A 115,343-nucleotide genomic window follows, 5' to 3' on the forward strand; every position below is an offset into this window, starting at 1 on the left:
TAGTAGCAACTATTGGTGTCCAGGGGGTTACTGGTATCGCTCAAATTCTATTTAGAATCTTCCGTGACGGAGTAGAGATTTTCAATACACAACAAGGTATTGAATCAGCTGCTTCTGAACAAAACTATGCTGTCACATTTCAAGCAATCGATAGAAATGTAAGATCCGGTAATCATGTTTACACAGTAACCGCAGAAAACCGAACTGCAAATACCAGAGCTGATATTGTTGGTCCGATTTCATTTAGTGGGTTAGCCGTTAAAACGAGAACCTGATTTTGAATTATCCGCTTCTGAATAATAACACGCCTTTAAGGCGTGTTATTCATGACATTTGATCTAAGCGAATGAAATGCAGGTTCTTGGGCTGTAGTTGGCATAACACTTCATCTAGTGCTTGTAGCATATAATAAGGAGCATGTCGATCCGCGCCCATTGTCTCTCCGCTGTCATGAAGTAAAACAACTGATCCATCGGTAATGCCATCAAGCAGCTTCGACTTCAATTGAGTCTGGCAGTATCGGCTGCTCCAGTCTCCTCCCATCAGCGACCATAGAGCAATTCGATACTCTTTATACCGCAAAAAGTCAAATAAGTTGATTAATCCCCAAGGTGGACGATAATAGCAGGGTCTAATTCCGGTGATCGATTCGATAATATCAGCAGAGCGATCCAGATGTTCACGTCGTATTGTACTCGGGAGCATCAACCAGTTAGACGTATGACAATAATTATGAATGCCAATCTGATGCCCATCTTGATCGATTCTTCTGATTAATTCGGGATACTGCTCCGCTTGTGATCCAAGCACGAAGAAGGTAGCCTTAACTTGATACTGCTGCAATATATCCAATAATTTCGGCGTATAGTACGGATGTGGCCCATCATCAAACGTAAGGGCTACCTGCTTTTTTAACGTTCCTTTCCGAATTACCCTTAAGCCAATGAATCGCGTAATTAGACTTGGAATGAACATATACAAAGCTGCAATACATAGCATTCCAATGATTAAATGTTTAAGCATGATTGCCTCCAGGTGAGAATCGATTCTTGAGTGAAGAACGTGAATGAATCAGCAGCATTGGCACCAGTTGTTCAGTTCTCCGACTAATTCTATGTCTCCCTTCTGGATGCATGGCAGAGAGCAACAATCGTAGATAAATTGTCGTAATCCTTTTGAAAATACCAGAATTTAAATGCTGCTGTTCAAAACCAAGGCCATATGTTATTCCCCGATGGAGAAGAGTAATACCGAGTAATGCTTTGACCTGCCTGAATTCAGACTGCGATTCGAATGCAATCTGAATCTGCTGCATGGATTCACGTAGCAAACGAGCCGTCTGGAGTGCTGCACGACCAGATCCTTCAGACTGGATCAACTTCAGAATCATATCATTATCGAGATGAAGCTCTCCTACCCACTCTCCCTCATTAATGACTGTTGCATCTTGGCAGATAATCGCTTGACCCCGGTGTTTTTTTAGCATTACGGTGCATATGCCAAAGCGTGACTTATGCGTTCCTCGAAAAAATGTAAGCAACGCAAATATTTTTTCCCACACCATCCATATGTACTGTATAGTTCTTTTTCGTAAGTTGAAATCCAACTTCTTCACCCTCCTTTAAAGCGTTTCTTCCCTCTCATTTCTTAATTGTACAAAGTAGAGCTTTCTTTTTTCTTATCCGTTTCTTACAAAAATCTTAAGTACCTATATGCATATTTCATCTTCATAAACGGTCACATGTGGGTTTAGGCGCATGCAATAAGGGACCGTCCCAATTGGAACAGTCCCTTAGCAACTCTTTTTTCTATATCAATGGATACCTATTGCCATACTTAGCATCACCACATATTTCTATGCCAGCGTCAGCATCGCTTTTAGATCCTCTTCAGCTGTAGTAATCAGCTTTAATCCAAATAGTTCTACCAACACATCCAGCACACCAGATGAGATGAACTCAGGCGGCTTAGGTCCAATGCGAATATCTTGAATGCCTAGGCTGAACAAGCCGAGAAGAATAGCAACCGCCTTTTGCTCAAACCAGGATAGCACAATGCTGACAGGCAGCTCGTTCACTGTGCAGCCAAATGCATCAGCTAATGCTAGCGCGATTTTCACAGTTGAGCCAGAATTATTGCATTGTCCTAAGTCTATATAGCGAGGTATGCCTGTGTCACCGACCGTTCCGTAATCAACATCATTAAAGCGGAACTTGCCGCATGAGGTTGTTAGGATGACTGTATCATTCGGCAAGGAGGTCGCTAGCTCGCGATAGTACTCCCCTGCTTTACCTGGCGCATCACAGCCTGCAATCACGAAGAAACGACGAATATGTCCATCTTTGACAGCCTGAATGATCTCTGGAGCAAGACCGATGACTGTTTCATGATGGTAGCCTGTTGTCAGAACTTGATCAGATTCAACATTTGCCGTCGGAAGCGATAATGCACGTTCGATTAGCGGTGAAAAATCATCATTCACAATCTTGGTGACACCTTCTAACCCAGCAACCTCATAAGAATAAAAGCGATCTGCATATGTCCCTTTGATCGGCATCACACAATTCGTCGTCGCAAGAATTGCACCCGGGAACTGTTCGAACAGTCGGCGCTGGTCACACCAAGCCTTACCGATATTCCCCTTCAAATGTTCATACTTCTTAAGGGCTGGATAGCCGTGGGCAGGTAGCATTTCCGAATGCGTATAAATGTTGATGCCTTTACCCTCCGTTTGTCGCAATAACTCCTCTAATGCATACAAATTATGTCCCGTCACAACAATGCTATGGCCTTCGATCTTGTTCTGACTAACCGTGACAGGCTGAGGAATGCCAAACCGCTCCGTATGCGCTCGGTCCAGTACATCCATGATCCGTACAGCCGCACTTCCCACTTGCATCGCCATGTCCAAATGCTCTTGCGTATTGAAGTTCGAATTCGTCAGCGTCATGTATAAAGCTTCATGGGTAATGCGATCCACCTCGGGGTCACTATATCCTAGTTGTCTCGCATGTGTTGCATAGGCTGCGATACCTTTTAACGCAAAAATCATGATATCCTGCAAGCTTGCAATCGTTTCATTTTTACCACAAACCCCCACCACTGTACACCCGCCACTTGGCGTCTGCTCGCACTGATAACAGAACATATCGTTATCCTCCTCTATAGACCATCTTTTACTATCCATAGCGTAACAGCATGCCAAATCTCGAAGTGTGATTAGACACACACCAACAGTTAACAAATTGTTAAATTGACACTGATATAGATTTGTTTTATGATGATGAAAACAAGGAAAATTATTTATTTTATTTATTTTCCTCTAGGTGGTGAATCTTATGAAGGAACGAATATTAGAAATAGCTCTGAAGGAAATTCAATACAAAGGGTTCCGATTTACGATGAATGATTTGGCACGACAAGCTGGTATCAGCACCAAAACACTTTATGTCATGTATACATCTAAAGTTGAGATTATCGATCAGCTTTTGGATCAGGCTATGGATGAAATTCGCATAAGAGAAGAAGCCATAATAGCTGATCCTAATCAGAAATTAATGGATAAAATAAGACAGCTACTAATTCTAGTTCCTTCGGATTTTCAATTTTTTCATATGAATCGCCTTTATGAGCTTCAGCGATATTACCCAGAGCAGTGGCAGCGACTCGATCAGTTCGTTAATGTCCAGTGGGATGGCGTTAGACAGCTACTTCAAGAGGGAATCGCCAGCCGTAAGCTGAAATCCTTCCCTATTGATCTATTTATCGAAATGTATATAGGTGGCCTGTATCGCTTACTAGAGCAATCAGCCAAGCAAGAATTTCATATGACACTTGAAGATGCATTGGAAGCGATGATTGACATTATGCTTGGCGGCATTATGAACAGAGAAGGTGAATAATGATGCACTGGATTCTGTTAACATTAGCCATTCTTAGTGAAGTAGCAGCAACTTCTGCTATGAAACTATCGAGTGGGTTTACTCGGCTTCTGCCTTCAATCCTCATGTTTGTCATATACCTGACGAGCTTAGTCTTTCTTAATTATTCGTTAAAAGGGATCCCTATGAGCGTCGCTTATGCCATCTGGTCAGGATTAGGTACAGCCTTAATTGTAACGATCAGTTATTTCTTCTTCTCTGAACAGATTACACCAGTAAAAACAATCTCCATTGTGCTCATCGTAGCTGGTGTAATTGGATTAAATCTTGGAGGCTCCAAATGAACAAATTAATGATCTTTTTTCTTATTACCGATATTGGATTTATCTTATACTGGGGCATCACGATTCTTGGTGTGATCCCGCAGGAATATTTGTACCAAGATTATACGAACCAGCTATTGGTCACGTGGAACTGGTCCTTCTTCCCGCTCGATATTCTGATCTCTATTACAGGATTTATCAGCCTGTATTTACTTCGGAAGAAGAATGATCGTTGGAAGGTAGCTGCTCTTATTTCATTAATCCTAACTTTCTGTTCGGGCTTGCAGGCAATCGCTTTCTGGACAATAAAGCTGGATTTTGATATAGGCTGGTGGCTCCCAAATCTATACTTACTTATTTATCCATTATTTTTCATTCCGTCTATTGTAAAAGGTTCTCGTCTAAGCAAAGGAGCTGACTATTGTGATTAATGAACTGCAAAGAAATGAATTTTACAAATGCAAATCTCTCATTCTTGAACACGGACATTTGGAGATTCGCGCTATTGTGGAGGGCAATAATCCAGGGAGAATTTTCGTTGACGATCTTAAATCGCCTCGAACGGGTCTCATTTGGTTTGGCAATTTAGATGGATTCGCATTTATAGGGGATTCAGCGAATACGGAATTTAATGAACATATTAATCACTTGTTCGACGAAGTAATCATTCCAGAAGCAATACAACTAGGGTTAAAATGGTTTGAAGGGTTCGGGGATGCCCCCGCTTGGAATACAACTATTGAGCAAGTATTTGCGAGCCGCCAATTAGATGCTTCGAACCAGAAGGTTTATAGTCTTAACAAACACAGCTATAACCCAAGCCAAGAGCCCGTTATCGATCCCCGATATGAAGTAATGCGAATAACTGAAGAAATGATGAATCCATCTTATTTCAGCAATCAAGATTTCCTTTTAAATAAAATATTGGAATTCTGGGACTCCACCGATCATTTTATCCACAAAGGCATTGGCTACTGCGCGATCGATAACGATGAAATCGTAAGCTTGTGCTTCTCAGGGTTCGTAGCGGGACAGATTCATGGCCTGGGGATTGAGACCTTAAAAGAACATCGAGGGAATAAACTCGCGCAAGCAATAGCGCATGCTCTTGTCCAAGAATGTGTTGCAAACGATTTGGTTCCGTATTGGGACTGCATGGATGTGAATGCTCCCTCTAAATCAGTAGCTGAAAAAATCGGATTAACCAATATATTCGATTACACGGTGTATGAATTTCCTTTTTAAGCTTACACGTGGTATTTCTCTAACGGGGCATTCAGGACCCACTCTAACATTTCGATTCTCATTTGAAATTGATTAGCCAATTCTTGATTGCCCGCTGCTTGCATTTGACGCATTGTCATCTGCAATTCAATAATTTTACGTTTAATCTGATCTTCACTTCTCATTCGTAGCACCTGCCTGTCTGGATGATTAGTATATAATCAAATTGTACCACATAACTGCTCATGCCAGACAACCTCACCTTTCTGTTAATTGATAAGTGATAAGTGTTGGTGATGGAGCGAATGGGAAGTAGTCGAGCATTACCATTGAATAGGGATCAGTGTCATCAATCTCAGCTTGTACATACTTATAGCCTAATTGTTTGGCATAATGGATTTGATAGCTTGTTAATAGCTGAATCAGTTGAACAGAACTTATAGATTTGGTACCTCGCCAACCTAATTCCAATTGATCGCTATCTTCAGATTCATGAATAAGGGCATATGCTAAAACTTCCCCGTTATTTATAACCACATAGCTGGCTTCTAGTATCGTATCTTCTCCGAACACTAGCTTGTCCCAAACCGCTAAATCATGTACCCCGAGCGGATTAATCGTATGTGTGTTTTCATAGGTTTCCCTCGCTAGATGGATCAACTGGGCTTTAAGCTCTTCATCTGGCTTAATTTCCTGTAGACTCCTAATACCGTTAGTATACGACGTTAAATTGTATGTATGGATTACCTCATCTATTGGCGGAATCTTCGATAGGTCCAAATTCGTAATGTTTGTCCTTCTTACAATATTGAAATTATGCTTCTCAAGTGTGTGGCATAAATTTGTGGAGGATTCCCAAATTGTGGTCTGCAATGGATATTCAATAGCTGGACTTGCTTGGATCATATGAAGAAGTGAGTCACTCATTTCAATATCATGTCCAGGCGCAGCAGCAATGGAGATATAGGTACAGTACGGATGGAATTTCATCTTCCAACCAAATGCTGAACCAACCATATGCCCCTCTAATTTCGTTGTAAATGCACAAACTTGATTAGGACTAGAAAAACCACGTAGATGATACTCTATTGTATGCTCATCTTCTCCGTAGCAAGTCGTGAGAAAGTTATGTATCTCTTCTTTGGTTATAGTTAGATGCTGTTCATAGTTATATTTAAGGATCACCGATACCTACCCTATCTGTTGTATAATTTAATTCATTTCAATCTATCCTACTATAATGATGATTTTTTAAAATTTTGATTTTACTTCATACAATGGTACAATATCGACAGGTTAAATTAACATTTTTAACCAATCCATTTTGAGGAGTGTATGAAATGTCAATCAATGTTTATCTTGTTTTTAACGGAAACTGTCGAGAAGCTGTTCAATTCTATTCGGATGTGTTTGAGACAGAGCAACCGCAATTCATGACATTTGGCAGCTCACCTTCTGATCCATCTTATCCATTGCCTGAAGAAGCCAAAGATCTAATCATGCATACACGAATTAATATAAATGGCAGCACCGTCATGTTCTCGGACACGTTCCCTGGTATGCCGTTTACAGCGGGCAACAATTTTAGCCTATCCTACACGACTGACAATTTGGACGAGCTTCAATCCTTATTCGACAAGCTGAAAGCAGGCGGCCAAGTGCGTATGGAGCTTCAAGAGACTTTCTGGAGCAAAAGCTATGGCAGCTTAACGGACAAGTTCGGCATTGAATGGCAGTTCAATTATGATAATGCTGAAATGGGCAATTAATTTCTGTCATCATCACCTATACAATGAAGACCGTTCATTCTGGACGGTCTATTTTGTTGTCACCAGTCGGCCATGTACAACCCATAATTAATTTACTTGTAAAGTATTCTAATCGCGCAGAATATACATATAGTATTTCTTATCAAGCTTCACTAGGGAGATGATTCACCATGGTTCAACTTAAACAATTCGGTAAAGGCTTGTTGTTTGGTTTAATTGCGATCGGAACACTCCCATTCCTATTAGTTCAAATGATCATAGAGGCATTAAGTTAGTATGAAAACAACCGACCGAACAGACTAAGGCTGTCAAAGAGGTCCTCTTCTTTGGCAGCCTAATGTTTTTCGATTTACTTGAGTTTGCTCGTATAAGCAATCGATACTGAAGTTTCCCCTTCTACCTGTGTAGATTTATCAATCGTCATCATAACCGTATAATTAGGTGTTTCCCCCGAATAAAATATAGCGCCTTTAATCTCACTTTCTTTAAAAGTATATCCCTTGTCTTTCAGTATCTGGCGATATTGATCACTTACCTCTTTTATAGCTAGCTCCATATCGAAACTCACCAAGTAATTCTCAAAAACTTCATCCTTAGCATGCTCCACAGCCAAGTTCTTAGATTGATTTAGTATCGGAATATCTGCTGGTGGCTGTACAGAAGCCGGTGTGCTGCTAGGCTGCTCAATGGATTTATCTATTTGTTGCTTAATGCTATTTGCTGCATCAACTGCCTCACTCCTGCTGCCACATGCTGCTAACAAACTGATTATTAACATAGCAATGATGCCATGAGTCAATCTGCGGGCTATCCTTTGCATTTGCTTCACCACCTTTCTTATTTCTTCACTTTGAGCATACTCAGAATCGCACTGATCGCTTCCGAACGTGTTGCAAATCCATTGGAATCAAATATATGCTGTGGAATGCCACCGACAATAATAATCCCATTCTGCTCAGCAGTTGTTGCAGCAGCTCTTACCCAATCAGGAATTCGACTATCATCTTCATATCCTGATGTGGGCTTCGTCTCCAATATTAAGCCAGAAGCTCGAATAACCATAGATGCCATTTCAGCGTGTGTAATATTGTCATTCGGTCGGAATGTGTTGTCTGGATAACCCTTAATAAAGCCTAAATTCACTGCAGCTGCAACCGACGGAGCAGCCCACGATCCGATATTGCTTATATCCTTAAAGGTGAGCGCTTTGCTCACTTCTGCTGCCTTAATTCCCTTGATGAGCATGACAGTAAATTCAGCTCGGGTAACATTTGCATCAGGCCTGAATGTACCGTCTGGATAACCACGAACAATTTCTTTTTTAGCCCCCTCTATAATAGCAGAAGCAGCCCAATTGCCAGCAGTATCTATAAAAGAAGGTGACGAAACCGTTGCTTCCTTTACAGTTACTGTACATTCGGCAATAAAACCTCCATCGTCAGTTTGCACACTAATCTTAGCTGTTCCAGGAGTCAAACCTGTCACTTTACCAACATTATCGACTGCTGCAACAGTAGGATTGCTGCTTTGCCAATGGACCTTCTTGTTTAATGCGCTTCTAGGAGATACGTCGGCAATTAACGTACTGTTGTCACCTTTGTTCAAATTCAAGGTTGTTGGACTTAATGACACAGTACTTACAGTATAATTACCTAACGCATGCAAAATGCCTTTGGTATCCTTTACATACACAGAATCGTTAAGACCGATAAGGGGCGTACTCACTAAATTGTCGCCTAAATCATACGTATATTTAACTGATTTATTTGGATTTATGGCATACAAATATCGGCTACCCGTATGACTGTAGATCATTCCTGTGGAATCAGTCGCGCCTGATTTAAATACGTATCCTTTCTCAGGCAAAGTCCATTTGAGCGAACCGTCTGGATTTACAGCATATAGATTCCTTTTTGCTGAACTGATATAAATTGTTCCGTTACTTCCTACAACTGGACTTGCATAGGTAGATTCACTAAACGTAGTGCTCCATTGCTTAGACCCATCTGGCGATATTGCATACAGCTCATTGTCTGACGCAAAATATATAGTTCCTTTTGGCCCTAGAGTTGGTGAAGCAAGAATATCTTTGTTCGCCTCAAACTCCCATTTTTTGGTCCCATTCGGTTTAAGTGCCAAGAGCTTGGTGTCAGAATTCATATAGATAGTCCCATCACTACCTACCATTACATTTTCAAATCCTAGAGAGTCCTTTAAACGATAAGACCATTTAAGTGTTTTATCAGATTCTAGAGCCACAAGCTGATCGATACTTCCCCCATGAAACACGGTATAGATTGTACCATCTGGACCAAAGGCAGGAGCTGTTCGAAAGTTCGAATGTGGATCACCATTATCGATTTTGAAAATCCATTTGCCCGTGCCATCGGGATTTATCGCATGAAGTTCTTTTAACGTTGCAGCATAAATCGTCTGAGTGTCATCAACCGAAATCGCAATAATTTCCCCACCAGCGTTATAGTTCCATCTGTTCGTACCTTCTAAATTGATTGCTGTTAAGTACTTATACTCCGTTCCCATATAGACGGTCCCATCAGAACCAACTGCTGGTTCCGACCAGCCTATCTGCTTAAGATCATATTCCCAAGCAAGCGATAATTTCTTGTTTAGCTGTAGAATTGAAGGATCCAGTTTGATCGGTATCGTAAGATCTGGTTTTACCTCAATAGGATCTGCCAGAACTGATCGCAGGGGTAATACATTTAAGCTAACCATAACAATTAGCCCCAACCCCACTAATCGTTTGGAAATTAAATTCACAATCATTCACCACCTTGAGCAATGTATCTATTCATATGCAGGTAGGCTTGATTTATTGACTCGATCTCGAAACAAAAAGAGCCGATTCTTGATAGCATATCGGCTCTTATAGATTAATTATTGTAAATAATGACACATAAACTTCTCGCAACAATAATATGGAATAGGCTAATAATTTACGTCCTCTCTCAAAATCCCGTAAATCTCTAAATCCACTACACCCTTACCTGTCCATATCTCCGTTTGCCTTAATGTCCCTTCCTTCATGAAACCGTTCTTAAGTAATACACGTCCGGAAGCGATGTTGCCTGGCATGACTTCTGCGAGAATGCGATTCACTTGGACTTGCTCGAATAAGAATTCAATTAACAAAGCAACAGCTTCAGTCGCAATTCCTTTCCCCCAATAAGGTTCTGCTAAATAATAACCTATTGAAACAGATCCAACTTTGACATTAAAATTCCATGCTTCCACGATACCCATCAGCTTATCTCGGTCCTGATTGCTGAATATTCCCCATTTAATCTTCGTTCTTTTCATAAAGTCACGTTCAAAATGGCCGATCATGTTCTTGACCGCTTCTTTATTCTTCCTTGGCATGATGCCACAAAATTCAAATACAAGATCATTGCTGTAAATCGCATGCAAATCATCCAAATGACAGAGTTCAATAGGTTTGAGCAATAATGCTGCAGATTCTAATATTGGGAACCGATCAAACACAGCATTCAGATCCATTGCTTGATTCTCTCTTGTCTGATTAGCTGCAGGAAACTCATCAAATTCATAAGCTCTTAGCATTGGATTGCTGTTTTTGATCCTCTTTACTTTATCCCATGTATTTACATAAACTGGAACTCCTGAGCATCTGTTTAAAAGAATCCATCTGATCAAGGCAAACGCTTCAAATAAATCTAATTCAGATTGTTCGATTATGTGCTCCTGCAGATAGGTAAAGCGAAAAGAGGAAACTACTCCTGGATTAAGGTAGATTTTCAGTAAAATTAACGCCCATGCAAAATCATATCGGGAGTCCCCAAGCTGTACGTTCGTCCAATCGATAACGGCTAAATGCCCGTCTTTCTCTACAATGTTGTTAAAATGATAATCTCCATGTATGAGACGATCTTGTCTGAATTGCGTTTGCTTTTCAAGTTCTGTAATCGCTTGTAATAAATCTGGATGTTCATTCGCACCCTGGAAAAAGTAATGGATTAATTCATAACTAGGCAAAAATGAACCCATTTCTCCATCCACTATTACTTGATGTATTTGAGACAAAATCCGAGCTGCTTCTGAGGCTGCTGCCGCATTGATCGACTGTGTGGGACCGCCATCGTAGCTTGTTAACAAGACTTTATCTCCACTGCCGTTTACTCCCCAACCGATGGGACGAGAGACATTGAGCCCTTGCTCAGATAGCATGCTTAGTAGTCGATATTGAAGTGAAATATTAGGTCTAGATTCCTTGTTCCACACTTTAAGCACATAGCTCTCCTGGTTGTAATTAAGCCTAATAACCTCTGCTTCAAAGCCTTGATTTAACGTTTCGACTTCGATTCGTTCTTCTTGAGCCAATAGAGTGTTTAGAATTGCATCCTGCTCTTTCCATGAAATGGATGTAATTGGATTATTCATTCGATAGCGCTCCTTAATCAAATGTTACATAAAGCCGGAACCATGATTTTTTTACTATCTCTATAAATATATGGAATCTTCTAACAAAAAGCAACGAGCCATAAGATCTATGCTTATTAATCTAGCAGCTAGCATATAGATAAGTTAGGAGGCGATTTATCATGTGGGAGCTTGTCAATGAAGAGATTATAGACTTGCAGCAGCAAGGCAATCACTATATCAAAACCTGTATTGCACAAGATGACACGATCGTTATTTTATACCATCCTCTATTCTATAAGCATTCTATTTTTGCCAGACTCATTAAGCCTAACGGCACACGAACATCCGAGTTTCAAGGTGATCTCAAATTATTCGCGATCAAAGGGATGAACAATCAATATGAACTGCTTCATCTATTCATCCGACAAGAAGATCGCAATAAAGGATATGGCACGATTCTCATGAATGAATTAATCGCGTGCGCTCGCAAAAGATGCTTTAATTATATCGAAGGAAACTTACGTAATATCGATGATGAATCAGATGGTAAGCTCCTTCATTTTTACGGGTGCAAATTTGGTTTTCATATCGATAAGAATCGCAACATAAGGTGGGATAACCCGAATCAAGTTACTTTAAATTACTTGGAACATAATGCGTATAATAGGCATCCTTCGTAATCTCTAAACAGTTGAGCTGATTGCCAAAACAGCAGCCACCATCAATTGCAATCTTATCTTCATCGAAGAAAATATCAGCAGTCTCTTGCAAATAAATTGTCGGTGTATGACCGAATACGACTTTCTTACTCAGGCCTGTTGGATTCTTAAAGAACGGTTCACGTATCCATAAGAAATCCTTTAATGCGGTTTGCTTCCAATCCTCACAGGTTGGATCTATTCCTGCATGCACATAAATATGCTTGTCATCCTCATAATAATAAGGCAGTCCATTCAAGAAATCCAAATGTTCCGAATAATGCTCGGCAACATACTCCTTCGCCTCGACATAACGATCGAAGCTATAATTCCCCGCGAACCATTCCCATCCACAGAAGCTTTCTAATGTGGTCATACCACCATTTCTCAAAAAACGACTATCTTGACCATTGCATACTGCATCTACAAGCATTTGGTCATGATTTCCTCTTAGAGCTAATACACCAAGTGTTTCAACAAGAAGCATTACCTGCTCCAGCACTTCCTTACTCTTCGGTCCACGATCCGTATAATCGCCAAGAAGTACTAATTGATCTTCTTTCGAGTTATAATTAACTTTACTTAATAGTTGATTGAATTCTTGATAACAGCCATGAATATCACTTATCACTAATGTTCTCTTCATCTGCCACCCTCACCCCGTAATAAGATCTCCTTCGACCATAATAGCAAGAAAACAGATGATTTGATAAGACTTTTTTGTTAAAGTCACCTATAAGATGACAACTGAAGGATGGTTAATGATCATGATCAATGATACACAGCTTTCATTTGATGAAATGTGGGACATCATTCTGGCATGCGACAGCTCCTATGATGGCTTATTCTTTACCGCGGTCAAAACAACCAGGATCTACTGCCGTCCTTCCTGTAAATCCAGAAAGCCGCACAAGCATAATGTTGAATTCTACCTTCAAATAAATGAAGCCGAAAATGCTGGATACCGCGCCTGTAAACGATGTCAGCCTAATGTCCATCTAACACCTCAAGCTGAACTTGTTTCAGATACAATGGCCTACTTGCTGCACAACTATAAACAAAAGCTCTTGCTGCAAGATATCGCAACACATGTTGGAATCAGCGCCTATTATCTAGAAAGACTTTTTAAGCAACACACAACGCTAACACCTCGAGCCTATCTGGAGAAAATTAGAGTTGATAAAGCCGCACACTTACTGCGTAATAGTGACCTAACCAATTTGGAAATAGCTTATGAAGCTGGTTTCCAAAGTCCATCGATTTTCTACAAAGCCTTCCGAACACTTAAACAATGTTCACCAAGTGAGTATCGGGAGCAGATTGGAGGAATCTCATGAACTGGAGTGACCATCAATCTTATATTGAGATCGTACCACCTCCCGAATTCAGTTATAAAGAATGCTTTGTCTATTTGGACCGATCCAAACAAGAAAACTTACATCAGATTCACAATGAAAGGTTAATCAAGCTAATCTCAATAGACGGTACCCCTATTTTACTGATCATCAGCTTTGTGGAGCTCATGATACGTGTTGATTTTCCACTTGGTATACCATCAGCTCATGCACGTTCCGCTGTAGCTTCTTATGTATGGGATTTATTCGATTTAGACACGAATCTAAGCCAATTTTATGAACAAGCAGTCCAAGATTCCATTCTGCAACCACTAGTAAATCGGTACTATGGTCTGCGTATCGTCCAAATTTCTGACTTATTTGAAGCATTAACTTGGGCGATTATGGGACAGCAGATTAATTTAACCTTCGCCTATACTTTAAAGAGCAGATTCGTTGAACGATTTGGTGAAAGTTTAACATTTGGCGATGATGTCTACTGGTTATTCCCCACTTATGATCGAATTGCACAACTGAATATTGATGAACTCAGGGAAATGCAATTTACTTCAAGAAAAGCAGAATATGTGATTGGAGTAGCAAAGGAAATGTGTTCTGGCAACTTATCCAGAGAAAGCTTATTGGCGATGAAAGACCCTAAGCTCATACATCAAGCCTTGACGTCAATCAGAGGAATAGGCGCATGGACGGCAGATTATGTCATGATGAAATGCCTGCATAACACGTCAGCTTTCCCAATAACCGATGTTGGACTCCACAATGCACTAAAGCTGCAGCTCGAAATGGATCGCAAACCAACCTTAGACGAGATTAAGCAATACGCCGCTCATTGGGATGGATGGCAAGCTTATGCTACTTTTTACTTATGGAGGTCTTTACTATGAGCAAGCACTACATTGCTTATTACGAATCGCCGATAGGAACTATTGAGATTATCAGTACAGATACAACCATTTGTTCCATTATGTTTTGTGATGGGAAACAAGCTCAATTGAATGAACAGCAGAATTTGCCGAAAGTTATCCACGACTGTTACGATGAGCTTGATCACTATTTTAAAGGTGAGCGCCGGGAATTTACAGTTCCCTATGTCCTGAATGGGACTAGCTTTCAACAAACCGTATGGAACGCGCTAATTACGATTCCATATGGACAAACGGCTAACTATCAAGATATTGCCGTTGCAATCGATAATCGTAAAGCGGTCCGTGCGGTAGGCAGTGCGAATGGAAAGAATAAGCTATCCATCATTGTGCCTTGCCATAGAGTTATAGGTTCGGATGGCAGCTTAACCGGCTATGCGGGCGGTTTATGGAGGAAAGAATGGTTGCTCCAACATGAGCAGCTGCACTTCATTTCATGAAAAAAGAAGGGTCAAGATGATGGTCTTGACCCTTCTTTTAACGTGTTAAGATTGGTTTTAAATCCTGAATTATTTGATTAAGCTGAATTGATACCTCTTCATACATCTGTTTCGCTGATTGATTGCTCGATGTTAAAGAATACATCTCGAGATCCGCTTCGCATTTTTTCAGTTCTGCATAAAGTTGTGCTTTACTTTGTGGAAGGGGAACTGAAATTTTATCGTCATATGTATCGATATACAATTGATTATAAGCATCCACTTGAGCGAGAAGCACATTATTCAGCAATAATCCCTGTTTATTCAACTCGGTATTTAACCACTCACGTGTCAGTCCGACGGTCCTTAGCGATTCATCCAATATTTGTCCATCCATAATGACACATTGAGGCTCCTGCTCAGGTGCAACTTTAATCCCAAGGTGCTTAGGCGTTAAAGGCATGGTTTCTTTCTTTAGCAATACATTGATGTCCCCACTCGGCTCCATAATGGCGAATTCAACATCAGCCAATTTAAATGCCTTATTTTTACGCAATGATTCCATCAGTTCATCTGTTGAAAGTCGTTCCGTCTTCAGATTATCCTCCAGTATTTTACCATCCTTTACAAGAACCGTTGCCTTGCCATCGATAAAAGTCCTAGCACGTTTGCTTTTTAACTGAAGATACTCAATCCCTAGAGATAAAACGACCCATACCAAAATTGCAATTATGCCTAAATACCACTTCGCATTCAAATTCAATGAGATATAAGCAGTTAAAGCACCAATTGAAATCCCTGTTATATATTCAAAAAGGGATAACTGCGATACCTGCCTCTTCCCTAACAATTTGGTCACTACAAAAATTGACAATATTGCAATTACGGTTCGCCACACAATCGTTAGAGCTTCATACACAATAACCCCTCCTGTTAAACTTATTTAACAGTAATGAGTATTCCTCATCAAATTAGCTTCCTATTCATCTAATTTATAGACAAATCAATCTTGATAAGTTAATAGATATTTCACAAGAAATGGCGATGGCAGTGACATTTTTTATATCTTTAAACATATTGCATGTGATAACATATTTGCACAAATTTAGTTCTCAAAGGTGGTTTGTATGCCTAAAAAGGTTTTAAGAAGTCAATCTGTGCAGTACCCTTACAAGGTTCAACTAAACAAGACTAAAGTGATAACTCGAGATGGAGTAGGTACAGTAACACAGCAAAAGTCAGAGTGGCTATTCGTCAAGCTTGACCATTCTGACCGTACCGTTCGCACGAATATTTTTTATGCAGAACTTATTGAAACGATCTAACACTTCATCCTTACATATCTATTTAACGAACAAGCAGTCGTCTCTATAACAAAGACAACTGCTTGTTTGTTTTCGCATAAAACACCTTTTTTAGAGAAAAATAAGACCTAAAGTAAGATTAATCAATGGGGTGTATACGGCAATGCTTAGACAAACGGATAAAGCCAGACAGTTTGACGAACTTATGAAACAGAATGAAATGCTGATGAATGCCCTAAAGAATGCTAATCATTTATTAGAGCAAATGGATTCGAAAGGTTCTCAAAGTCAACAGCAAAGCAGTGATCAACAAGCCAATCAGCAATCTAACGGGCAGGAAAACCAGCAGAATTCGAATCAACAACAAGACAATAACAATAGCTCGGACAGCTCAAATCAACAATCAAGCGGGTCTGGACAATCAAATCAAGATCAATCTGGGCAGCAAGGCCAACAAAATGATCAACAAGGTCAATGCTCCAATCAAAATGATCAACAAGGGAATCAAGGCCAACAGAATAATAATTCCTCACAGCCTAATCAACTTGCTAACGATTTATTGCAACTAAAAGACTTAGTCGCACAGTTAGAGTCCAAAACTGCATCCTATGTATCGAATCAAACAGGCAAATCACTTACGGAGAAAGATGTCGTCGGTTTAGTGCTGAACATAATGGATGGAATGGTTGATTGGGCGGCAGATTACGTTACCCAAGCTAGCAAAAGTAATTGAAAATAATGGCATAAAATGGAACAAGGCCATATGCAACACAAATAAGCTGCCTCATCATGAGACAGCTCCTTAGTGATCAATATTTAGACTTGCAGCATAGCCTTTAGTTTAGCGTCTGTCATTAAATTACCTACGTAGAAATCACCAAACTCACCAAATCTCGCACTTACTTCATCAAAGCGCATTTCATATACAAGCTTCTTGAACTGTAGGGCATCATCTGCAAATAAAGTAACGCCCCATTCCCATAAATCGAAACCGACTGAGCCTGTAATGATTTGCTTCACTTTGCCTGCATATGAACGGCCAATCATCCCGTGAGAACGCATCATGTTCTTACGCTCTTCTAAGCTGAGCATATACCAGTTATCATTGCCATCCCTGCGCTTATTCATTGGATAGAAGCAGATGTGCCTAGACTTAGGCAGCTCAGGCTTAAGTCTCTCCACGATTTGCGGCACAGACATCGGATCCACACCAGGCGCAGCCATATAAGAGCTAAGCTCTACGATAGAGACATAGGAGTAGACAGGCAATGTGTATTTCGCTATTGCGGACTTATTATAGGCTGTCTCGAGCTCTTCAAGCTCCTCTAATGTTTCACGCAAGTGCATGAGCACGAAATCCGCCTTTTGACCAACGATTGCATAGAATGCAGTTGAACCCTGCTTACTCACTTCCACCTCACGCCAGTTCTTAAGCATAGCTGCTAATTCAGCCTCTGCTGCTTCTCTCTCACTGCTGGATGCTGATTTCCATGCTTGCCAATCCATTTTTCTAAAATCGTGTAAAGCATACCATCCTTCTAACGTTTCAACAGCCTCACTCATGTATTTGCCTCCTCAATTTATCAAATCGCTAATCGTTTTAATGCTTCCCTATGTGCTGTAATAGTTAGTTCAATATCTTCGTCTGTATGAGCAGCCGAGATGAACCAAGCTTCAAATTGTGAAGGGGCAATGGAGATGCCCTGGTCCAACATATGAGAGAAATATTGTTTAAATCGGACGAGATCTGATGTGCTAGCCGATGCATAATCGATGACCTCTTGATCAGTAAAGAACACGCTGATCATGGCACCAACACGGTTGATCCTGATTGGAATGCCAATCTCTTCCGCACTCTGACGGAAGCCTTCTTCGAGCCTTGCCGATCTGCGTTCAAGCTCGTCATATACGCCAGCTCGTCCAAGCAACTCCAGCGTCTTAAGTCCAGCTGCCATTGCCAGCGGATTGCCTGATAAGGTACCCGCCTGATAAATCGCACCGCTTGGCGCAATATGCGCCATGATTTCCTTCTTGCCGCCATAAGCGCCAACCGGCAATCCACCGCCAATAATTTTCCCTAGACAAGTAAGATCTGGCGTAACGCCAAAGCGTCCTTGAGCTGAATGCAAACCAACCCTAAACCCTGTCATTACTTCATCAAAAATAAGAAGAGCGCCATACCGTGTCGTTAAATCTCTTAATCCTTGCAAAAACCCAGCAACAGGCGGAACTACACCCATGTTACCCGCGATTGGCTCCAGAATGATAGCGGCAATTTGTTCAGGATAATGCTCGAATGCTGCTTGAACAGAAGCAAGATCATTATAAGGGACAGTTATCGTATTGCTTGCTACGTTGTCAGGAACTCCAGGTGAATCTGGAAGCCCTAGTGTAGCTATTCCCGATCCAGCTTTAATGAGTAATGCATCCGCATGACCGTGATAGCCGCCTTCGAATTTGAGAATAATATTCCTTTTCGTATAACCTCTAGCTAGACGCAATGCACTCATTGTGGCTTCAGTACCTGAGTTAACCATGCGGACCATCTCAATCGAAGGTACGCGCTCAATCACAAGCTTGGCCATCTCTGTTTCCAGCAAAGTCGGCGCACCGAAACTCGTTCCATAAATTGCCGCCTCTTGGATAGCTGAGATCACTTCTGGATGGGCATGTCCCATAATAAGCGGACCCCATGATCCGATATAGTCAATGTATGAATTGCCATCGATGTCTACAATGCGTGACCCACTGCCGCTTTTCATAAATAATGGGGAGCGGTCAACTGATTTGAAAGCACGAACAGGAGAATTCACCCCTCCTGGGATAAACTGCTTTGCCTCAGCAAAAGCCACTTCTGATTTCGAATTACTACCCGCGTTAGTCATGCTCATGCGCTGTCCTCACTTTCTGATTGAGCTTTGCTGGAACGATATTGTATAAGCTCATGAACGAGCTCCTTAGCCGCCTCTTTTCCTTGCCGCACACAATCTGGCAGTCCGACACCATGAAAGCCCGCACCTGTTACAAGTAAACCAGGAAGGTTCATCTTCAAGTCCTCACGGAATTTAGCCACCTTATCCAAATGTCCAATCCCGTACTGCGGCATAGAACGTTCAAGCGGAGTTACTTCATGGAATATTGGTTCTGCATCTAGACCCATGATGTCAAGCATATCTTTACGTACTTCAGATACAATTTGTTCCGTTGTCATACTTCTCCAGCGTTCATCACCAGCCCGTCCGACATAGAACCGAATGAGAACTTTATCTTCTGGGGCGGTATGCATCCATTTATTAGAAGTCCATGTACATGCTGTAATAAATCTGCCTTCACTTCGCGGAACTAAGAATCCACTACCATCGAATGTAAAATTGACATCCTTACGGTTGAAAGCAAGGACGACATTCGCCACAGACACATAATCGAGTTCTTCCAAAAATCCTTTGGCTGAAGGCTCCTGCAATAATGCAGCTGCATGATAAGAAGGCAACGCAACGATTACCGCATCAGCCTGCTCTTCATGCCCATCTGCAAAGGTAATATTGTATCTGGAGCTCTGACTGCTATTAGACTTTGCCACCCCAGCAACCGGAGTATTCAGACGAAGATCTACGTTCTGTTCACGCAGGGCAGCTATAAGACCATTAATCAAGGTCATTAGCCCCTTACGAAACGTCAAAAACATCGATTTATTTGCTGCTGGCGGAAGACCGGGTAAATTCTGTGCAGTCTTGCTGCGATTGCTGCTTGTCCCGCGAATGAGACTGCCGAATTTTTGCTCCATTTCACCGAACTGTGGAAAAGTGGCTTGCAAGGATAACGCATGCATATTCCCTGCGTATATGCCAGCTAGTAATGGTTCTGCAATTTTCTCCAATACCTCTTTGCCAAGCCTGCGTTCAAGAAAAGACCCTAGCGACTCATCTGCTACTTCTTTACGCCGTGGCAGCACAAGATCCATTGCCGCACGCAGCTTGCCAAACGGTGAGATCAAGGAGGTCTTCATGAAGGGTTTAAGCTCCGACGGAATTCCAAGCACGAGACCAGGGGGCATCGGATGCAGCTTATCTTTGTAAAGAATATAGGTTTTCTTGGCATTCGGATTCGTGCCTGTGAGTTCATTTTCCAAGCCAAGCTCTTTCGTTAATTCGATAATCGGGAGCTTACGTGCAAGAAATGAATCTGCACCCTTCTCAAATACAATTCCGTCTTTTTCCATCGTGTTTATTTTACCGCCAAAAGCAGAGGATGCTTCAACAACGGTAATTTGGGCATTTACTTGCTGATCAGCTAGCTCTTTCTGTAAATAGAATGCAGTACTGAGTCCTGTTATGCCACCGCCAATGATTGTGATTTGAGTTGGTTCGTTCATTCGCACATCCATCTCCCTTTATTGTTTCAATAGCTGATATACGCAATCGCTTAGTGTTTCAATATATAATGGATGATCATTTAGCGATTCTGTACGTTCTAAATGCATGCCTAGCCCCTTGCATATTGCTTGACATTCGATATCGACATCATAGAGAACTTCCAAATGATCAGATACAAATCCAATTGGGCACAGAAGAACGTTCTTAACCTGCTCCTCGTGGTGTAGTGTAGCTAGGACATCTGTGATATCTGGACCGAGCCAAGGCACAGCAGTACGGCCCGCACTTTGCCAAGCGAATTGCCATTCTTCTATCCCTGCTGCTTCTGCCACAGCTTTGGATGATTCGAGCAATTGATCTTGATAGGGATCGCCCATTTCCAGGATTTTGGCAGGTAAGCTATGCGCACTAAAAATCATTCGAACCTTCTCGCCATCAAAGCGCTGTAAAGCCGATTGAACTCTTTCCGTAAGAAGTGTAAGCAGCTTAGAATGCATATGATAGCTCTCAACACAAGTTAGTTCGATACCTAGCTCATCGCTTTTGGCTTTCGCTCGCTGGATATAGCCACCGATACTCATTACCGAATAATGCGGTGCAAGGACTATACCAATTGCGCGTTTGATCCCGTCTTTAGCCATTTGGCTAATCCCATCTTCAATAAATGGACTTGCATGCTTAAGACCTTGATAGCAGCGGAAATCATATTCCGGATGTTCACGATTAAGCGTCTCTTGCAGTGCTTCGACTTGACGATTCGTATTTTCTCTTAACGGGAAAACACCGCCAGCAATCGCTTCATAACGCCCTGTCAGCTCAGCTAGCTGTTCAGGAGTTGGTGGATTTCCCCGACGTATATGCGTATAGTAAGCTTCCACTTGTTCCTTTTTCTCAGGTGTTCCATACGACATAACGAGTACACCGATTTGCTCTTTAGACAATAGACTTCTCTCCTATCCCATAACTAGCTCTTATCGCTGTGCAAGAACAGTACTTGAGTATGAATGAATATAAGCAGTTAATTGTTGTAATTTCTCAAGTGAAGCCTCGGGAAATAAACCATGTCCCAAATTAAAAATAAAGCCTGGCTTCTCCAAACCTGCATCAATGATTGCTTTGGCTTGCTTCTCTATGATATCCATAGGTGCTGTGAGTACGAACGGGTCCAAATTACCTTGAACAGCGTAATTGTCCCCAACTCTACGACGTCCTTCTGTAATCGATACTCGCCAATCAAGACCAATTACATTAGCTTGAATACCACGAAGTGTTGGCAATAACTCACCTGATGCCACACCTGGGAAATAAATTTTGGGCACATTCAAATCCGATAAGGCTTCAAAAATTCGAGTAATCGTCGGAAGCACATATTTCTCAAAATCTACAGGAGCTAGTGAGCCTACCCACGAATCGAATAATTGGAAAGCTTTCGCCCCATTTGCAACCTGTGCACGCAAGTAAGTAATAATCATATCACCCAGTTTATCCATAAGCGCAAACCAAATCTTCGGTTCGCTGTACATCATCGTTTTAGTTCGAATATAGGTTTTGGAAGGCTTGCCTTCAATCAAATAAGAAGCAATCGTAAAAGGCGCTCCCGCAAATGTGATTAAAGGGACTTCCAGCTCTTTATCCAAAATTTGAATAGTTTGCATGATGTGATTTAAATCACGATCAACATCGATCGGTTGAAGTTGCTCGACATCAGCCATTGACCGAATAGGATTATGAATAACCGGCCCGATATTCGCGACGATATCAAAGTCAATCCCGATTGAAGCAACTGGATTCATAATGTCTGAATACAGAATAGCTGCATCTACACCTAGCTTGCGAACAGGCATCATCGTAACTTCCGCTGCTAATTCAGGCTGTCTGCATATTTCCAATAGCGAATATTTCTCTTTGATCTTCCGATATTCTGGATCATAGCGACCCGCTTGTCTCATATACCATACAGGCAATCGATCAACTGACTCCCGTCTGCAAGCACGAAGAAAAGTATCGTTGTAGCTCATAAAGCACCACTTTCAATTTATAAATTTAATCGGCTGCAACTTGTATTACTTCTGTTTGAGCCAGCCAGCTGCATCTTTCGCAAAATAAGTAAGAACAATATCCGCACCAGCACGTTTAAAGCCTACCAGCATCTCCATTACAATCGCTTGCTCATCAATCCATCCCTTGCTTGCTGCTGCTTTGATCATGGAATATTCTCCTGAAACGTTATAAGCAACAATTGGAAAATCATAGTTTTGCTTGAGCAATTGAATTACATCCATATACGCTAATGCTGGCTTCACCATCAAGAAATCGGCACCCTCGATTACATCGCTCTCTGCTTCACGGAGCGCTTCGCGCGCATTCGCAGGGTCCATTTGATAAGTTTTGCGATCTCCAAACTGCGGTGCTGAATGAGCAGCGTCACGGAAAGGACCATAGAACGCAGAAGCATATTTAACAGAGTAGGACATAATCGGTATGTGGGATAGTCCCGCTTCATCTAGCCCTTCACGAATCGCAGCAACGAAGCCATCCATCATATTCGATGGAGCAATAATATCAGCGCCTGCGCGTGCTTGAGATACGGCAGTTTTGGTCAATAACGCCAAAGACTCATCATTCGTCACATCTGCACGTCCCGTATTTGGATCATGATGAATGACACCACAATGTCCCGTGCTTGTAAATTGACACAAGCAAGTATCCGCGATGACCAGCATGTCAGGATATAGTGCCTTCACTCTTCTCGTTGCTTGCTGCACGATCCCATTATCATCATAAGCTGATGAGCCTACTTCATCTTTTGAATCTGGCACACCGAATAATAGAATGCCTTGAATGCCTAAGGCAGCAATTTCATGCAACTCTTCATCCAAACGATCTAAGGAAAAATGATAAACACCAGGCATCGATGGGATTTCTTCTTTAATATTATGGCCTACTGTCACAAATATAGGCTGGATCAAATCATGAACAGACAAGCTGTTCTCTCTCACAATATTGCGCATCGCAGCTGAACTGCGTAATCTTCTATGGCGAACAATTGGAAAACTCATCGTATTAACCCCTCTCTCTAACAGATGCTAATATTTGCTCTGCGCCTTGTTCCTTAAGCTTCGTTGCAATTGCAATTCCAAGCGCTTCAGGATCGGTCGATGAGCCGCTTAACGTTTCGCGCAGCAAGGTTCTGCCATCAGGCGTGCCGACAATGGCTGTAACTGTAAGCGTCGTCGCGTCTGCATCAATCGTAGCATGCGCGCCGATTGGCACCTCGCAGCCTCCATTCAGGCTGCCCAGAAACGCGCGCTCGCTTCGAACGGCGAGCGCAGTTGGTTCATGCTGGATTAGCGCGAGCAGCTCCAGCATGAACGTGTCATCGCTGCGGCATTCGATGCCAAGCGCTCCCTGCCCGACGGCAGGGACGAACTGCTCGATTGCCACATGCGCTGAGATGCGATCTTCCCAACCCATCCGCTTGAGGCCAGCGGCTGCAAGCAGGATCGCATCAAAGCTGCAGGTATGCAGTTTATTTAATCTCGAATCAATATTTCCCCGAATTGATTCAATGCGAAGATCAGGACGCAGATTCATCACCTGACAAGCACGACGCAATGAGCTTGTCCCAACTAACGCACCAATTGGCAAATGCTCAAGGGATACATTGTCCTTGGACACGATCACATCTCTTGCATCTTCACGCTCAGGAATAGCGCCTATTGTCAATCCATCTTGCAAGGCAAACGGCATATCTTTCATCGAGTGGATAGCAATATCAATTTCCTTATCCATTAAGGCTTGCTCAATTTCTTTGACGAATAAGCCCTTGCCGCCTACCTTTGACAACATCGTATCTAGGATACGATCGCCTTTGGTTACAATTTTCACAATCTCAAATTCACATACTATTTGATGCTCGCGGCTTAACTCACGCAAGCGTTCCAACACTTGCCCTGTTTGTGTCAACGCTAGTTCGCTCTGTCTGGTTCCCACTTTGATCGTACGCATGCATGTGTTCCTCCAATGCAAAAATTTTGGTGAAAAAGCTCAAGGCTTCCTCCTTGTTCTCTTCCGTAGACATTTCCTTAATTCGGAGAATAGGATCTTGCAGAATCTGGTTCACAATACTTTTCGTTAATTTTCGTATGACCTTCATTTCTCGTTCATCAAGATCTGGAAGCTTCTTAAACAAACTATCCAGCGTCTCCTCATGTAAAACTTTCGCTTTAGAATGAAGTGCTTGAATGACGGGAACAACTTCTAATGATTGCATCCACGCTTCGAATTCACTCAATTGACTCTCGATTTGCGCTTCAATTTTCTTAGCTTCGTCTCTACGTTTAGACAGGTTCTTCTCAACGAGCAGCTGTAAATCATCGATATCGCGCAAGTACACATTCGGTAATTGAGCAATTGCAGGATCGAAATCACGCGGTACAGCGATATCCATTAAATAGAGGGGGCGATTCTCGCGCTCAGTCACAATTGCAGCGAGCATATCTTTGGTTACTACATAATTAGCAGCGCTTGTAGAAGAAATCACAATGTCTGCTTCACGGATACAATCAAGCATCTGATCCCATGGGAATGGAGTTCCTCCACATTGTTCAGCAAGCTTTACAGCATGTTCATAAGTTCGATTAATGACATAAACGTCCTCAATACCGCTTGCACATAGATGCTTGATTGTTAGCTCGCTCATCTCACCCGCGCCAATAACCATCGCCTTCTTGCCAAGGTAAGTTCCCAGTACTTGTCTGCCTGATTCCACAGCTGCATAGGATACCGAGATCGGGTGATCACCAATTGTTGTTTCACTATAAGCCCTCTTAGCGAACGTAATTGCTTGCTTGAACAAGCCATTAAAAATCGTACTCGTCATATGAAGCTTCTGAGCTAAGAAAAAGGCATCCTTTACTTGCCCTAATATTTGAGTTTCACCGACGATCATGGAATCCAAACCTGATGCTACTCGAAATAGATGTTGAATTGCTTCTTCTTTCTCCAACATATATATATAATTTCGAAACTGTTTTTTCGGAATCTCGAATTGATCCTCCATAAATCCACTTATATCTTCAACACACGAATTCGAACGATTTACGACTGCGTAGATCTCAGTTCGATTACATGTGGCTACAATTACACATTCTAGAATACCTTTGGTATTCTTAAAATCTAGAAGCGCTTGCGGCAATCTATCTGAAGAAATCGTGAACTTCTCGCGCAGGTCAACTGGAGCTGTTCGATAGTTCATGCCAACAACCACAATTTGCATGGTACACTTCCTTTCAGAGAAACGATCAACTTCACATCATTTATTTTATCACAATGATAATTGTTATCAGTAATCGGGAATTGAACAATTTATGAATACCTGCCCCTAACTTTGTGCATATCATCATTATAATCGATAAATTAGAATGGATATAATCTAGAATATTGGTAATATATCCAAATTCATTCATCAGCATATTAAATTTTTGTCTGAAGAGTTCTCTACTGTTGGATATTGAGGCGAACTCATGTACAATATGTAGTTAGAACTTTGATACATACATGGAGGAACGCGAATCATGTTTTTGACGGACAATTGGAAGGATTACGAATTATTAGATACAGGAAACGGTGAAAAACTGGAACGCTGGGGATCGCATGTGCTGCGCAGACCAGACCCTCAAATTATTTGGCCATTACTGAATGAAAGCAATGAATGGCGTCAAGCTGGCGGACATTATCATCGAAGCAGCAGCGGCGGCGGGCAATGGGATTTCAAACCTGATCTGCCTGAGCGGTGGACGATTGGCTGGAATGACCTTCGGTTTCATATTAAACCAACAGGATTTAAACACACAGGCTTGTTCCCTGAGCAGGCTGTCAATTGGGAGTGGATGATTAATAAAATCCAATCCGCCAATCGACCGATTAAAGTCCTTAATTTATTTGCTTATACAGGCGGAGCAACCGTTGCATGCGCATATGCTGGAGCTAGCGTGTGTCATGTGGATGCAGCCAAAGGTATGGTGCAATGGGCGAAAGAGAATGTTCAATTATCCGGGTTAGCCGACCATCCCGTTCGTTTTATTACGGATGATGTATTCAAATTCGTTCAACGTGAGCAAAGACGCGGTTCGAAGTATGATGCGATTATTATGGACCCACCATCCTATGGACGTGGACCAAGTGGAGAAACATGGAAGCTTGAGAATGATTTATTCCCGTTCATTCAATCTTGTATGGGCATTTTGTCGGACAACCCTCTATTTATGCTAATCAACTCATATACAACAGGAATTTCGTCGACTGTGCTCCATAATATCCTGTCCATGGCGATGAAAGATAAATTTGGCGGAAAGATTACGAGCGGAGAAATCGGATTGCCGATAACCAAATCAGGACTTGTATTACCTTGTGGAATCCTTGGGCGCTGGGAGGCATAAAGCGTGGCGGGACCAAAACATAGTAATGAAGGGGCTAGTATCCCTATTATTTATGAGGATAACCATCTGCTTGTTGTTGAGAAGCCTGTAAATATGCTTTCTCAAGCAGATGATTCTCGTGACCCAGATATTCTATCTGTGTTAAAAGAAGATATTAAACGTCGATACGGCAAGCCTGGGAATGTATATCTCGGGCTCGTCCATCGATTGGATCGGCCTGTTGGCGGCGTCATGGTATTTGCCAAGACTTCCAAAGCCGCATCGCGATTATCGGATGCTATCCGTACCAGGCATTTTGATAAGACGTATCTTGCGGTTGTGCATACGAAACCAAAGGAAAAGCATGCAACACTTAAACACTATCTATTAAAAGACCCGAAGACAAACATGGTATCTGTTGTGTCTCCCAAGGTGAACGGAGCAAAAGAAGCTATACTTGATTACCAAACGCTAGCCTCCTCAGAGGGTCTGTCTTTGGTTCAAGTTAAGCTTCACACAGGGCGCCCGCATCAAATTCGCGTGCAGTTCGCAGCAATAGGTTGTCCCTTATATGGGGATCAACGATATGGCGCGCATCTCAATACGCCAGGACAACAAATTGCCTTATGGTCCAATCAAATAGCATTTGAGCATCCTACGACGAAAGAAAGTCTTCGGTTCTCATCTTTACCCGGCGAACAGCATCCTTGGTTCTTATGGTCGGAGTTAATTCGCAACCTTGCCAAGTAAATAGATGAGCAATTGTTGATTATGAGCGGATATGCGATTTAAATAGTGGTTCAACAGTTCTTCACGAACCGCTATTCCTCTCGCACATTCCGCTTTTCCTTTGTCTGTGACATGTATCCAGACAATACGGCGATCCTTCTCATCACGCTGTCTCGTAATGAGCTCATTTTTTTCCATACGATCCAGCAGCGTTGTAATTGCAGCAGGCGTCGTTTCCAAATGCTCGATAAAATCAGACGGTTTCATTTGTTCTTGTGTTGTCGCTAACTCAAGCACAATAAGCTGACCTTCTGTTAATGAAGGTGATAGTCTATCTTCCATATGCGACTTGAATTCCTTGGATAGCTTAAACCACAGCTTGGCAAACTCGTTTGAGTACATTCATCAATCACTCCCGAAACATCGATTACCAAATTATTCTAGTTCTATTATATCACGTACAATCAGAATGAAAAGACATTTACAAATACTCAAGAAGAAACGGTTTCACCGCCTTAAAGGCGGGTTCGTTTCTTAAGGTATTACTTAGAAAGTATAATACGAATGTTATAAATTCTATAATACAAACAAAAGGACTGTCCCGTTCAATATAGACTTACGGACAGTCCTTTCGTTTGCCTACACGTAAGTGCAAGCGAAGAGCATACTTTTCATGCAATATTTCTGATTTATCCTTGCGGCAATCGCAGTACTTCCACAATCGAATCTGTCTTGCCAACTGGAATGAGCAGCTTACCTGTCGATTTGCGATCATCCAGCGGTGCTGTCTCCGTTGAGAATCGTAAGACCTCGCCTGATTTGAGCATGGCCGTAAGCTCATAATCCAGCTTGACGATGAAAGTACAAATGAGTAAAGTACCATTCGAGCGAACGCGCTTGCCTTCCTTGAACTCGAACGTAACAATTCCCTTACCGCCGCGTCCTTGAAGCGGATAGTCACAGAGTAGGGTTCGCTTCGCATATCCAATATCAGAAATCACCAGCAGTTCTCCCTCATCCTCTTGGACAAATTGCGCTGAGATCACTTCATCATCCTTTAGTTGGATGCCTCTTACACCTGCTGCAACACGTCCCATAGCATTCACTTCATCTTCACGGAAACGTATGCACATTCCCTTACTTGTAATAAGTAAAATTTGCTTGGTGTAATCACTTAGCGATACCTGAACGACTTCATCGCCATCATTCAGTTTACATGCAACAATCGCATTAGATCGATTCGTCATATATTCTTTCAGCTCTGTGCGCTTCACTTGACCTTTGCGCGTGAAGAAAACGAGCGTTTGTGAAGGTGCTTCAAAATCCTTAACTGCAATCACTGAAACGATACGATCTTCCTTGGCAATCGGAATAATATTCACAATTGCTGTACCCGATTCCTTCCACTTATAATCTGGAATTTGATGAACAGGAAGCATAAAGTACTGTCCGCGCTGCGTAAATACAAGCAGGTTATCAATTGTATTAACCTCACCGACATACTTGATGAAGTCGCCTTCCTTCACACCTGAGGATTCAATTTCTCCTCCAGATCGTGTGAATGACAACATGGAAGTACGCTTAATATATCCTTCATGAGACAAGGTGACGAGCACATCCTCTGGTGTAACCATCACTTCCAGATTAACTTTCAGCTCTTCTACCTCACCCTGAATATCAGAGCGGCGATCGATCCCATACTTAGCTCGAATAGCGGTAAGCTCACTTTTGATCACACCTAGCAGCTTTGTCACCGAACCCAGAATCCCTTGCAAGTAATCAACTGTCTTCTGGGTTTCCTTCATTTCCTTTTCAAGCGTCGTAATCTCTAAGTTTGTCAAACGATATAATTGCAGCGTCAAAATCGCATCCGCTTGACGCTCGCTAAAGCCGTACTGGCTTACTAGGTTATGCTGTGCGTCCTGGCGATTCTTGGATGCTTTGATCGTCGCAATAACCTCATCCAATATATTAAGCGCCTTAACAAGTCCTTCTAATACGTGCGCACGATCCAGCGCTTTGTCTAGATCATATTGTGTACGGTAGGTCACAACTTCTTTCTGATGCTCAATATAAGCTTCCAGAATTTCACGGAGACTTAATTGCTTCGGCGCCTTATTCACGATCGCTACCATGTTGAAGTTGTAAGTAATCTGCAGATCTGTTTTCTTAAGTAAATAGTTAAGAATTCCTTTGCTATCCGCATCTTTCCGCAGCTCGATCACGATTCGTAATCCATCTCGACCACTTTCATCACGAACCTCTTGTATGCCTTCAACCTTCTTCTCCAAACGAATATTCTCGATTGAAGTCACAAGCCGCGATTTGACCACACCATAAGGAATTTCCGTGATGACAATCTGTTTTCTTCCCGCCTTCATATCCTCGATAGCGGTTCTGGAACGAATATAAATACGTCCTCTGCCTGTTCGATACGCTTCTCTGATCCCCTCTTCCCCCATAATAATGCCGCCAGTTGGGAAGTCAGGTCCTTTGATAATGCCCATCAGTTCATTAACAGTTAAACCTGGTTGATCGATCATCGCGATACAAGCATCTATCACTTCACGCATATTATGCGGAGGAATTTCCGTTGCAAAACCCGCAGATATCCCACTTACACCATTTACGAGTAAGTTCGGATAGCGAGAAGGTAGAACGACAGGCTCTTTGGTTGTGTTATCGAAATTGTCTTTAAAAGGCACCGTGCGCTTCTCAATATCACGAAGCATTTCAAGTGCAATCTCCGATAACCGAGCCTCTGTATAACGCATAGCAGCCGGCGGATCATCATCAATCGATCCCCAGTTACCATGTCCATCAACGAGCATATGCCCCATTTTCCAAGGTTGTGCCATACGCACCATACCATCATAGATCGAAGTATCGCCATGAGGGTGATAATTACCCATCACATCACCGACCGTTTTGGCTGATTTGCGATATGGCTTGTCAGGGGTATTCCCTGAGTCATACATCGCATATAAGATACGCCGCTGAACGGGCTTCAGTCCGTCACGTACGTCAGGAATAGCACGATCTTGTATGATATATTTAGAATAGCGACCAAAACGTTCGCCAACTACCTCTTCCAGATAAGCAGGTAAAAATTCTTCTAAAATGCCCATCTTCTCGTCTCTTCCACCTTTCTATTATTCATCGAACTCCGTAAAGTCAACATTATCGATAATCCAGCGCTTACGCGGATCTACTTTGTCGCCCATTAGGGTCGACACACGGCGTTCAGCTTTTGCTGCATCTTCGATCTGCACTTGTAGAAGTGTACGAGATTCAGGATTCATCGTCGTTTCCCAGAGCTGCTCCGGATTCATTTCACCTAATCCTTTATAACGCTGGAGCTCAATTCCTTTACCGAATTCCTTCGTAATCGCTTGCAACTGCTCATCTGTCCACGCATAACGCATCATCGTATTCTTACCACTTTTTTTGGTCACTTTGTAAAGCGGGGGTTGTGCAATATACACTTTACCCATATCGACGAGCGGCTTCATATAGCGATAGAAGAACGTTAACAGTAGCACCTGAATATGTGCACCATCCGTATCGGCATCCGTCATAATAATGATTTTGCCGTAGTTGCTCTCTTCCCCGTCGAACTCAGAGCCTACTCCAGCGCCAATCGAAGCGATAATTGCTTGATATTCATCGTTTTTGAGAATGTCCGCAAGCTTAGCTTTCTCAGGATTCATCGGCTTACCCTTAAGCGGTAGAATCGCTTGGTATTTGGAGTCGCGACCTTGCTTGGCAGAACCGCCCGCGGAATTCCCTTCCACGATGAATAATTCATTACGTGCATGATCCTTCGATTGCGCAGGCGTTAGCTTTCCATTCAGATTTGAGCTCTCGCTGCGGCCTTTTTTGCCATTACGAATATCTTCGCGTGCTTTACGAGCAGCCTCGCGTGCTTTGGAGGCTTGTACCGCCTTCTTGAGCATGTTCTGAGCAACAGCGGGATTCTCCTCCAGAAATACCGCCATTTTCTCCGACACAACGGAGTCCACAGCACTTCTGGCAGAAGCTGAGCCTAGCTGGTCCTTTGTCTGACCCACGAACTCAACTTCACTCATTTTGATATTGATGACGGTCATCATACCTTCACGAAGGTCAGTACCATCTAGATTCTTATCTTTTTCTTTCAAAATATTACTCTTACGCGCGTAATCGTTCATTACACGTGTATAGGCTGTTTTGAAGCCTGTCTCATGCGTACCGCCACCCCGAGTCGGGATAGAGTTTACGAAGGAGGCAATGGTTTCCGTATAGCCATCGTTATATTGAAGCGCTACCTCAACTTCAATATCATCCTTCTCTGCATAGAAATGCACAACATCGCTAAGCGTTGTTTTGTCCTCATTCAAGAAGCGAACAAACTCGCTAGCTCCGCCTGCATACAAGAAGGTTACTTCATTCTTATCCCCGCGCTCATCCTTCACGATGACTTCAAGACCTGAGTTCAGGAACGCGATTTCCTGCAAGCGCTCGGTTAATGTATCATAGTTGATCGCTATGCCACCTGCAAATACACGTTTATCTGGTTTAAAGGTAACCTTAGTACCTGTCCGATTCGTCGTACCTATCACTTCAAGGCTTGTCGTCGGCTCTCCCACATGTTCTTTGCCGCTCGCATCTACCCAATATTCAAAGCGCTGCTTATGAATTTTACCTTCACGGTAAATTTCAACCTCCAGCCATTCAGACAGAGCATTCGTGACGGAAGCGCCTACACCATGCAAACCACCAGACTTCTTATATCCGCCACCGCCGAACTTGCCTCCGGCATGCAGTATCGTAAAAACAACTTGCGGCGTAGGAACGCCTGTTTTATGCATCCCTGTTGGAATTCCCCGCCCGTTATCAAACACAGTAATCGAACCATCTCTATGTAGAGTTACGGTAATCTTGTTGCAATGTTTGGCTAAATGCTCATCCACTGCATTATCGACAATCTCCCAGACCAAATGATGCAAGCCCGCGGAGCTTGTCGAACCTATATACATACCGGGACGTTTACGTACAGCAGTCAGTCCTTCTAGTACCTGAATATCATCTGCACCATAATCCGTTGAAGCTTGTGCGGATGAATCTTCACCTGTAAACAAATCGAGCTGATCGGCCAACCTAGAATCCCCCTTAATTTAATACATCTTTTCTTGTAAAAACTGTAAATGAGATCACTAAAGAAGCTAGTGTCCATATGGATAGTACGAGTAGGGAGAAGCCTAAAGTCATCCCTTGAATCGGCGGCATTGCACCTGTTAAATAATCGGTTAATCGTAAATTAACCATGAACAAATATTTAGCTGACTCCCAAGATGATACCATATTCGTAAGAATTGTTCCTGATATTAATACGGCAAGCATGATTCCCATTCCTGCTGCTGTGGATCGAATTAAGACAGAAAACATCAGAGACAATACCGCTACTACGAATCCAACAAACCATACGAGACCAAATTCCATAAGAATAAATAGCCATTGATCGATCGCACGGACATACGTGTAATCTACCTCTGTTCCGACTGTGTTGAAGCCAATAAAAACTGGCAAATCCCAGCCGCCATAGCCAAAAACAAGCCCAGATATCAGATAGGATAACAGTCCTGTCGAGAAAACGATAAGCGATACGAAGAAAATTAAAGTGATCAGCTTACTCATAAGGATTTTCCACCGTGAAACAGGTCTTGTCAACAATAATTTAATTGTGCCCGACCCAAATTCAGATGAAACAATGTCTGCAGCAATGACCATTACAATGAGCGGAATAAAGAGAGAAATCGCATTTTTGGTAAATTCTCGTGTAAAAGTAACCGCGTTTGGTGCATTAGGATCAACATCTTTGTCCAAATAATACTCAGCTAGCTGAATTTGTACTTTCAGGTTCTGTTTCCATTCCTGAGCGATACGAGGCGATCCTAACGCACGTGACCAATCAGCTACCTTCTGCCGCTGTTCCGCCCGCCAATCTGTCGTACCGAATTGCTTCTGATTATTCTCAGCTACTCGCAATTGTGCATAAGTAAACATCGGAATTAGAGCGATTAATATTAATAATACGACATAAAATCGTTTTTTCTTAATCATCTTGATACATTCGTTCTTTACAAGCTGAATCAAATTATTCAATTCGCTCACCTCCAGTTAACCCGAGGAATAGATCTTCAAGTGTTGGATTCTTCGTTTCAATGGAGTAGATGCGCACACCTGCTTTAACGAGCGCTTCATTTACCTTCGGAATATCGCCTGACTGTACACTAGTAACAAAGGAAGATTTCAAGTTCACTTGCTGTATGTAAGCTTGATCTGTTTGCTTGTTCCGAACCTCACGCTCCACACCCTCTTCCACCAGTTCAGAGATGAGCTGCAGCTCAGGTATGGTAGACAAAACTTCAATTGCTTGTGCTGCTGGTTCTACCGTCCAAATCACTTTACTGCCTGCCGAGCTAACAAGCTCCTCTACTTCACCAACCTGAACGACTTGTCCTCGAGAAATAATCGCAACCCGATCACACATTTGCTGAATTTCGCTAAGTAAATGAGAAGATACGAACAAGGAGAGTCCGCCTTCTGCAAGACGCTTGATAAACTCACGCATTTCTTTGATGCCTTGCGGATCAAGACCGTTGGTCGGTTCATCTAGAATTAACAGCTTGGGACGACCAAGCAAGGCCTGAGCAATCCCCAGTCGCTGCCTCATGCCAAGAGAATAAGTTTTCACCTTATCATGAATTCGCTGATCAAGTCCAACAATTTCTACTACTTCTAGGATACGGTCCTCGCCAACATCCTGCAGCATGCGCGCAAAATGCTCCAAATTTTCCCACCCCGTCAAATAAGGATACAGCTCAGGATTCTCAACGATACAGCCCACTTTGCGCAGCGCTTCATTATGTTCCTTCCGAATATCATGACCACATACGACAACCGTTCCTTCTGAAGGCTTGATTAATCCGACTAGCATCCGAATAGTCGTCGTTTTGCCTGATCCGTTAGGTCCTAGGAACCCAAAAATTTCTCCACCATATACATCAAACGAAATTCCCTTAATGATCTCTTTATCCCGAAATCTCTTCTTCAGATTCTGAACTGATAATACAATTTCTTTATTCTGCGCCATTACTGTCACCTTCTCCCCATCCCATCATCGTAGAATTTGTGCCATTCGATCTGCGATTCGTTCATAACCATCTCCATTAGGGTGAAAATGGTCCGTAAATAAGAAACGTGTTCCATTACGTTCAAACAGATCATAGCTTGGAACAAATATCATATTCTGATATTGATTTAAGATCCGGAACATGCCGTCGTTGAACGTTTGTACGCCTAGACTGCCTAACTTGTCTTTATCCATATCCAGAAACGGATGATATAAACCAAGATACAACACAGTTGCATCTGGATTCGCATGATGAATCTCAGATACGATTTCCTTTGCCACTTTAAGCGCAGGATCAATTAATGCGATAGACTCCTCTGGGTTGAATTCAATATTATTGCCAACCACTGTAAATCCACTTGTATTCTGAAAAATATCGTTTCCCCCGATACTGAACACGATCAGATCAGCATCTTTAAGCGCTTCTTGCACTTTCTTCGTCTTCAAATCCTTCAGAAGCTGTTCACCGCGATACCCAGGTATAGCCAAATTATTCAGCACATGTGTTTCTTTGCCTGATTGTGCCTCCAGCTTATCACGCAATCGAAGAACATACCCTTTACCTGTCGTGTCGCCAGTCCCAGAAGTTAACGAATCTCCAATCGCAACAATGGCAATTTTATTATCCCTGCCAAGCTGTTCCTTCGTCTCTGTTTCAACAGAAGGGGTGGGTACTAGACCATTAGCGGATTTTTCTGGGTACAGCACTTGCTTCATTCCATAGACGAATCCACCAACAAACAGAATAGTGAGCACTACCGAGACAATTGCAATAGTTCTCCATAGTATACGTGACGATTTCATATGATCCCTCCTATATATAATAGAATTTGTATAATTTTGTTACCGATATTCCCTTATTGTATCAGCAGTTGATTGCAACTACAAAATAAAGAAGCCTTTACTTTGACAATCCATCAACTGGACTTCAAAGCAAAGGCTATATGGTGCTAGGAATGTAATAGAAACTACATTTCTAAGAAACGATATTGTGATTGAATTAAGCCATAATAGATTCCCTGATGCTTTATTAATTCATCATGTGAACCTTCTTCCATCTTTCTACCATGATCAAGCACGACAATTTTGTCGGCATGTCTAATCGTAGACAAGCGATGCGCAACGATGAAAGATGTACGACCTTTAAGAAGTGTCTTAAGCGCTTCTTGAATTTTGAGTTCGGTTTCGGTATCGATGCTCGCTGTTGCTTCGTCCAAAATCAGAATACGAGGGTTTGCAAGCAACGCTCTCGCGAAGGACAATAACTGGCGCTGACCCATCGAAAGCACGCTGCCCCGCTCCTCAACCTCTGTCTCATATCCGTCTGGCAAGCTCATAATGAATTCATGTGCATGAACAGCCTTGGCTGCTTCAATAATCTCTTCATCCGTTGCTGTAGGACGACCGAAAGCGATATTCGATTTGATCGTTCCAGAGAAGATAAATGTATCCTGCAGCACGATCCCTATCTGAGAACGGAGACTATTAATCGTAATATCCCGAATATCATGTCCATCTACTCGCACGCTTCCACCTACAACATCATAGAAACGGCAAATCAAGTTGATAATTGTACTTTTCCCTGAACCTGTATGTCCAACTAAGGCAATGGATTGTCCCGACTTCACATCGAGTGATACTGCACGAAGTGCTGGACGATCCTTCTCATATTCGAAAACTACGTTATCTAATTTAATGTCACCCTTGATCGTAGGCAGCTCAATCGCATCATCCTTTTCATCGACAACGGGTTGTTCATCAATGAATTCGAAAATACGTTCTGCGGATGCCATGGCGAGTAAGAGCTGTGTATACATTTGACCAATACGGTTAATTGGATCCCAGAAGAAAGCGATAAACGACGAGAATGCGACTAGATCACCAACTGACATTTCATCAAGACCAATGAGATGTGAACCGTACCAGAATAGAATACAGTAACCGATTGCTCCCGTAATTTCAATGATGGGATTGAACATATTGTTCAGCTTAACCGCTTTTCTCCAAGTCTTGCGATTATCACTATTCATTTCATAAAAGAACTTCATATTCTCTTGTTCTTGCGTATACGCTTGTGTAACCCGCATCCCTTGAATACTTTCATTCAAATGGGAGTTCAGTCTCGATTGTTTAATGTTAACAAGCTGCCAAGCAAGACGAATATGCTTACGCAAATTCGTAGAAACGAAGAACATGATAGGCACTGTACAGATGATCGCAAGTCCCAGCTTGAAATTAAGCGTTAACAAAATAATAACGATTCCGATTAATTGCACGATATCGATCATCAGATTGACAACACCATTGGCAAACAAGTCTTGCAAAGAGTTTACGTAGTTCGTAATCCGTACCAGAATCGAACCTGCAGGCCTAGTATCATAGAAGCGGAAAGATAAACTCTGAATATGAGAAAATAAATGATGTCTTAAATCGTAAATAATGTTATTTCCAATAATATTGGTGTACTTAATTTTGAGCGTATTCGCAATCCATTGCACAATATAGGTGATAAACAGGATAGCGACCATCCAAATAAGCAGCTTCAGATCATGCTTCTCTAATGCATTATCGATTGTATAAGAGACAATAAGTGGATAGATCAATTTAGCCAGCGTACCGACAATCATCATGATAATGATAATCGGCAAAAGTTGTTTCGCATAAGGCTTCATGTAGGTCGCTAATCGCCTAATCTGCTTCCAATCGAACTTCTTGTCAATGAGCGTATCGTCCTGATATACGAATCGTTCCTGCTTGCCTTCTGTACTTGCTTGACCAGCCTGCTGTTTCATCGTCTCAGCCATTAGCGCGAACCTCCTTTGCCTGCAGTTGGAACAGAATCTAGCTCCGATTGCTTAGGTCGATCCGCATATTGGATATTATAGGTTGTTAGATAAGGTCCTTCTTGCTGAATAAGCTCTTCATGCTTACCCCTTTGTACAATTCGTCCTTTATCAAGCACAATAATTTCATCGGCATTCCTTAGAGATGAGATTCGATGTGCAATAATGAATGTTGTACGACCTTTCATCAGTTCACGGAAACCTGATTGAATTTCATGCTCGGTCTCCATATCCACTGCACTTGTAGCATCATCAAGCAGAAGAATATGCGGATTGATGACGAGCGCCCTTGCGATTGCAATTCTCTGCTTCTGACCACCAGAGAGTCCAAGACCCCGCTCTCCGACAATCGTGTCATAGCCTAGTGGCAGCTCCATAATAAAATCATGTGCTTGCGCCAATTTAGCTGCTTTGATAATTTCATCCATCGTGACATTCTTGGCACCATAAGCAATATTATTGCGGATCGTGGACGAGAACAAGAAAGTCTCTTGGAACACAGTAGCAATTTCTCTACGTAAGCTTTGAAGCTGGTAATTACGAATATTGACACCATCGAGGGTGATTTTACCCTCGTTAACGTTATAGGCACGCATCAGTAAAGAAATCAACGTCGATTTGCCTGAACCTGTACCGCCAAGAATACCAATCACAGATCCTGCTGGTGCATCGATATTGATATGATGAACGGAAGGCTCACTATCTCGGTAAGAAAATGTTACATCTTCAAATCGAACATGGCCTTTTATCGTATCTTTCGACAGAACGATTGGATTCTCCACATCCTGAACGTTTACATGTTCATTCAACAAACCAATAATCCGCTCAGCTGATGCTTTACAGTTGGCGTAGTTGTTAATGTGATAGCCTAATCCCCACATTGGACCGATAATGAACCAGATTAAACTGAAGAACGCTACGAATTCCCCGATAGTTATGTGCTCTTGAATGACTCGATATCCTCCGGCTGCTAGTAGGATCACAACGCTTAAGTTGGCGATAAGCTCCATGACCGGAAAATATTTGGACCAAATACCTGCTGTCTGAATATTCTTGGAACGAAAACCATCATTGCGTTCTGCAAATTTCTTCGTCTCATTGTCTTCACCAGCAAACGATTTAACCGTACGAACGCCCATGATGTTCTCCTGGACAGCTGTCGTTAACATCGATAGTGCTTGCCGAACATTACGAAACGAAGGGTGAACCTTCTTCTCAAATGATAGCGCAGTCATAACAAGAAACGGAATCGTAATCATCGTGATCAAAGTAAGCACCCAATCGATCGATAGCATCATTGCCATTCCTAAGGTGACCATTAATACAATGTTCAAAATTTGTGCGAATCCAAAAGCAAGGAACATTCGAACCGCTTCCAAATCTGCCGTTAACCTTGACATAAGCTCCCCTGTACGAGCTGTGTCATAATATTGAAACGATAAAGTCTGCAGCTTATTGTACAGCTTGTTCCGCAAGTTAAAGGCCGTATTCAGTCCAAAAATAGCTCCGCTATAGCCTTGAATGAACTGGATCAACGCTTTAATTGCAATAACACCAAATAATACAAGCGATAAGACAGGTACTAACTCAAAATTCTTTTGCTTAATTACATCATCGATCAAATACCGCAATAAATTTGGGTATACTAGTCCGAGCGCAGTTGCTAGTATTAGTGTCAGGATCGAAAGAATGAACCATTTTCTCTCGGACCAATAGAAAGACTTCAACTGCCTAAATGCATCCATGTAATGTACCTCCCGAATGTAGTTAAGCTACACCTATTGCATAGCAATGAGTGCATATTATCATTCTCTCAACATTCGGGCAACGATTCAATTCACGCGTTAACTTGCTAAAACGCCTAATATATCGAAATAAAAGCTAATATTCCGTCAAATACTTCTTATTTCAGCCTTTTAAACTGTATCCCTGTAATCAGATATGCGAGACAATCCTATTTTACAGCTAAAGACTGGCGTTTAGCATACAAAAATTCATAATCAACTTTCATCTCAAGCGCTGATATAGAGCCTTGAATGTGCTCCTCCAATCCTTCCAGCTGCAAACCTCTATACTTCTGAATGGCAGCCTCCAGATAGTCGCAATAGATCTCGATTAACTTTGCCTCTAACTTAATCATTTCACGAGAAACGCCTTCACTTATATGGCGCTCCAATTCATTCTTCAGCTTCGATCGCCCATCAGATTCGAAGAATTGTTTGGCATTCTTAAAGAAGCCTGATAGAAGCTTAATTGAGACCTCAGGCGCCTCAACTTCAACACGAATAGCTGGTGTTGGCAATGTACTAGGCTCAAATCCTTCATACTCATAGTCTTCTACGAAGGATTGAATGATTTGTCCCCACTTCACATATTCAGCTGAAATAAGGGAATGGATGGCTTTCTCAATCCGCAAAGTAGTCGCCAAGCCTTCTTGCTCTAAATCGAATGAGATCATGGCAAGCAATTCTTTCCATGCTGCTGCCATTATCGTTTTGGAATCTCTTCCTTCATCTCGGAAAACGGACGGATTGAACGCATACGCAAATAACTCGCTATAACGGTACATCGTACGCTGTTTGACGTAATAGAGCAGCTCCGATATCTCTCTTCTAATCTCCCGCTGTAATTCCTCAGTAGCGCCTGCTTCGATTGCATTCATAGCTTTCACTTGCATGTCTAGTAGATGTGAAATACGCTTACTGCGCTCCTCATCTGAAGACTGCATATCCTTGATCCAGCGGTCCAGAGCATGAATACCACGCTGAAGCTCTGCTTCAGCAGACTGAATAGCAATCTGTGAAAGCTCTTGGAAAGCATAAGAAGTAAATTCTTGTTCAAAAGGCAGAATACCCGAGCTATAAAGTAATGCTTGATCTTTCTTAAGCTTGCCATCCGCCGCGTTCTGACTTGATATAGGATAAATGCGCGGATGTCTAATTCCATGTGCAAGTAGATTGGATTCAACATGCTTTACTACACCGTTAAGCTCTTCCTCTGACGAAGCTAAATCAGCCGCATTTACGATAAAGAACATTTTATCCAGTTCAAATGCATCTTTCACGCGACCTAACTGCAGTAAGAATTCTTTATCCGCGTGTGAGAAGGCATGATTGTAATAAGTAACAAATAAAATCGCATCTGCATTCTTAATATAATTGAACGCTACGCCCGTATGACGTGCATTGATGGAATCCGCGCCAGGCGTATCAACGAATACAATTCCTTGATCTGTAAGCGGGCTAGAATAGTACAATTCAATCCCTTCAATAAAACATGATTTGCTCTCTTCCGCTACATACGCTGTAAACTGTTCATGATTCGCCCTGACCTCGCTTCCAAGTAACGGTTCTGCATCGCTCCAGCCCTTCAGCACCGCACGCAAGAACGAATAATGAGGCTTCGCCTTGGCAGTTACTTGATCAGGCGATAGTCTAGCAATCGCTTGAAGTGCCTCGGACATTTGTGTCACTTTAACACCTAATAGCTCAAGTGAATAGATGACATCGCTCAGAAGCGCTTCCTGCTTCTTCATGGTCACTTTGGCTGTTCCATGCGGCCAATTGGGCTGTGGCGCCATAATGCGGTTTATCGCAGCTGTTGTCGGGTTCGGAGATACAGGCAGTACACGTTCTCCGATCAAGGCGTTAGCAAACGAGGATTTACCCGCCGAGAACGCACCAAATAGAGCAATCGTATAGGTCTGATTCATCAATCGATTCGCTTTATCTGCAAGTGAACGAGCGATTTGTTTTAAGGCAGGTATTTCTTCCATCGTACTTGCCGCAGACAAGAATGCTGCAGCGCGCTGTTTAACCTCATCCGCTCTCGGTAATTTCACTTGTGATGATGGAACGTCTATTGAAGCATCACTACCCTGCTGGTCCAAATGCTCTATCGTATGAGAGGCTTGGAGAACAACGTCAATAGATGCTGTAGGCAACGGCACAGTGGTTGGCTCATTATCACTCATCACAGCTAAATTAGCCAAATCAGGAAGCTCAGGGAGCCTAGCACGGACAGAACCACACAGCGCATATAACTGCTGATCTTCTTTCGCCTCTTGTGCTTTAAGCTGCACAATCCCATCATAGGCGGCCAATCGTTCACTTAGCGAAGCAATCTCTTGTAAATGTGCTTGTTCCTGCTGCTTCATCGACTTCTCAGCTTCATCCATGATCAGATCTATCACTTCATACGCTTTCTTGCGATAGATGACTTTGATCTCATTTGCTACTTGCTTCATATAGTTAATCGTATATTCATTGCCGAATACTGCTGCTGTGTTCACTTGACCCGCAAGCCATTCTGGCGTTAGCTCCAAATGGATGGCATCGATCTCGGGCGAGAGCAAGGGTGCGCTGCTATAGCCACCCTTGCTGACAGCCTCGCGCAGCAGCGACTGCAAGTGGCGCTCCAGCTGTGTGGACACACTGCTGACGAGCTCCACGTGCAGCTTGTCCAGCCGAGCCGTTGCCTCGGCTGCTGTTTTGGAGGCGCGCGCCAAGAAGCCTACCTTAAAGCCGGGTGCCCGGCTTTGCAGGTAGTGCTGCGCGACATCGCGCGTCGCCGCAGGCGTCACATTGGCATTGTCTACGATGCCAATGACCTCGCGCCGCAGCGCGGCCTGCAGCCGCTGCGGCTCTTCCTTCGCTGCAGCGACGATCCGCTGCAGCTCCGCCCGCTGTTCCGCTAGCGCTGCGCCCTCGCCACGCATTGCCTCGTCAAGCTCGGCAATGCGCGGGGCCAGCTGCTGCGCGCGCGCCTCGCGATGCTCCTCCAGTAGATGGCGTGCCGCCTCATCTACGCTGTACGAGCTGAGCTCGGCGCCTTGTGCAATCAACTGCGCGACTAACGCGCGCAGCTTCCCATACTCATTATGCGGATGCTGTGGCGCCTTCATCGTTACATATAAAATACCATCGGGTTTAATTCCCCACGCATGAAACGCGCTCGCAACTCCTTCACGATATGTACTGAACGGCAGCTCTTCTTCTCTATGCTTATCGATCATGTTCACGATCAGATATAAAGGCTTTCCACGCTCTTTCATCTGCTTCGCAAAAGATAAATTCATTTCAGATTGTACATGATTATAATCCATCACATAGAATACGACATCAGCTAGATATAACGCCGATTCCGTTGCCATATGATGCGCATCATCCGTTGAATCGATGCCAGGCGTATCTAGCAATACGCCGTCATCACCCAAGAACGGCAGTTCATGTGTAATCTCAACACGCTCAATCCCTTTGCCATCTACGCAATATGCAGCTAATTCTTCTAACGGAATCGACTTCTTCGTCGCCGAATCACCTGCTTCATCACGTTCATACACGACGGCCCCAATCGGACCATTGGCAATTGAAACGATATTCGCACTCGTAGGAATTGGCGATGACGGAAGCAGGGACTTTCCGCATAAATGGTTAATCAATGTGGATTTACCTGCAGAGAAATGTCCGCAAAAAGATATATAGAATCGATTCTGCTCACGCTTGCGAATTAATCCTTCGAATTGACTTTCACGTGTCTTGTCTTGCTGCATTTGCATATATTGTTTTAAATCCGTTAGCATCTTAAGCATGGCTTCCGAGCTCAAGCCTTGCTGATCTATAGTGGGAACTGTCATGATAAATCTCCTTAATCTAATTATGATATGAGGCTTATGCTGGTGCCAAACTTAAGTTTATTACCGTCGTCATACATTGACAAGACATTTCAAATAATTCTTTCAAATTAGCTTTAGCCTACAAAATGAAAATAAGCTTTTGAACATCAGGACATGATTGTCCTTCGTTCAAAAGCTTATTGTAAGAAGCAGCAATTACATGCTTGCTACTGGACTTGTTTCGGGAATAATGATTTCAAATACGCTGCCATGCTGAAGAATTGTTACGCCATGCTCTTTTTGCTTCATCACAACAACATCTAATCTTTCTTTCATCCGATCTACATATTCGCTTGTAACTTCTCCTGCTTCAGCAACGGTAATTCCTTCGATTTCTGTCTCTTCGTTGTCTGCAAGCGTAGTTTGCATAACTTGTTCATAAATATCGGAGAATGCTCCGAAATCACCAGTATACACGGAGATACACTTCATTGTCATCCCATCCTTTATCTGTTGTCGCGCCTTAGCCCATAGTTTTCCTACCCGCAGTGATTTTCATTCTTTGCTTGCCTTCACGGCAATTATCTAGCAGCGGGCAAAGCTCACATGCTGGGTTCTGCGCTTTGCAATGGTATCTCCCAAAGAAAATCAACCGATGATGTGTCTCCGTCCATTCGTTCTTAGGTACCTTACGCATCAGCTTCTTCTCTACTTCAAGTACAGAATCATCCTTAGCAGCTAGTCCCAGTCGCTTTGACACACGTTCGACATGTGTATCGACGGCAATAGCAGGTACACCAAAAGCATTCGAAACGACGACATTTGCGGTTTTACGTCCGACTCCAGGTAACTCAACCAATTGTGCATGTTCATGAGGCACTTCACCATTATACTTCTCTATCAGCAAATGGCAAAGCTTTTGTATATGCTTAGCTTTATTTCGAAATAATCCGATCCTACGAATATCCTGTTCCAACTCTTCAAGCGGAACAGCGATATAATCTTCAGGGCGTTTATATTTCTGAAATAAATCTTTGGTCACTTTATTGACAGTTTCATCAGTACATTGAGCAGACAATAATACAGCAATCACAAGCTCGAATGGATTAGAATGGTTAAGTTCACAATGTGCATCGGGAAACATATCTGCCATTGTATCCAGAATATGCCTTACTTTGGTTCCAGTCATTCAACCTCTAAACTCCTTATCTTGTGATTGGAGACTCCAATGTGACATGCCCCATCAAGGATTCCGTCGTCTTGCCGTCTTGGGTCACATACAGAGATTTAACTTCAGGAAATTGAAAAGCTACATTACTCAATGCTTGAACAAAAAATGATTCACCAGTCGAACCAAGCTGTGCACCTTCATTCAATGTTAGATCGACTCTTAAAGCATCGCCGTCCAATGCAACCTTGTTGAACGTAACCTTTTGGAATAAAGAAAATAATGTTGAATCATCACTCTGCTTCAGTGCATTAAATGCAGCCAGATACATGTCTGCATCCTCTTTATAGGTAATCGTCACCGATTTTTCGATCAGTTTCTCGAGATTATCGTCCGTAAAGAAAACTTTAACCTCTTTGGTATGATCAGGAATTGGAGTTGGCGTTGGCTCAGGTGTCGGCATTGGTGTTGTTGTTGGTGTTGGTGTTTCAGTTGCTACCGCAGGTGTTTCAGTTGGAGCGCCACCCACAAGAGCTTTATTCTTCTGTCCACACCCTGTTAATATTAACGCAATTGTTACTACTAACACAACCCATTTTACAAGTTTATTCATTTGATACCCTCCTTAACTCCAGTAAACTCTATGATGCTGTCAGCGATTGCTTGAGCTAATTTATTCTGGAATGCTTCATCGAATAGCTTAGCTTCGTCATTCGGGTTGGAAAGGAAACCAGCTTCGATCAGAACGGCTGGCATCGTTGTTTTGGTAATGACTCGGTAGTTGTTCTTCTTAACCCCGCGATCCACTAAACCACTAGCCTTAAGCAAATAATCATGCACGACACTTGCTAAGCTAATGCTATCATCCCGATAATAATAGGTCTCAACGCCATTGGCGGAAGGCTTCTCGAATTTATTCGCATGTAAGGATACAAACACAGCCGCATTATGATCATTAGCGAATGATGCTCGATCATCTAGCTCGATCTTCGTGTCGTCCGTTCTAGTGTATAACACATTCAAGTGCTTTTCTCGTTCAAGTATGGCACCAATCTTCATGATCATTGGGAATGTGAATTCTTTCTCCGTCCGACCTGAATATGAGCTAGCACCAGGATCTGTACCACCATGACCAGCATCTAATACTACATTATATTTCTTAACCCCATCAATCACGACGACTTTATGCGCTGGAATGGTATAATTCGTAATTTCAAACGCGAGTTGGCCAGCTGGTGTTTGTGGAATTAGATAATGTTTGGCACCCTTCTTCAGATCAAGCACGATACGAACGGTTGCAGGATTATCACTAAATTGTGAGTATCTAATTTGTTCAATCAACGGGTGATTCGAGGCTATTTTTCCTTCCGAATTCTTGACAGCTTCTGCAAGCTTAGGTTCAAGAACCGCATTCTCAACATCAATGACTAGACGATAAGGGTTGTCCATTGTGAATGACTTATATGCAGGCTTGTCGGCATTGGTTTGAACTATAATACCATTCTCATTAAGCTCAATACCAGTTAACGTCGTCGTTTTTATTTGTTCTTCACCCGGTTTATTCCCATTATTCGTTGAATTGTCATTATTATTTGGGTTAGATGGGTCTACATCAGGATCCAATTCTTCTGCTGGCGGTTCGATAATCGGAGCCGTAAACATAAACACAGTCTTACTTGCATTATCGTAATTGAATTCCACTCCGAATTGTTCTCCTATAAATCGCAATGGAACTAGCGTAGTTCCTGCATCAATGATTGGAGCTACTTCAAGTTCACTCTCAAATCCGTCTATGTATACCTTTTTCATTCCTACAAATAGAGTCATCTTTTTATCCTTTTTTTGGATGACTGCCATCTTCTTCTCATTGTTCCATTCGATCTTGGCATCAAATTGCTCTGCGATGACACGCAGCGGCACGAATGTATAATTCTCTACGAAACGTGGGGGAACTGGAGGATTCAGCTTCTGATCATCCAAAATTAGAGTAATTTGCGGCTCAGCGGCCTTCTTCTGTGATCCTGTGTCTGATTTAGTCTGCGTCACAGTTGAATTCGTCTTTGTAGCAGCAGGCTCACTAGCAGCTAATACACTGTTTGCTGGCAGTAGTATCATGACTGACATAGCAGACAATAATAGTTTCTTAAATTTCATCTCGCACCTCAAATCAAATAGAATAGTCTAGCACATGATGTAAGCGAATCAATAACACGTTGATATGAGTAATGAAATCGATTCTATTAATTCCATGGCAAGAAGAAACGGTTTCACCGTCTTTAATAGACGGAGCGTTTCTTAGGATGATACTTAGAATTTATTAAACGAATGTTATAAATTCTATATCACCAAAATAGTATAAAGTTAGACGCACAACTACTGCATAAAGTTGCAGTCTTTAGCAAATTTCTCAGATCTATTTAAAGCATAGATTGTTTCAGCCTATTTTTCAACAAAACTAGCAAAAGATTATTAAAAGTTATGCAAAAAAATCTATCTCTAGTAAGCTAGAGATAGATTGAATTTTTCTATCATTTTCCTATCATAAGAAAACGATTATTTAGCGTAAGAAATTCTTGCCTGATGCTGCTCTTCATATGCGGCAATTTTATCCGCGTGCTGCAAGGTTAAACCGATATCATCCAATCCTTGTAGGAGGAATTGACGACGGTGTTCATCAAGATCGAAGCTGTAAGATAGACCATAATTATCTGTAATCTGCTTAGCTTCCAAATCTACACTTAGCTGATAGCCTTCATATTGAGCTGTACGCTGGAATAGTTCCTCTACTTGCTCCTCTGACAATTTGATCGGAAGAATACCGTTCTTAAAGCAGTTATTATAGAAAATATCCGCATAAGAAGGTGCAATGACAACTTTGAAACCATAATCAAGAATCGCCCATGGCGCATGCTCACGTGATGATCCGCAGCCAAAATTCGCTCTGGAAATAAGAACGGATGCACCTGCATAACGAGGTTTGTTCAATTCGAAATCAGGAATCACGTTGCCGCTCTCGTCAAAACGCCATTCAAAGAATAAAAATTGACCAAATCCAGTACGCTCGATGCGCTTAAGAAATTGCTTTGGAATGATAGCGTCTGTATCGACGTTAACACGATCGACTGGCGCAACGAGTCCTGTTAATTGTTTAAAAGCTTCCATGTTATTTGGCCTCCTTAAATTCCCAATTGCGGACATCATAGAAATGTCCTTTGATTGCAGCAGCAACTGCCATCTCTGGAGAAACTAGATGTGTTCTGCCGCCACGACCTTGGCGTCCTTCAAAGTTACGGTTGGATGTTGATGCACAGCGTTCACCTGGGCTTAAGACGTCCGGATTCATCGCTAGGCACATCGAGCAGCCCGCATCGCGCCATTCAAATCCTGCCTGAATGAATATTTGATCAAGACCTTCCTTCTCTGCTTGCGCCTTGACGCGTCCAGAGCCAGGAACGACAATCGCATTCACAGTTGGTGAAACTTGGTAGCCATTAGCAACTTGTGCCGCAGCTCTTAAATCTTCAATTCTACCATTCGTACATGATCCGATGAACACTCGATCGACCTTCAGGTCACTCATCGGTGTACCAGGCGTTAATCCCATATATTCAAGCGCTTTTTCAGCTGCTTTACGCTCGTTCTCTGTTGCAAAATCAGCCGGATTCGGTACATCAGCTGTAATATCTGTACCCATACCTGGGCTTGTTCCCCAAGTTACTTGTGGCGCAAGCGTGTCAGCGTCAAAATCACATACTAGATCATAAGTTGCACCTTCATCAGAAGATAGAAGCTTCCAAGCTTCAACTGCTTGATCGAATGCCTCACCTTGCGGCACATATTCACGACCGCGCAAGTAATTGAAAGTAGTTTCGTCTGGCGCAATTAGACCTGCTCTTGCACCAGCTTCAATTGACATGTTGCATACGGTCATACGCTCTTCCATCGAGAGCTTGCGGATTGCGTCGCCAGTATATTCAATTACATAGCCTGTAGCAAAGTCAGTACCGTATTTAGCAATGATTCCAAGAATCAAGTCTTTGGCCTTTACGCCTGGTTTAAGCGATCCATTCACGCGAACTTCAAGCGTCTTCGCTTTGGCTTGCTGCAACGTTTGTGTTGCGAGTACATGTTCAACCTCACTTGTACCAATACCAAATGCAAGCGCACCGAACGCGCCATGTGTTGAAGTATGGGAGTCACCGCATACGATCGTTTTGCCTGGATGTGTTAGTCCAAGCTCTGGACCCATAACGTGTACAACACCTTGATCTGCTGAATTCAAATCAAAGCACTTCACGCCGAAATCAGCACAGTTTTGTGATAAGGTATCAATTTGCTGCTTGGAGATTGGATCTTTTATATTAAAGCGATCCTTTGTAGGTACGTTGTGGTCCATTGTCGCAAATGTTAAATCAGGTCTGCGGACTTTGCGTCCTGCAAGGCGCAAACCTTCAAATGCTTGTGGAGAAGTCACTTCATGCACCAAATGTAAATCGATATAAATAACGCTAGGCTTACCCTCTTCTTGATGAACAACGTGATTGTCCCAAATTTTCTCGAACATTGTCTTTTTGCTCATTACCTTCACCCCATGTTCCAAATCTTTGATTTCATCCTATCATTTCTTTATTCATTGTTCCAAGATATAATATCTATAGTCTTAATAGGTAAAAACAATAAGGAGAATCAAATCACAATGGAACTTAGGCAACTGTTATACGCTGTTCAAATTGCCAAAGAGCATAACTTTTCAAGAGCTGCCGAGAAATTGCACATCGCTCAACCTTCCCTGTCACAGCAATTATCCAAATTGGAAAAAGAAATCGGCGTCCTCCTTTTTCACCGCAACACGAACTCCGTGGAATTAACACATGCAGGACAGCTGTTCATTGATAAAGCGCAGCAAATTCTTGGCATGGTCGACGGACTCAGACAAGAGATGGAAGATATATCGCAAATGAAAAAAGGGAAACTGATCGTCGGCTCCATGCCAATCACAGGCGCAACTATTCTGCCGCTCGTATTACCCGTTTTCCAGAAGCGTTTCCCTCAGATCGATATCACTTTAATCGAAGAAACATCCGCCAATTTAGAAGGGTTGACGGCAAGTGGCGAGACTGATATTTCGCTTCTCATGCTCCCGCTTCAGCAAGAAAAGCTTGTATACCAAACGATTTATGAAGAAGAGATCGTATTGACAGTTCCACCCGAGCATCCTTTAGCATTACGCAAATCCACAATGATCGATGTCAGTGAACTGGCAGCTGAACCTTTTATCGCATTAAAAAGAGGCCAAGGATTGCGTAAAATGACACACGAGTTATGTAATGAAGCCGGCTTTACGCCAAATGTCGTATTCGAAAGCAGCAATATGGAAACCGTCTTATCGCTTGTCGCAGCCGGCATGGGGATTGCATTCGTTCCTTCAATGATTTCACAGCGAACGTATAGCGATATTTCACCTGTCAATCTTCACTTAGCCATGAGACCAACACGCAAACTTGTTATCGCTTATCGCAGAGAAAGATACTTGTCGAAAGCAGCCGAGGCATTTATCAACACCATCAGCGAAGTCATGCAATCGCGCATATGACACCCTTCTATTCACGTTGACATACATATAATCACAAACTCGATTCATGTGTATTTCGATTTTCGGTATAGGATTGGAGCCGTATGATGATGCGTTCACAAGTAAACTCCCAAATCCGTAAAGTTGCCCGAAGTTATGGTCTTGAAATAACGAAGTTAACACCATGCGCTTCTTTTTATAAATCTAACTCCGCATATAAGGCAGATACTAAACAAGGGACGTTCCTGATAAAGCCATTTATCGGAAGCGAAGTTAAATTACGCAGGATCACTGCCTATATGAAACGTTTAGAGAATGAGCAATACCCGTACATGCCTTCCTGGCGTACTAACCTAGCAGGAACGATGTGGATTCGCAAAAATAACAAGCTTTACTATGTGACAGACTGGATCGATGGACAACAGCTTGGAGAAGCCGAGCAAGACTACATGAGAGTTGGCAAAGCCTTAGCTACATTACACGCCAAAAGCATTCGTATAAGAAACTGGAAGCCGAGAAATGTATTAGCAGAGGTCAATCAACTACGAGTTCAAAATCATAAATTTTTACGCCGACTTCCTTTCTTACAGAATAACCGTACCGAGCAAGGCAAATGGTTTAAGCTTGTTGGATCACATTGTAAACTAATGGCAGAAGAGGCATGTCAGATTCTAGACCAACCCTCCACTGCTCGTAAATTAAAGCTTGCAAGACTTGCACTTGTGCACAACGATGTCACAATCCCGAATATTATCAATAGTGTCAACCAACTTTATTTGATTGATTGGGAATGCAGCTATGTCGGATCCATTTATTACGAGATTGTAAGAGCATTAGCAAATACAACCCTTTTTAACACAGGAAAAATCAATGCTTTTCTCACCGAATATACAAAATTTCGACCACTTGATAAACAGGAAAAAATGATTATTTCCGCTTTGTTCCGCTTGCCTCGTGAAGTGTGGTATTTGGGATTGCATTCGAATCGTGGGAGCAAATCCACCTTATTTCAAATTGTACGCGATACTTGGTCGAAACGAATGGAGGCCATTCACTGGGTTGACGAGTGGGCAAAGGCGTAATAGTACCTCTTAAAGAGAGGCAGTAAAACAATGAATCAAACACAAATTAATACATTTTACAATTTAACCATCACCAAGATAGAGCCAGTCAAAGATGTATATAAACTCCACACCAAGCAGAATGGTATTCTATGTCTCAAGTGCTACAACACTTCAAGTGCGGATATGGACTTTATCGCTCAAGTGTTTACACATTTAAAGAATAAAGACTACCCTTATGCACCAATCATATTTCCTACACGCACAGATACCTCATGGTTTCGTATAAAGGATACCTATTACATGCTCACGAATTGGGTCAATGGGGTCTCTCCTAACTTTAATCACAGACGTGCGATTAAAAAAGCAGTTATAGCACTCGCCAAATTCCATCAATATGCAGAAGGGCTGCCCAAAGAAATAATTCCTCCATCCAGACAACATCTGCATAAGCTGTCTGAGAAAATTGCTTTGTATAAACAAATTCTAGAAACTAAATTGTCAACCAATGAAGCTAAACCTTTGCTAGACTTGTGTGATCAAGCAAGCTTCTATCTTCGGGATGAGCAGAGCGTAACTGCGCTACAACAAGAAGCCGCAGCGGGCGCTTTTACACATGGCGATTATAATTATCCTAACCTTGTTAAGTACAATCATCATTTATATCTCATCGATTTTGAAAATTGTCGGCATCTCACAAGAATGACTGACCTTTCACATATTTTGCATCGAAACTTCGCATGGAATGGCAGTACGACATTGCGGTTCATTGATTACTATGAGAACTATCGACCATTGCCTAGAGAACATCGTCACTTACTTGCTGCACTTCTCCATATACCATACCCAGTAATTCGCGATTTGAATTTAAAAAGACAGACTGCGATTCGTCTGCCTTCCACATATCAAATAGACAAATATGTCCGCTACCTCAAACGTCTGCTATAAATTTATATTCGTTCGATGAATTCCAATCGATTGCCAAAAGGATCCTCCACATGAAAGCGGATGACATGTTCGATCGAATCATCATCTTGAACCTGAATACCCATTTTAATCAGATGATCTCTGAGCAGCTCAATCTGTTCAATGACAAATGCTGGATGAGCTTTTTTAGCGGGATGAAACGGTTCCTGAACTCCAATATGAATTTGCTGCTGACCACATTCAAACCACACACCTCCACGACTTAATAACTTTGTTGGTTTAGGAATTTCCTTCAGTCCCAACCTTTCCCCGTAAAACTTCCTTGCTTGCTCCTCACATCCTGCAGGAGCAGCTAGCTGCACGTGATCAATCCCCATAAATTCAAATTGCATTCAATTCTCCCCCTTATTTTACAGCGAACCAAATAGTCCAACGGTCTTGCTCCACGATTGGCCTACTGCTCACCTTAATCATTTCCGCTTCAATATATTCAACTATCTCTGTCAGTTCAGAATCATTTAATTCATGCAAAATGGAGCGCCCTCTTCGTTCAAGCAAATCATGCCTTAAATCCTGAAGATCTTCATAAATTCTTCTTACTTCCCATAACTTCTCCTCGTTAATGCTCTTGAAGCCTGCTTTACGCAGAGAACGCAAAACTTGATCGCTCGTATGCCTTCGTTCTGCCTCAACTGCCGCAAGATGCGGAAATCTCTCTGCAAAATAACCTCGAATATGTGAAGCGCTGCCTGGAAGTAAGCAATCTTCAGGCGTACGATCCTGCACGATCAATTGACCGCCTGGCTTAAGCAATCGATAGGCTTCGGTAAAACAAACATCAAGATCCTGCACATGATGAATAAGTGCACGCTCCAGAATCACATCGAAAGAAGCATCATTTAACCCTGTTCTAAGCGCATTTCCTTGTTGATATCGAATTTGATGATCTGCGGGCAAATTACTTCTTGCCCCTTCCAGCATGCTTTCCGAGTAATCCATCCCAAGTACATCTGCAGCACCCATAGCTGCTAGCGCTCTAGAATAAATACCTCCCCCACAGCCGAGGTCAAGAACGCTCTTCCCCTGAAGATTGATTTTGCCCTCAATCCAATTACGCCAAGATTCATTTGCTTCTCGCAATGCATAAGAACGCTGCAGATTCTGATCATGGAAATTAATAGGCATCGATACATCCCCTTTTAATTGTTTCATTTAATGAAACTTAGTATCATTTAATGAAACCTAATAAGTTCATTATATTCCCTTTCGCATCAGAGTCAATATCAGAATCTATGAAATTCTATACAGCAGACCGAATTTTTGATAAATTTACAATGACTCAGATTCAATTGTTCAATGTACAAGAAAAATTATTATCGGAGTGTGAAGTTTTACGATGCCAGAATTAAAGCGTTCTTTTCACATACAGCCTGCTGATCGCATGATGGGATTGCCTACGCAATTCTTCTCCAGTCTTGTTGCCAAAGCAAATGCACAAATTCAAGCTGGACATGACGTCATTAATCTAGGACAAGGAAACCCTGATCAACCTACACCACCTCATATTGTGGAGTCAATGCAGCATGCAGCAAGCAACCCGCTGTATCATAAATACCCTCCCTTCTCTGGCTTTCGTTTTCTAAAAGAGGCTGTAGCTACCCGCTACTTGGAGGATTATGGCGTTACACTTGACCCTGATACGGAAGTCGCTGTCATATTCGGAGGAAAAACGGGGCTCATCGAATTGCCGCAATGCTTATTGAATCCTGGAGATGTATGCTTAGTTCCGGACCCTGGGTATCCCGACTATTGGTCAGGTGTTGCACTAGCAGGCGCACGCATGAGCTTTATGCCCTTAACGCAGGATAATAACTATTTGCCTGATTATTCCGCTATTCATCAGACCGATCTTAATCAAGCAAAGCTTATGTTCTTGAACTATCCTAACAACCCAACTGGTGCGATAGCGCCACTTTCCTTTTATCAAAAAACAGTAGAATTTGCACATCAACATGGAATTGTCGTAGCGAGTGATTTTGCCTATGGAGCTATTGGCTTTGATGGCCAAAAGCCTGTAAGCTTCCTGCAAGTTCCTGGTGCCAAGGAAGTCGGAATTGAATTCTATACGTTATCCAAAACTTATAATATGGCTGGATGGCGAGTAGGATTTGCGCTCGGAAACCCTAAAATCATTCAACTTATCAATCTCATGCAGGATCACTATTACTGCTCCCTGTTTGGCGGTATTCAAGAAGCTGCTGCAACGGCATTAACGGGTCCGCAAACTTGTGTGCATGAACTCGTTCAAATGTATGAGCAGCGCAGAAATGCGTTGTTTGATGCCCTACAATCGATTGGTTGGCAAGCTGAGCCTTCTGCAGGCTCCTTCTTCACTTGGCTGCCTGTGCCGCAAGGATTTACCTCTGCAAGCTTTGCTGATCTTATTCTGCGTGAAGCAAAGGTCGTCGTAGCACCTGGCGTTGGTTTTGGTGAACATGGCGAAGGCTATGTGAGACTCGCACTACTTGCTAATGAAGCAAGGCTTACTGAAGCGATTAACCGAATTGGCAATCTTCAATTATTCAAATGAGGATGTACCTTTACAGTGGCCTTGGTTATGTGGTATTTTATATAAAATAATTAACGTAGTGATGGGAATAGTAGGAATAAGCCGCTAAGTACAGAGAATGAGCTCCTAGTCTGGAAGAGCTCGTCTATAGCCTTCTCCGAACCCGCCCCTGAACGGTCAGTGATGAGCTGAACAGTACTCCCTGCTGTTATCCTGGGAATGTTTTAAGTTGGATGCGCTGTTATGCATCAATTAAGGTGGTACCGCGGAAGCTCAGACTTTCGTCCTTTACTGGACGGAAGTCTTTTTGTTTTTTACATATGAATTTTTTTACAGAAGGAGAAAGAAATGAACATGGAAGCTAATCGAATCGTCGTCAAAATTGGATCTTCTTCTCTCACCTCAGACACAGGCGGGCTAAATGTTGATCAAATGGCTTTCTTCGCCAAAGAACTTGCCAGCTTATATCAGGCTGGTTATCAAGTGCTGCTTGTTACGTCTGGTGCGGTGGCTGCAGGTTTTACCGCATTAGGATTTGAATCGCGTCCCAAACTGCTGCATGAGAAACAAGCGTCCGCAGCCGTCGGGCAGGCTCTCCTGATGCAGGCTTATCAAGATAAGCTCAGCAAGCATGGGATCGGGGCAGCACAAATTTTGCTTACTCGCTATGATTTTACAAGTCGTCAACGCGTGCATAACGCGTCTATGACCATAGATGAATTGCTCAAACGAGGCTTTATTCCCATTATTAATGAGAATGATACCGTATCGGTCAATGAGCTAAAATTCGGTGATAACGATACCTTGTCTGCGCTTGTGGGCAACCTAGTCAAAGCTTCGAAGCTCATGATCATAACCGACATTGATGGTTTATATACGGATAACCCACGCAGCAATCCGGAAGCTACGCGAATCGATCGAGTGACTGAAATTACGGAGGATATTTATCGGATTGCTGGCGGCTCTGGTTCAGCAGTCGGTACTGGCGGCATGCGTTCGAAGGTTGAAGCTGCGCGAATTGCGACTCGCGGAGGCGTATCTGTATTTATCGGCAGAGTGATGCAGCAAGGTGATCTCCTCCAAGCCGTTAACGATCACGGACATGGCACCTACTTCGATCCAAATGCAAATTCGAATAATTTATCGATGAAAAAACAATGGGTTGGCTATCATTCCATCGTCCACGGCTCCATCACAGTTGATCATGGCGCCGTTCTCGCACTTCAAAAAGGTGGCAAAAGCCTGCTGCCTGTTGGCGTAAAACAAGTAAGCGGCGAGTTCCACCCAGGAGATGTCGTGGAAGTCATCGATGAGAATGAAGTCATCATCGGCCGTGGTATAACGAATTATGCTTCATGGCAGCTTCAAGCTGTCGGGGGTTTATCTACAGACGAAGTGAGCAAACGGATTGAAGTTTCACGGATTGAAGTGATCCATCGTGATGAATGGGTTACGTTGTAATAAATAAAATAATCGAGGAGTGATATTTCATGAGTGAAGTGATTGAGAAAGCAACCTTAGCGAAGGAAACAACTCCACTGCTGGCCAATCTATCGACCCTTCAAAAGAATACCGCACTTAAATTAATGGCAGACGCCTTAATCGAGCATAAGGATTCCATTATTCGCGCGAATGAGAAGGATCTTGAGCGTGGACGTGAGAACGGTACAAGCACCTCGCTGCTTGATCGCTTACGTCTTAATAGCGAACGAATTGATGCGATGGCAGAAGGTTTATTACAAATTATAGACCTGCCCGATCCAATTGGAGACGTTCTCGAAGCATTCGACCGCCCAAATGGACTACATATTAAGAAAATCCGTGTTCCTCTTGGAGTAATTGGGATTATTTACGAGGCGCGACCTAACGTAACCGTTGATGCAGCAGGACTTTGTCTCAAAACAGGCAATGCTGTTGTACTGCGTGGCGGCTCTTCTGCCATTAGCTCGAATGAACGGATCGTAGCCGTTCTGCATGAAGCATTAAGCAAGTCTGATTTACCTGCTGATGCCCTTCAATTGATTATCAATACAGATCGTTCCTCTGCTAACGAAATGCTTAAGCTTAACGGATTGCTTGATGTGCTTATTCCACGTGGCGGACATTCGCTTATTCAGAATGTGGTCAAAAATGCAACTGTCCCTGTAATAGAAACAGGTGCTGGGATCTGTCATACGTTCATCGATGCCAGCGCAGATCTATCCATGGCGATCTCTATTGCAATCAACGCCAAGGTTCAACGACCTTCGGTATGCAATTCTATGGAAACCTTGCTCATCCATCAAGCATTTGCCGATCAGCACCTAGATGCAATCGTCAACGCCTTAACGGAGAATAATGTGGAGCTTCACGGTTGCCCAGAAACGGTAAAACGCATGCCATCCGTAATTCCTGCTACGAAAGAGGACTGGGATACAGAGTATGGCGATTATACGCTTAACATCAAAATTGTCAACGAACTGGATGAAGCGCTAAACCATATTAGAGCACATAGTACGATGCATTCAGAGTGCATTGTAACGGAAAATTCAGCTCATGCTGAGAAGTTCCTGCAGCAAGTCGATGCTGCGGCAGTTTATCATAATGCTTCAACTCGTTTTACCGATGGCTTTGAGTTTGGTTTTGGCGCAGAAATCGGCATCTCCACACAGAAGCTTCATGCGCGAGGACCTATGGGTCTGCCCGCTCTTACATCGACCAAATATCGTATCTACGGAAATGGACAAATACGCGGTTAAGGAGAACAACAAGATGATCACTAACTTACGAGACGCTCGAATAGCCATAATTGGCGCCGGTTCCATGTCTGAAGCATTAATACGCGGACTTATTAGGCATAATATCGCATTGCCTCATATGGTCTTTGTCATGAATCAATCCAACCAAGATCGGTTACAGGAGCTTCATAGACGTTATCGCGTCGCGATCCCTGCGGTAGAAGCAGATAAAGCTGGAATGATCAGAGAAGCTCATATTCTAGTGTTGGCGATGAAGCCCAAAGATATTGCGAATTCCTTGGCTAATATCAAACCACTTCTGAATCCAAAACAGCTGATTATTTCCGTTGTTGCAGGTGTCAAGATTCAGACGATAGAAGCCTTGCTTGAACGCTCTCTGCCGATCGTACGCTCTATGCCGAACACCTCTGCAACCATAGGTCTTGGCGCGACAGGCATTAGCTTCTCAAGTCAAGTTAGTGAACAACAAAAGGAAATCGCATCTGATATATTTGAATCGATTGGCGTTGTTACAACAGTTGACGAAGCTGAGCTTGATATCGTTACTGGCCTATCTGGCAGCGGTCCTGCATACGTCTACTATTTAATGGAAGCGCTCGTTAAAGCAGGAATGAATGGCGGACTATCGCAAGAAGCCGCTACTGCTTTGACTATGCAAACCTTGATCGGTGCTGCTAATATGGTGAAGGAGACTGGCGAATCCCCAGATGTACTGCGTCATAAAGTCACTTCCCCTGGAGGCACGACTAATGCAGCAATTGAGGTGCTGAATCAGTATCAATTCAGTGAAGGTATTCAACATGCCATTGCTCGTGCAACAGAGCGTTCAAAAGAAATGGGCGAAGAAATTGTGAAGAGCATGAACTTAAAATAATATCTTCTCCAGACTAATCGTAATTATCGAGGTGATCCTACATGATTGAATATTGTGTTGCAACCTATCGTTGCTATGATGATAAGGCTGATTTTGAGAAAAAAGCGACAGGTATAGCTGTCGGCTTGACCGTCGGCAGCTGGACTGACTTACCAGAGGCGCGTAAGACTGAGATGGAGAAGCATCTTGGTCGCGTTGTATCTATCGAAATCCACGAGCCTTCTGGCGATTCAGTGGATAAGAGATATGCGGATATCGCCATTGCATATCCCGATGTTAACTTCTCCCGTGATATCCCTGCCCTGCTCGTAACGGTATTCGGGAAGCTATCGATGGATGGACAGATCAAATTAATCGATCTGAAATTCTCCTCTTCCTTCCTTAGCGCATTCCCAGGGCCAAAGTTTGGCATGCAAGGGGTTCGTGATTTGTTAGGCGTACATAATCGTCCACTGCTTATGAGCATTTTCAAATCTGTCATCGGCCATGATTTGGCTGGACTTCGCGAGCAGTTCTACCTGCAAGCGGCTGGCGGCGTCGACCTGATCAAGGACGACGAGATCTTGTTCGAGAACCCGCTGACGCCGATCGAGCAGCGGGTTAGCGTCTGCCTGGAGGCGGCGCACCAGGCAAGTGAACGTACCGGTCAAAAGCTGCTATACGCAGCGAACTTGACCGGCAGCACAGCGCGCCTCGCGGAGCAGGCGCGCAAAGCGATCAGCGCGGGTGCGAACGCGCTGCTGTTCAACGTGCTGGCGTACGGGTACGACGCCCTGCACGAGCTTGCCACCGACCCAGAGGTGTCGGTGCCGATCATGGCGCACCCAGCGATGGCGGGTGCGCTCTATCCCGCGCCGAACCATGGCATCGGCGCGTCTGTGCTTCTCGGCAAGCTGATGCGGCTTGCCGGCGCTGACATCGTGCTGTTCCCATCGCCATACGGTTCAGTTGTCATGCCGAAGGCTGACAACATGGCGATCCAGCACGCACTGTTAACGAACAAGTCAGAAGATTACTTGTTCTCATTCAATTCGAGCAATGATGCAGCATTATCGCTTGCTCCTTCCTTCCCTGTTCCTTCGGCTGGCATCCATCCAGGACTCGTGCCGCTTATTCTGCGCGACTTTGGAACAGATGTCATCGTCAACGCGGGCGGTGGCATTCATGGACATGCGATGGGCACGATCGCTGGCGGTCAAGCTTTCAGACAAGCGATAGACGCTACGACACAAGGTATCTCACTACAAGATTATGCTTTAAGCCATCCCGAGCTGAAAGCAGCGATCGAGCAATGGGGAGTTAAACAATGACATTAGAAACGACTACACGATCTACTCATGATTCAATTAAACATACAGAGAAGCAGCGTGTCATCTTTTGTGATTTTGACGGTACGATAACTGCAAATGACAACATCGTCGCGATTATGAAGCATTTCCAGCCTCCAGGCTGGAAAGAGCTTGTGAAACAAGTCGTTAGCCGCCAAATTTCCGTTCGTCAAGGTGTCGGCGCCATGTTCCGATTACTTCCTAGTCATATGGAAAAGGAAATCACAGAATTTTCCATCCAAAACGCAGTAATCCGCGAGGGATTTACAGAATTCATTAATTATTGTAAACTAAACAACATTATTCTATTAATTACATCGGGCGGAATTGATTTCTTCCTCTACCCGATCCTTGAACCTTTTGACATTGCGCACGAGCAAATCTTTTGCAATGCTTCTTCTTTTAAAGAAGATACGATTGAAATCCTATGGCCTCATGCATGTGATGCGAATTGCGATAATGACTGTGGAATGTGTAAAACAACCATCATCCGCTCTTACCCGGCTTCTGAATATACACGAATTCTGATTGGAGATTCTGTTACTGATTTTGCTGGCGCTAAGCTTGTGGATACGATATATGCTCGTGCCCAGTTAATCGATTTATGTAAGGAGAGCCAATTGGAATATATTCCTTTTGATAATTTTCATGAGATTATAGGAAGTTTGGAGGTAAGATTAGAAAGATGAGTTTAGAAGTAGCGCAAGAGTGTAAACAACGTGCTTTCGCAGAATTGCACGACGTCAAAGTATTATTTGCAAATCGAGGTTGGTTCCCAGGAACAAGCGGTAATCTGTCGGTGATGGTAGAGTATGGCTCTCCATCCGACTTCGTTTTTGCTGTGACGGCTTCAGGTAAAGACAAAACCGTTCATACGCCTGAAGATTTTTTACTTGTTGATCAGCATGGTCGTCCTACGGAAACAACACATTTGAAACCTTCTGCAGAAACACTTATCCATTGTGAAATTTATCGGACAATGGGTGCTGGCGCTATTTATCACGTACATACGGTATACAACAACATCATCTCAGAGTTATATGAAGATCTAGGCTATATTCCAGTCGAAAAAGTCGAACTAATCAAAGCATTCAATATTTGGGAGCAGGATGCTCGAATTGAAATCCCTGTGCTGCCTAATTTTGCAGAGATTCCGAGGATCGCAGAGCTTGTTGAAGAGGCAATCAATCCGCAAATCCCAGGCATCGTGCTAAGCAATCATGGCATCTATGCATGGGGTGCGAACAGCTTCGAGGCGAAACGCCACTTGGAAGCTTTCGAATTCCTGTTTGAATATGTGTATCGGAAAAAGCTGCTGCTTCGTGATTTCGAAATGTTTAAGGCTGAACCACGTAATCTGCACGCCAAATCCATATCGTAAGTCGATCATTTATTAGGAAATTGCTATCGACAAAAAAGGCTATTTCAAAGTAGATAATATCTGCTGAAGAAATAGCCTTTTCCTTTTGGCTCATCTCATATTCAGCCAACGCCCTTTAACCGTTCTATTGAGCTCAATGCGGCAATTTTGGGTGCTTTTTCGGTAATTAATTTCGCTTTTCAGGAAATTTATTGCCGTTGCTCTCTGCCAACGCCATCAAACCGTGCCACCTTGCGCGATGCGGCAACTTTGGGAGCTTTTTCTGTAATTATTTTCCCTTTTTAGGAAATTCATTGCCGTTCGCACTCTGCCAACGTCCTCATACCGTGCCACCTCGCGCGATGCGGCACCCTGGCTTCTTTTTTCAAATTTACAATAAATTCATTTTTCAGTAAAATTACTTAGTAACAGCCGTGCTTGTCGTTATTCTGAGTTACTTAAAGCAAGCAAGCTCTTATTTGGAGGCGCACAATGAACGATACTGTACTAATCACAGATCGATTACGTTTAAGACAAATGAATCGGGATGACATTAATAAATTAATGGAGATATTCTCTGATCATGAAGCGATGAAATACTATTCTTCAACGAAGAATGAGCAGCAAGCGCTCGATTGGATTGATAAGAACATGTATCGATACGTTAAATACGGAGTAGGTCTTTGGATCGTAGAACATTAGGAAACCGGCAACTTTCTTGGACAATGTGGAATTGTACCTCAGGAAATAGAAGATGCCCTTTCAATGGAGATTGGCTATCTGTTTGTCAGACAGGAATGGGGCAATGGATATGCTACTGAAGCTGCACTTGCTTGTAAGAACTATGGTTTGGAACAAATGAATAATAAGAAAATGATCTCATTAATAGACATAAATAATAAGCCATCGGCTAAGGTTGCTGAACGAATCGGCATGAAGTATGTCCATACGATTAACAAATGGGGGAAAGAATTACATCTGTACGCCTCCTCTCCAAGCTGATCAATTTTGTTCACAATGTCTTTGGTAATTCGATTTCATCCCGAATCGAAATTTTTGTCTTGAAGGAGAAAACCAGTGAAAAAAGAAAATATTTTGTTACCAATTTCGATTATTATTCTTGGAGGATGCTTAATTTTATCAGCTTGGATAGTAACTAATGGGTTAAAAAATAATGAACATTTAGACCAATCTCTAAATAATACTACTCAGGCGAAAGCTTTAATGACTTCTAACGAAGCTGCACAATACATGGGAATTTCATTAAACGAGTTTGATTTGCTTATTACAAGTCAAGTTCGCGAAAAAGCAGTACTTCGTTCTTACGACACGTATAGGTACATTCCATTCATCGTGATCGGAAATCAAAGATTTTTTAATGAAACTGAAATAGATAAATGGATTGAATACAATATGCTTAATAAATAATGACCTTTAAGATACCATCGGCTCTTGTAATTGAAACTTTACAGAACCAACAGTCTAAGTTGTCGTTTGATTAGATTCGATAATTTTGTAACCTCTCAAAATGTTGTCACGCTACTCCTATAAATACAAAATCGGCACACAAGAACAATGTCTTATGTGCCAATTCACCTAAACCCTATTTACTTCAACCCACGAAAACGCTGAGAATACTGCTTAGCCTGCTCAACAGTACCAATGCGATTACGCTGCCATTCGAGCAGGATGCGATCCACATAGCGGAAATACAGCTTGCCTGTGAATACAGCCTCCTTTAGTGCAGCTAGAATCAACTCTTCCTTATAACCATCATGATCAATCCAGCCTGTGATCGTCTCAAGCTCCATCGGTGTTAATGGTCTAGCAAATTCTTTCTCGAAAATCGAGTACAGATCATTGCCTTGATTCACATCGCTATGGTCTTTATCCACATTTGAACCAGTTTTCGGTTCAGTTGATGAATTCTTCATGACAAAAGGCTGTCCCATCATCGTTAATAACGTAGGATCATCTAGCATGATCTCTGACATTGCTTGATACAGAGGCACCAGGTTATAACGTTCATAACGAACCCCTGTTTCAGGATCTTCACTCTCATCAATCAAGAACATGCCAACCTGATGCAAATTTTCGAGCAGCATCGAAATCTCCTGCTCAGAGACAGACATTCGAGATTGGAGTTCTTCGATAGTTGGAAAATCAATTCGTTCATTTTGTGTAAAAGCAATCAAATGAATGAGCATCATCGCTTCCGCTTCCGATAGCCCCATCCGCTTATACGTTCGAAGCAGTGCAAGTGGAACAACAACTGTCCCATTCATAAGCCCTTGTGTAAGCATAGCTTGAAGCTTACGCCCGTCCTGTTGCATTCGATCACCTCACCCGTTTGTATGCTAATTATGGGTATAGACGATACAACATACGAGGGAATGCGATTGTTTCACGTACATGGTCAAGTCCGCAAATCCAAGCTACTGTACGCTCTAGACCTAAACCGAAACCAGAGTGCGGCACAGTTCCGTATTTACGAAGATCCATGTACCATTGATAAGCTTCATCAGAAAGTTCATGCTCTTTAAAACGTTGTTCCATAAGTACTGGATCATCGATCCGTTGACTTCCGCCAATGATCTCGCCATAGCCTTCAGGTGCGATCATATCCGCACACATAACTACTTCTGGGCGATTCGGATCTGGCTTCATGTAGAAAGCTTTGATCTCAGTTGGGTAATGTGTAATGAATACAGGTGTGTCGAAGCTCTCGGCAATCGCTGTTTCATGCGGTGCACCGAAATCCTCTCCCCAAGTAAACTCATGTCCATTGTCTTGAAGGAACTTCACAGCTTCATCATACGTAATACGCGGGAATGGTGCGATACACTTCTCCAGCTTCGTAATATCACGCTCAAGCACTTCAAGCTCACTTTTACAATTCGTAAGTACAGATTGCACGATATGTGCAACAAATTGCTCTTGTACACGAAGGTTCTCTTCATGATCAACGAATGCCATCTCTGGCTCAATCATCCAGAACTCAATCAGGTGACGACGTGTTTTGGATTTCTCTGCACGGAATGTAGGACCGAATGAATATACGCGGCCTAATGCCATCGCAGCTGCTTCCATGTATAATTGACCACTTTGTGTCAAATAAGCATCTTCATCAAAATACTTGGTGTGGAACAAGTTCGTTGTTCCTTCACAGGAAGATGGTGTAAGTACAGGCGGGTCAACCAGCTTAAATCCACGCTCATCAAAAAACTGCTGAATCGCACGAATAATTTCAGCGCGAATCACAAGAATTGCACGCTGACGTGGTGCACGCAGCCATAAGTGACGGTGATCCATCAAGTAATCAATACCATGTTCTTTTGGTGTAATCGGATAGTCTTGTGTGACTTGAATGATTTCAACACCAGTAACGGTTAATTCATAGCCGAATTTGCTGCGCTCATCTTCTCTTACGATACCTGTCACATATAAGGAGCTTTCTTGCGTAAGGGATTTTGCGTTATCCCATATTTCCTCGCTCACTTCATTCTTAACGACAACCCCTTGAATGTAACCGGAACCATCACGAAGCTGCAAAAACTGAATTTTGCCGCTTGAACGCTTATTGTTAACCCAGCAGCCGATTGTTACAGTTTGTCCAACGTAATTTTTCACATCGCGAATGATACATTTTTCACTCATAAATTCCGCTTCCTCCCACATAGAAACATAAGAAATGCTTAAAGGAGGCAAGAATATGTTTCTTACCAACCCTTAAGCAACCAATACTGTTTCTTAATTGTACTATAACTTGCTTTTAATAAACAAGTGATCTCCCTTACTTCTTGCTTACAAGTTCAAATGTATCGCGAGCGATCATCCATTCCTCGTTTGTCGGGATCACAAGTACTTCAACTTTGGAAGTATCTTTGGAAATTCGCTTGTCAAATCCACGTCCTGTTTTATTGCGCTCGCTATCAAATTCTACACCTAAGAAGTTGAGCTTCGTACATACTGCTTCACGAACGACTACTGAATTCTCACCAACACCCGCTGTAAAGACGATTGCATCTACCCCATCCATTGCCGCAGCGTAAGCACCGATGTATTTACGAAGACGGTAGATGTACATATCGAATGCTAATTGAGCATTCTGATCGCCAGCTTCCATCGCTTCTGTAACTTCACGCATATCACTGGAAATTTTGGAAATCGCAAGCAATCCACTATGTTTATTCAACATGGAGTTCGCTTCGCTGACTGTTAAATCTTCTTTACCCATTGCATAAGTCACAACCGCTGGATCGATATCCCCTGAACGAGTACCCATCATAAGTCCTTCAAGCGGTGTCATACCCATTGAAGTATCAACGGATTTACCACCATCAATAGCTGTAACTGAAGCACCATTACCGATATGGCATGAAATGATTTTAAGCTCTTCAATTGGACGACCAAGGAATTCTGCTGTACGCTCTCCAACATAAAGATGTGAAGTACCGTGCGCACCATAGCGACGAACTTTATGCTTCGTATAGAAAATTGTTGGGATCGCGTACATGTAAGCACTCTTCGGCATCGTTTGGTGGAATGCTGTATCGAATGTGAATACGTTCGGCACGTTTGGCATGTTCGTTTGAACCGCACTTAATCCTAGCAAAGCCGCTGGATTATGAAGAGGTGCAAGGTCAATCAAGCGCGTAATTTCTTTCTTCACGCTATCATCAACAATAACTGATCCAGAGAATGCTTCGCCGCCGTGAACGACGCGATGTCCAACTGCATCAATTTCATCGATGCTTACAAGCACACCTTGCTGCTTGTCAACGAGCTTATCAAGAACTTTACGAATTGCTGTTGTATGTTCAAGTATTTCACTAACTTCTTTGATTTCTTCTTTATCTTTAGGCTCATGGACAAGGATCGCAGAATCCATACCGATTCGCTCTACTCGACCTTTCGCTAATACATCATTATTTGCCATATTGAACAATTGGTATTTCAACGAAGAACTACCTGCATTAATAACTAAAACTTTCACAGACGGTCACCATCCTTATCGTATTTGAAGAAGCCTTGTCCAGTTTTGACGCCAAGATGACCTGCATGAACCATTTGCTTCAGCATAAAGGATGGACGGTATTTCAACTCACCGTACTCACGGAACATTTGCTCAAGAGCCGCAAGAACGGAATCCAGACCAAAACGATCTGCCATCTCAAGAGGCCCTTTGTTGAACTGATAGCCAGTACGCATTGCACGATCAATTTCCTCTGCTGATGCAACGCCTTCTGACAATGTATGCATCGCTTCGTTAATAAGCAAGCAAATCAATCTTGTCGTAACAAAACCTGGTGATTCAAATACTTGAATGCCTGTCTTCTCTAATGAATTCGTTACAAATCCAAGTGTTTCGGTATAGGTCTTATCGGAAGTTTTCATTCCGCGGATAATTTCAACTAGATCGATTTTGGACACAGGATATACAAAGTGCATGCCAATTACGCGTTCCGGATTGTTTGTTGCTGCTGCAAGCTCAGTTAAGCTTAGTGTTGATGTATTACTTGCAATAATCACATCACTTGGACAAACTGCATCAATTTGACGGAAAACTGTTTTCTTCGCTTCAAGGTTTTCCGTAATAGATTCAATCACTAAATTACAATCAGACAAATCATTCATATCAGTTGATCCATGAATTTTACCAAGAATAAGTTTTTTCTCAGACTCCGTGATTGCCCATTTTTCTAGCTGCTTGTCAAGTGATAATTGAATTTGTTCCAGTGAGGAAGCAAGAAGCGGCTCAGATTGTTCAATAAGTTGAACATCCATCCCTTTCTTAGCTAGCATTTCAGCAATGCCTCTGCCCATCGTTCCTCCGCCAATTACCCCAATCTTTCTATAGAGTTCCATGATCAAAGCTCCTTCTTATTCATCTTGTAAATGATGACCTCTGCATTGAAATTAGTATATGCAAAATATGATAAGACCAAAAAAACGATATCATCGTCAAAGTACTATAATTTCTGTGAAATAAATCACATTTTTACTCTGAGCGATCCGTACTTTACACCTACTTGGACGAATTTCAAATAAGAAGTCAAAGCAAATGAGCCGTCCTTAGACGACTCTAATATTATACACGAAAAATCCATTTATGCAGCTGAAATTTTCAACAAATTACGAAACTCGTCACCAGACAGCACTTCTTCTTCAAGCAAGATAGCTAATCCTTGGTCCAAAACTCGCTTATTCTGAATCAACACTTCCTTGGTTTGCGTAAACAAATCATCTAGAATAGATACATTCGCTTGCAAAAGCTGCTCCATTGGAACCATTTGGGCATCTACAATTCCAAGTGTCGTTAATCCGCAATCAACCATGAGACGAACAAGTTCCATCGCCTTCTCAAAATCATTTCGTGATCCCGTACTTCTGCCTCCATAAACAACTTCTTCTGCGGCGGCTCCCCCAAGTGCGATCATAATCTGTTCCTCAATATACGCCTTGGTATATAAATAATGATCTGCTGGCGGATTATGACGAACATATCCTAGCGCTTTGCCACGCGGTGTCAACGATACTTGGGATACAGAATTCTCTCTGACGGTTTCCGCCAGAATTGCATGTCCAAGTTCATGATATGCAACACGAATCTTCTCTTCCTCATTGGCCTTGCGGTCTGTTCGTTCACCTAACATCACCTTGTCGATGGCATAAGCCAAATGCTGTGAAGTAATGCATTCCACTTCATCTCGCAGTGTATAAATCGCCCCTTCATTCATCACACTTTCAAGCTGTGCGCCTGAGAAGCCAAAGGTTTGCTCCGCAATTTTATCCCATGATACATCTGGATGCACAGGTTTATTCTTGGCATGGATTTTAAGAATGGCCATACGTCCACTCTTATCTGGCAAATCGACTTCAATCTGACGGTCAAAACGTCCTGGTCTAAGCAATGCAGAGTCCAGCATCTCCTTACGGTTCGTTGCAGCAATGATTAGGATTTGGATACCTTCCCCTGAATGTATGCCATCCATTTCAGTTAGCAGTTGATTAAGGGTCTGGTCATATTCTCGCTGTTGTCCGCCTTCACGCTTACCACCGATCACATCGATTTCGTCAATGAAGATGATTGCATTCTCCTTCTTTTCCTTCTGAGCTTTCACTCTCGCCTCTTTAAATAAATCACGTATACGGCTAGCACCTACACCTACATACATTTCGACGAACTCACTACCCGAAGCGGCAACGAATACCGAATTCGTATAATGAGCCGATGCTCTCGCTAGCAAGGTTTTACCCGTACCTGGTGGACCTGTTAGCAGAAGTCCTTTGAGCGGACGAATACCAAGCTTAGCAATTTCTTCTCTACGAATAATAAAATCAAGCGCTTCGATAATCTCGTTCTTAGCGCGATCTTGACCGCCAATTTGATCAAATGACAAATGAATAGGCTTGTGATGCTTGCTCTTGTTCTTGTGTGAGCTGCCACTTAATAAACCTGTCATTCCACCATTATTAAATTTCATCAGTAATACCGCTGCCGTAACAACAGCTCCAAACATCAATGTTGGAAAGAGCTGATTCGTTATATACCCAATAAAGCCAAGTAGAATAGGAGCGACTCCTATCAATATTTCAAATTTAAATTTTAAAACACGCTTAAACATTTGTCGGCACCCCCAATTGACTTGGTGTACGCGGAAGAATCACAATTTTATAGGCATTCTTATGCACGAGTTTGATATAAACATTGTGATCATCAAGATCAGTAGAAATTTGAATTCCGTCTAACGCTGGTGCTTGATTATGCAAAATCTCAGGAATGCGGCCGTATGCTTTTGTTTCCATTGCTTCGGCAATATCAAACAGAATTGATTTCCACCATGTCTCAAGCTCAGGTGAAGTTTGATCTTCTACATTCATGTTCACGTTCAGCTTGCTGATAGCAGATCCTCCTTGTGAGTAAATAGCGTTCATCACTTCACGTAAATCGATATCTGGTTTAGCCTTTAGATCTACATTTATTTCATTATCTGTAACCTCAATGGTCGCTTTCTCAACTGAAGGCTGATCATTGATGATATTAGCAAGTGGAGATTCAAACGTAACACGTTGATAGACGAAAAAGCCGCCGAACAACACAATAACTGCAATTACACTACTCAATATGATAATAATTGGATTCAACTTTTTCATGAATAAACCTCCTTCTAGTCGAGTCAGTATATACGATAGTATATCATACTTGATATACGATTTAAGAAGGTAGGTTGTACCATACCGAGCATCCAACACGAAGAAACGGTTTCACCGTCCTTATAGGAGGTGCGTTTCTTAAGGTATTACTTAGAATTTATGATACGAATGTAATAAATTCTATAATAACAAAAAAACTCAGCCTTAATGGCTGAGTTTATAAGTATCGACATATTCCCCATCTCTGAAACGGTAATACATATAAAAGTAAGATGGTTTGCCATTTTCTCCTGGCTTTTCAAAAAAGGCTTCCCACACATTAACACCTTGTATCCGGTTCGGCAAAGTGCGCAGTATGGTCGCTGTCGGCTCCTGTTCTAGAACCTTGCGGTTCACATCTTCCTTCGTAAAGGCGCCATCGGCTTGCTCAACGATCATGTTCGAATCCGAGACCCACACGACAACGGGGCGATCTCCAGCATCCGTGCCAAATACAATCTGATACGCCTCGTCACCATAGGAAGGCTCTGAGCGTGTAACGGAATTGAGACTGAGCTCCTCCTTCGCCTTAATCATAGCACGATCACGTTCGGCAAAATAATCCTTTTGCACGCTCGCATAGAAGAAAGACAAAGCGATAATTAAGACCACAAATACGAGGATGGCAATCCAAAGTATTTTCTTGGGTCTAGACATTTTACTATATGCACTACTGCGTAAGCTTCTCAAAACAAAGCTCAGCCTCCCGCTTCACTTTCTCTTCATCCATTGTCAAGCATGCACGACCTCGAACGATCCACTTACCGTCAATTATGACATCAACAACATCATTTGCAGATGCGGAATAAACAACATGCGATACAAAATCCGTTCTTGGCAGTAGATGCGGCTGATCAATATCAATTGCGATAATGTCCGCCTTCATTCCTGCTTTCAGTTGTCCTACATCTTCAAGCCAGATAGACTGAGCACCCATATAAGTTCCCATTCGCAAAGCTTCCTTCGCAGGAACAGCTAATGGATCACCCGATACACCTTTATGGATTAGCGCCGCAAGACGCATCTCTTCGAACATATCGAGATTATTGTTAGATGCAGGACCATCCGTACCTAAGGATACCTTGATCCCCATTTTCAACATATCAGGAACACGTGCAACACCTGAAGCAAGCTTCAAATTACTTCCTGGGTTATGAGAGATCCGAACATCATAAGCTTTAAGTACTGCAAGCTCTTCGTCATTAAGATGAACTGCATGCGCCAATAAGGTTGGACGATTGAATACACCTAGCTTCTCCAAGTGGAATGTTGGACGCATGCCATAATCATTCACATTCTGCTGAACTTCCTGCTCAGACTCTGACATATGCGTGTGAATCGGCAAATCAAGATCATGAGCCGCTTGAACAAGTTTTTCGATATAATCTGGCGGACATGTGTAAGGTGCATGCGGCGCGATCATTGCGGTAATGCGGCCATCCGCTTTGCCATGCCAATCTTTGGCAAATTGTTTAGCCATTTGAAGCTTCTGATCTTGAATCTCTGTAGAACATAGGCCAATAACCCCACGTGTCAAGCAACCTCTCATCCCGGATTGCTCAACTAAGGCTGCTACTGTCTCCATTTGATCGTACATATCTACAAAAGAAGTTGTTCCACCTTTTAACATTTCAACGATCGATAAAGCAGATCCCCATTTTACATCGTTAGCTGTAAATTTAGCTTCAATTGGCCACATTTTTTCTTCTAGCCATACCTTAAGAGCTAAGTCATCACCATAGCCTCTTAATAGCGACATGGCAGTATGTCCGTGTGTATTGACTAATCCAGGCATGTAAAGCTTGTTATTACCATTTATGACTTCATCGTATATTTCAAGTGGCTCAGGAGGTTCTGATCCAATAAATTCAATTTGATTATTATTTATAACTAAACATCCTTTGACAATTGTTTCCTGATCATCAACCGTTATAAACAGACCGTCTACAATAATTTTTTTCATAACTCCAACTCCTCGCTTTTATTTTGCTGTAAATATAGTATTAAACCTTTTTACAATGTACATGTTCAATAGTAGAAAATCAACATTTTGACAAAATCCCACATTGCTTTCGTATAGTTGGATATGCTATTTTAATCAAGTGGGTTAAGATATAGATATACATAGACCTATGTTATTCGTCCTAAGTAGGACAACCAAGTGTTGGAGACACTAATCTTAAGAAATTTTAGGAGGTTGTAGGAAGCCTATGCTGTTCACCAAGAAAAATGATGTTGATTTTCTAGAGTTACTTATCAAAGCAGCCGAGAACACTTTAGAAGCAGCGAATGTATTTAGGCAAGCCATGAACGACACAAAGCCACCATCAGAAACTTTTCAAGCTGTGAAGGATTTGGAGACCAAGGGTGATGAGCTTACCAGAACGATATTTAACGGCTTAAATAAAGTGTTCATTACGCCACTTGAGCGTGAGGATATTCTTGAGCTAGCTTCTTCACTTGATGATGTATTAGATGGTATTGAGGCTTCTTTGGCGCGGTTCGATTATTTGTCCGTAACGATAACCGATACGTACATGAAAGGTTTCGCCGAAGTTATCGTGGATTCCTGCCAACTTATTCTTGACGCGTTTAAAGTTCTTAGCAAAAAGAAATATTTGCAGCTTACACAATTCACAGAACAAATCTCCAACCTTGAGAATGAAGGCGACAGATTAATGCGTGAAGGGATTAGAGAAATTTTCACTCATCGTAAAGATCCGTACGAAGATTTCAAACTTAAAGAAATTTACGAGCGCCTAGAACAAACAACAGACTCTTGTAAAGACGTCGCTAACATACTCCACGGCGTCGTGCTACGCTACTCATAAGTAGACGCGAACCTTAGGAGGAAATCATGGACAACAGTTTGCTTATTATTATCATCATCGTAGTCCTAGCCTTAGGATTTGACTTTATTAACGGGTTTCATGATACCGCGAATGCAATTGCAACATCCATATCGACAAGAGCCCTTTCACCCAAGGTAGCTGTTCTTTATGCAGCATCACTTAATTTTGTCGGGGCAGTTATGTTCTCAGGTGTTGCCAAAACAATCGGTGGTTCCATCGCAGACCCATTTGTAATCCAAAATGGAATGTATATTATTATTGCAACTTTATTTGCAGCGATCTTCTGGAACTTGCTTACTTGGTATTTTGCCATTCCATCTTCTTCCTCTCACACTTTGATCGGTGCCCTTGCCGGTGCGGTTATTGCAGGAGCTGGGTTTGAATCTGTCAATTTTGCTGGATTTGGTAAAATTATTGCAATCTTATTATTATCGCCAATTATTGCTTTCACAGCGGGTTACATCATTATGACAATCATTAAGTACCTTGTCGTTTGGAAAGGTAATTCATCACGTACCCGGCTAAATCGAGTATTCCGACTATTTCAGATTTTCTCAGCGGGTTTACTTTCATTCTCACATGGAGGTAACGACGCACAAAAAGCGATGGGAATTATCGTGTTTGCTCTAGTCGCTGGTGGATTTCAAACTGATCTTGATGTGCCATTATGGGTTAAGCTAGCAGCTGCAACATCAATCGGCTTAGGAACCTCGATCGGCGGATGGAAAATTATCAAAACGGTTTCTTCTAAAATTATCAAAATCGAACCGATCAACGGCTTTGCTTCAGACTTAACATCGTTCGTTGTTATTCAAACTTCAACTTTCATGAATATGCCTTTGTCCACTACTCATGTTATTACTTCTGCGATCATTGGTACAGGTAGTGTTATCAGATTCCACGAAGTTAAATGGGCAACTGTTATTCGAATGGTTGTAACATGGCTAATTACGATTCCAATATCGATGGTAGTTTCCTATCTCATCTATATGATTATGTTCGGCTGGATTTAATAAAGCTCAATATGATCTATATCAAAAGACGACTTTTCAAGGAGCCGTCTTTTTTTGTTGTTTAAATTTGTTTAAATAAAATAAACAGCTGCCCCACAAAGTTGTGGAAGCAGCCGTTAACGATACCTCTAATTATCCTAAATAATAGGCCAAGCTTTGAAGATCAGTCGTAAAATCAGCATGATGAACTCTTACATTATTTGGTACCTTAATCACTACTGGAGCAAAGTTTAAAATTGCCTCAACGCCTGCTGCGACGAATTGAGTTGCTACCTGCTGCGCAGCTGTAGAAGGTACCGTAATGATCCCGATGCGGATTTGCAGCGCCTTAATCGTTGCTTCCAGCTCTTCCATAGGCTGCACGATCAGGTTATTAATTACCTTGCCATGCTGCTCCGGAGTAGCATCAAATACGGCTACAATCTTCATGGAATCCTTCAAGTAGGTATTGTAATTGCATAAGGCACGGCCCAAATTACCTGCTCCTACAAGCCCTACAGATAATGTCTTATCCAGCTTAAGAATTTGACGAATCTTCTCAATCAGGAATAATACATCATAGCCAATACCTTTCTTGCCAAACTCCCCGAAATAAGCTAAATCCTTGCGAATCTGTGCTGGATTTAGGTTAAGCTTCTGACCTAAGTCTTGTGAGGAAACCGTTAGTACATTGTTCATGGCAAGCTCACTTAAGAATCTTAGATAGATTGGCAGTCTACGAACAACTGCGTCAGATATTTTCATCGACTTCAAGCAAATCCTCTCCCATCCATTGTTGAATACTAGGTACGATTTGGGAGGTATACATCGATTCAATTTTGGGACCAGGCAGTGAGTATAGAAAGTTTCTTCCATATCTGGTCTCAATTACTCTGGTATCATAAATAATCACGACACCTTTGTCACGAGATGAACGAATTAAGCGACCAAAGCCTTGCTTGAACCGAATAACCGCCTGTGGTACAGAAAATTTCATGAAAGCATTTTTATTTTGTTTCTTCAAATTGTCACATTTCGCCTCAACGAGCGGATGGCTTGGAGGCTGGAATGGCAGTCGTACAATCGCCAGGGCGGTAAGCGCATCACCGGGAATGTCCACACCCTCCCAGAAAGAACTAGTCCCAAGTAAAACATTTGCCTTACCTTCTTGGAATAACCGAGTTAGTTTACTGCGATTGCCGCTGTCTACCCCTTGCCCAAGCACACCAATACCAAATGGCTTGAGACGATCTTTGAGTTCGCTGTGGACTTGCTTTAGCATCTTATTTGATGTAAATAAGACGAGCAATCGTCCTCTTGTCGCAAGTGCAACCTCAAATAGCGATGCGATCAATTTATCTACGAATAAAGCTTCACCTGATATGCCTTTGATGCCAGGAAAATCTCTGGGCACACATACAAGTGCTTGTTCACGATAGCGAAACGGCGAAGGAAGCATAACGGTTCGCAGTTTAGCTTGTTCATAATTGTTCTCGGGAAATCCGAGCTGCGAGGCCGTGAATTGAAATGACTTGTCTACGGATAAGGTAGCGGAAGTCATAACAACGCTTTCTTTTTTTTCAAAGACATATTCTTGTAGAAGTTTACTAACATCTATAGGAACGGCATTAAGCGAGATGGAGCTTTTCTTGTTATTCATACCGCCTTCTATCCAATATACAAAACTATTGTCCTTCATTTCCATAAAAATTTGTAAATTGTCACGACATTGTGCGATTTCTTTCACATACCCATTAAAATCGGTAACAAAGTCTTGCAATTCGTAATCATCTTGGTACTCCTTTAACTTGTTAAAGAGTCTTTCGAGCGCTTTGTTCATATCGCCAAGATCTTCATGTAATTGTTCATATAAATCAAATACACTCGCCCATTCCCTTGGAAGTTCATCGAACTTGAGTCGAAGAACATATTGACCTGTATCCTGCTGGGATGCATCTTTAGAGCCTGTAGAGACAAGTTCGTACATGCGATCACAAAGCATATCCCATTGTTCTCTTAAAGACATGAGCTTGGGAAACAGCAAATCAATACTCTCACACCAAGAGGCGGCTCGTTCATCTCCACCAAAATTCGCTAGTTTAGTACGAACCATAGGGAGTTGTCCATTACGTAGATCCTTAAACAGCCATTGGATCGCTCCAACAAGTGTAAAATAATGCAGTTCTGAACCAAGGTGCTTACTTGCTACTTCTTCAAGATGATGAGACTCATCTACAATCAAATGATTATAACCTGGCAAAATGCGGTGATCTGCTTTAATGTCAGTAAATAACATCGAATGGTTCGTAATAACCAGATCTGCCTCATTAGCAGAGTTACGAGCACGATGATAATAGCATTTGCGGAACCAAGGACATTTACGATTCAGACAAGAATCCGCATCGCTTGCGACAGAATGCCAGAAGTTAATTCCCCTGCCCGTTAAATTCAGTTCTTCATCGTCGCCGTTCTCGGTTTCGTTCAGCCATACGGTCATCTGCGAAGCTGTTATAGCATCATCACGCGAGCCATCCAAATCCAATGCGCCTACCCTTGCTTCAAATTTACGCAAGCAGAGATAATGCCCCCTACCTTTAAATAATGCAGCTTCAAAAGGGATTGGAAAAAGTTCTCGAAGCATCGGTACATCACGTGTTCGCAATTGCTCTTGCAAGTTAATCGTATGTGTAGACACAACAATCTTATTGTTATTCTTTATGCCATAATACAAGGAAGGAATTAAGTACCCCATTGACTTGCCTGTACCGGTTCCTGCCTCAATCATCAAGTGATGACTATCGCTTAGCGCTGATTGAACTTCTTTAATCATGGTTTCCTGCGCTTCACGAACCTCGTAATGCTCCAGCTTATCCTTCATTGTGGATTTAAATGCTGCGTAAAACTCCTCGAATGAATCAGGTAGATCGCGTTCATCTTTCTCGTCCTCGCGGGTTTCATTCCAATCCTTAACTTTAAGTGCAAAGCCGCGATAATACTGATTCGTATCCGGATCCTCGCTTATATGCAGCTCACGATCTCGTCTTATCTCGCTTAAGAACCAGCCGATATCATTCCCATGCTGCTGCTCAAGGAGCAGATGCAGTCTCTGGATCGTAATCAAAGGCAATTCATCGAGTCGATTTAAACAACGGAGCAATAGCTCTGCTGTTGCTTCGGCATCGCTATCCGCCTGGTGCGGACGATCATGTTCAATCTCAAAGGACTGACTTGCAAGCGATAATTGGTAGGAATTAAGCGACGGAAATAATGTTTTAAGCAAATCAATCGTATCAAGCAGCCTGCCGCCAAACGGAAAATAACCAGCTTTGGACAACCCACGCTGCAAAAAACCAAAATCAAACGCTATATTATGAGCTACTAGCACGCAATCATGAATCCGTGGATATAGCTCAGCCATTACATCTGATACATCTGGTGCATGTTCCACCATTTCATCCGTAATGCCTGTTAGTCCTGTAATAGAAGAAGGTATACAGATCCCCGGGTTAACAAGGGATGTATACCTGTCTGTAATTGTTCGATTGTCGATAACGACAAGACCAACTTGTATGATTGCATCGTCGGTGCTTGGACCAGTTGTTTCAAAATCGATAACTGCAAACTTCATTCCCTTTATTTCATCCCTTCACGCAGAAAACGAATACCGTCTCTTCAGACGGTTTCTACTGATAAGCATACCATTAACCATGAAAAGACGAAATAGGAAGTTCAATTATTCATCCAAATTCATGACGGACGGGTCACAATGATAAGCCTTGGTAAAATACTCCACAGCTTTGTCCATATTGCGCTTCTCGTATTGAATACAGCCCATAACATTGTAAGAGATCGCCTTTATTTTGGCATTATCTGTCAAAGGGATTAAGAATTGAAAATGTCTCGCCGCCTCTTGATGGTCCCCTTTGCGCATATGCCCCATTGCTAAGTAAGCACGTGCAAGCATACAATCAGGGTTCCCCTTAACAACTGTTTCAAATTGGTGTATCGCTTCATCAAACATAGAGAGCTTGTAATACCCTTGTCCCCTGTCAAAATCCATCGACTGAACATTATACCCCTCATAGCTATTCGTTAGTACAGTCGTTCCTTTAGGAGGCTTAGATTTGGTTACATGTACCTGTGCTGGATCTGTTTGTGGGTTTGTCATATAGAAAATTCGAAGCTTTTCCTCAAAAGCCAGCCAATTTTCTATAAATTCATCGCTCATCGTTTTAAGTACTTGAAGCTGCTCGTCTAACTTAGTTCTTTGGGCTTTACTTGCATGAGGATATTCTTTGGACACTTCATCCAATACTTCATTCATCGTTTCAAATAAATGCTTGAACATATGCATCCCGCCTTTTGACATAAGCAGATGAGTTAATGCTGCAAATGTGATTCACCAAGTACGCTTATTGTTTGTAGGCGGGATGATTTCATGCACGTGATTCACGTTAGAGTACGGTAGAATGTGTTTCCATACCAATGACTTGCACCGGTTTATTGCCTTCCCCTAAGAACGCGACCTTTGGCGTATGGTTACGTGCTTCTTCATCTGTCATTAATGCGTAGGCAATAATAATAATGGTATCGCCAACTTGTACAAGACGTGCTGCCGCTCCATTCAGACAGATTACGCCAGATCCGCGAGGACCTGGAATAATGTAAGTTTCGAGTCTTGCTCCATTGTTATTGTTTACAATCTGCACCTTTTCGTTAGGCAGCACATCCACAAGATCAAGCAGATCCTCATCAATCGTAATGGAACCAATGTAATTCAAATTAGCTTCCGTTACTGTTGCGCGGTGAAGCTTGGATGTCATAATAGTTCTTAGCATGTTGGCACACCTCCCAAGGAAATGATCGTATTATCAATTAAGCGTGTTTTGCCAAATTTAACAGCTAAGGCGATAATGATTAACCCGTCGCTTGCACTGCAGAGCTCATTTAAAGGCTCTAGCCTTGGGTATGACAATACCTCTACATAATCAATTTGTGCGATTGGCGATTGCTCGATATGCTTACGAACGAATGCTTGAAGATCAATGGCCTGCACAACTTGTCCATCATGAACGAGCTGCTCTGCAGCAGCTAAGCTCTCAGACAGAACAAGTGCTTGCTCACGTTCTTCCGCACTTAAATATACATTACGCGAGCTAAGGGCTAGCCCATCTTCTTCACGTAAAATTGGACAAGGGATAATCTGAACAGGCATATTCAGATCGACAACCATTTGATTAATGACTGCCACTTGCTGTGCATCCTTAAGACCGAAAAACGCTTGTTTCGGTTGGACGATATGAAATAGCTTGCTAACAACAGTCGTTACACCATCAAAATGTCCAGGTCGTGAAGCGCCGCATAATGTAGTCGTTAACGTACTAACGGAAACTTTGGTTTTGGTAGGAGACGGATACATTTCCTCTACAGTAGGTAAGAATACGACATCTACACCAGCTTGTTCAGCGATTTGAAGATCACGCGCCTCATCACGCGGATATTTATCAAAATCCTCGTTAGGACCAAATTGAATGGGATTGACAAAAATACTGAGCACAACATACGGACAAGTTTGCTTAGCCCTTGTAATTAAGGAAACATGTCCTGCATGTAAATAGCCCATTGTAGGCACTAAACCAACGGCTAGATCGTTCCGCTGCTTGCGCTCTTCCGATAAATGATTAATAAGTTCTTGAATATTGCGAATGACGATCATGATATATAAACTCCAATCTTAGCGTTCTTTATCTATTTAGTTAGATCCGTATAGCTTGCCGACTAATTCTTGATTCGCTTGGAAGCTATGCTCTGCGGCTGGGAAGCTGCGATCTTTAACCTCTTTTACATATTGCTCAATGCCTTGTTTGATCATGCCGCCGACATTGGCATACGTTTTAACAAAGCGTTTAGGTGCAGTTTCGGGTCCATATCCCAATAGATCATGGAATACAAGTACTTGCCCATCACAGGTAGGGCCGGCACCAATACCGATCGTTGGAATCGATAGCTGCTCGGTAATCCATGCAGCAATCTCATCAGTAACTAGCTCAAGCACAACAGCAAATGCACCTGCCTGCTCTAATGCTTTGGCTTCATCCAATAGTTTTTGCGCTTGAACATTGGTTTTGCCTTGTACCTTAAAGCCACCGATCTGATGAATCGATTGCGGTGTTAATCCAATATGCCCCATAACCGGAATACCAGCACTTGTAATGGCTTCAACCGCTTGAACAATTTCAAGTCCGCCCTCCAATTTCAAGGCCTTGGCAAGTCCTTCTTGCATAATTCTTGCCGCGTTGCGCATAGTGGTTTCAAGTGATCCATGATAAGTCATAAACGGCATATCCGTTACGACGAATGTTGTATCTACAGCTCTTGTGACTGCTTTTGTATGATAAATCATATCTTCGATTGTTACTGGCAATGTCGAATCATAACCCAGCACAACGTTACCTAATGAATCTCCAACGAGAATCACATCGATACCTGCTTCCTCAGCCAGATATGCAGAAGGATAATCATAAGCTGTAATAACGGTAATTTTCTCTCCATCCTGCTTCATCTTCTTAAGCTTTGAAGTAGTTATTGGTTTACGCTCTTGCATAGTCGTGTACCCGCTTTCCAATAGAATGTAAAACAAGAAGAAACGGTTTCACCGTCTTTATAAGACGGGTGCGTTTCTTATGGTGATACTTAGAATTTATGAAACGAATGTTATAAATTCTATATCACGCAAAAAAACCTTTTAGACAAGCTAAAAGGTGCATGAGAAAAAGAATCTTATGATCCCTTCTGTCTCATTCCTTTTGGCTTAGAGCAGAATCCAACATAACAATATTAGATTATCCAGTTGTCTAACGGTTCATAAAAACTAATATTGAGTGCAATTCTAATGATTAGATATCGCCTCATCCATTATTATAGCAATCCACTTGCTGCATGTCACTGATTAATTCAGCTTAATTTCACCAGAATAAACCTTGGTTTCCTCTCCATTATTCTGCAGAATCACAAGAGCTCCCGAATCATCAAGTGCGATTGCCTTTCCTTCAATAATCCCTTGCGACGTGTGTGCCCGAACAACTTGGCCGATAGAAACAGCAAGTGCTTCCCATAGTATACGTATAGGACCGAAACCTTGTGAATAATATAGCTCACATAAATCCTCAAATTCTTTGAGGAAGGCTGCGATAATCGTCTCCCGTTCGATCTCATGACCTGCTTCAATCCCTAGTGATGTCGCAATTTGCTTCAGTTCCTTCGGGTAATCGTCCGGTTTCAAATTAACGGAGATGCCGATTCCACATACCGTATACTTCATACGCTCATCTTCAGCACTTGTCTCTAGTAAAATTCCAGTAACTTTTTTACCTGAGATGAGCAGATCATTCGGCCACTTAATCTTGACATCTACCGCGCATACGCGTCTGATGGAACGACATGCTGCGACAGCTGTAAGCAAGGTAAGCTGTGGAGTAAAGAATAAAGGAATCTTCGGCTTCAGCACAAGACTCATCCATATGCCCTTACCCTTGGGCGAGAACCAGGAACGTCCTAGTCTCCCTCGACCCGATGTCTGGCATTCAGCAATAATGAGTGTACCTTCTTCTGCGCCTTGTGCGACCTTATCATGGGCAATGGTGTTCGTTGAAGAAACCTCATCATAATAATGAATTGAACGCCCAAAAGTACGAGTTTCTAGCAACGCCATTAACCTCGCAATATCAAGCTTTACAGGTGATTGAACTAGACGATATCCCTTACGGGATACCGCTTCAAATACATAACCTTCCGCACGTAAATTCTCAATTTGCTTCCATACAGCCGTTCTCGAGACGCCTAATTGCTGACTAAGCTGTTCACCAGATAGGAAAGCATCACCCTGCTCCTGGAAAACTTGAAGTATACGCTGATAGTTTTCATTCATTGCTAGATGCCTCCAATAGAGCTGCTTTATCATTCGGTAATGCACCTAGTGCGACTTCTTGCAGCAGACGATGCAATAGGATCGCTACCCAAGGACCACCAGGCTTACCGTTAGCTTCAATTAATTCCGAACCTGTTATAGCCAATTCTCGTATGTTCGTGCATGTCATAGCATCAAGCCATTCAGTACCAAAAGCAATCATATCAAGGGAAACGCCGCGCAAGAATGATTCCAGCTGGAATGGATTGTTCGGATCAGATCCCGATCCTGAGGAAGCATCATCATCCCCTTGTACAGCGTTGCTAAGCACACGAATCACGCTCAGCCATAACGTTGCTGCATCTTTACCTTGCGCGAGTGTCGCGAGCTTAAACGTGGTCTCAAGCGATCTCACAGCGCTATCAGCCGCAGGAGGATGCATGACGCTCTCGCTCATGCTGCTGTGCAGCTCAAGCGCGCTGACAATCGCGCTCCACGCTGCGCGCGAGAACGTGAGCTTGCGCAGCGCTGCAGCGATGTGAGCTGGGTCCTCCTCTAGCAACAGTAGGAGGAGAACCCAGCGAGCCGCTGCGTCTTCTAACGTAGCGAGCTCACGCAGCGCGCGCTCTGCGAACGCGCTGCGCCAGCGTTCTAGCGGCACCTCAAGCTGCTGCCGAAAATAATTCGGAAGCTCGCTGTCCACGAGCATCCGAATGCCTCGGTGGGGGTCAGCGCCCCCCACCAGCCGCTCCAGCTCCGCGCGGACGCGCTCCATCGCAATATGCGATAGGAGCGGTGCCTGGACGCGGAGCGCAGCCCATGTGGCCTCCTCAACATGGAGGCCATAGTTCGCGGCGAAACGCACGCAGCGCAGCATGCGCAGTGCGTCTTCGCCGAAACGCTCCTCCGCTGTGCCGACGCAGCGGAGGATGCCTTGACCAAGATCCGTTCTGCCACCGAACGGATCGATGAGGTTGCCCGCAATGTCCATGGCCATCGCGTTCATGGTAAAATCACGCCGTCTTAAATCCTCCAGTAGGGAAGTTACATACTTCACCTCTTTCGGACGGCGGTAATCTTCATACTCCGTTTCTGTCCGAAACGTCGTCACTTCATATGGGTGACGATCCATCAGCACCGTCACTGTGCCATGCTTAATGCCTGTCGGCACCGTTCGCTCAAAACAAGCCATAATCTCTTCCGGCGTTGCATTCGTCGCAATATCATAATCATGAACCGCTCGATTAAGCAGCGTATCACGCACACAGCCCCCGACGAAATAAGCATCATAGCCATGTGCTATAAGCTGCTTCAATACGGCTTTGGCTTGATATTCATTCTCACTTAATGGCGAACGTGTCATTCTATTTCATCCTTATAGTTAAGTTTAATAAATAGTCAGCTTTTCAATTGATCACTAACGTCTTTAGGACATTTTTCAAGCACATGCTGTTTAATACAAGCGGGCATTTCCTTGCCTGTTACTCGGTAATAAATCTCTTCATACTTATAAGTCATATAATCATTGCAGAATGTATGGTGTGCACGGAAGAGACAAGCTGCTTTCATCTCCGCATAAAGCTTTGGATCAGTCAGTGCTTTTACAGCATACGCTGCCATTGCTTTTACATCCCCAATATCTGCTAGATAGCCTGTTTGACCATGTACGATCAATTCTGGAATACCGCCAGCATTTGAACCAACCGTTGGCACTCCACAGGACATAGCTTCAAGCGCGACAAGGCCGAAGCTCTCCTTTTCAGAAGGAAGCAGCATCATGTCAGCTAAGGAGATCACTTTGGCAACATCATCTTGCTTGCCGCAGAAAATAACGCGATCATTCAGACCAAGCTCATTCACACGTTGATGCACCTTCGACAACTCTGGTCCTTCTCCTACGAACATAAGCTTACTAGGCACTTGCTGATTAACAAGATTGAACGTCTCGACAACATCAAGCACACGCTTAACAGGTCTAAAATTCGAAATATGAATCAGAATTTTCTCATGTGGCTCTGCAAATTCTTTGCGCAGTTCGCTGACATCATGTGGGTAGTAGATTCGCTTATCAACAAAGTTATAAATAAGATCAATATCACGCTTAATATCTAATGTTTCTCTCGTTTCCCGAATCAAATCCTGTGAAACTGCTGTAACCGCGTCACTATCATTAATCGCATATTGAATCATGTTTGAGATGGATTGATCCTGCGCGAGCACGGTAATATCCGTTCCATGCAAGGTCGTTACAACCTTCAGCTTGCTGCCTACCATCTGCTTAGCAAGAATGGCACATACCGCATGCGGGATCGCATAATGAACATGGAGCAAATCCAGATCCTTTAGCTCTGCGACTTGCGCCAGTTTACTAGCAAGTGCTAAATCATAAGGAGGATAACGGAATACATGATAATCAGGCACCTCAACCTCATGATAGAAAATATTTTTGACAAATCGACCTAATCTAAACGGCATCCCATGTGTAATAAAATGAACCTCATGTCCCTTTTCAGCAAGCAACATGCCTAGCTCAGTCGCTACTACGCCTGAGCCGCCTAATGTAGGATAACAAGTAATACCAATTTTTAGAAAATCACTCACTTCATTCACTTCCCAAAATAATCAATATGAATCGGATTCTTACTTACGAAACTTTCCGCATAAGTAAATCCCGCTTTTTGTCCAACTAAGAAATCTCTTGCTTCCACTCGTTCCAAATAGCTTTGATTCAGCGGTGTTGCTACATATTCATTCCCGCTTCCAGCAGGCTCAAATTGGGAACGATAGGCACGTAACCCATTACGTTTATCTTCATATTCAGTTGTTACATCAACGATCACATTCGCTTCATAGACATCATTAATAAAATAAAAATAGACCTTAGGCACGATCCAAGCAGGCAAGTCTGGTTGATACTTACGTAATTTGGCATTAAATACAGCTTCTTGTACAATTTGAGAACACATCACATGATCGGGATGGCGATCTTGCCAGTACGGAGCGAACACCACAGATGGTCTGTAAAGTCTTATCGCTCTAGTCACAGCTTCGATATGTTCCGCACTTAACGATAATCCCCGATCAGGCAAGCCCAAATTAATTCTGGTATGCAATCGCAGTACATCTGAAGCTTCTGCTGCTTCCCTCTGACGTGTCTCCACATCGCCATTCGAGGACATTTCAGCATAGGTTAAATCACACATACCTACCTTATATCCCGCTGCTGTATGTTTGGCAATCGTACCACCCATACCAATCTCAGCGTCATCCGGATGAGCACCAAATATAAGAATATCTAGTTTATCATTCATTTTAGAGTTCACCTGGACCTGGCTTGTATTTATCATTTAGTTCACGCCATTTGAAATCCCCACGTTCAAGTGCCTTGATTAAAATTTCTGCTGTCGCCATATTTGTTGCAACGGGAACACCCATTACATCACATAGACGAAGCAGCGCCGTTATATCTGGTTCATGCGGTTGAGCCATTAGCGGATCACGCAAGAAAATAATCAAATCCATTTCATTATTTGCTACCATTGCTCCGATCTGCTGATCGCCACCAAGCGGGCCGGACATGAAACGATGAACTTTAAGCTGTGTATTCTCCATAATTCGAAGACCTGTCGTTCCTGTTCCAAATAACTGATGATCTTGTAGCACCTGCTCGTAAGCAATTGCAAAAACAATCATTTCTTCCTTCTTGCGATCGTGAGCGATTAATGCGATATTCACTAGTTGCAGCCCCCATTAGTCAATGAAATGATCAAACCCGTATAGCATACCTTCATAAGTCATTACCTTCTTAATTGCCAAATTCACGCCCGGCATATAAGAGGCACGCTCATAGGAATCATGTCTGATTTTGAGCGATTGACCACTTGCAGCCATGATAACCTCCTGCTGAGCAAATACACCCGGCAGACGTACGCTATGTATTCTAAATCCATTATAATAAGCGCCTCTCGCGCCTTCCAGCATTTCTTCTTCCTGCGGATTACCTTGACGAATTTCTTCGCGATTCTGCGCAATTAATTCAGCAGTTTTGACTGCTGTACCTGAAGGTGCGTCAAGCTTCTGATCCCCATGATATTCGATAATTTCCAAGTGAGGAAAATACTTAGCAGCTTGTGCAGCAAACCGCATCATCAGAATGGCACCAATAGAGAAGTTAGGTCCGATTAATCCGCCAATATTCTTATCACGGCACAGCTTGTCCAATCCTTCCGATTCGGTTTGTGTAAAGCCTGAAGTTCCCATAATCGGACGAACACCATATGAGATCGCGAGCTGTACGTTCTGCTTCGCAATTTCTGGACGTGTAAAATCAACCAACACATCTGGCCCATGATCTTGGAACGCTTGCTCTAAATTGTCTGTAAGCGTAATTCCGCAAGGACTAAGTCCGACCATGCTGCCGACATCAATAGCTTCGGGAGATCGATTGATTGCAGCGACTAATTGAAGCTCAGGATCTCCCAACACCATTTTGACAACTTCCTTACCCATTCTCCCTTTTGCACCAGCTACCACAACTTTAATTCGATTACTCATCTTCTCCTTGCACCCTTTCCGACTAAACCCTAAATGATTAATCTCGTAAAATTATTGCTTTAAGTATTGTTCTAGTTTAAGCTTATATCGTTCGAGCTCCAATATGGCATAATCATCCAGCGGATCAAGCTTAATAGCTTCCTTCACAAATTTTATAGCTTGATCATAGTCTTCTAATCCTGCATACGCTTCACCAAGCAGCAAATACCCCTGAATGGCAAGCGGATCCAGATTAACGGCATGTCTGAGCAAGTAAATCACCATATATAAGGACTCTGTTGTCCCATCAAAATAGCCTTCCGCCTGAACGATCAATCGTCTAGCTTCCAAGTGCTGTAAATGGGCAAGATACAATTGCTCTTCGGTATTATATTGAACTGCCAGCTTGGCATGCCACAATGCCTTCTGCAATTTATTGTTTCTTGCGTATGTTACTGATAGTTTATAATGAAGAGATGCATTCTCAGGATCACCCTCGATTGCTAGCTCAAACCATTTTTCTGCATTCGCAAAATCATGGGACAATAAGCAGGCATATGCCTTTTGCACCATTTGTTCACTGTCCATCTTCCACCCTCCTCCATAGTTTGGCATCTGATGTAGGGAGATGGTACAGCATATGGAATTACGGCGATTCGGTGTTTACTTTTGTCCAGCGATCTGCATCACGAGTGTTGAACTTGTGCATCACTTTATCATGCGCTTCAGTTAAATCAATACCAAGCGAGTTAGCAAAGCAGATTGTAATAAACAGAATGTCGCCAAGCTCCATCTCGATTGAATTATCTGCCTCGGTTGATTTTTTTGGTTTTTCACCAAATTGATGATTCACTTCCCTGGCTAGTTCGCCAACTTCTTCTGACATTCTGGCCATCATGGATAGAGGTGAAAAATAGCCTTCTTTAAATTGAGAAATATATTGATGAACTTCTTGCTGAAGTTCATGTAAAGAACGTTCCGACATGGCTGCCCTTCTTTCTACGTACTATCTTTCTCCATGTTAACTGAAAGTTGTAGGCTTGACAAATCATTTTATGCTGGAGGTTATTCTCGTGCAATCGAATCCTTTTATAAGTCATTTACGAAATTTAATCCCGATCTCGATCGGTACTGCCATATTTGCATATGGACTCCACATCATCGTCATACCGAATCAATTGATGGAAGGTGGTCTAACGGGGATTGCGCTTCTCTTAAATTATGTTCTCAGCATACCTACATCTTTAACTACACTTGTGCTGAATATTCCACTGTTCTATATAGGGTGGAAAGCCTTTGGCGGCAAAACGATGTTCTATACGATCTACGGCACATTATCCCTTTCATTCTTCCTCTGGGTCATGGAATACTTCATTAAGAATAACTGGATCGATACCTTTCATGCGGAACAAGACTACATCTTAGCTGCGCTCTATGCGGGTGTAACGCTCGGAATTGGGCTTGGCATCGTATTTCGTTATGGCGGAACGACTGGCGGGGTTGATATTCTCGCAAGATTAGGCAACAAAAAAAGAGGTTGGAGCGTTGGACAAGTCATGTTTGGCATGGACATCCTTGTCATAGGCTCCTCACTCTTCTATATCCCTTTAGTTAAAGTACTTTATACCCTTGTTACTGTATTTATCGCTTCAAGAATCATTGATTACATTACGGAAGGCGCTCATGCTGCCAAGGCATTCACAATCGTTACCAAGAATCCTAGAGAACTGTCCGAACGTATTACAGTTGAAATGGAACGAGGCGTAACGCTATTTCATGCTACTGGCGCATACTCCAATGAGTCCAAAGAGGTCGTTTACTGTGTCGTTCCACGTCAAGAAATGCGAAAACTCAGAGAAATCATTAAATCGATTGACCCCACAGCATTCGTCATCGTTGGTGAAGTGCATGATGTACTTGGAGAAGGCTTTAAGACGGAGTAGATCAGTATTTTTTATACGCCACTACGCTTACGTGCAGGTACGATATCATCCTGACCTTTATACATTCTCCATGCGGTATACGTAAGAGCAAGTAAAATCGCTGTACCGATTCCAATCGTCCAATACACAGGATTCTCAGGTGGCACTACTGGCATGAACGCTCCTTCATCTTTCTTGTCAAACAGTTGGTCAAGCGCTGACTGCATGAGCTGAATACCTTTATTGATTTCTTTCATATCATGTGGCTTTATGCGAAGCTGTGATTTTATATACGTAATAATCGATTGAACTCTCTCGACTTCTTCAGGTTGCTTCGTAATCAAGATCGCTGGTTTAATCGTATCCATATGCATGATGAACTTAGCAAAGGCATTGTCAGCATCCACTCGGCGCACATCACGAACACTTTGACCAACTAATGTTAGATCGGAAGATAGCAATTCATAATATTGATGCCATAACGGATCGTTCTTATGTGTTAAGGCATCTGTTGCAAAACGAATTTGAGCAGCGGATAATTTGATCGATTCCATATCAGGCTTCACCGCATTGCAGAGTCTACTTGCTTCCATTACACTTCCTGTTAATGCATGAAGTCCTTCAATTGATGAGATCCCTGAAAATTCGATCTCCGGGATCAACAGCGTTATTCGTTCGAGCTCTTCTCTAGCACCTAGAACATCATTCGATAATGTCTTCTTATATAAAGTATCACTCATGTTGATTAACGATTGCAGTTTCTGCAACCTCTCAGGACTCTGCTGTAATGTACTTTCCGTCTCTAATCTCTCGCTATTCATACTGTCAGTAGAACTTGTACACCCTAATAAAACTATCATTAAGCTGCATAAGAGCAAGCTTATTTTGATTATTTGCGCAAGCTTAACATACATATAACAGACAACCCCCCATACAATAGCGATCTTTACTCTTCACCATTGTATGGAGGGTTGTCCTTTTTTAGACCTTAATTCTTCTACGATACAGAAAGTACCCCAGTGCAATCAGGATACCAACAACACTAAGCCCAATCGTAAATATTTGGATAATATCCAAGTGATTAAGCAATACGTTCGATAAATAAGGGAAAGTGCCTTGTTCATAATCCATATAATCATTCCATAGCGCCCATACTGCGACTGCTGCAATAGCGCCAAGTCCAAAACGATACAAGCGAAGATACAACAGAACTTCAACTGCCATTCCCAGATGTGAAATAATAAGCATCCAGTCCTGCCACACCATCGGCGTTCCTAGAAGATCAGCAGCTACGATCATCGTAACTGCCCATATCCCATATTTAAAGGAAGTAATGAGTGCAAACGCTTCAACGAATCCACGCATCCAAGAGCTTTGCTGGCGATTCAATAAATCTTTATTACGTAGTGAATCAATTAGCAGCCAACCAATACTTAATGTGAAAAATAAGCTTGCAGTCGGTGAATCAGGTACGAATGGCAAATACCATAAAGGCTTCTCCGCTGCCGTATTCAAGAGCTGCTGCCAATACCACATATAGCCGTACACTGTTCCGCCCAAATTAATAAAAAATAATAACCATAACATCGAACGATGCATATACAGATGCTTACTCCACAAAAATGAAATACCGAGTCCTTTATTCAATTCCGAACCACCTTCACTGCATCTTATTTAAACATTCTGAACCATCTACAAAAAACCTGACTGTAAATTCTACAGTCAGGTTTCTCTACTATTTTATTCTGGTTTCTTTTGTGTTGCAAGCCATGCAATCATTTTATCCATGTCTTCATTCGAGATACCTTTTTGTAAGCTCGAATCATAATGAGGCTTCATGGAACCATCTTTAATTTTGGTCGCCAATTCTTCTGCTGTATATTTATCACCAACACCTAACAAAGATGGACCGCCACTGCCTTTGAGGTCAGTAGCATGACAAGCTACGCATGTTGCGCTCTTAAAGGTTTCATAAGCTGGATCATCAGCACTGACTAGAACTGCTTTCTTTGCTGGACCCGTGCTCTTAACCCCAGATTCTTTCTCAGCTAGCTTCTCTTCATAACGGATACTGTGCTCAGGCTTAATTCCTTTAAGCTCAACTTCTTGTTGGTAGTGATGCCAAGAGAAAACAGTTAAATATGTAACAGCAGCTATTGAAAGCAGCATTATAGATGAAGCGATTGGACGTCTATAGAAACGACGCTCTTTGCCTGTATCAAGGAATGGAGCTAATAATAATGCACCAAACATAATTGCTGGCAAGATAAGTGTACCCACGATTTTGTAATCACCAGATGCATACGGATATTTCAATAATTGATACATAAATAAGAAATACCAGTCAGGCATTGGGATAAAACCTGGTGTAAGCGGATCAGCTGGTCTGCCTAGCGGTGCCGGATCTGACATAACTAAGCAAAGCACACCAACTAGTGCAACAACAGCGACCATCCATTCCTTAAGCAGAAAATTCGGAATAAAAACTTCCGATTTGCCCGGGTAGGAAGTGTAATCGGCAGGAACTGGTTGATCAGCAAGATTCTTCTTAACAACACGAGAATCTCCGACATAGATTATTTTTTCATCTGATTTATGACCGTGAGCCATTGACTTGTATCACTCCTTTCACCTTTATAGCGGTCCAGAAATACCTTGCTTGCGAATCATGAGGAAGTGTCCACCGAGCAATGCTAACAACCCTGCAGGCAAGAAGAATACGTGAATTGCAAAGAATCGTGTAAGTGTTTGTGCGCCAAGCACTTCTCCACCTTGCAATAGCTCTTGAATATAGGAACCAAGTCCTGGAACTGAAGCAGCAATTTTAACCCCTACTTGCGTAGCGAAGTATGCTTTATTGTCCCAAGGCAATAGGTAACCTGTGAAACCTAGACCTAGCATGACGAAGAAAATCAACATACCGACAATCCAGTTCATTTCACGAGGCGCCTTATATGAACCCGTAAAGAATACACGAAGTGTATGTAAGAACATCATAACGATTACTAAACTTGCTCCCCAGTGGTGCATACCACGAACGATGGAACCGAACGCAACTTCATGCTGAAGATAGTCTACGCTCGCATAAGCGTTGATAACGTCTGGAACGTAATACATTGTTAAGAACATTCCAGATAAAATTTGAATAACGGTAATAAAAAATGTTAGTCCGCCGAAGCAATAAACAAAAGCTGAAAAGTGATGCGCAGGGTTCACATGCTCTGGCACCTCATGGTCAGCGACATCTCTCCAGAGCGGCGTGATGTCAATACGTTCATCAATCCAGTTGTATACAGTCTTTAACACTGACGATTACGCCTCCTTATTTCACTTTCGTGTTGGCATGGAGTTTACCTACGTAAACAAATCCATTCTCCACTTTAATTTCATACTCATCAAGTGGAGCATCTGCTACAGCAAGCTGTTTGCCATCGATTGTGTAATGTGCGCCGTGACAAGGACAATAGTACTGATCTTTGTAATCAGCGTTTCCATTCCATTCCACCTGACAGCCCAAATGCTTACAAGTTGGATTTAGTGCGAATATTTCGTTATCCTTTCTCACGATCCATACCTTCTGTGTTGGGTCGCTTTCATACCAACCGTCCACCTGGTGAGACACAAATTCGAAAGACTTAGGTTGATCCGTAACTTTGGATTCTTCCACTACTTTGACAAAATTTGCTTCTGGTTTCGGTTTCAAAATGGGGTCAACAGCGAATCTTACCATCGGCAGCGTCACACCAGCTGCTAAGAATGCTGTCGTTCCTCCAAGCGTATAGGTTAAAAACTGGCGACGTGACATTTCACGTCTTGATACCTCTTTGCTTGCCCGCTCTTCATTGTGATCCATGTGCTCACTCATTTTTGTCATGCTACCCCCCTAAACTGTTAGCACATACCCGGTAACTAACATTTCATATTAAACCATATCTTCTTGTGTCTCGTTCGACAACATCATAACCACATCATACTAGGACATAAATATCATAATCTACGTCTTATAGACCGTCAATAATGGCAACCTCCAATATACGAAACGTTTGCCAAAGTATTCAGTAAATTTAACGAAATTGTCACATCTATGATTTAAGTCACAGGTCTCCACATTTGACTCACTTTTTTGTTCAAATTTTCACGTGTTTCCTGCGGGTTTGCTCGCAGTAAATTAACGTCTACATAAATAAACAAATCTGCATCTTCCATGACCCAATTCTGAATATCAGATTGAATCGTTAGCAGAATAACATGCTTAAATCCATTCTCTTTGATTCGGCGTGCAAGCTCATTAACAGCCGCTTCGGAATGCCCATCAACCGTAAAATGCATGGCTGGGTATGTAACAAGTCGTCCATGGAACGGCTTCTCCAGGCAATCAAGCGCATCTCTTAAATCTTCTAGCCTTGCAGTTGCTTGGACGGGATTCTCTCGCCCTGTAAGCCCTGTCAAAGGCAACAAGCACGTATCCAAATATGGACTTAAGCTTTCCCATTTGTCTGACTCAATCTCACTAAATTTCATAGTACGAATGCCACCTGCTCTCTTTATTTCCATTGCAACCTAATAATTTTACAATAAATAGAGTGATTCCAAAAGTCAATCTATTCAATTAATAAAGATTGCACGAAGGAAGCAGTTCCATATTCGCAACCAAACAGCGCTGCAAGCTCCCCCTATCATTGAAAGCAAGCAACGCTGTTAGCGACCTCCTATTCAGTTCTTGCAGACGGAACATGTTAACCGAGAACTTGCAAAGACTTTAATTCTGAAGTTAGTGTAAGGAATGTTACTTCGTCCCCTTCGGCTAAAGCATGATCGATCGCTTCGTAAAGATGGTCTTGTTTGAATTTTAACAATGCTTCATCCAAAATCATCTCAGCGAATAGGTTCAGCATCACATCGCTCGAAACATTCATTTTTCCCATAGGACTTACCTCCAAGCACCGTCTTAATTTTCACTGCTAAAGCTTCTTCTGTAACTAGTGAACCCGCTCCTACTTAAGCATATTCACCGATTTCTGCTCCGTTATGTACAATAGCCCTCATACCAATTAATGTACCTTTGCCTATGGTGCAGCCATGATTATAGCTCTATGTCCCACAGACACTTCATCCCTAATCCTTAAGGGCTAATCTATATTCACATGACCTATACAAGCGTCTTGAATATTACTTGAACTAATGATGTGGAAGCTTGATTGCTGACTCTTCACGCTGATTGCTGCTACCTAAAATAGTCATCCCTAATTTCGTAACCTTAATCGATGGAGCATCAGCTGCAGGTATTTCACCTATAGCGATCATCCCGAGATGCATAAGCATTTGGATGATTCTTTCTTCGAATATCGTCTCCGATTTATCGTAATAGAACTGTCGTATGAATGGACATAATGTATCTGCCAATGTCTTACTGCTCACCCACTCACGAGCCAATTGATGAATCCAGTGAATAAGCGATTGCAAATTAGGGATTGGTCCCTTATACATCCGAATCCAAAAGCGATATACATCAGATGGATTTTCTTTCATTCCCTTGTCAATTCTAGACTTGCCCTCAAGTGCTAACGTAACCATTCCCTCAGCTTCCTCAATTAATTTGTTAAAATAACAATAATCGTAAATAAGCGAGAAACGATTAGGGTACTCTTTGAACTTGCGACCATAACCAAAACGCCAACCACTTTTAACGATAGGTTCTTCCTGTACAGACAAGTATTCAAGTATTTGTGCCACTTGCTTCTTGTACATAAAATGATCGACAGTCATGAGAACATGATGTTCAGCTACAAAGTGTAGAAATCTGTAGATGTCATCCACGATCAGGGTTTGTTCATCCCGATAAATTTCTGGTTCTCCTGTGTACTGTAAATTTGCTTGGAATTTATGTGACAGTACATCATTGAATCTGGTTTTGAAATCTTGCGGAACTTGATACAAATATTTGGTCTGCATAGAGAAACCATTAAAAATCCAGCCTAACCCTTTGAATCTTGATATCGTCTCACGTGGATTCCAATTATCATCCTCTTGCTCAAATTTCGCTAATTTAACCCCTGCTAGCAGCTCCTCAAGCGAGAATAAAGATCGACTATCGAACATCAAAGTATTTAAAAAGCGAATTTCTTCCATTTTTAATTTGGAAATCTGCTGCTCAAATACCTCTTTGCGACTAACCGACATGAGGATGGATTGTATCAACTCGTTCTTTGAATGGGAGTTGCAGTCACAATTATAATTAGATGCAATTCGACTTAACTCTTGAATATCGGCGTAACTAAGCATATCTGCAAAATTCATGGACGCTACCTCCCAGCAAAAGGTATTATCCATTATTGGATTTATTTGCAAAAATATTCTAACACAAATAAAAAAAACATAGCGCAGGCAATTGAAGCTAGTTCAAATCGCCATTGCTATGTTAATCAAGATGTCTTGTGCACGAATAAAGCGAACAAGACCAGCCGTATTCATCGTGCTCTATAATCGTTAGTGAAGTATTCGTCAAATAACCATCAGGCTCCTCCAGATCCAGCACCCGAAGGACGGTGCCGATAAAAGAACCGTGAGAAACAATTAAAATCCGTTCACCAGGATGTTGAAGTTTAAGTTGAGCTTCGAATTCGGACCAGCGACCAATCACAGACTCATCGCTCTCGACTCCAAGCTCCAATTGTCTCCATTCATTACCATATCGTTCAATCCGCTCTTCAAGTGTTGTTCCCTCTAATTGACCGAAGGAGCGCTCACGCAATTTAGGGCTTGCTTCAAGCATTGGAATTCCCGATTCAGCAGCAATGATTTGTGCTGTTTCATGTGCACGAGATAAATCACTGCTTACGATATAATCCCAATCTAGCTTTCTAAATCTTCTACCAAGCAGATGAGCTTGCGAACGACCCTCGTTAGTTAGCTCAATGTCTAGTTGTCCTTGCAATTTACCAAGCTGATTCCACTGTGTGGCGCCATGCCTAATAAGTCCATAGATTGTCATTCATACCTCCGCTATGATTATGGTAGATACTTGATATGAGGAACATAAAATAAAAATGCCCCTTAGGGCATCATTATACATTATCCTTTGATTCTAGAGAACCAATTGAGAACAAGAATAGCAGTTATAAATCCCAAGATCGACAAAATCAATAGAAAATGTGAATAGGATTGTATTGGCCCCATATGGAATGGGAAGGGATCAATAAATGTTTGGGATACACTCGCTACTGCTGTAGCCATATTATACTCGCTTGTAGGCTTGCTGCCGCTTAAATCCAAAGTTTGAGGAATCTGAATGGAATATACGGACGGGTCTGCTGTTGCCACTTGATTAGCCGTAGTGAAAACATTACCCAATAGTGCAAATAAGAAGGAACAAACAAATAGAGCTAAACAAAACGAGATGACTAATGTCAAGTTCTTCTTAAACTTATCTGAAATGGCATACATCCGATTATGAACGGGCATACGCCATGATTCATCGGAATAAATTCGAGACATGACATCTTTGGTTATGGTCTTATGATCGCTATTTACTTCTGCTGCCATGTCAAAGTCTTCAAGCTCAGATTGAATCATCATCTCCGTAGATTCCCAGATCTTGAATTCTTCATAACAAGATTCGCATGCCTTAATATGTTGATCGACAGCATTACGCCTTAGATCATTCTCAGGCAGACTCCAATAAACGGAAAATGTTTCCCGAATATCATCGCATTTCATTGTAATACACCCTCTCTAGCCCTTGAAGGAAGATTCTAGATAGTATGGCTCAAGCTGCAGCTTAACACTGGCTCTGGCACGGAACAATAAGGACTTGACTGAGCTAACTGTCTGCCCGAGAATATTAGCAATTTCTTGGTAGTCCATCTCATCATATTCACGCAAGATGAGAGCTGAACGTTGTTTATCCGGCAATGAATTTATAGCTTCACGCACCTTCAAAACTTGTTCACCGCGAATAACTGCCTGCTCAGGAAGAACGTCTTTAGCAGTCTGAGAAGCTTGCGCACTCTGCTCTAACGATAGCTTCATTGTTCTATGTTTACGTAATTCGCTTAACACCGTATTGCGAGCAATGGTATACAACCAAGTAGAGAATGATGCTTCTACCTCACGAAAGGAGTGCAAGCTGCGATAAGCTTTATAGAACGTTTCGTTACATAAATCCTCAGCCATCGTTTCAAGGCCAGCGCTTTTTAGCATATGGTATATAAAAGACAAGATTTTACGCTCGTAACGACGCATTAGGATCCCATATGCCTCGGCATTACCATCTTTAATTTCTCGGATCAAATCTGAATCCATCATTACTAACGCACCTCCCTGTCTTCTAATCTGCTCTCAGTCTGAATGCCCTACCCAATTGTACTGTACTAAGAGAGAAAAGTTGCGCTGCCTTTAGACAGCTAACATAAACTTCTTGATTATTAGCTAAATTCCTGCAAATCTCGATATTAATTATAAATGAAATTTCAGATAAATGTCCAATGTTTGAATACCCAAGTTTAATATATGTTTGATATTTCAGAATATTATCATAAGTGTTATGCCTATTCAATGCAATCATATGTAAGCAGCTTACGAAACGTACGCAAAGAAAAAAAAAAGACTGCGAAATCTTCGCAGCCCGTTACTCATCATCAGAGTAACTATTATCGGATAGGAGTGGAGAGAAACCATACTGTACTTTTATTATATGTATACGTTTTCAAAATGTCAACGGTTTTTTTGAAAACGCTTTAATTATTATTAATAAAGCAAGAATGCCCTTTCCTTCAGACAAGCTGAAGTCAAGGACATCCTCTATAATTGATGAACCGAATATTTACTTTGTAATAATTCTATCGCTTGATCAGCAGCATCACTGCTTCGGAAGGACAGGCGGCAGATCCCAGGTACTTGCTCTCTACTTTCGATTATTTCAACATTGCTCAGGTTAATCTGATGATTACCCAGCTCAGTCGCAATAGCTCCGATTACCCCAGGGTGATCGGGAATATCGAGATAAATATCATACTGCGGTGCTATTATGCCTTTCCTACGCTCCCTGATCCCTTTGCGGAACTGATTCGCTTTTTTGAATTGCACTTCGATTCCATCGCCATTGCTATCTTCTAATAATTGAACGAAATCAGATATTTGATCATTCCAGTTACTCAACAATTCAAGCAACACTTTCTTATTATTAATGAGAATGTCTCGCCAGATAACAGGATCTGACGATGCAATTCTTGTAATATCGCGGAATCCACCAGCAGCTAAGCTCTTGTACAGAGGTTCCTGCTCATGATAATCACATATCTGATTCACAAGTGCGACTGCGATAATATGTGGCAGGTGTGAGATGGCACCAACGATCTGATCATGCCGATCAGGATCAACATGAATTACTTGTGCTCTCGTCCATTTTAACAGCTCAGTCAATTGATTCACTGCATCTATTGGTGTACTGGAGTCTGGCGTTAATACATAGTATGCATTTTCAAATAACAGGTAAGATGCAGCTTCAATTCCCGAACGCTCTGAACCTGCCATCGGATGTCCGCCAATGAAATAGATGTCTTCAAGCTTCAACTGCTTGGCAAACTCCGCAATCGAAGCCTTGGTTGAACCGACATCTGTAATAATACATCCTGATTTAAGCGGCAACTGAGTCAATTGCTCCAAATAAGTCTCTAACATCGATACAGGTACGCAGAGGAAAATGAAGTCAGCTTCACGAACAGCCTCGCTCATCGAGGTTGTAGCGTGATGAACAACACCTTTGTCCAGCATCGTCTGAACGGATTTTTCATTTGGAGAATGTCCAACAACCGTGACACCAGGAATGTCTTTAAAGCATAATGCAAGTGATCCCCCGATTAGGCCAACTCCAAAAATCGTTATCTTCATTTTGTTATTAACGCCACATCAGCTAGAGCAGCTTCAAGCGCTCCGATCAGTTTTTCGTTCTGTTCCTTGGAACCAATTGTAATCCGGATGCAAGTTGGCATTTTCCATTCTGGATCTTGACGAATGATGAATCCACGCTTCAACATGCCTTGGAACACGTCTACAGCCGGTCTCTCCACATCAACCATAATAAAGTTACCGAATGCAGGGTATGCCTTAAGCCCTAATCGAGCAAATTCGCCTTGTAAGTAAACGATACCTGCAGCGTTCTTCTCACGGCAATCCGCGATAAACTCATCGTCGTTAAGCGAAGCAATTGCTGCAGCTTGAGCAAATCTTGTCGTATTGAATGGTTCACGAACTTGATTAATCGTATGAACCACTTCAGGATCTCCGATCGCATATCCGATGCGCAGAGATGCAAGACCGTAGATTTTGGAAAAAGTACGTAAAGAAATAGCATTCTTGTACGCGGCAAGCAATTCGAACGTACGTGGGTATACATCCGTAACGTTATACTCGCAGTAAGCTTCATCAAGTACGACTAGAACATGGCTAGGCGCCGCCTTAAGGAATGCCTCAACCTCATCATGCGTAACCATCGTGCCTGTTGGATTATTCGGATTACAGATCCATACAATTTTCGTTTTGTCTGTAATCGCTTGAAGCATACCATCAAGATCATGCTTACCATCAATAAGCGGCACCTCGATAATCGTTGCCCCTTCGATTTCTGCATTATGCTTATATTGTGGGAATGTAGTTGTTGCCATGATTGTCTCGTCACCAGGGACGAGGAAGGCTCTTGCAATCATCAGAATAATTTCATCAGAGCCCATCCCGAATATCACTTGGTTTGTCTCGACACCGAGCTTATCAGCAAGTACTTTCGTCAACTCTACGGCTGCTCCATCTGGGTATAAGGAGATGCTGTCCATTTCAGCAGCAATTGCCTCTTTAACTTTCGGAGAATATCCATATGGATTCTCGTTGGATGATAGCTTTGTAATTTCTGTTAAGCCTAATTCCCTTTTGACATCGGCTGTTGATTTACCTGGTTTGTAGACCGGCAAATGCACAACATTTTGTTTCGGTTGCATGGTTCATCACCTCTATAATTTTCAAATTGGGTTATTATAGGAAATAAATCCACTATACCCTAAATATTCTTCAATTGTCGCACAAACTCTGAAATTTGCAATAGACTTTGCGATTTGCCTTCTGACGATAGAAGTCCTTCGCGCTGCTCATGAATATGCCGCACAAGCGCGCTTCCTACGATAACCCCGTCACTAACTTGTGAAAGAGCAGCAACCTGCTCACGGCTCGAGATGCCAAAACCAACAGCAACAGGCAAGTCGGTATGAGATCGAACCGTTGCGATAAAATCTTGAATGCCTTCATGCAGTTCCGATCGTACCCCTGTCACGCCTAACGAAGATACACAATAGATAAAGCCAGATGCATGGCTTACAATCTTCGCGATCCGACTATTAGAGGTTGGAGCTACTAACGGAATAAGATGGATATTGTATTTGTTCGCAATCGTTTTTACTTCTGCATCTTCTTCATATGGTAAATCAGGAATAATCACACCTGCGATATCACTCTCGTTCATGAGCTTGAATATTCGTTCAAGCCCTATTTGCAGCACGGGGTTAAAATACGTAAATAAAATAAACGGCAGCTCTGAGCCTGCTAGCCTTGCTCGCTTGGCAACAGCTATGCAATCGAGTATCGTAACTGAATGAAGCAGCGCACGTTCAGAAGAAGCTTGAATAACTGGTCCATCTGCTAACGGATCCGAATAGGGTACACCCAGCTCAATAATATCTGCTCCCCCACGTTCTAGCTCAAGAATAATATCGACAGACAGCTCGCTACTCGGATCACCAACCGTAATGAACGGGATAAAAGCTATTTGCTTCTGCTCCCTTAGTTCAGCGAATTTAGCATCAATGCGATTCATGCGCTGCACCTCCATTCTCTCCAAGATAACCCATAACCGCTTCAACATCCTTATCACCGCGACCGGATAAATTCACAATGATGATCTGGTCCTTCTTCATCGTTTTGGCCGTCTTGACTAACTGAGCAATGGCATGCGAGCTCTCCAAAGCAGGGATTATTCCTTCTGTTCTACATAATAGCTGCAACGCATCTAGTGCTTCAGCGTCAGTAATCGGTACATACTCAGCCCGCTTCGTATCATGTAAATAAGCATGCTCTGGACCGATACCAGGATAATCCAAGCCCGCTGATATCGAATGCGCAATTTTGACCTGACCATATTCATCCTGCAGCATATAACTCATCGAGCCTTGGAAGACACCATGGGTGCCCTTCGTCAGCGTTGCCGCATGTTCTAATGTATTAATCCCTTTGCCTGCCGCTTCTACACCAATTAATTGAACATCAGTATCCTGGATAAAAGGATAAAACATCCCAATCGCATTCGAGCCTCCACCAACACATGCAATAACCGTGTCTGGCAGTCTGCCTTCTTGCTCTAATATTTGCTCTCGCGACTCATCGCCAATTACACGCTGAAAATCTCGAACCATCATTGGATAAGGATGTGGACCAACAGCTGAACCCAGAATGTAGAACGTATCTTCAACATGGCTAACCCAGTAGCGAAGCGTTTCATTTCCTGCATCCTTCAACGTTCGTGATCCACTCATGACAGGCACAACTTCTGCCCCGAGCAGCTTCATCCGAAATACGTTTAGCTGCTGACGCTTCGTATCCTCTTCCCCCATGAATACTTTGCATTCAAGTCCAAGAAGCGCCGCTACTGTAGCAGTTGCGACACCATGCTGTCCTGCGCCAGTTTCTGCAATTACTTTCGTTTTGCCCATACGCTTAGCCAGCAGTGCTTGTCCAATCGTATTGTTAATTTTATGGGCACCTGTATGGTTCAAATCTTCTCTTTTGAGATAAATTTTGGCACCGCCAAGCTCCTCTGTCAAACGCTTTGCATAATAAAGCGGGGTTGGACGCCCCGAATATTGCTTGAGCAGGTCCTTCATCTCAGCGATAAAATCTGGTTCAGACGCATATTTACGATACGCCTCCTCCAGCTCAATTAACGCATTCATTAAAGTTTCAGGTACGTAACGACCTCCAAATTTGCCGAATCTTCCTTGTTCATCAGGCAGTTTATTCATGCTGTCTCACCCTCTCCACGAATGATTTCATTTTGCTAACATCCTTCATTCCATCTGTTTCTACACCACTCGAAATGTCTACTCCATCTATGGCATAACCATCTAATAATTTCAGTACATTATTCGAATCAAGTCCTCCTGCGATAAACAATTGAATGTTGTTCTCGCGTGCCCAATGCAAGTAGGCTGGGATCACATCCCATCTGAATACTTCCCCTGATCCTCCGCCATTCATAGGCTCATACGTATCTAATAGCAGAATATCGATTACACCTCGATAAGTATCCAGCTTAGTCTTCAATTCTTTTGTTAAAATATTAGGATCAGAAAAGCCATTTATTTCCTCATTCCGGATGGAGAATGCTTTCATCACTGGCGTATGGTACTGCAATTTAACATGTTGGCAAAATTCAGGCGTTTCATTACCGTGAAGCTGAATGAAATCAACAGGAGATGTTGCCATGACTTCTGCTAGCTGTTCTACTGTAGGATTCAGGAATACACCCGTTATTTGCGGTGTATATTTCCCCTCATTCCGTAGTGTTCGAACATAAGCAACAAGATGCGCAGCCTCTACCTGTGTTACCTGTCGTTTACTTTTGGCAAAAACAAGACCGACATACTCTACATTCAGATCTATAGCAGATTTTAGCACTTCAACGCTTTGAAGTCCACATATCTTTATACTTGTCATGATTTCGTCAGCTCCAAACGTCCCATTAAATGATTAACCGCATCATAGACGGAATGCTGCTTCATGAAATGCTCGCCAACTAGCACCCCACGTGCTCCTGCTTGGTATAGATACTCGATATCATCCGATCCTGATATCCCGCTTTCACTCACAACTGTACAATGGCTTGGAACAAGTGAAATCAAATTCTCTGTTGTGCTTAAGCTTGTTTCAAACGTCCGCAAATTACGATTATTGATTCCGATGAGTGATACATCAAGCGTCAGTGCGCGTTCGAGTTCATCTTGATCATGCACTTCGACTAGAGCATCCATTCCCAGCTGACGCGTTAAATTCAAATATTGTCTGAGCTGCTTATCCGTTAAAATCGCTGCAATTAACAGCACAGCATCGGCACCTATCATCCGAGCTTCATAGATTTGCAGAGGATCAATCGTAAAGTCTTTTCGCAAAAGCGGGACGTTAACATGTCTACGAATCATCGTTAAATAATCATTGTTTCCTTGGAAGTACGTTTGATCGGTTAGTACAGAAATACAATCTGCGCCTGCGCGCTCATAATCTATTGCTAATCCAACAGGATCAAAATCTGCTCGTATTAATCCCTTAGATGGTGATGCCTTCTTCACTTCAGCAATTAAACCCATTGGCCGCCGTTTATTTGCTGTTAAATGACGTTCAAAGCCTAGACAAGGCGGCAGCTCCGCAATTACCTTCTCAGCTTCGTTTATACTTAATCCTTCTTTAAGCTGTGATACTTCAATTTGCTTGCTTGCGACAATTCGATCAAGAAACATGGCGATTCGCTCCTGTAAATGAAATTAACTGCAATAACTTCTCATAAGCATTACCCGAGTCAATCATATGCTCTGCGTAACGAACCCCATTCTGCAAATTATCACATAAACCCGTTACATAAAAACTAGCCCCACTGTTTGCCAGCACAATATCCCGATAAGCTCCCCGCTCCCCACGGAACACACGCTTGATGATCTCAGCATTCGTATCAGGATCACCACCCATAACATCCTGCAGCTCATGACGCTTCAATCCAAGCTCCTCAGGTGTCAGCTCATAGGTTAGCGTCTCACCATTGCGCAATTCCGTCACCTTCGTTGGAGCAGAAATCGATATTTCGTCGAGTCCATCATAGGAGGACACGACTAGTGCCCGCTTAACGCCAAGCTCACGCAATACCATGGCCATCAGTTCTGTTTTACTGCGATCATATACCCCTAGAAGCTGTCGATCTGCACGTGCAGGATTGGCAAGCGGTCCTAATAAATTAAAAATATTTCGCACACCAATTTCCTTGCGTGGTCCTGCAGCATGCTTCAGAGATTGATGATAATTTTGAGCAAACATAAAACATATTCCGATCTCCTTTAGACACTGAGCAGCTGTCTCACTCGGCAAGGAGATATTAACACCAAGCGCTTCAAGTACATCCGCCGAACCGCTTTGTGAGGACATCCCCCGATTCCCATGCTTCGCTACTCTTACCCCCCCTGCAGCAGCTACAATCGAAGAAGCAGTAGATATGTTAAATGTCCCCGCACCATCACCACCAGTTCCTGCCGTATCAAGTAAATTGTTAGATTCCGTGGACAGCTGAGTCGCTTTGGCACGCATGATTTCTGCAAAGCCAGTCAATTCATCGATGGTTTCCCCTTTCATTCGGAGTGCGGTTAGCAAGGCTCCAATCTGTGCTGATGTCGTAAGACCATCCATAATATCATTCATCACTAGGCGAGCTTCCTCACGCTCCAAATGCTGACCTTCGATTAATTTGGCAATAGCCTTGGTTATATTAATCCCTTGCACATTCATCATGATCCCTTCCTTTCTACTCTTAATAGTGCTGATAGCCGTAAACAGCTTCTTTCACAGTTGGCGAATTCGGCTGCATCTTCGTCGTGTCCTTCTGGGTCATCGCTTCCGCAATTCTTATCGCCGTAATTAATGCCCTCGCTTTATTTACTGTCTCCTGATACTCATTCTCTGGCACCGAATCCCAGACAATACCAGCACCTGCTTGAATATAAGCCTTGCCCTGCTTAAAAATAATGGTCCGTATCGTAATGCAAGTATCCATGTTCCCTGTGAATCCTAAATATCCGATCGCACCGCCATATGCGCCTCGCGCTTCCTGTTCCAGTTCTCGAATAATCTCCATCGCTCTAAGCTTTGGAGCGCCAGATACGGTTCCAGCAGGCATGCAGGATAGTAAGGCATCGAAGAAATTTTTATCTTGGCGAAGCTTGCCTGTTACATTCGAGACGATATGCATGACATGTGAATAACGTTCAATTTCCATCCAGGCATTGCATTTCACGGAGCCAAATTCCGATACCCGACCGATATCATTACGTCCGAGGTCCACAAGCATTAAATGTTCAGCCCGCTCCTTCTCATCTGACAGCAGCTCAAGCTCCAATGCTTGATCTTCTGCTTCCGATTTCCCCCTGGGTCTTGTGCCAGCAATCGGTCTCGTATCTACACGATCCCCCTCAACCCGAACCAGTATTTCAGGCGATGTTCCGACAATGATTTCATCATTCATTTTCAAATAATACATATAAGGAGAAGGATTCAATATCCGTAAAACGCGATATACCTGAAGCGGCGATACCTCTGTATCAATCTCAAAGCGCTGTGACAGAACTGTTTGGAATACGTCCCCTGCTCGTATATATTCCTTGATCGTTTCTACGTTCTGAATGAATTGTTCTTTGGTTACATTGGATTGCACATCGCCCAGCTCAACTTGATCGTTAATCGCCAGATGTGAGCCGAGCATCTGATTTACAGGTTGCTTCAAGCGAATGACAATTTCATCGATTGTCGCTAGCGTTTCGTAATACGCTTCAGCAATTTGGCTGTCTGTTGCATGGTAGGGAATATGCACATTGGCAATGACTTTGATCTGCTGCTTAATATGATCGAATACGATAAGCTGATCGCAGAACATAAACTGCATGTCATTCATCAGGAGATCATCTTTAAGGTGCGGCTGCAGCTTTTCATAATATTGGAGTAGATCATATCCGAAGAAACCAACTGCTCCACCAGTGAATCTTGGTAATCCTTGAAGTGCGGGTGAAGTATAGGTTCGTAAATAAGCCTGAAGTGTTTCAATTGGTTTAGAGGTTGAGGTTGTCGTTCCTTGTTTCGTCCTAATCTTCGTCATTCCATTCTTAGCTTCAATCATGAGAAAAGGGGAACGGCCAATATAAGAATATTGAGCCCATTTGACTCCCCCCTCCACGCTCTCAAGCAGGAAAGACTGATCCTCCTGATAAAATTGCTGAAATACGCGAATAGGTGTCTCCGTATCAGCTAAGATTGTACGTGAAATTGGAATTAAGTTGTAATTCTTTGCTAATGCCACCACTTGCTCCAGCTCAGCTGTTCTCATATCCCTCATCTCTCCTCATCTCTTCTTCTAGAATTCATAATGTGTAGACTATAAATTCTGGATCTAACAAAAAAACCTCTACAAATGTGTAGAGGTGAAGAGGTTTATTTGATATAAGATTGAACAAGCAGGAAACGTATTATCTATAAATAGATAAATTACGTACCACTAATAGGATACAGCTAAGCTCTTATCCGAAGTGGGATAAGCTAGACTGAATCTATTCCATTCTCTCTCTTCTCAACTAAACTTTACTCGGCTCAACTCTACTCATGCTACTACTCTGCTCTAGACTGAAACTAATTCTAATCTAACTCTGTTCTGATATTGATAACATCTTACTGCGCTTATTTGGAGTTGTCAACAATATCCGGGCGCAATACTTTCGCTTTTCTTAAATATATATGACACATTTCATTCTGCTTGCGATTCGTATTCACATGCACCATTAAGCGAATACATAGCGGCAGCGAATTATCTACGGGTATCTCAAGTGCGCACATTAGCGGTACTAAATCCCAGCCTGGCATCTGACGAATGGCTCTAGCAGGGAATGTTGCCGTTACATCACTTGTTACTGTTACGATTACAGAGCCAATATCCTCTGGTGTAAATTCATTAGCTGCAATTATTTCCTCAAGCAGCTCACTTGTCGCCTCAAGTATTTCCATTTCTTCATTCTGTTCAACGGTCGTAGCTCCCCTAATTCCGCGTACATACATATGTTAAGCTTCTCCCTTCAGTTGTTCAACCGTCTCACGTACCCATTCAGCCGGTACATTGCGATTAATTTCTACTTTCCCTATAGCTGTTGGAATGACGAACACCATCTTGCCTTCTTTGAATTTCTTATCATGGGACATAGCTTCCATAATCGCATCTACATCGTAATGCTTTGGCAAGCTAACCGGCAATTCAAACTTCTGAAGGAGTGCCTTTGTTCTCGTATAAATATCCGAAGAATAGCCAAGTTTCTGCGCTAATAAGGAAGCACCTACCATACCGATTGCTATCGCTTCTCCATGAAGCAATTCCCCGTATCCAGCAACTGCTTCTAGCGCATGCCCAATTGTATGACCTAAATTCAGGATAGCTCGAAGATCATTCTCGCGCTCATCCTCGGCAACTACTACTGATTTGATTCGGCATCCTTGATGAATACCATATTTAAGTGCATCTAGATCAAGGTTAAGCAGCTTGCTTGCTGATTCCTCTAACCAATCAACGAAAGCTTCATCCCAAATCAGACCATGCTTCACCATCTCAGCTAAACCAGAGCGAACCTCGCGAGGTGATAGCGTCCGTAATGTTGTTACATCATATAAGACATAATCTGGCTGATGAAACGCTCCAATAATATTTTTGGCCAGCTTGTGGTTTACAGCAACTTTGCCGCCTACCGAGGAATCATGTGCAAGTATGGTTGTTGGGATCTGAATAAATCGGATGCCTCGCATGTAAGTAGCGGCAACGAATCCCGCTAAGTCGCCTATTACACCGCCACCTAATGCAATCACTGCGGAATTTCGATCCAGATTACCCGTTAATGCAGTCGTAACGATCGCTTCAAGCATTGAAAGTGATTTGGTCTGTTCTCCCGCTGGCACGATATGCGTTACAACCGTATAGCCTGCAGAGCGAAGACTGTTCACTACTGTATCCAAATAATATGGAGCAATCGTCTCGTCTGTCACAATGAGAATTGGAGATCCTGTTTTAAAGCCATGCTTGTTTAAATAGGCACCAGTATCACCGATCAGGTTCTCACCAATATAAATAGGATAAGAGCGCTCACCTAAATCAACCTTTAATTCGACCGTTTGGGACATTCTAGTATCCCTCCACGTGGTTCAGATATTGCTCATAGTTGCTGCGAATTTCCTCTAACGAATCGCCGCCGAACTTCTCCATGAAGGCTTGTGCAACTTCCCAAGCAATGACGTTCTCCATAATGACAGCCGCTGCAGGCACAGCACATGTATCTGAACGCTCCACTTGTGCAGTGAAGGGTTCCTTCGTATCGATATCCACACTCGGAAGAGGCTTGTATAGTGTAGAAATCGGCTTCATGACGCCACGAACAATGATTGGTTCACCATTCGTCATACCGCCTTCAAACCCACCAGCATTGTTGCTTGCGCGATGATAGCCGCGTTCCTCTGTATACAGGATCGGATCATGTACTTTAGAACCAGGACGCTGAGCCATCTCGAATCCAAGTCCGAACTCAACACCTTTAAATGCTTGAATCGAGACTACAGCTTGCGCAATTCGTCCATCTAATTTGCGGTCCCATTGCACATGGCTTCCAAGCCCCGCAGGCACACCTTCAACGATTACTTCCACAATTCCACCCAGTGTGTCGCCAGCTGATTTGGCTGCGTCAATTGCAGAAATCATCGCTGCCTCTGCCTCCTTGTCTGTAACACGTACAGGAGACTCTTCAGTAATTTCAATTAATTGATCGATTGGCATTGCTTCGCGCCCCGCAACGACATCACCAATTCGAATAACTTGGCAAGCAAGTTTGATACCAAACTCCGCTAGCAATTGTCTTGCAATTGCCCCTACTGCAACACGCATTGTTGTCTCACGAGCGGATGAACGTTCCAGAATATTGCGTAAATCTTTTTGATTATATTTGATACCGCCAGTCAAATCAGCATGACCTGGTCTTGGTCGATGTACACGACGCTTAGCCTCACCATCTTCAATCGGCTCTACGCTCATAATTGCTGTCCAGCTCTTAAAATCTTTGTTAATTACTTCAAGTGCAATCGGTGCGCCTGTTGTTTGACCATGTCTAACTCCGCCAACAATATTCGCTGTATCCTGCTCAATCAGCATCCGACGACCGCGACCATGTCCCTTTTGTCGACGTGCAAGCTGCTGGTTCACAGCTTCAAAATCGATGCTGACGTTACTTGGCATACCTTCAATAATTGCGGTTAACTGTGGACCATGCGTTTCACCTGCTGTTAAATATCTCATTTCATTCACTCCTCATCCGATTTATATATTTCTTCAATTCTGCTTAAGTCTATCACTCTTTACTACATCAATGCGCTAATTTTATGGATATTATAATAGAAAACGAAATAAAAAGAAAGAACACGCTTTACCCTTAGGGACAAGCGTGTTCCATAACATTATTCAATCATCGTTCCATACGTTATTGATTTAGATGGAGCCAGGTGCCATTTCCTGTCCAGTAAACTTCGCAGGCTCTGACATTTGCGGATCGTTCATTAAACCAATGATGTGTACCTTATCCACACCTAGAATCTGTGCACATTCCTGCATCGTAATAAATCCACGGCGATATGCAAAGATAACCTTTCTTTTATCCATCGTCTAACCTCCAGTGAAGTCATGAGGAACGGATTTCTTCCCTAATATTGTTTAGTATTGGAAGGGATGGAAAATCTTATACATAAGCATGACTTTATACACTAAAGAATTGCTTCTGACCTGCATTGCTAGGTGATCCCACATCTACTTGCTTGCGATAGAAGAACGTATCTACCGTTTCAAGCTGATAGTGAGACGGATTGAAGATTTGTTCTGTCGATCCGACAAATAACAAGCCTCCTGGTTTCAGTGCACGTGCAAATTTATGGAATAATAAATCCTTTGCTTCATCCGTAAAGTAAATAATCACATTACGACAAACGATGAGATCAAATCCACTTTCGAACGTATCGACAAGTAAATTTTGTTTCTTGAATGTTACTTTCTTCTTTAGTTCATCTGCAATCAGAAGCGTTTCATCCTGCTGACGAAAATATTTGTGCAAGTACGAAGGTGGTACCTCACGTACAGAACGAACAGGATATGTACCTTGCTTAGCCTTCTCAAGTGCTTGCTCATCGAGATCACTAGCTAGCAGATAGGCGTCTTGCAGCACGCGCTTTTCAGCCAATATCATTGCTAACGTGTAAGGCTCCTCGCCAGTCGAGCAAGCAGCACTCCACACCTTTAGATTCCGATTATTTGCAATGAGCTCTGGCAAGAATCGATCAACGAGAATCGACCAGCGATTCCCGTTGCGCCAGAATTCCGACACGTTAATTGTCATCCGATCCAGGAATTCATTCATCAGTGCCTTATCACTTTTCATGGCTTCAAAATAAGCAGCGAAAGTATCATAACCGCGCTTGATCCGGAGAGTCGTTAATCGACGCTTCATCTGAGTCTCTTTGTACTGTGATAGATCTATTGAAGTATAAGCTTTAACAGATTCGATAAAACGAGTAAAATCGATATCCCCCATGTACCTGCACACCTTTGCCAAAAATTATATTACATCCACTTTTGGATATCACGCGTATATGTTACTAGTTCTTCTGGTTTAAAGAAGTTGTTGATTTCAATTACAGCGCTTTCAGGAGAATCGGAACCATGGATCAAGTTCATTCCTGTATGTAAAGCGAAGTCGCCACGAATTGTTCCTGGTTGAGCGTCAAGAACATTGGTTTTACCCATTAATGTACGGGATAATGTGATCACTTGATCTCCTTGCCATACCATTGCAAATACTGGACCTGAAGTAATGAAATCTACAAGCTCACCAAAGAATGGCTTGCTTACGTGTTCTGAATAATGCTTCTCAGCTTGCTCTTTGCTAATTGTCATTAATTTAGCGCCAACAAGTTGAAAGCCTTTGCTTTCTAAACGTTTAACAATTTCACCAACTAAACCGCGTTGAACGCCATCAGGTTTTACCATAAGGAATGTTTTTTCCATGAAAAATGCCTCCATTGTATGTAAAATTGAATTATCAGATTTAAATATACAATGGGAGTGTTTAATTGGCAATTAAAATGATGGATTATTGGGCAGATTGGAAAAAAGTGTACACAATTTGATCTATTTCAAACATTTTAATAGGAACGCTCACCAATAAACCGAGCGATTTGTTCGAGTTCACGCTTGGCCAAAATATCTGGCAATCCCTCTAACGCTGCGATTGCTTTGGCGATATAACGTTGTGCCAGCTGGTCTGCGCGGTCGATTCCGTCTGAATTTCTAACCATCTCAATAACTTTGGTAACATCCGTCTGTCCATCTGCTGCTTGAATTCGTTTAAGCTCTTCTCGAATCGATAGATTTAGCTCTGGATTTTGAAGCGCATAAATAACAGGTAACGTGATGTTCCCCTGTTTCAGATCACTGCCTGGAGATTTGCCGAGTTCTTTCTCGGTTCCGCATAAATCAAGAATATCATCGCGGATTTGAAACGTCATGCCGACGTAATAGCCAAAATCATATAACTTACGTGAAACATATTCGCTAGCACCTGTCGCAACCGCACCTAACTGACAGGAGACGGCTAATAACAGAGCTGTTTTGCGCTTAATTCGAAGCAAATAGTCTCGAAGTCTTTGATCTGCATTGTAAAAGAAACGAATCTGCTCCATCTCACCAATGCACACCTCAACCATCGCTTTAGACATAACTCTATGCAGCGAAGTGATGTTAAGGTTCGTTAATTCCAATAATGCCTTGGAAATAATGTAGTCCCCTGTATACATCGCAACTCGATTGTCCCATTTGGTTCGCACCGTTAGCTGTCCACGACGTGTCTTTGCATCGTCAATAACGTCATCATGCACGAGTGATGCCATATGGATCAACTCTAATGATACGGCAACATGCTGGATTTTACTTATATCATAAGTACCGAACTCTCCGCCAAGCATAACAAAAACAGGACGAATACGTTTACCGCCCGCACGTAGCAAATGTAATGAAGCATCATAGAGAATCGGATAATCTGTTCGAATAGCCACCTCAAGCTGCTTCTCAATATAGTCGATTTCTTTCTTCTTGCGTGAATAAATGTCCGTCAGTTTCATCCCGTCACCCATGTCACTTATTTATTGACCTAATTCTATAGAAGTTTAAGTGGAACTGGTTTGGATAGCAAGCCAAGCTCCCACGCATATCGATAGTATAAACTCAGGCCTTCCCACTGTTCAGAACCAAAATCATAACATAAATCTCCAAAATAATGAAGCCAATAGCTTTCCGTACCACCGATTTTCGTTTGTGCATCATGTACCATCGCCATCGGATCTGCCAAAGATTTGATCTTGCTTTCTACAAAAGCTTGGCGAATGCGTTCGATAAGCTCAGGATATTGCCGAACAACCGCTTCACGGATTGCCCATACTGCGAACGTCATCCCGGTGCCTGTCCATTTTTTCCATTCTTGCCCAAGATCGGTGACCCTATACCCCGTATCCACCCAGCTAGCACGTATGGCATCATCTCCTATAAGCAAGGCTCCATCATGATCCTTCATCATCTCTTCAAGGTTAGGTGCTGCGGTTGTATAGGTCGGATTGCCTCCATAAAACTTCTGGAGAATAATTTTGCATAGATTGACTGATGTAGCTGAAGCACTTGTCAGTGCAAAATTTCCGTCCTTAATCGTCTCAAGTGGTTCCCGATGAAATAACAGAATAGAATTCACTTCATTCTTAGCACTAACCGATAATTGTGGGCACAGCACATACGAATCAAAGTTCTCCCCGTAAGCAAAGGACGAAATAGGTCCCATATCAATTTCGCCTGCTGCCATAGCTCTGTTCAGAGTGGAAGGTACTTGTTCAATGAACTGAACGGAACTTCCAAATTCGGAGAATGGAAAATAATAAAAAATAGGCCAAACGTTCGAATAATTAATTCGTCCGACCCTAATCTGTGCTTGTTGATTATTCATGTTTATCTCCCCATCTAGTAAACAAATTATGTTCGATTCCCATATTATCCAGTACCTTACCTACTAGAAAATCGACGATATCGTCAATAGTCTTAGGGGCGTAATAATAAGCAGGCATCGCCGGGATCATTCGAACACCCATACGAGTAAGTGTAAGCATGTTTTCCAAATGAATAGCGTGTAACGGAGTTTCCCTTGGTACGATAATAAGCTTGCGTCCTTCCTTCAACATGACATCAGCTGCGCGTTCCAACAAATTGCCTGAAGCACCATGCGCAATGCCAGATAGCGTACCCATCGAGCAAGGAATAACAACTAGACCTTCAACAAGATAAGAACCAGAGGCAATGCTAGCGCCAATGTCTGCGATTCGATGAAGGACAAAAGAACTGGAGAACGTAGCCAAATGATTCTCGAGAACTTCTTTGCGGAATCCTAGCTCTTCATTCAACACTCGCCAGCCCGCATCTGTAATTACCAAATGCAAGTGTACTCCGCGCTTTAACAGCTCTTCACATAATCTTACTCCATAAATTGCACCACTTGCGCCAGTTATACCTACTGCCCAGCTTCTCATTCAACTATTACCTCACTAATACCAAGTCTATAAATGTAAATATAAACACTACTACACTTAGCACACCATTCATCGTAAAGAAGGCTGCATTTAATTTGGATAAATCATTAGGTGAAACTAAACGATGCTCATAAATTAAAATAAGATAAGCGATAATAAGGCCGATTAGATAAACATAGCTGAGATTGGTCATGAAGAACATCGCAAGCAGACCAATTGCAGTAAGGATATGGAATATACGAGCAACTATCAATCCCGCTTTAATCCCGAATTTGCTTGGGATCGAATATACACCTGTGCTTTTTTCAGATTCAGCATCCTGACAAGCATAAACAACATCAAAGCCTGCTGTCCAAAGAGCAATAGTAAAGTAGAGCACGAGCGATAAGCCGTTAATTTCCCCTGTAACAGCTACCCATCCACCCATCGGACCCATCGCTATCGTAAGACCAAGAACAATATGGCATAGCCATGTGAAACGCTTTGTATAAGAGTAGAACACAAGAAACACGACCGCAATTGGCAATAGCTTCATCGATAACGGGTTCAAATTATAGGTTGCCCAAAAGAAGGCAATGAACGAGATGATAACGAAGAGCATCGCCGTCCCAGCAGATATGAGTCCCGCAGGAATTGCACGACCTGCCGTTCTCGGATTCTTACTATCAATCACTCTATCAATGATTCGATTAAGTCCCATTGCAGCAGTACGCGCGCCGACCATAGCTAGTGTAACCCAACCAATCTGCGCCCAGCTTGGAAGAGTGTCATGAATCACCACTGAACCAAGAAGCGCTCCCATATAGGCAAAAGGAAGAGCAAAGATCGAATGCTCAAACTTAATCATCTCAAGAAATACTTTCACTTTATTCCACATACTCTTATACTCTCCTGAATCCATTCATCATTTAATCCCTGTATGAAGCGCTCCAATACCAGCAAAGAAAGTTTTCACTTCAACCTGATTAAGCCCTATTTCTTTAAAAATATCTGCTAGCTCCTTGTGACCTGGAAAAGTAGCTAGAGACTCAGGCAGCCAGCGATATTGTTCATAACGCTTAGCGATCAGCTTGCCAAGCTGAGGTAATATATGCCTAAAATAAAAATAATAAATTCCTTTGAACGGCTGCCAAGTAGGCTTGGACAATTCAAGGCATACCACCATTCCACCAGGCTTAACAACTCTGTGCATTTCCCTTAGTACTTGCTTCAGGTCAGGCACATTGCGGAGTCCAAATCCAATCGTTATATAATCGAATGAATGATCTTCAAACGGCAAGCTCATTGCATTGCCTTGAACAAGCTCTATCTGCTTATCCAAATTTACAGCCTGCACCTTACGTTTACCGACGTCAAGCATGTTCTGTGAAAAGTCCAGACCTACTACCCGTCCTGTACCACTGCCTTGGGCAAGCGCAATGGTCCAATCACATGTTCCGCAGCATAGGTCAAGCGCAGTCTGCCCCTGCTGCATATTCATTTTGCGCATTGTAAACTTCCGCCATGACCTGTGCTGACGAAAGCTTAATATATCATTCATGATGTCATATTTAGGAGCAATACTTTCGAATACCTCGTGTACAAATTGCTCCTTGGTTTTAGTTGTCATGTGTGATCTCCTACATCATTATATTTCATTCAGCACCTGAGATTTAGCTACATAGCGTCTGAATGGTTCCACTATTTGCAGTAGTCCAGCAGCTAATGTATCCGGCAAACAATCGTGAACTTTGGTACATAAGGCTTCATAATTCGATTCAAATTGCTCATTCAGCATAGAAGTTAAACGATATTTATGTACCATCGCCCGCAGCTTGGTGAAATCCCAGTCTTTATTTTGTAAACCCTTACGATCTTCTCTAGATCCTTTATGAATAATATGCCAATAACCGTATCCTTCATGAAAATCCTGAATGGAATCCAGTCGGAACAATTCTTCAAGGATGACTTCACAACTTGTAACTAATTGTACAAGCCCCGGCCATAAAATTTGATTCCTTCCTGTCAGTAAGCTATTAAAACTTAATAACAGTTGCGATCTGACCTGTACGCTTAACTGTAAGTATTCAGCAGCTGTAAGGCGCCCATTTTTCATTTTCATGTACAACATCATTTTCGAACGATTGACTTCACATGTACCGCCTGAAAGCAGCTTGATTAACTCAATATCACCCGAATTGGATAGCAGCTGATAAAATCTTGATGAGAAATAATCACCTGCAAGCACCCTTAGCTGTCGTTCAAGTGACGCTGTCTTCTCTTTGTTGTCGTTATGAATGGAGACTGTATCATGGGTATCCATACCCATTTGCAGCAAAGAAGAAACAAGCGTATATAGTTCGCTCGAAGCACCGATTCCTTCATCCTGCTCTAGGAATGCGAACAACACACGAGTTCTGATCTCCGGGATATCAGGTAAACTCGTATGGTTCATAATCATATCATAATTTGTGTATTGTTTTGCGATTTCAGGAATCCGATATCCGCTCATGTAAGCCTCCGTACCTTTTGCTATATCCCAATCTAAATTCATTCCAAATAATTATAGCACAGACATGCAGCTTGCGCACAAATCCCTACAATTTTGTAGTGATTATACGTTTATCGAGTAAAATGCTGAGACCATCTTTCTGTATAAGTGATTTCGCTTCTTGATTCCATTAGTTTGCGATAAAAGTTCGAAGTTTTGTCAAACTTAACAGCATTTAGACCCATTAAATCATTGCGTTTCATGTCTGTTGTGACAAGCAAGCTGTTGGCAGGGAATCTTCCGTCTGCATTATGATCGGATTCAAATACACGCACGAGCACGCGATTCAGGTTCGAAGTCTGGGAGATGGTGTACTGTGCAATCCGATATAAATCATGAAATACAGCTTGAGAGTCTGTCCGATTCGCAAGAATTAAATCGATGGACAAGATCGTATGATCCAGCCTAATCTTGCGTACACGCATTTCAACTGGAAGAGACGCGATCAGATCGACTACATTATCCTCATTCACTAAAGCAATTCTATGTTCACTCACTGGCTGCGTTAGCATTGCAGGAAACCAAGAAAGAATGACTACAATACCAAGCGAAATAACCAGCATAGCAATAATTAGCCCGAATTTTCTCCACATACAACGGCACCCCCATATACCATTGTACAAAGAAAAAAAGCAGGCTATGCCTGCAATCGCATTATTCTTCTGTATCGATCATACCGAATTTGGTATAGATCACTGCTTTGCCGCGGACTTTGACCGCTGAAGTATGATCTGTGAATTGCGCAATCATCACTTCGCCTTTATCCAATTTCTCCGAATGATGGAATCTTGTATCTTGACCACGAGTCAGTCCGATTACGTGAACTCCATTCTCTTTTGCCTTAATTACAAAATGATCATATTGTGCATTGTCCATCCTATATAGCCTCCTG

The 115,343-nt window shown here is 42.5% G+C and carries 118 protein-coding genes and 3 pseudogenes (1 of these 121 cut by a window edge); 29 read left to right on the forward strand and 92 right to left on the reverse strand.

The genetic code is table 11. From position 1 onward, the window contains the following. Nucleotides 1-275, forward strand: partial view of an exosporium protein C gene (locus tag E0485_RS02220; RefSeq protein ID WP_132416082.1) — the 3' portion only. It extends 154 nt beyond the left edge of the window; 275 of the gene's 429 nt are visible here — the last part of the coding sequence; its start codon lies beyond the left edge, outside the window; the stop codon is at nucleotides 273-275. A gap of 49 nt (nucleotides 276-324) precedes the next feature. Here E0485_RS02220 and E0485_RS02225 read toward each other — a convergent pair whose 3' ends face one another. From E0485_RS02225 to hcp, 3 genes are all read right to left on the reverse strand, one after another. After that, complete coding sequence (locus tag E0485_RS02225; protein WP_207910915.1) at nucleotides 325-1,023, reverse strand: polysaccharide deacetylase family protein; 699 nt, start codon at nucleotides 1,021-1,023, stop codon at nucleotides 325-327. Then, nucleotides 1,016-1,606: a YkoP family protein gene (locus E0485_RS02230; RefSeq protein WP_132416086.1), complete on the reverse strand. Its 591-nt coding sequence runs from the start codon at nucleotides 1,604-1,606 to the stop codon at nucleotides 1,016-1,018. The genes E0485_RS02225 and E0485_RS02230 overlap by 8 nt, the downstream gene beginning before the upstream one ends. A gap of 249 nt (nucleotides 1,607-1,855) precedes the next feature. Beyond that, a complete protein-coding gene (hcp, locus tag E0485_RS02235) occupies nucleotides 1,856-3,148 on the reverse strand; it encodes a hydroxylamine reductase (protein ID WP_132416088.1) in 1,293 nt (430 codons plus the stop codon). Between the two features lie 190 nt (nucleotides 3,149-3,338). Here hcp and E0485_RS02240 point away from each other — a divergent pair, with 190 nt between their 5' ends. Genes E0485_RS02240 through E0485_RS02255 form a run of 4 tightly spaced genes read left to right on the forward strand, consistent with a single transcriptional unit; the run spans nucleotide 3,339 to nucleotide 5,449 of the window. Then, the gene (locus E0485_RS02240) at nucleotides 3,339-3,902 is read left to right on the forward strand and encodes a TetR/AcrR family transcriptional regulator (protein WP_132416090.1); all 564 of its coding nucleotides are present in this window, start codon (nucleotides 3,339-3,341) and stop codon (nucleotides 3,900-3,902) included. Continuing rightward, a complete protein-coding gene (locus E0485_RS02245; protein ID WP_328591242.1) occupies nucleotides 3,902-4,225 on the forward strand; it encodes a DMT family transporter in 324 nt (107 codons plus the stop codon). The genes E0485_RS02240 and E0485_RS02245 overlap by 1 nt, the downstream gene beginning before the upstream one ends. After that, a complete protein-coding gene (locus tag E0485_RS02250; protein ID WP_132416092.1) occupies nucleotides 4,222-4,635 on the forward strand; it encodes a YvaD family protein in 414 nt (137 codons plus the stop codon). Before E0485_RS02245 ends, E0485_RS02250 begins: the two co-directional genes overlap by 4 nt. Further along, on the forward strand, nucleotides 4,628-5,449 hold the full coding sequence (locus E0485_RS02255; protein WP_132416094.1) for a GNAT family N-acetyltransferase: 822 nt from the start codon (nucleotides 4,628-4,630) through the stop codon (nucleotides 5,447-5,449). The genes E0485_RS02250 and E0485_RS02255 overlap by 8 nt, the downstream gene beginning before the upstream one ends. A 2-nt stretch (nucleotides 5,450-5,451) precedes the next feature. Here the strand turns inward: E0485_RS02255 and E0485_RS24975 are convergent, their stop codons facing one another. Together E0485_RS24975 and E0485_RS02260 are read right to left on the reverse strand one after the other, a co-directional pair. Further along, nucleotides 5,452-5,613, reverse strand: coding sequence for a hypothetical protein (locus E0485_RS24975; protein WP_165921051.1), 162 nt, complete (start codon nucleotides 5,611-5,613; stop codon nucleotides 5,452-5,454). 73 nt (nucleotides 5,614-5,686) lie between these two features. After that, nucleotides 5,687-6,613: a hypothetical protein gene (locus E0485_RS02260; RefSeq protein ID WP_132416096.1), complete on the reverse strand. Its 927-nt coding sequence runs from the start codon at nucleotides 6,611-6,613 to the stop codon at nucleotides 5,687-5,689. Between the two features lie 155 nt (nucleotides 6,614-6,768). Between E0485_RS02260 and E0485_RS02265 the strand changes: the two genes are divergently transcribed. Continuing rightward, nucleotides 6,769-7,197, forward strand: coding sequence for a VOC family protein (locus tag E0485_RS02265; RefSeq protein WP_132416098.1), 429 nt, complete (start codon nucleotides 6,769-6,771; stop codon nucleotides 7,195-7,197). 349 nt (nucleotides 7,198-7,546) lie between these two features. Here the strand turns inward: E0485_RS02265 and E0485_RS02270 are convergent, their stop codons facing one another. The 4 genes and pseudogenes from E0485_RS02270 to E0485_RS25415 all read right to left on the reverse strand — a co-directional run. Then, nucleotides 7,547-8,017 carry a hypothetical protein gene (locus tag E0485_RS02270; RefSeq protein WP_132416100.1) on the reverse strand — a complete coding sequence of 157 codons (471 nt, stop codon included), beginning with the start codon at nucleotides 8,015-8,017 and terminating at the stop codon, nucleotides 7,547-7,549. Nucleotides 8,018-8,034: 17 nt separating this feature from the next. Continuing rightward, the gene (locus tag E0485_RS02275; protein ID WP_165921052.1) at nucleotides 8,035-9,978 is read right to left on the reverse strand and encodes an S-layer homology domain-containing protein; all 1,944 of its coding nucleotides are present in this window, start codon (nucleotides 9,976-9,978) and stop codon (nucleotides 8,035-8,037) included. 168 nt (nucleotides 9,979-10,146) lie between these two features. Then, nucleotides 10,147-10,716, reverse strand: coding sequence for a GNAT family N-acetyltransferase (locus tag E0485_RS25410; protein ID WP_235857375.1), 570 nt, complete (start codon nucleotides 10,714-10,716; stop codon nucleotides 10,147-10,149). 279 nt (nucleotides 10,717-10,995) lie between these two features. Continuing rightward, a pseudogene (locus tag E0485_RS25415) lies at nucleotides 10,996-11,616 on the reverse strand (aminoglycoside phosphotransferase family protein); the annotation flags it as partial. A 161-nt stretch (nucleotides 11,617-11,777) separates the two neighbouring features. On the opposite strand from E0485_RS25415, the gene E0485_RS02285 reads away from it, so the two are divergent. Then, a complete protein-coding gene (locus E0485_RS02285) occupies nucleotides 11,778-12,278 on the forward strand; it encodes a GNAT family N-acetyltransferase (RefSeq protein ID WP_132416106.1) in 501 nt (166 codons plus the stop codon). Here E0485_RS02285 and E0485_RS02290 read toward each other — a convergent pair. Further along, the gene (locus E0485_RS02290) at nucleotides 12,229-12,942 is read right to left on the reverse strand and encodes a metallophosphoesterase family protein (protein WP_132416108.1); all 714 of its coding nucleotides are present in this window, start codon (nucleotides 12,940-12,942) and stop codon (nucleotides 12,229-12,231) included. The genes E0485_RS02285 and E0485_RS02290 overlap by 50 nt on opposite strands. Nucleotides 12,943-13,063: 121 nt before the next feature. Here E0485_RS02290 and E0485_RS02295 point away from each other — a divergent pair, with 121 nt between their 5' ends. Genes E0485_RS02295 through E0485_RS02305 form a run of 3 tightly spaced genes read left to right on the forward strand, consistent with a single transcriptional unit; the run spans nucleotide 13,064 to nucleotide 15,014 of the window. Continuing rightward, nucleotides 13,064-13,633, forward strand: a complete 570-nt coding sequence (locus E0485_RS02295) for a bifunctional transcriptional activator/DNA repair enzyme AdaA (RefSeq protein WP_407944820.1) — start codon at nucleotides 13,064-13,066, stop codon at nucleotides 13,631-13,633. After that, nucleotides 13,630-14,535, forward strand: a complete 906-nt coding sequence (locus E0485_RS02300; RefSeq protein WP_132416112.1) for a DNA-3-methyladenine glycosylase family protein — start codon at nucleotides 13,630-13,632, stop codon at nucleotides 14,533-14,535. The genes E0485_RS02295 and E0485_RS02300 overlap by 4 nt, the downstream gene beginning before the upstream one ends. After that, nucleotides 14,532-15,014 (forward strand): methylated-DNA--[protein]-cysteine S-methyltransferase, encoded by a 483-nt coding sequence (locus tag E0485_RS02305; protein WP_132416114.1) that lies wholly within the window; start codon nucleotides 14,532-14,534, stop codon nucleotides 15,012-15,014. The genes E0485_RS02300 and E0485_RS02305 overlap by 4 nt, the downstream gene beginning before the upstream one ends. Nucleotides 15,015-15,051: 37 nt before the next feature. Here the strand turns inward: E0485_RS02305 and E0485_RS02310 are convergent, their stop codons facing one another. Beyond that, nucleotides 15,052-15,912: a DUF421 domain-containing protein gene (locus tag E0485_RS02310; protein WP_132416116.1), complete on the reverse strand. Its 861-nt coding sequence runs from the start codon at nucleotides 15,910-15,912 to the stop codon at nucleotides 15,052-15,054. A 208-nt stretch (nucleotides 15,913-16,120) separates the two neighbouring features. Between E0485_RS02310 and E0485_RS02315 the strand changes: the two genes are divergently transcribed. Further along, the gene (locus tag E0485_RS02315) at nucleotides 16,121-16,318 is read left to right on the forward strand and encodes a hypothetical protein (protein ID WP_132416118.1); all 198 of its coding nucleotides are present in this window, start codon (nucleotides 16,121-16,123) and stop codon (nucleotides 16,316-16,318) included. A gap of 142 nt (nucleotides 16,319-16,460) precedes the next feature. Then, nucleotides 16,461-17,030, forward strand: coding sequence for a hypothetical protein (locus E0485_RS02320; RefSeq protein WP_132416120.1), 570 nt, complete (start codon nucleotides 16,461-16,463; stop codon nucleotides 17,028-17,030). 83 nt (nucleotides 17,031-17,113) lie between these two features. Here E0485_RS02320 and hemQ read toward each other — a convergent pair whose 3' ends face one another. From hemQ to hemA, 8 genes are read right to left on the reverse strand one after another with little or no spacing between them, the layout of a single operon-like run. Next, nucleotides 17,114-17,860, reverse strand: a complete 747-nt coding sequence (gene hemQ / locus E0485_RS02325; RefSeq protein ID WP_132416122.1) for a hydrogen peroxide-dependent heme synthase — start codon at nucleotides 17,858-17,860, stop codon at nucleotides 17,114-17,116. A 20-nt stretch (nucleotides 17,861-17,880) separates the two neighbouring features. Then, nucleotides 17,881-19,188: a glutamate-1-semialdehyde 2,1-aminomutase gene (gene hemL, locus E0485_RS02330; protein WP_132416124.1), complete on the reverse strand. Its 1,308-nt coding sequence runs from the start codon at nucleotides 19,186-19,188 to the stop codon at nucleotides 17,881-17,883. After that, nucleotides 19,185-20,669, reverse strand: coding sequence for a protoporphyrinogen oxidase (gene hemG, locus E0485_RS02335; protein ID WP_235857356.1), 1,485 nt, complete (start codon nucleotides 20,667-20,669; stop codon nucleotides 19,185-19,187). The genes hemL and hemG overlap by 4 nt, the downstream gene beginning before the upstream one ends. 18 nt (nucleotides 20,670-20,687) lie before the next feature. After that, the gene (gene hemH, locus E0485_RS02340) at nucleotides 20,688-21,581 is read right to left on the reverse strand and encodes a ferrochelatase (protein ID WP_235857376.1); all 894 of its coding nucleotides are present in this window, start codon (nucleotides 21,579-21,581) and stop codon (nucleotides 20,688-20,690) included. Nucleotides 21,582-21,641: 60 nt separating this feature from the next. Continuing rightward, nucleotides 21,642-22,688 (reverse strand): uroporphyrinogen decarboxylase, encoded by a 1,047-nt coding sequence (gene hemE, locus E0485_RS02345; protein ID WP_132416130.1) that lies wholly within the window; start codon nucleotides 22,686-22,688, stop codon nucleotides 21,642-21,644. Between the two features lie 45 nt (nucleotides 22,689-22,733). After that, entirely contained in the window at nucleotides 22,734-23,729 is a 996-nt protein-coding gene (gene hemB, locus E0485_RS02350) for a porphobilinogen synthase (RefSeq protein WP_132416133.1), read from the reverse strand. Nucleotides 23,730-23,733: 4 nt separating this feature from the next. Further along, nucleotides 23,734-24,678: a hydroxymethylbilane synthase gene (gene hemC / locus E0485_RS02355; RefSeq protein ID WP_132416135.1), complete on the reverse strand. Its 945-nt coding sequence runs from the start codon at nucleotides 24,676-24,678 to the stop codon at nucleotides 23,734-23,736. Beyond that, nucleotides 24,599-25,948, reverse strand: coding sequence for a glutamyl-tRNA reductase (hemA, locus tag E0485_RS02360; RefSeq protein ID WP_132416137.1), 1,350 nt, complete (start codon nucleotides 25,946-25,948; stop codon nucleotides 24,599-24,601). The genes hemC and hemA overlap by 80 nt, the downstream gene beginning before the upstream one ends. Before the next feature lie 298 nt (nucleotides 25,949-26,246). Between hemA and E0485_RS02365 the strand changes: the two genes are divergently transcribed. Together E0485_RS02365 and E0485_RS02370 are read left to right on the forward strand one after the other, a co-directional pair. Further along, complete coding sequence (locus E0485_RS02365; RefSeq protein WP_132416139.1) at nucleotides 26,247-27,110, forward strand: class I SAM-dependent methyltransferase; 864 nt, start codon at nucleotides 26,247-26,249, stop codon at nucleotides 27,108-27,110. 3 nt (nucleotides 27,111-27,113) lie between these two features. Continuing rightward, complete coding sequence (locus E0485_RS02370) at nucleotides 27,114-27,839, forward strand: RluA family pseudouridine synthase (protein WP_132416141.1); 726 nt, start codon at nucleotides 27,114-27,116, stop codon at nucleotides 27,837-27,839. On the opposite strand, the gene E0485_RS02375 is transcribed toward E0485_RS02370, so the two are convergent. From E0485_RS02375 to leuC, 15 genes are all read right to left on the reverse strand, one after another. Further along, nucleotides 27,816-28,220 carry a MarR family winged helix-turn-helix transcriptional regulator gene (locus tag E0485_RS02375; RefSeq protein WP_132416143.1) on the reverse strand — a complete coding sequence of 135 codons (405 nt, stop codon included), beginning with the start codon at nucleotides 28,218-28,220 and terminating at the stop codon, nucleotides 27,816-27,818. The two genes, E0485_RS02370 and E0485_RS02375, sit on opposite strands and share 24 nt — an antisense overlap. A gap of 287 nt (nucleotides 28,221-28,507) precedes the next feature. Then, complete coding sequence (gene gyrA / locus E0485_RS02380; RefSeq protein WP_132416145.1) at nucleotides 28,508-30,946, reverse strand: DNA gyrase subunit A; 2,439 nt, start codon at nucleotides 30,944-30,946, stop codon at nucleotides 28,508-28,510. A 24-nt stretch (nucleotides 30,947-30,970) separates the two neighbouring features. Next, nucleotides 30,971-32,956 carry a DNA topoisomerase IV subunit B gene (gene parE, locus E0485_RS02385; RefSeq protein WP_132416147.1) on the reverse strand — a complete coding sequence of 662 codons (1,986 nt, stop codon included), beginning with the start codon at nucleotides 32,954-32,956 and terminating at the stop codon, nucleotides 30,971-30,973. A 13-nt stretch (nucleotides 32,957-32,969) separates the two neighbouring features. Continuing rightward, nucleotides 32,970-33,962, reverse strand: a complete 993-nt coding sequence (locus E0485_RS02390) for an ABC transporter permease (RefSeq protein WP_132416149.1) — start codon at nucleotides 33,960-33,962, stop codon at nucleotides 32,970-32,972. After that, complete coding sequence (locus tag E0485_RS02395) at nucleotides 33,955-34,953, reverse strand: ABC transporter ATP-binding protein (protein ID WP_132416151.1); 999 nt, start codon at nucleotides 34,951-34,953, stop codon at nucleotides 33,955-33,957. Before E0485_RS02395 ends, E0485_RS02390 begins: the two co-directional genes overlap by 8 nt. Before the next feature lie 24 nt (nucleotides 34,954-34,977). Continuing rightward, entirely contained in the window at nucleotides 34,978-35,796 is an 819-nt protein-coding gene (locus E0485_RS02400) for a GDSL-type esterase/lipase family protein (protein ID WP_132416153.1), read from the reverse strand. 164 nt (nucleotides 35,797-35,960) lie between these two features. Next, entirely contained in the window at nucleotides 35,961-37,796 is a 1,836-nt protein-coding gene (locus tag E0485_RS02405; RefSeq protein WP_235857357.1) for an ABC transporter ATP-binding protein, read from the reverse strand. Next, nucleotides 37,796-39,580, reverse strand: a complete 1,785-nt coding sequence (locus E0485_RS02410; protein ID WP_132416156.1) for an ABC transporter ATP-binding protein — start codon at nucleotides 39,578-39,580, stop codon at nucleotides 37,796-37,798. The genes E0485_RS02405 and E0485_RS02410 overlap by 1 nt, the downstream gene beginning before the upstream one ends. A gap of 209 nt (nucleotides 39,581-39,789) precedes the next feature. Then, nucleotides 39,790-43,470, reverse strand: coding sequence for a dynamin family protein (locus E0485_RS02415; RefSeq protein WP_132416158.1), 3,681 nt, complete (start codon nucleotides 43,468-43,470; stop codon nucleotides 39,790-39,792). A 195-nt stretch (nucleotides 43,471-43,665) separates the two neighbouring features. After that, nucleotides 43,666-43,941, reverse strand: a complete 276-nt coding sequence (locus tag E0485_RS02420; protein ID WP_132416160.1) for an NAD/NADP transhydrogenase alpha subunit — start codon at nucleotides 43,939-43,941, stop codon at nucleotides 43,666-43,668. Between the two features lie 31 nt (nucleotides 43,942-43,972). Next, on the reverse strand, nucleotides 43,973-44,638 hold the full coding sequence (gene nth / locus E0485_RS02425) for an endonuclease III (protein WP_132416162.1): 666 nt from the start codon (nucleotides 44,636-44,638) through the stop codon (nucleotides 43,973-43,975). 16 nt (nucleotides 44,639-44,654) lie between these two features. Continuing rightward, the gene (locus E0485_RS02430) at nucleotides 44,655-45,230 is read right to left on the reverse strand and encodes a GerMN domain-containing protein (RefSeq protein ID WP_132416164.1); all 576 of its coding nucleotides are present in this window, start codon (nucleotides 45,228-45,230) and stop codon (nucleotides 44,655-44,657) included. After that, entirely contained in the window at nucleotides 45,227-46,771 is a 1,545-nt protein-coding gene (locus tag E0485_RS02435) for an N-acetylmuramoyl-L-alanine amidase family protein (RefSeq protein WP_132416166.1), read from the reverse strand. Before E0485_RS02435 ends, E0485_RS02430 begins: the two co-directional genes overlap by 4 nt. Nucleotides 46,772-47,170: 399 nt before the next feature. Further along, complete coding sequence (gene leuD / locus E0485_RS02440; protein ID WP_132416168.1) at nucleotides 47,171-47,779, reverse strand: 3-isopropylmalate dehydratase small subunit; 609 nt, start codon at nucleotides 47,777-47,779, stop codon at nucleotides 47,171-47,173. A 1-nt stretch (nucleotide 47,780) separates the two neighbouring features. Further along, a complete protein-coding gene (gene leuC / locus E0485_RS02445) occupies nucleotides 47,781-49,196 on the reverse strand; it encodes a 3-isopropylmalate dehydratase large subunit (protein ID WP_132416170.1) in 1,416 nt (471 codons plus the stop codon). Between the two features lie 117 nt (nucleotides 49,197-49,313). Between leuC and E0485_RS02450 the strand changes: the two genes are divergently transcribed. From E0485_RS02450 to E0485_RS02460, 3 genes are all read left to right on the forward strand, one after another. Continuing rightward, on the forward strand, nucleotides 49,314-50,210 hold the full coding sequence (locus E0485_RS02450) for a LysR family transcriptional regulator (RefSeq protein ID WP_132416172.1): 897 nt from the start codon (nucleotides 49,314-49,316) through the stop codon (nucleotides 50,208-50,210). A gap of 83 nt (nucleotides 50,211-50,293) precedes the next feature. Beyond that, nucleotides 50,294-51,271 carry a phosphotransferase gene (locus E0485_RS02455; protein ID WP_132416175.1) on the forward strand — a complete coding sequence of 326 codons (978 nt, stop codon included), beginning with the start codon at nucleotides 50,294-50,296 and terminating at the stop codon, nucleotides 51,269-51,271. Nucleotides 51,272-51,301: 30 nt separating this feature from the next. Then, nucleotides 51,302-52,198 (forward strand): phosphotransferase, encoded by an 897-nt coding sequence (locus tag E0485_RS02460; RefSeq protein WP_132416177.1) that lies wholly within the window; start codon nucleotides 51,302-51,304, stop codon nucleotides 52,196-52,198. 2 nt (nucleotides 52,199-52,200) lie between these two features. Here E0485_RS02460 and E0485_RS02465 read toward each other — a convergent pair whose 3' ends face one another. Both E0485_RS02465 and E0485_RS02470 read right to left on the reverse strand, forming a co-directional pair. Further along, nucleotides 52,201-52,569: a VOC family protein gene (locus tag E0485_RS02465; RefSeq protein WP_132416179.1), complete on the reverse strand. Its 369-nt coding sequence runs from the start codon at nucleotides 52,567-52,569 to the stop codon at nucleotides 52,201-52,203. 13 nt (nucleotides 52,570-52,582) lie between these two features. After that, nucleotides 52,583-53,362, reverse strand: coding sequence for a class I SAM-dependent methyltransferase (locus tag E0485_RS02470; RefSeq protein ID WP_132416181.1), 780 nt, complete (start codon nucleotides 53,360-53,362; stop codon nucleotides 52,583-52,585). A 211-nt stretch (nucleotides 53,363-53,573) separates the two neighbouring features. Here E0485_RS02470 and E0485_RS02475 point away from each other — a divergent pair, with 211 nt between their 5' ends. The 9 genes and pseudogenes from E0485_RS02475 (at nucleotide 53,574) to E0485_RS02515 (ending at nucleotide 62,474) form a co-directional block, all read left to right on the forward strand. Next, on the forward strand, nucleotides 53,574-54,767 hold the full coding sequence (locus E0485_RS02475) for a pyridoxal phosphate-dependent aminotransferase (protein WP_132416183.1): 1,194 nt from the start codon (nucleotides 53,574-53,576) through the stop codon (nucleotides 54,765-54,767). A 327-nt stretch (nucleotides 54,768-55,094) separates the two neighbouring features. Further along, the gene (gene proB / locus E0485_RS02480) at nucleotides 55,095-56,207 is read left to right on the forward strand and encodes a glutamate 5-kinase (RefSeq protein WP_132416185.1); all 1,113 of its coding nucleotides are present in this window, start codon (nucleotides 55,095-55,097) and stop codon (nucleotides 56,205-56,207) included. A gap of 29 nt (nucleotides 56,208-56,236) precedes the next feature. After that, a complete protein-coding gene (locus E0485_RS02485) occupies nucleotides 56,237-57,484 on the forward strand; it encodes a glutamate-5-semialdehyde dehydrogenase (RefSeq protein ID WP_132416187.1) in 1,248 nt (415 codons plus the stop codon). Between the two features lie 13 nt (nucleotides 57,485-57,497). Continuing rightward, a complete protein-coding gene (gene proC / locus E0485_RS02490) occupies nucleotides 57,498-58,358 on the forward strand; it encodes a pyrroline-5-carboxylate reductase (protein WP_132416189.1) in 861 nt (286 codons plus the stop codon). Nucleotides 58,359-58,399: 41 nt separating this feature from the next. Further along, the gene (locus E0485_RS02495) at nucleotides 58,400-59,668 is read left to right on the forward strand and encodes a 2,3-diketo-5-methylthiopentyl-1-phosphate enolase (RefSeq protein ID WP_132416192.1); all 1,269 of its coding nucleotides are present in this window, start codon (nucleotides 58,400-58,402) and stop codon (nucleotides 59,666-59,668) included. Next, nucleotides 59,665-60,375, forward strand: coding sequence for a 2-hydroxy-3-keto-5-methylthiopentenyl-1-phosphate phosphatase (locus tag E0485_RS02500; RefSeq protein WP_132416194.1), 711 nt, complete (start codon nucleotides 59,665-59,667; stop codon nucleotides 60,373-60,375). Before E0485_RS02495 ends, E0485_RS02500 begins: the two co-directional genes overlap by 4 nt. Next, a complete protein-coding gene (gene mtnB, locus E0485_RS02505; protein ID WP_132416196.1) occupies nucleotides 60,372-61,067 on the forward strand; it encodes a methylthioribulose 1-phosphate dehydratase in 696 nt (231 codons plus the stop codon). Before E0485_RS02500 ends, mtnB begins: the two co-directional genes overlap by 4 nt. Before the next feature lie 471 nt (nucleotides 61,068-61,538). Then, nucleotides 61,539-62,048: pseudogene (locus E0485_RS02510) on the forward strand (GNAT family N-acetyltransferase). A 75-nt stretch (nucleotides 62,049-62,123) separates the two neighbouring features. After that, entirely contained in the window at nucleotides 62,124-62,474 is a 351-nt protein-coding gene (locus E0485_RS02515) for a MerR family transcriptional regulator (RefSeq protein ID WP_132416198.1), read from the forward strand. A 179-nt stretch (nucleotides 62,475-62,653) separates the two neighbouring features. Here E0485_RS02515 and E0485_RS02520 read toward each other — a convergent pair whose 3' ends face one another. The 8 genes from E0485_RS02520 to E0485_RS02555 all read right to left on the reverse strand — a co-directional run bounded on the left by E0485_RS02520 (nucleotide 62,654) and on the right by E0485_RS02555 (nucleotide 71,205). Continuing rightward, on the reverse strand, nucleotides 62,654-63,379 hold the full coding sequence (locus E0485_RS02520) for a DnaD domain-containing protein (protein ID WP_132416200.1): 726 nt from the start codon (nucleotides 63,377-63,379) through the stop codon (nucleotides 62,654-62,656). Nucleotides 63,380-63,407: 28 nt separating this feature from the next. Beyond that, a complete protein-coding gene (gene asnS / locus E0485_RS02525) occupies nucleotides 63,408-64,703 on the reverse strand; it encodes an asparagine--tRNA ligase (RefSeq protein ID WP_132416202.1) in 1,296 nt (431 codons plus the stop codon). Between the two features lie 136 nt (nucleotides 64,704-64,839). Then, on the reverse strand, nucleotides 64,840-66,042 hold the full coding sequence (locus E0485_RS02530) for an acetate kinase (protein ID WP_132416204.1): 1,203 nt from the start codon (nucleotides 66,040-66,042) through the stop codon (nucleotides 64,840-64,842). After that, nucleotides 66,039-66,914 (reverse strand): 3-hydroxyacyl-CoA dehydrogenase family protein, encoded by an 876-nt coding sequence (locus E0485_RS02535; RefSeq protein ID WP_132416206.1) that lies wholly within the window; start codon nucleotides 66,912-66,914, stop codon nucleotides 66,039-66,041. Before E0485_RS02535 ends, E0485_RS02530 begins: the two co-directional genes overlap by 4 nt. Nucleotides 66,915-67,156: 242 nt before the next feature. Beyond that, on the reverse strand, nucleotides 67,157-68,674 hold the full coding sequence (locus E0485_RS02540) for an AAA family ATPase (RefSeq protein ID WP_132416208.1): 1,518 nt from the start codon (nucleotides 68,672-68,674) through the stop codon (nucleotides 67,157-67,159). After that, the gene (locus tag E0485_RS02545) at nucleotides 68,667-69,203 is read right to left on the reverse strand and encodes a hypothetical protein (RefSeq protein ID WP_132416210.1); all 537 of its coding nucleotides are present in this window, start codon (nucleotides 69,201-69,203) and stop codon (nucleotides 68,667-68,669) included. The genes E0485_RS02540 and E0485_RS02545 overlap by 8 nt, the downstream gene beginning before the upstream one ends. 204 nt (nucleotides 69,204-69,407) lie before the next feature. Then, nucleotides 69,408-69,932, reverse strand: coding sequence for a cell wall elongation regulator TseB-like domain-containing protein (locus E0485_RS02550; protein WP_132416212.1), 525 nt, complete (start codon nucleotides 69,930-69,932; stop codon nucleotides 69,408-69,410). Continuing rightward, a complete protein-coding gene (locus tag E0485_RS02555) occupies nucleotides 69,913-71,205 on the reverse strand; it encodes an amidohydrolase (RefSeq protein WP_132416214.1) in 1,293 nt (430 codons plus the stop codon). The genes E0485_RS02550 and E0485_RS02555 overlap by 20 nt, the downstream gene beginning before the upstream one ends. 247 nt (nucleotides 71,206-71,452) lie before the next feature. On the opposite strand from E0485_RS02555, the gene E0485_RS02560 reads away from it, so the two are divergent. Together E0485_RS02560 and E0485_RS02565 are read left to right on the forward strand one after the other, a co-directional pair. Next, entirely contained in the window at nucleotides 71,453-72,073 is a 621-nt protein-coding gene (locus tag E0485_RS02560) for a DUF47 domain-containing protein (RefSeq protein ID WP_132416216.1), read from the forward strand. 26 nt (nucleotides 72,074-72,099) lie between these two features. Then, complete coding sequence (locus E0485_RS02565) at nucleotides 72,100-73,107, forward strand: inorganic phosphate transporter (RefSeq protein ID WP_132416218.1); 1,008 nt, start codon at nucleotides 72,100-72,102, stop codon at nucleotides 73,105-73,107. Nucleotides 73,108-73,239: 132 nt separating this feature from the next. Here E0485_RS02565 and E0485_RS02570 read toward each other — a convergent pair whose 3' ends face one another. From E0485_RS02570 to E0485_RS02635, 14 genes are all read right to left on the reverse strand, one after another. After that, nucleotides 73,240-73,860, reverse strand: a complete 621-nt coding sequence (locus E0485_RS02570) for a redox-sensing transcriptional repressor Rex (protein ID WP_132416220.1) — start codon at nucleotides 73,858-73,860, stop codon at nucleotides 73,240-73,242. Continuing rightward, entirely contained in the window at nucleotides 73,838-76,714 is a 2,877-nt protein-coding gene (gene dinG, locus E0485_RS02575) for an ATP-dependent DNA helicase DinG (protein WP_132416222.1), read from the reverse strand. The genes E0485_RS02570 and dinG overlap by 23 nt, the downstream gene beginning before the upstream one ends. Nucleotides 76,715-76,819: 105 nt before the next feature. Beyond that, on the reverse strand, nucleotides 76,820-77,434 hold the full coding sequence (locus E0485_RS02580; RefSeq protein ID WP_235857358.1) for a tetratricopeptide repeat protein: 615 nt from the start codon (nucleotides 77,432-77,434) through the stop codon (nucleotides 76,820-76,822). Between the two features lie 106 nt (nucleotides 77,435-77,540). Beyond that, a complete protein-coding gene (panD, locus tag E0485_RS02585) occupies nucleotides 77,541-77,924 on the reverse strand; it encodes an aspartate 1-decarboxylase (protein ID WP_132416224.1) in 384 nt (127 codons plus the stop codon). After that, a complete protein-coding gene (gene panC, locus E0485_RS02590; protein WP_132416226.1) occupies nucleotides 77,918-78,802 on the reverse strand; it encodes a pantoate--beta-alanine ligase in 885 nt (294 codons plus the stop codon). Before panC ends, panD begins: the two co-directional genes overlap by 7 nt. Nucleotides 78,803-78,838: 36 nt before the next feature. Continuing rightward, nucleotides 78,839-79,690, reverse strand: a complete 852-nt coding sequence (gene panB / locus E0485_RS02595) for a 3-methyl-2-oxobutanoate hydroxymethyltransferase (RefSeq protein ID WP_132416228.1) — start codon at nucleotides 79,688-79,690, stop codon at nucleotides 78,839-78,841. Between the two features lie 345 nt (nucleotides 79,691-80,035). Next, on the reverse strand, nucleotides 80,036-81,013 hold the full coding sequence (locus E0485_RS02600; RefSeq protein WP_132416230.1) for a biotin--[acetyl-CoA-carboxylase] ligase: 978 nt from the start codon (nucleotides 81,011-81,013) through the stop codon (nucleotides 80,036-80,038). Continuing rightward, on the reverse strand, nucleotides 81,006-82,355 hold the full coding sequence (locus tag E0485_RS02605; RefSeq protein WP_132416232.1) for a CCA tRNA nucleotidyltransferase: 1,350 nt from the start codon (nucleotides 82,353-82,355) through the stop codon (nucleotides 81,006-81,008). Before E0485_RS02605 ends, E0485_RS02600 begins: the two co-directional genes overlap by 8 nt. Nucleotides 82,356-82,390: 35 nt before the next feature. Continuing rightward, complete coding sequence (gene bshA, locus E0485_RS02610) at nucleotides 82,391-83,593, reverse strand: N-acetyl-alpha-D-glucosaminyl L-malate synthase BshA (RefSeq protein ID WP_132416234.1); 1,203 nt, start codon at nucleotides 83,591-83,593, stop codon at nucleotides 82,391-82,393. A 5-nt stretch (nucleotides 83,594-83,598) separates the two neighbouring features. Beyond that, nucleotides 83,599-84,303: a bacillithiol biosynthesis deacetylase BshB1 gene (bshB1, locus tag E0485_RS02615; protein WP_132416236.1), complete on the reverse strand. Its 705-nt coding sequence runs from the start codon at nucleotides 84,301-84,303 to the stop codon at nucleotides 83,599-83,601. A gap of 1 nt (nucleotide 84,304) precedes the next feature. Next, nucleotides 84,305-84,727, reverse strand: coding sequence for a methylglyoxal synthase (locus E0485_RS02620; protein ID WP_132416238.1), 423 nt, complete (start codon nucleotides 84,725-84,727; stop codon nucleotides 84,305-84,307). A 15-nt stretch (nucleotides 84,728-84,742) separates the two neighbouring features. Further along, the gene (dapB, locus tag E0485_RS02625; protein ID WP_132416240.1) at nucleotides 84,743-85,546 is read right to left on the reverse strand and encodes a 4-hydroxy-tetrahydrodipicolinate reductase; all 804 of its coding nucleotides are present in this window, start codon (nucleotides 85,544-85,546) and stop codon (nucleotides 84,743-84,745) included. 51 nt (nucleotides 85,547-85,597) lie between these two features. Further along, the gene (locus E0485_RS02630) at nucleotides 85,598-86,113 is read right to left on the reverse strand and encodes a tetratricopeptide repeat protein (protein WP_165921053.1); all 516 of its coding nucleotides are present in this window, start codon (nucleotides 86,111-86,113) and stop codon (nucleotides 85,598-85,600) included. Between the two features lie 58 nt (nucleotides 86,114-86,171). Further along, on the reverse strand, nucleotides 86,172-86,510 hold the full coding sequence (locus tag E0485_RS02635; protein WP_132416244.1) for a nucleotide pyrophosphohydrolase: 339 nt from the start codon (nucleotides 86,508-86,510) through the stop codon (nucleotides 86,172-86,174). Between the two features lie 70 nt (nucleotides 86,511-86,580). On the opposite strand from E0485_RS02635, the gene E0485_RS02640 reads away from it, so the two are divergent. After that, complete coding sequence (locus tag E0485_RS02640; protein WP_132416481.1) at nucleotides 86,581-87,468, forward strand: YitT family protein; 888 nt, start codon at nucleotides 86,581-86,583, stop codon at nucleotides 87,466-87,468. 11 nt (nucleotides 87,469-87,479) lie between these two features. Here E0485_RS02640 and E0485_RS02645 read toward each other — a convergent pair whose 3' ends face one another. The 34 genes and pseudogenes from E0485_RS02645 to mtrB form a co-directional block, all read right to left on the reverse strand. Further along, on the reverse strand, nucleotides 87,480-88,361 hold the full coding sequence (locus E0485_RS02645; protein ID WP_132416246.1) for a sporulation protein YpjB: 882 nt from the start codon (nucleotides 88,359-88,361) through the stop codon (nucleotides 87,480-87,482). A 67-nt stretch (nucleotides 88,362-88,428) separates the two neighbouring features. Then, the gene (locus E0485_RS02650) at nucleotides 88,429-89,094 is read right to left on the reverse strand and encodes a DUF1405 domain-containing protein (RefSeq protein ID WP_235857359.1); all 666 of its coding nucleotides are present in this window, start codon (nucleotides 89,092-89,094) and stop codon (nucleotides 88,429-88,431) included. Nucleotides 89,095-89,187: 93 nt separating this feature from the next. Continuing rightward, nucleotides 89,188-90,057 (reverse strand): c-type cytochrome, encoded by an 870-nt coding sequence (locus tag E0485_RS02655; RefSeq protein ID WP_132416248.1) that lies wholly within the window; start codon nucleotides 90,055-90,057, stop codon nucleotides 89,188-89,190. A gap of 24 nt (nucleotides 90,058-90,081) precedes the next feature. Then, entirely contained in the window at nucleotides 90,082-90,753 is a 672-nt protein-coding gene (gene qcrB, locus E0485_RS02660) for a menaquinol-cytochrome c reductase cytochrome b subunit (protein ID WP_132416250.1), read from the reverse strand. Between the two features lie 16 nt (nucleotides 90,754-90,769). After that, nucleotides 90,770-91,312 carry a ubiquinol-cytochrome c reductase iron-sulfur subunit gene (locus E0485_RS02665; RefSeq protein WP_132416485.1) on the reverse strand — a complete coding sequence of 181 codons (543 nt, stop codon included), beginning with the start codon at nucleotides 91,310-91,312 and terminating at the stop codon, nucleotides 90,770-90,772. Nucleotides 91,313-91,536: 224 nt separating this feature from the next. Then, nucleotides 91,537-91,968: a DUF2487 family protein gene (locus E0485_RS02670; RefSeq protein ID WP_165921054.1), complete on the reverse strand. Its 432-nt coding sequence runs from the start codon at nucleotides 91,966-91,968 to the stop codon at nucleotides 91,537-91,539. A gap of 215 nt (nucleotides 91,969-92,183) precedes the next feature. Further along, the gene (locus E0485_RS02675) at nucleotides 92,184-92,372 is read right to left on the reverse strand and encodes an IDEAL domain-containing protein (protein ID WP_132416254.1); all 189 of its coding nucleotides are present in this window, start codon (nucleotides 92,370-92,372) and stop codon (nucleotides 92,184-92,186) included. Further along, nucleotides 92,323-92,618, reverse strand: a pseudogene (locus tag E0485_RS25830) (gamma carbonic anhydrase family protein); the annotation flags it as partial. The pseudogene E0485_RS25830 and the gene E0485_RS02675, both read right to left, overlap by 50 nt. A gap of 7 nt (nucleotides 92,619-92,625) precedes the next feature. Next, nucleotides 92,626-93,744 (reverse strand): hypothetical protein, encoded by a 1,119-nt coding sequence (locus E0485_RS02685; RefSeq protein WP_132416256.1) that lies wholly within the window; start codon nucleotides 93,742-93,744, stop codon nucleotides 92,626-92,628. Between the two features lie 121 nt (nucleotides 93,745-93,865). After that, nucleotides 93,866-94,438, reverse strand: a complete 573-nt coding sequence (locus tag E0485_RS02690; RefSeq protein ID WP_132416258.1) for a histidine phosphatase family protein — start codon at nucleotides 94,436-94,438, stop codon at nucleotides 93,866-93,868. Between the two features lie 80 nt (nucleotides 94,439-94,518). Then, nucleotides 94,519-95,163, reverse strand: a complete 645-nt coding sequence (locus tag E0485_RS02695) for a zf-HC2 domain-containing protein (RefSeq protein WP_132416260.1) — start codon at nucleotides 95,161-95,163, stop codon at nucleotides 94,519-94,521. Between the two features lie 15 nt (nucleotides 95,164-95,178). Then, complete coding sequence (locus tag E0485_RS02700; protein WP_132416262.1) at nucleotides 95,179-95,751, reverse strand: RNA polymerase sigma factor; 573 nt, start codon at nucleotides 95,749-95,751, stop codon at nucleotides 95,179-95,181. Nucleotides 95,752-96,246: 495 nt separating this feature from the next. Then, nucleotides 96,247-97,335 carry a prephenate dehydrogenase gene (locus E0485_RS02705; protein ID WP_132416264.1) on the reverse strand — a complete coding sequence of 363 codons (1,089 nt, stop codon included), beginning with the start codon at nucleotides 97,333-97,335 and terminating at the stop codon, nucleotides 96,247-96,249. Further along, the gene (hisC, locus tag E0485_RS02710; RefSeq protein WP_132416266.1) at nucleotides 97,332-98,435 is read right to left on the reverse strand and encodes a histidinol-phosphate transaminase; all 1,104 of its coding nucleotides are present in this window, start codon (nucleotides 98,433-98,435) and stop codon (nucleotides 97,332-97,334) included. Before hisC ends, E0485_RS02705 begins: the two co-directional genes overlap by 4 nt. 59 nt (nucleotides 98,436-98,494) lie before the next feature. After that, nucleotides 98,495-99,304, reverse strand: coding sequence for a tryptophan synthase subunit alpha (trpA, locus tag E0485_RS02715; protein ID WP_132416268.1), 810 nt, complete (start codon nucleotides 99,302-99,304; stop codon nucleotides 98,495-98,497). Then, on the reverse strand, nucleotides 99,291-100,505 hold the full coding sequence (gene trpB, locus E0485_RS02720) for a tryptophan synthase subunit beta (protein ID WP_132416270.1): 1,215 nt from the start codon (nucleotides 100,503-100,505) through the stop codon (nucleotides 99,291-99,293). Before trpB ends, trpA begins: the two co-directional genes overlap by 14 nt. Then, nucleotides 100,498-101,199, reverse strand: a complete 702-nt coding sequence (locus E0485_RS02725) for a phosphoribosylanthranilate isomerase (RefSeq protein WP_132416272.1) — start codon at nucleotides 101,197-101,199, stop codon at nucleotides 100,498-100,500. The genes trpB and E0485_RS02725 overlap by 8 nt, the downstream gene beginning before the upstream one ends. Further along, nucleotides 101,196-101,996: an indole-3-glycerol phosphate synthase TrpC gene (gene trpC / locus E0485_RS02730; RefSeq protein WP_132416274.1), complete on the reverse strand. Its 801-nt coding sequence runs from the start codon at nucleotides 101,994-101,996 to the stop codon at nucleotides 101,196-101,198. The genes E0485_RS02725 and trpC overlap by 4 nt, the downstream gene beginning before the upstream one ends. Beyond that, the gene (trpD, locus tag E0485_RS02735; RefSeq protein WP_132416487.1) at nucleotides 101,986-103,029 is read right to left on the reverse strand and encodes an anthranilate phosphoribosyltransferase; all 1,044 of its coding nucleotides are present in this window, start codon (nucleotides 103,027-103,029) and stop codon (nucleotides 101,986-101,988) included. Before trpD ends, trpC begins: the two co-directional genes overlap by 11 nt. A 22-nt stretch (nucleotides 103,030-103,051) precedes the next feature. After that, the gene (trpE, locus tag E0485_RS02740; protein WP_132416276.1) at nucleotides 103,052-104,617 is read right to left on the reverse strand and encodes an anthranilate synthase component I; all 1,566 of its coding nucleotides are present in this window, start codon (nucleotides 104,615-104,617) and stop codon (nucleotides 103,052-103,054) included. Between the two features lie 347 nt (nucleotides 104,618-104,964). Beyond that, a complete protein-coding gene (aroH, locus tag E0485_RS02745) occupies nucleotides 104,965-105,339 on the reverse strand; it encodes a chorismate mutase (RefSeq protein ID WP_132416278.1) in 375 nt (124 codons plus the stop codon). Between the two features lie 3 nt (nucleotides 105,340-105,342). After that, entirely contained in the window at nucleotides 105,343-106,446 is a 1,104-nt protein-coding gene (gene aroB, locus E0485_RS02750; protein WP_132416280.1) for a 3-dehydroquinate synthase, read from the reverse strand. Nucleotide 106,447: 1 nt separating this feature from the next. Continuing rightward, on the reverse strand, nucleotides 106,448-107,608 hold the full coding sequence (gene aroC, locus E0485_RS02755) for a chorismate synthase (RefSeq protein WP_132416282.1): 1,161 nt from the start codon (nucleotides 107,606-107,608) through the stop codon (nucleotides 106,448-106,450). Nucleotides 107,609-107,797: 189 nt separating this feature from the next. Continuing rightward, nucleotides 107,798-107,968, reverse strand: coding sequence for a hypothetical protein (locus E0485_RS24980; protein WP_165921055.1), 171 nt, complete (start codon nucleotides 107,966-107,968; stop codon nucleotides 107,798-107,800). A gap of 94 nt (nucleotides 107,969-108,062) precedes the next feature. Then, nucleotides 108,063-108,890 carry a CheR family methyltransferase gene (locus E0485_RS02760; protein WP_132416284.1) on the reverse strand — a complete coding sequence of 276 codons (828 nt, stop codon included), beginning with the start codon at nucleotides 108,888-108,890 and terminating at the stop codon, nucleotides 108,063-108,065. Between the two features lie 29 nt (nucleotides 108,891-108,919). After that, complete coding sequence (ndk, locus tag E0485_RS02765) at nucleotides 108,920-109,363, reverse strand: nucleoside-diphosphate kinase (protein ID WP_132416286.1); 444 nt, start codon at nucleotides 109,361-109,363, stop codon at nucleotides 108,920-108,922. Between the two features lie 137 nt (nucleotides 109,364-109,500). Next, nucleotides 109,501-110,475, reverse strand: a complete 975-nt coding sequence (locus tag E0485_RS02770) for a polyprenyl synthetase family protein (protein WP_132416288.1) — start codon at nucleotides 110,473-110,475, stop codon at nucleotides 109,501-109,503. Nucleotides 110,476-110,510: 35 nt separating this feature from the next. After that, nucleotides 110,511-111,344: a menaquinone biosynthesis protein gene (locus E0485_RS02775; protein ID WP_132416290.1), complete on the reverse strand. Its 834-nt coding sequence runs from the start codon at nucleotides 111,342-111,344 to the stop codon at nucleotides 110,511-110,513. Beyond that, complete coding sequence (locus E0485_RS02780) at nucleotides 111,337-111,921, reverse strand: UbiX family flavin prenyltransferase (RefSeq protein ID WP_132416292.1); 585 nt, start codon at nucleotides 111,919-111,921, stop codon at nucleotides 111,337-111,339. Before E0485_RS02780 ends, E0485_RS02775 begins: the two co-directional genes overlap by 8 nt. A gap of 7 nt (nucleotides 111,922-111,928) precedes the next feature. Next, entirely contained in the window at nucleotides 111,929-112,798 is an 870-nt protein-coding gene (locus E0485_RS02785; protein WP_132416294.1) for a UbiA-like polyprenyltransferase, read from the reverse strand. Between the two features lie 27 nt (nucleotides 112,799-112,825). Then, nucleotides 112,826-113,530 (reverse strand): demethylmenaquinone methyltransferase, encoded by a 705-nt coding sequence (locus tag E0485_RS02790; RefSeq protein WP_132416296.1) that lies wholly within the window; start codon nucleotides 113,528-113,530, stop codon nucleotides 112,826-112,828. An 18-nt stretch (nucleotides 113,531-113,548) separates the two neighbouring features. Then, nucleotides 113,549-114,412, reverse strand: coding sequence for a heptaprenyl diphosphate synthase component 1 (locus E0485_RS02795; RefSeq protein WP_132416298.1), 864 nt, complete (start codon nucleotides 114,410-114,412; stop codon nucleotides 113,549-113,551). A 110-nt stretch (nucleotides 114,413-114,522) separates the two neighbouring features. Beyond that, entirely contained in the window at nucleotides 114,523-115,044 is a 522-nt protein-coding gene (locus tag E0485_RS02800; RefSeq protein ID WP_132416300.1) for a hypothetical protein, read from the reverse strand. A 61-nt stretch (nucleotides 115,045-115,105) separates the two neighbouring features. Beyond that, nucleotides 115,106-115,327 (reverse strand): trp RNA-binding attenuation protein MtrB, encoded by a 222-nt coding sequence (mtrB, locus tag E0485_RS02805; protein ID WP_132416302.1) that lies wholly within the window; start codon nucleotides 115,325-115,327, stop codon nucleotides 115,106-115,108. Nucleotides 115,328-115,343 lie beyond the last annotated feature (16 nt).

It is taken from the genome of Paenibacillus albiflavus (genome assembly GCF_004344915.1).
GTDB classification, from domain to species: domain Bacteria; phylum Bacillota; class Bacilli; order Paenibacillales; family NBRC-103111; genus Paenibacillus_AM; species Paenibacillus_AM albiflavus.

What these genes read in the sequence shown, in the direction of transcription:
- E0485_RS02225 (WP_207910915.1), bottom strand. Translation starts at nt 1,023, where the DNA reads ATGCTTAAACATTTAATCATTGGAATGCTATGTATTGCAGCTTTGTAT.
- hcp (WP_132416088.1), bottom strand. Translation starts at nt 3,148, where the DNA reads ATGTTCTGTTATCAGTGCGAGCAGACGCCAAGTGGCGGGTGTACAGTG.
- E0485_RS02240 (WP_132416090.1), top strand. Translation starts at nt 3,339, where the DNA reads ATGAAGGAACGAATATTAGAAATAGCTCTGAAGGAAATTCAATACAAA.
- E0485_RS02245 (WP_328591242.1), top strand. Translation starts at nt 3,902, where the DNA reads ATGATGCACTGGATTCTGTTAACATTAGCCATTCTTAGTGAAGTAGCA.
- E0485_RS02250 (WP_132416092.1), top strand. Translation starts at nt 4,222, where the DNA reads ATGAACAAATTAATGATCTTTTTTCTTATTACCGATATTGGATTTATC.
- E0485_RS24975 (WP_165921051.1), bottom strand. Translation starts at nt 5,613, where the DNA reads ATGAGAAGTGAAGATCAGATTAAACGTAAAATTATTGAATTGCAGATG.
- E0485_RS02265 (WP_132416098.1), top strand. Translation starts at nt 6,769, where the DNA reads ATGTCAATCAATGTTTATCTTGTTTTTAACGGAAACTGTCGAGAAGCT.
- E0485_RS02270 (WP_132416100.1), bottom strand. Translation starts at nt 8,017, where the DNA reads ATGCAAAGGATAGCCCGCAGATTGACTCATGGCATCATTGCTATGTTA.
- E0485_RS25410 (WP_235857375.1), bottom strand. Translation starts at nt 10,716, where the DNA reads ATGGATCTGAATGCTGTGTTTGATCGGTTCCCAATATTAGAATCTGCA.
- E0485_RS02285 (WP_132416106.1), top strand. Translation starts at nt 11,778, where the DNA reads ATGTGGGAGCTTGTCAATGAAGAGATTATAGACTTGCAGCAGCAAGGC.
- E0485_RS02290 (WP_132416108.1), bottom strand. Translation starts at nt 12,942, where the DNA reads ATGAAGAGAACATTAGTGATAAGTGATATTCATGGCTGTTATCAAGAA.
- E0485_RS02295 (WP_407944820.1), top strand. Translation starts at nt 13,064, where the DNA reads ATGATCAATGATACACAGCTTTCATTTGATGAAATGTGGGACATCATT.
- E0485_RS02300 (WP_132416112.1), top strand. Translation starts at nt 13,630, where the DNA reads ATGAACTGGAGTGACCATCAATCTTATATTGAGATCGTACCACCTCCC.
- E0485_RS02305 (WP_132416114.1), top strand. Translation starts at nt 14,532, where the DNA reads ATGAGCAAGCACTACATTGCTTATTACGAATCGCCGATAGGAACTATT.
- E0485_RS02315 (WP_132416118.1), top strand. Translation starts at nt 16,121, where the DNA reads ATGCCTAAAAAGGTTTTAAGAAGTCAATCTGTGCAGTACCCTTACAAG.
- E0485_RS02320 (WP_132416120.1), top strand. Translation starts at nt 16,461, where the DNA reads ATGCTTAGACAAACGGATAAAGCCAGACAGTTTGACGAACTTATGAAA.
- hemQ (WP_132416122.1), bottom strand. Translation starts at nt 17,860, where the DNA reads ATGAGTGAGGCTGTTGAAACGTTAGAAGGATGGTATGCTTTACACGAT.
- hemL (WP_132416124.1), bottom strand. Translation starts at nt 19,188, where the DNA reads ATGAGCATGACTAACGCGGGTAGTAATTCGAAATCAGAAGTGGCTTTT.
- hemG (WP_235857356.1), bottom strand. Translation starts at nt 20,669, where the DNA reads ATGAACGAACCAACTCAAATCACAATCATTGGCGGTGGCATAACAGGA.
- hemH (WP_235857376.1), bottom strand. Translation starts at nt 21,581, where the DNA reads ATGTCGTATGGAACACCTGAGAAAAAGGAACAAGTGGAAGCTTACTAT.
- hemE (WP_132416130.1), bottom strand. Translation starts at nt 22,688, where the DNA reads ATGAGCTACAACGATACTTTTCTTCGTGCTTGCAGACGGGAGTCAGTT.
- hemB (WP_132416133.1), bottom strand. Translation starts at nt 23,729, where the DNA reads ATGAGTTTTCCAATTGTTCGCCATAGAAGATTACGCAGTTCAGCTGCG.
- hemC (WP_132416135.1), bottom strand. Translation starts at nt 24,678, where the DNA reads ATGCGTACGATCAAAGTGGGAACCAGACAGAGCGAACTAGCGTTGACA.
- hemA (WP_132416137.1), bottom strand. Translation starts at nt 25,948, where the DNA reads ATGCAAATTGTGGTTGTTGGCATGAACTATCGAACAGCTCCAGTTGAC.
- E0485_RS02365 (WP_132416139.1), top strand. Translation starts at nt 26,247, where the DNA reads ATGTTTTTGACGGACAATTGGAAGGATTACGAATTATTAGATACAGGA.
- E0485_RS02375 (WP_132416143.1), bottom strand. Translation starts at nt 28,220, where the DNA reads ATGTACTCAAACGAGTTTGCCAAGCTGTGGTTTAAGCTATCCAAGGAA.
- gyrA (WP_132416145.1), bottom strand. Translation starts at nt 30,946, where the DNA reads ATGGGCATTTTAGAAGAATTTTTACCTGCTTATCTGGAAGAGGTAGTT.
- E0485_RS02395 (WP_132416151.1), bottom strand. Translation starts at nt 34,953, where the DNA reads ATGGCGCAGAATAAAGAAATTGTATTATCAGTTCAGAATCTGAAGAAG.
- E0485_RS02400 (WP_132416153.1), bottom strand. Translation starts at nt 35,796, where the DNA reads ATGAAATCGTCACGTATACTATGGAGAACTATTGCAATTGTCTCGGTA.
- E0485_RS02405 (WP_235857357.1), bottom strand. Translation starts at nt 37,796, where the DNA reads ATGGCTGAGACGATGAAACAGCAGGCTGGTCAAGCAAGTACAGAAGGC.
- E0485_RS02410 (WP_132416156.1), bottom strand. Translation starts at nt 39,580, where the DNA reads ATGGATGCATTTAGGCAGTTGAAGTCTTTCTATTGGTCCGAGAGAAAA.
- E0485_RS02415 (WP_132416158.1), bottom strand. Translation starts at nt 43,470, where the DNA reads ATGACAGTTCCCACTATAGATCAGCAAGGCTTGAGCTCGGAAGCCATG.
- E0485_RS02420 (WP_132416160.1), bottom strand. Translation starts at nt 43,941, where the DNA reads ATGAAGTGTATCTCCGTGTATACTGGTGATTTCGGAGCATTCTCCGAT.
- nth (WP_132416162.1), bottom strand. Translation starts at nt 44,638, where the DNA reads ATGACTGGAACCAAAGTAAGGCATATTCTGGATACAATGGCAGATATG.
- E0485_RS02430 (WP_132416164.1), bottom strand. Translation starts at nt 45,230, where the DNA reads ATGAATAAACTTGTAAAATGGGTTGTGTTAGTAGTAACAATTGCGTTA.
- E0485_RS02435 (WP_132416166.1), bottom strand. Translation starts at nt 46,771, where the DNA reads ATGAAATTTAAGAAACTATTATTGTCTGCTATGTCAGTCATGATACTA.
- leuD (WP_132416168.1), bottom strand. Translation starts at nt 47,779, where the DNA reads ATGGAAGCTTTTAAACAATTAACAGGACTCGTTGCGCCAGTCGATCGT.
- leuC (WP_132416170.1), bottom strand. Translation starts at nt 49,196, where the DNA reads ATGAGCAAAAAGACAATGTTCGAGAAAATTTGGGACAATCACGTTGTT.
- E0485_RS02450 (WP_132416172.1), top strand. Translation starts at nt 49,314, where the DNA reads ATGGAACTTAGGCAACTGTTATACGCTGTTCAAATTGCCAAAGAGCAT.
- E0485_RS02455 (WP_132416175.1), top strand. Translation starts at nt 50,294, where the DNA reads ATGATGATGCGTTCACAAGTAAACTCCCAAATCCGTAAAGTTGCCCGA.
- E0485_RS02460 (WP_132416177.1), top strand. Translation starts at nt 51,302, where the DNA reads ATGAATCAAACACAAATTAATACATTTTACAATTTAACCATCACCAAG.
- E0485_RS02465 (WP_132416179.1), bottom strand. Translation starts at nt 52,569, where the DNA reads ATGCAATTTGAATTTATGGGGATTGATCACGTGCAGCTAGCTGCTCCT.
- E0485_RS02470 (WP_132416181.1), bottom strand. Translation starts at nt 53,362, where the DNA reads ATGCCTATTAATTTCCATGATCAGAATCTGCAGCGTTCTTATGCATTG.
- E0485_RS02475 (WP_132416183.1), top strand. Translation starts at nt 53,574, where the DNA reads ATGCCAGAATTAAAGCGTTCTTTTCACATACAGCCTGCTGATCGCATG.
- proB (WP_132416185.1), top strand. Translation starts at nt 55,095, where the DNA reads ATGAACATGGAAGCTAATCGAATCGTCGTCAAAATTGGATCTTCTTCT.
- E0485_RS02485 (WP_132416187.1), top strand. Translation starts at nt 56,237, where the DNA reads ATGAGTGAAGTGATTGAGAAAGCAACCTTAGCGAAGGAAACAACTCCA.
- proC (WP_132416189.1), top strand. Translation starts at nt 57,498, where the DNA reads ATGATCACTAACTTACGAGACGCTCGAATAGCCATAATTGGCGCCGGT.
- E0485_RS02495 (WP_132416192.1), top strand. Translation starts at nt 58,400, where the DNA reads ATGATTGAATATTGTGTTGCAACCTATCGTTGCTATGATGATAAGGCT.
- E0485_RS02500 (WP_132416194.1), top strand. Translation starts at nt 59,665, where the DNA reads ATGACATTAGAAACGACTACACGATCTACTCATGATTCAATTAAACAT.
- mtnB (WP_132416196.1), top strand. Translation starts at nt 60,372, where the DNA reads ATGAGTTTAGAAGTAGCGCAAGAGTGTAAACAACGTGCTTTCGCAGAA.
- E0485_RS02520 (WP_132416200.1), bottom strand. Translation starts at nt 63,379, where the DNA reads ATGCAACAGGACGGGCGTAAGCTTCAAGCTATGCTTACACAAGGGCTT.
- asnS (WP_132416202.1), bottom strand. Translation starts at nt 64,703, where the DNA reads ATGAGTGAAAAATGTATCATTCGCGATGTGAAAAATTACGTTGGACAA.
- E0485_RS02535 (WP_132416206.1), bottom strand. Translation starts at nt 66,914, where the DNA reads ATGGAACTCTATAGAAAGATTGGGGTAATTGGCGGAGGAACGATGGGC.
- E0485_RS02540 (WP_132416208.1), bottom strand. Translation starts at nt 68,674, where the DNA reads ATGTTTAAGCGTGTTTTAAAATTTAAATTTGAAATATTGATAGGAGTC.
- E0485_RS02545 (WP_132416210.1), bottom strand. Translation starts at nt 69,203, where the DNA reads ATGAAAAAGTTGAATCCAATTATTATCATATTGAGTAGTGTAATTGCA.
- E0485_RS02555 (WP_132416214.1), bottom strand. Translation starts at nt 71,205, where the DNA reads ATGAAAAAAATTATTGTAGACGGTCTGTTTATAACGGTTGATGATCAG.
- E0485_RS02560 (WP_132416216.1), top strand. Translation starts at nt 71,453, where the DNA reads ATGCTGTTCACCAAGAAAAATGATGTTGATTTTCTAGAGTTACTTATC.
- E0485_RS02565 (WP_132416218.1), top strand. Translation starts at nt 72,100, where the DNA reads ATGGACAACAGTTTGCTTATTATTATCATCATCGTAGTCCTAGCCTTA.
- dinG (WP_132416222.1), bottom strand. Translation starts at nt 76,714, where the DNA reads ATGAAGTTTGCAGTTATCGATTTTGAAACAACTGGTCCAAGCACCGAC.
- E0485_RS02580 (WP_235857358.1), bottom strand. Translation starts at nt 77,434, where the DNA reads ATGTTCAAGCATTTATTTGAAACGATGAATGAAGTATTGGATGAAGTG.
- panD (WP_132416224.1), bottom strand. Translation starts at nt 77,924, where the DNA reads ATGCTAAGAACTATTATGACATCCAAGCTTCACCGCGCAACAGTAACG.
- panC (WP_132416226.1), bottom strand. Translation starts at nt 78,802, where the DNA reads ATGATCGTCATTCGCAATATTCAAGAACTTATTAATCATTTATCGGAA.
- panB (WP_132416228.1), bottom strand. Translation starts at nt 79,690, where the DNA reads ATGCAAGAGCGTAAACCAATAACTACTTCAAAGCTTAAGAAGATGAAG.
- E0485_RS02600 (WP_132416230.1), bottom strand. Translation starts at nt 81,013, where the DNA reads ATGAATGAAAACTATCAGCGTATACTTCAAGTTTTCCAGGAGCAGGGT.
- E0485_RS02605 (WP_132416232.1), bottom strand. Translation starts at nt 82,355, where the DNA reads ATGACACGTTCGCCATTAAGTGAGAATGAATATCAAGCCAAAGCCGTA.
- bshB1 (WP_132416236.1), bottom strand. Translation starts at nt 84,303, where the DNA reads ATGAATGATAAACTAGATATTCTTATATTTGGTGCTCATCCGGATGAC.
- dapB (WP_132416240.1), bottom strand. Translation starts at nt 85,546, where the DNA reads ATGAGTAATCGAATTAAAGTTGTGGTAGCTGGTGCAAAAGGGAGAATG.
- E0485_RS02630 (WP_165921053.1), bottom strand. Translation starts at nt 86,113, where the DNA reads ATGGACAGTGAACAAATGGTGCAAAAGGCATATGCCTGCTTATTGTCC.
- E0485_RS02635 (WP_132416244.1), bottom strand. Translation starts at nt 86,510, where the DNA reads ATGTCGGAACGTTCTTTACATGAACTTCAGCAAGAAGTTCATCAATAT.
- E0485_RS02640 (WP_132416481.1), top strand. Translation starts at nt 86,581, where the DNA reads ATGCTGGAGGTTATTCTCGTGCAATCGAATCCTTTTATAAGTCATTTA.
- E0485_RS02645 (WP_132416246.1), bottom strand. Translation starts at nt 88,361, where the DNA reads ATGTATGTTAAGCTTGCGCAAATAATCAAAATAAGCTTGCTCTTATGC.
- E0485_RS02655 (WP_132416248.1), bottom strand. Translation starts at nt 90,057, where the DNA reads ATGGCTCACGGTCATAAATCAGATGAAAAAATAATCTATGTCGGAGAT.
- E0485_RS02665 (WP_132416485.1), bottom strand. Translation starts at nt 91,312, where the DNA reads ATGAGTGAGCACATGGATCACAATGAAGAGCGGGCAAGCAAAGAGGTA.
- E0485_RS02670 (WP_165921054.1), bottom strand. Translation starts at nt 91,968, where the DNA reads ATGAAATTTAGTGAGATTGAGTCAGACAAATGGGAAAGCTTAAGTCCA.
- E0485_RS02675 (WP_132416254.1), bottom strand. Translation starts at nt 92,372, where the DNA reads ATGGGAAAAATGAATGTTTCGAGCGATGTGATGCTGAACCTATTCGCT.
- E0485_RS02685 (WP_132416256.1), bottom strand. Translation starts at nt 93,744, where the DNA reads ATGAATTTTGCAGATATGCTTAGTTACGCCGATATTCAAGAGTTAAGT.
- E0485_RS02690 (WP_132416258.1), bottom strand. Translation starts at nt 94,438, where the DNA reads ATGACAATCTATGGACTTATTAGGCATGGCGCCACACAGTGGAATCAG.
- E0485_RS02695 (WP_132416260.1), bottom strand. Translation starts at nt 95,163, where the DNA reads ATGAAATGCGATGATATTCGGGAAACATTTTCCGTTTATTGGAGTCTG.
- E0485_RS02700 (WP_132416262.1), bottom strand. Translation starts at nt 95,751, where the DNA reads ATGATGGATTCAGATTTGATCCGAGAAATTAAAGATGGTAATGCCGAG.
- E0485_RS02705 (WP_132416264.1), bottom strand. Translation starts at nt 97,335, where the DNA reads ATGAAGATAACGATTTTTGGAGTTGGCCTAATCGGGGGATCACTTGCA.
- hisC (WP_132416266.1), bottom strand. Translation starts at nt 98,435, where the DNA reads ATGCAACCGAAACAAAATGTTGTGCATTTGCCGGTCTACAAACCAGGT.
- trpA (WP_132416268.1), bottom strand. Translation starts at nt 99,304, where the DNA reads ATGAATCGCATTGATGCTAAATTCGCTGAACTAAGGGAGCAGAAGCAA.
- trpB (WP_132416270.1), bottom strand. Translation starts at nt 100,505, where the DNA reads ATGAATAAACTGCCTGATGAACAAGGAAGATTCGGCAAATTTGGAGGT.
- E0485_RS02725 (WP_132416272.1), bottom strand. Translation starts at nt 101,199, where the DNA reads ATGACAAGTATAAAGATATGTGGACTTCAAAGCGTTGAAGTGCTAAAA.
- trpC (WP_132416274.1), bottom strand. Translation starts at nt 101,996, where the DNA reads ATGTTTCTTGATCGAATTGTCGCAAGCAAGCAAATTGAAGTATCACAG.
- trpD (WP_132416487.1), bottom strand. Translation starts at nt 103,029, where the DNA reads ATGAATGTGCAAGGGATTAATATAACCAAGGCTATTGCCAAATTAATC.
- trpE (WP_132416276.1), bottom strand. Translation starts at nt 104,617, where the DNA reads ATGAGAACAGCTGAGCTGGAGCAAGTGGTGGCATTAGCAAAGAATTAC.
- aroH (WP_132416278.1), bottom strand. Translation starts at nt 105,339, where the DNA reads ATGTATGTACGCGGAATTAGGGGAGCTACGACCGTTGAACAGAATGAA.
- aroB (WP_132416280.1), bottom strand. Translation starts at nt 106,446, where the DNA reads ATGTCCCAAACGGTCGAATTAAAGGTTGATTTAGGTGAGCGCTCTTAT.
- aroC (WP_132416282.1), bottom strand. Translation starts at nt 107,608, where the DNA reads ATGAGATATTTAACAGCAGGTGAAACGCATGGTCCACAGTTAACCGCA.
- E0485_RS24980 (WP_165921055.1), bottom strand. Translation starts at nt 107,968, where the DNA reads ATGGATAAAAGAAAGGTTATCTTTGCATATCGCCGTGGATTTATTACG.
- E0485_RS02760 (WP_132416284.1), bottom strand. Translation starts at nt 108,890, where the DNA reads ATGGGGGATATCGATTTTACTCGTTTTATCGAATCTGTTAAAGCTTAT.
- ndk (WP_132416286.1), bottom strand. Translation starts at nt 109,363, where the DNA reads ATGGAAAAAACATTCCTTATGGTAAAACCTGATGGCGTTCAACGCGGT.
- E0485_RS02770 (WP_132416288.1), bottom strand. Translation starts at nt 110,475, where the DNA reads ATGAAACTGACGGACATTTATTCACGCAAGAAGAAAGAAATCGACTAT.
- E0485_RS02775 (WP_132416290.1), bottom strand. Translation starts at nt 111,344, where the DNA reads ATGAATAATCAACAAGCACAGATTAGGGTCGGACGAATTAATTATTCG.
- E0485_RS02780 (WP_132416292.1), bottom strand. Translation starts at nt 111,921, where the DNA reads ATGAGAAGCTGGGCAGTAGGTATAACTGGCGCAAGTGGTGCAATTTAT.
- E0485_RS02785 (WP_132416294.1), bottom strand. Translation starts at nt 112,798, where the DNA reads ATGTGGAATAAAGTGAAAGTATTTCTTGAGATGATTAAGTTTGAGCAT.
- E0485_RS02790 (WP_132416296.1), bottom strand. Translation starts at nt 113,530, where the DNA reads ATGACAACTAAAACCAAGGAGCAATTTGTACACGAGGTATTCGAAAGT.
- E0485_RS02795 (WP_132416298.1), bottom strand. Translation starts at nt 114,412, where the DNA reads ATGAGCGGATATCGGATTCCTGAAATCGCAAAACAATACACAAATTAT.
- E0485_RS02800 (WP_132416300.1), bottom strand. Translation starts at nt 115,044, where the DNA reads ATGTGGAGAAAATTCGGGCTAATTATTGCTATGCTGGTTATTTCGCTT.
- mtrB (WP_132416302.1), bottom strand. Translation starts at nt 115,327, where the DNA reads ATGGACAATGCACAATATGATCATTTTGTAATTAAGGCAAAAGAGAAT.